Origin of the sequence: Actinoplanes sp. NBRC 101535, assembly GCF_030269225.1 — a bacterium.
Taxonomy (GTDB): Bacteria; Actinomycetota; Actinomycetes; order Mycobacteriales; family Micromonosporaceae; genus Actinoplanes; species Actinoplanes rectilineatus.
Map to the genome: position 1 here is coordinate 396,121 of NZ_BSSY01000005.1, position 111,470 is coordinate 507,590.

Here is a 111,470-nt window from a genome sequence, read left to right on the forward strand (position 1 = left end):
GCGAGCCCGGCGATTCCTGGGCGCCGATGAGCGACTTCCCGCTGGGGTGATTTTTCCATTCCCGGTACGCGTGACGCGCCCCGTGGCTCGTCGATCGGATCCCGGCCGTTCAGCTCCCTGAGGTGAGGACCTCAGTAGATCAACGGACGTCCTTGACGAACACCACGCCGTCGCACGTGTCCAGTTGCGCCGGGTCGAGAGGCGCGTACCCGAACCACGGCGACTCCCGGCGTTTCACCGGCGCCGTGATCGTCGCCGGGGCCAGCACGCCGACGTTCTCGGTCGCCTCCTGGTAGAGCACCCCTTCCAGGGTGTCCCGTGGCGGCTCGCCCACCCCGTGTTCGTGCCGTGTGCCCAGTGCCGTGGCCAGGACCGCGTAGTCCGCCCCCAGCCGGGCACCGGCGAGCGCCCCGGCACTCCACCACTCGAGCAGTTCGTCACCCATCCGCATGCTGCTCGGGCTGCGCAGCACATGCGAGTTGTGCGCGTGCACCAGCAGCGGCCCCCGCTCGGCCAGCGCCAGCAGGTTCGCGGCCATCATCGACGACCGGACCCGGATCAGCCCGGTGAACCGCCGCGGCGACGTGTCCGCCAGCGCCGCGTGATAGCGCAGCAGCCCCACCGCGGTCCGCGCCCGCATCCGCTCCTCGACCAGCGGCGCGACCTCGGCGTCCAGCCGTGCCGTCAGGTCGTCGGCGATCACCCGCAGCCGCTGGGCCGCGGGTGTGGTGCCCACCGCCAGCGCCGGATCCCACATGATCTGCGGGTCCTCCCAGCGGGCGTCGTCGCCGATCAGCTCCTCGACCTCCGGGTCGTCGGTGAGTCCCCGCAGCGCCCGGCGGGGGCTGGCCGCCGCGCTCATCTCCAGCGGACCGTCGAACCCGGCGAACCGCACCTGATCCCCGGCCGGGCGTCCCGTGTTGAACTCCCGCATCCAGGCGACCAGGTCCCGGTTGCCGGCGTCGGCCCCCAGGTCCGGGTGGCTGAACCCGCGGGCCATCACGTCGTCGAGGTCCCCGGCACCGGTCGTCACGTAGGCGTCGACGAGCAGCCCCGCCAGGCAGTCGCTCTCCACGGTGATCGTCCGGTAGCCGTGCTGCTCGACCAGGTCACGGAACAGTGTGTTGCGCAGCCCGAGCAGGGTGTCGCTCCCGTGGGTGGGTTCACCCAGTGCCAGCACTCGCGGCCGTCGCCCGAGGACGGCCATCACCTTTGCAGCATCCATACCCTTGAACAGTAACCCTGAACAGTCGAGTGAAGCTTTTCCGCTCCTACCCCGGCGAATCCGGTAGGAAGTTTAAAACGAGCAATCACTGATGCCCGCGGACAGCATCACGGCCTCCGAGGGCGGCGGCGTAACGGCGCGGCGGCGTACCCATGATGCGTTTGAATGCGGTGTTGAACGCATGCTCGGACTCGTAACCCAGCGAACCGGCGATCCGGGCGATGGTGTCGTCCCCGCTGCGGAGCCGGTCCGCGGCGAGCATCATCCGCCACCGGGCCAGATAGGCGATCGGCGTCTCCCCGGCCCGCGCCCGGAAACGCTCGGCGAACGTGGACCGCGACATCCCGGCGACCGTGGCGAGGTCCCGCACCGTCCACGCCCGGCCCGGGTCGGCGTGCATCGCCGCCAGCGCGGCATGCAGCCGCGGATCCGCCAGCGCGGCGAACCAGCCGACGTCGTCGCGGGCGGGCACGGCCAGAGCCAGCCGCAACGCCTGGACCAGCATCATGTGCGCGAGCTGCTGCACCATCAGGGCCGAACCGGGCCGGGGCTCGCGGAACTCCTCCATCATCAGCTCGATCGACCAGCGCAGCCGGGCCCGGTCGCCGGAGGTCTCGACCAGCATCAGCGGGGGCAGGTCACGCAGCAGCAGCTCGACGTGCGGGCTGCCGGCCTCGAAGCGGCTGCCGACCAGATAGACGTCACCGCCACCGTTGTACGTCACGACCTCCCCGCTGCGGTCCGGGTCGAGCACCACCGACGACCGGGCCGGTGTCACACCGGGCGCGCTGCCGATGACGGCGGTCCGCCCGGTGGGCAGCACGAAACAGGCGCCCTCCGGAACCGGCACCGGCGCGGCCCCGCCGACCGTCAGCCAGCAGGACCCCTGGACGACCGCGTAGCACTTGATCCGCCCGGCCAGGTCGTCGAGCTCCAGCGCCCACTGCCCGCCCGCGTCGAACCCGGCGGTGATGTAACTGCGCGGCCGCAACAGAGCCAGCACCTCACTCAGCGGATCCACGCCACCCCCGGACGATCGCGAACACATCAAAGACTTTCCCGCATAGAGGGTACGACCGGAGCGCCCTACATTCGGATCATGACAACGATCGGATTCATCGGCACCGGCCGGATCGGCGGCGCCCTCGCACAGCTGGCCGTCGACGCCGGACACCACATCGTGCTGAGCAACAGCCGCGGACCGCAGAGCCTGCACGACACCGTGGCCCGGCTCGGCCCCCACGCCCGCGCGGCCACCACCACCGAAGCGGCGGCCGCCGGTGACCTCGTCGTCGTGAGCATCCCGGTCCGCGCCTGGCGGCAGGTGCCGGCCGCACCACTGCGCGGCCGGACCGTCGTCGACACCCTCAACTACGACCCGGACCGTCAGGGCGCCGTCCCCGAGATCGAGGCCGGCACCGTGGCGCCGTACCTGCTGCTGCAGGACCATCTGCCGGACGCGTACGTGGTGAAAGCCTTCAGCACGGTCTTCTTCCAGCACCTGCCGCAGCTGGCCCGGCCGGCCGGCGCCCCCGACCGCAGCGCCCTGCCCATCGCCGGCGACCACCCGCCGGCCAAGACCGCGGTCGCCGCGCTGATCGACTCGCTCGGGTTCGACGCGTACGACGTGGGACCGCTCACCGAGAGCCGCCGGTTCGCGCCCGGCACCCCCGCCCAGCTCGCCCACCTCGACCCGGACGGCATGTTCGCCGCTCCGCCGCGGCCCGCGTCCGCCACCGAACTGGCCAGGCTCCTCGACCTCCCCTGAAATAGGATGCCCCGGTGCAGACGCAGCGGATCGACGTCACCGACCACGGCATCACCGTGGCGTGGCAAGAGCCGCCGCTGCTGTCGTTCCGGGGCGTCGAGATGCGGCCCGGCACCACCGGCGTCGACGAACTCCCGTGGGACGACATCAGCCGGGTCACACTGACCGTGGACGAGCTGCCACCCGACGGGGAACGCTGGACGGAACTGGTGGTCGACCTCACCTGGGGCGAGTTCCTGCCCGTGCGGGCCGACGCGGACGGTTTCGCCGAGGCGGTCCGGGCCCTGTGCGCCCGCTCCGGAACCCCGCTGCCCGACCCGGCCGCCGCGACCACCACCGTCTGGAGCCGGGCCTGACCGGTCACCGCTCCGATACGGCTCGAGGAGACGTTCATGCCGGCTAACCGCGGCCCCACGTTCCAGATCGTCACCGCAGCGATGGTCGCGGCCCTGTCGGCAGTGACCTGGTTCGCCTGGCTGGGCTGGGACAGCGAGTATCAGATCGATTCCGCCACCGGTACCGAAAGCGGCCCGTACGAGGCATGGCAGATCGCCGGCTGCGCGGTGTCCCTGCTGATCCTGCTGATCGCCGCGCTCCTGGCCGGAGTGCGAGCACTACCGGCGTCGGCGGCGCTGACCCTCGGATTCACCGCGGCATGGACCGCTCAGGCGGCCCGAACCGACCAGACCGGCCTGTACATGGTCGGCGCCACCATGATGGTCGCCGGTATCGGGGTGGCATCCGCGATCGTCAGCGCGATCGTCATCGGCCTGCGGGACCGTCGGGCATCACGCCCTACGCCGTAGTCGAAAGGCGAAACTCGAGGCCGCACGTGTCACGCGACCTTCCGGCACGTGCGGAGCTGATCGCCCGTCCGCGTGACGTCCCCGCCGCGTGAGCGACCACGTCCCCGTCGCCGGCACCGTGTTCGACACCTCGGCGATCTCTGCGTGTCACCCCTGCCGGAAGATCACCCGGTCCTGGTCGACCTCGTAGGCGAGGACCGGCGGGTGGGCGCCGGCGCCCTCGGCGAACAGCGCCACCCGCTTGCCCAGCGCTTGCCCGAGGCGGCGCAGGAACGCGCAGAACCTGTCCAGCCGGTCCTGCCCTTGCAGGTCGAACAGGCTGACGTCGCCGACCATCTCGTCAGGGCACGAGGGCCGGAACATCACCTCGATGTCCGGGTCGGGCCACACGTGCAGGTACTTCAGCCAGCGCTGCGGGTCGGTCACGAACAGCTCAGCCGCGGAATCCGGAACGTCGCCACGGTGATCACGATGCTCGAACTCGGCTCGCCAGCCGGCGGCACGGATCAGGACGGTGAGCGCCTGCCAGTCGTCGAGCGTCGTGGGCTCGACGACGAGGTCGGGCACGGTGCCGTTCTCGGCCGGGTCGAACCAGTATGCGACGTCGTCCCACCGCAGATCGCTCATCGCCCCATCGTGTCGACGGCGCCGTTGCGGATCGACTGACTTGTTCGGACGGGTCCCGGGCCGGGCCCACCAGGATCGCCACGACCGTGACCGCCGGCCAGACCCGGGGACGTATCCGCATGCCTCTTCCCACCATTCAGAGCGGCTGGACTTGATCATGATTTATCGAGACCACGACGCCGGGCACCGGGGACGATCCCCGAGGTACGCCGCGCCCGCAAATCACCTCTTACGCGAGGCGATCAGGGGTGGGCGTACACGATGAAGGGGTTGGAAAGATCTTGATTGTCGATCAGGATGTCGGCGTGGGCGGCCGGGTCGATCTCGTTCAGGTACAACTGCTCGCCGGGGATGTAGTAGGTGCGGTAGCGGGTGGCGGCGGCCTCCGCGGACGGCATCCATACCTGGTCGCGATGGGTGCCGCGGCGCAGCACCTCGTCGAGGGTGATGTGCAGGTGGATGCGCAGGTCCCACAGGCCGTCGTAGTCGGGTTTCTGCAGGAAGGCACCGTCCGCGATCAGGATCGCATCGTCGGGGGCCTGCTGCCAGGGCGAATCGACCGGGGTGCGGCCGGTGATGTCGGTGATCCCGGTCCGGTATCGCCGGGTGCCGCCCGGGCCGAGCGGGGCCAGCAGCAGGTCACGGACCGCCCCGGTGTCGAACATGTCGTGGTAGTAACTCTCCGGCGTGCCCGCGGGGTGGGCGACGCGGTCGTGCACGGGCCGTTTGAAGTGGTCGATGCCGACGCGGATGACCGGGCGCGGGGTACGCGTTCGCAGGTGCGCGGCCAGGTTGTCGGCGAGGGTGGTCTTGCCGGCGGCGGAGCAGCCGTCGATGCCGACGCGGGTCGGGTGTGGGGTGTGCGCTGCCAGGATGCGGTGGGTGAGCTCGGTCAGGAGCCCGGTCATTCCGGCCGGCGTTGGCGCAGGTAGGCGAGGACGGCCTCACGGGTGGTGCGGACGCCGAACAGGGCGCGGGCCTCGGCGATACGGCGGTTGGCGGTCCGCAGGGAGAGGAACTCGGCGGCGGCCGCGGCGGCGATCGTGTCGCCGGCGGCGAGGCGGTCGAGCAGGGCGCGTTGTTCGGGGATGAGGCTGGCGACGGCTTCGCCGCTGCTGGTCGTGGCGGCGGGGGCGGCGCCGTCCAGGTCGGCGTTGAGCGGGCCGAGGCGGGCCAGGTCGTCGATGAGGGCACGGCCGGCCGGTGAGGCCGTGTCGCAGACGGCGACGACGCCGGCGCCGCGGGCGGCGGCGAGGACCGCGAGCTGGACGGTCTCGGTGTCGTCGTCGGCGATGCGGCCGTGCAGGACCAGGCGGGCGGCGCCGACGTCCCAGGACGGGTCGGGCAGGGCGAAGCCGGAGCGGGCCGTCCATCCTTCGCGGGCCAGGCGGCGCAGGAGGGTGTCGGCCTCGGCTGAGGAGGCGACTACGTGGCGTGGTGCTTCGGTCTGTCTGTTCACCGGCCATCCTCGCTGGGTTCGTAGGGTTCGGGCCGTGCAGGGGGCGCGGCGAAGGCCACGGCGGCGGCTTCGGTACGGGTCCGGGCGCCGAGTTTGCGCATGCTGGCGCGGATGTGGGTGTCGACGGTCTCGGCGGAGATGCCCAGTTGCCCGGCGATCCGGCGGGTCGGCTCGCCCGCGGCGACCAGCGTCAGCACGTCGATCTCGCGTTGGGTGAGGCGCCCGGCGGAGCGGGGGCTGCGGGTGTCGCGCTGGATCTGGTGGCGGCGCAGTCCGCGGCGGGCACGGCCGGCCAGGACGACCAGCCCGGCCTGGTCGGCGAGGGTTTCGGCGTGCAGCAGTGCCGCGACGGCCCGGTCGCGGTCGGGGTCGGTGAGCCCGGCGGCGATCAGGCAGCGGATCTGTTCGCGCAGGACCAGGGGCTGCCAGGCGTCGGCGGCGGTGGTGAACCCGCTGCCGACGGTCCAGGCGGTCAGGGTGCGCCGGGCCGGCCCGGGCAGCGCGATCGGGACGGCGGCCGCGCCGGGGGTGCCCAGGTCGTGGGCGGCCCACCGGGCGGTGATGGCGTGCAGGCCGCCGAGCAGTCCCGCGCCGGTGGTGTCGCCGGCGGCGCGTTCGGGCTGGCCGTCGAGCCAGGCCGCCTCGCGGGTGACCCACGACGGCGCCGGGTGCGCGGGGGCGGTGGCCAGCCGGGACCGGGCGGCGGCGAGCAGGCCGGTGTCGGCCTCGATGAGGGCGGTCGCGGCGGTCGCGTAGGCGCGGGCCTCCGGCGGCAGCGCCCGGTCGGTGAGGTTGCCGGCGCGGCGCAGGACCCCGTCGGCGCCGTCCCAGTCGAGGCCGGCGGGCTGCTGGTGGCCGTGCAGGGTCAGGGCCCAGTCGGCGGCGGCCAGGAACCGGGTCTGCCAGCCGTACGCGAGGGCCTGCGCGGCGGCCGCCGCGGCCCGCAGCGCGGTGGTGGCGGACTCGACGAGACGCCCGTCGGCGGCCAGGTGTTCGACGAGCAGCCAGGCACTGTGCCGGGCGATCTGCGGGTCGGCGGTGGTTGCGGCCGCGGTGAGCGCGGTGTCCCAGCCGGGCAGGCGCTCCGCTGCGGCGACGGCGGCGAGGGCCGCGGCGACACCGGGCGGCGGGTGCGGGTGCCGGACGGCGATCTTGTCGGCGAGTTCGCGGGCCCGGTCCGGTTCGGCGGCCTGGGTGGCCAGGAGCAGGACCCGGTCGCGGGCGGCGAGGACCGGGACCGCGGCGGTGTCCGAGACGATCCGGACGGCGGTGCGGGCGCCGTGCGGGTCACCGGCCTGCAGCAGGGCCTCGCCGCGCAGGGCGGCGGCCTCCAGGTGGTCACCGGCGATGGGGTGCAGCACGTCGGCGGCGTCGGCCGGGCGCCCGGTGGTCAGGGCGGCGTCGGCGGCGGCGAGCCGGACCCGCGGGTCGACGGTGGTCGGCAGGCCGCAGGCGAACAGCAGCAGCGCGGCGCGTTCGGCGCCGGCGGCCCGGTCCGCGGCGGCCAGGGCCTGCCGGTAGGCGCCCGCGGTGTCACCGGCCGCGGCGAGGTGCCGGGCGGCTTCGGCGGGCGGGGTCAGCGCGGCCAGCCGGGTGTGCAGGTCGGCGCGGGCCGTGTCGTCGAGCAGCCCGGCGGCGGTCTCGGCCACGAAGGTGGAGACCGGCAGCAGGGAACCGCCGGGTTCGGCGGTGACCAGACCGGCGGTGAGCAGGTCCGCGGCGCCGGTGCCGAGCAGCGCCGGGCTGGCCGGGCGGCCGAGCAGCCCGAGCGCGGCCATCGCGGTGCGGGCCGGGCGGGGCAGGTCGGCCAGGGCCGCGGCGATCGCGTACGCGACCTGGTCGGTCTCCTCGCCGATCGGGCCACGGCCGGAGGCGGCCTGCCGGGCCAGGGCGATGACCGCGAGGGGGTTGCCGCCGGCCCGGGACGCGACGGCGGACGCGGCGATGTCGTCGAGACCGGCGGCGGTGCGCCGGGCCAGGGCCACCGCGGACGGCGGGTCCAGCGGCGGCACCGGCAGCCACAGGGTGGCCGCCTTGCGCAGCGCGGTGTGCAGTTCCTCGGGCAGCCGGTGCGGGGTCCGCACGGCGACCAGCACCCGGCAGTGGCGGGCCAGGTGCGCCACGGCGGCGACGGTCGCCGGGTCGGCGTGCTGCAGGTCGTCGAGGACGAGCAGGCCACCGCGGACCCGGGACCGGACGGCCTCGGCGAGCAGGTGCACGTCGTCGGCGGGCAGCCGGGCCCGGACCGCCCGCGACAGCGCGAGGGCCGGGACGCTGGACAGCATGGCCAGGCCGCCGCCGAGGTGGGCGGGGCCGGGAACGGCGGCGGCGACCCGGCGCAGCAGAGTGGTGCGGCCGCAGCCGGGTGGGCCGGTCAGCACGACGAGGGCCGGGCCGTGGCGCAGTGCAGTGCGGGCGGCCACCTCTGGCTCGTCCGTCACCTGCGCTCCCCCTCCCCTGGTCCGCAGCCCTTGCCTGGCACGAAGCCGGGATCCCCCGCCCGGTGCCGGTCCGTAGGCTGTGCTGCATTGCTGCAGCTCCGACGGAAAGGTCCCTTCGTGACGTGCTCATTGTCGCCGACAGCATGGTCGGCTGACGAGTCGTGGTGACCGGGCCGCTGACTACCGGTGTCGCGACGCTCTGTCACGAGATCGTCTCCAGGATCTCCTCCGACGCTGGTGGGCAGGTACGACAGATCGGCGAGCGCCTTCACGATCCGCTACGAGTAGCGATCGCGGGCCGCTTGAAAGCCGGAAAGTCGACACTAGTCAACGCATTGATCGGCCGTCGAGTCGCCCCCACCGCGGCGGGTGAGTGCACACGGGTGGTCACCCGTTTCCGTTACGGCCCGGCCGACCGCATCGACGTGGTCGCCCGTGACGGCGCCCGCACCAGTCTGCCATTGGACGAGGACGGCATGGTGCCCCGTCGTCTGGGCGTGCCCGCGGCGCGGATCGCGTACGTGGACGTGACCCTGACCAGTGACCGGCTGCGGGACCTGACCGTGGTGGACACGCCGGGGCTGGCGTCGACCGACACGGCCGGCAGTGCCCGCGCCGAGGAGGCCGTCGGCATCGACGAGGACTCGGCGGTGGAGGTCGCCGCGGCCGAGGCGGTCGTGTACGTGTTCACCCAGGCGGTCCGGGCCGACGACCTGGCCGCGCTGGAGGCGTTCCACGCGGCGTCGACCCGGATGGCGACCAGCCCGATCAACGCGATCGGCGTGCTGGCGAAGGTGGACACCCTGGTCGGCGGGGCCGCCGACCCGTGGCCGGTGGCCGGCCCGCTCGCACGCCAGCAGGCGCGGCTGCTGGCGCGCACGGTCGCCGACGTGGTGCCGGTCGCCGGTCTGCTGGCCGAGACCGCCGGTGCGGGACGGCTGACCGCCGCGGACCGGGCGGCGCTGGCGGCCCTGGCCGGGTTGCCGGTCGACGAGCTGGGCCTGCTGCTGCTGTCGGTGGACCTGTTCCGTTCGCGGCCCGCCCCGGTCGGCGCCGAGCAGCGCGAACGGTTGCTGACCCGCCTCGACCTGTACGGGATCGGGTTCGCGTGCGCGCAGCTGGCGGCCGACCCGCGGATCGGCACGGGTGAGCTGGTCCGGCGGGTCGAGGCGGCGTCCGGGTTCGACCGGCTGCGCCACACGGTCGACGCGACGTTCCGGTGGCGCTCGGACGCGATCAAGGCGGGGTGGGCGCTGACCCGCCTTGAACGGCTCGCCGGGCGGACCGCGGACCCGCGGGACCGGGAGGCGATCCGTGACGGTCTGGAGCGGGCGTTGCGGGATCCGGCGTACCACCGGCTGCGGCTGCTGGACGCGGCGCAGCGGGCGGCGACCGGGGCGGTGGTGTTGCCGCAGCCGTGGGAGCAGGAGTTGATCCGGCTGGCGACCTCCGACGATCCGCGCTGGATCCTGGGCGTGCCGGAGGGCGACGCGGGTGAGCTGACGGCGGCCGCGGTCGCCGCGGCCGGGCGGTGGCGGGCGTACGCGGTCGACGGTGCCGGGCCGGCCCAGGCGCGGATCGCGCAGGTCGCCCACCGCGGGTTCCACCTGCTGGCTCAGGAGGTACGGGCGTGAAGGAACTGACCGGCGCCCTGGACAAGGCGGTCCGCGATGCCCTGTCGTATCTGCGGACGGCCGACCCGGACGCGGCCGCCGACCTGGCCGAGCTGCGGCGTACCCATCTGACCCGGCCCGGTGTGGTGGTGGTCGGCGAGACCAAACGCGGCAAGAGCAGCCTGATCAACGCGCTGCTCGGCGCGCCCGGCCTGTCCCCGGTCGACGTGACCGTGGCGACCACCGCCTACCTGCACTTCCAGCCGGGTCCGGAGTTCACCGCGAAGGCGTACCTGCCCGGGGTGGGTGAGCCGATCGACGTGCAGGATCTGCGCCAGCCGCGGGCCCGCCGCATCGAGGTCACCCATCCGGCGCCGATGCTGCAATACCTGAGCCTGCTGGACACCCCCGGCGCCGGGGGCCTGGACCCGGTGCACGCGACGATCGCCCTGGACGCGGTCCGCCGCGGTACGGCGCTGCTGTTCGTCGCCGACGCGTCCGCGCCGCTGTCGAAACCGGAGCTGGACTTCCTGGCGGCGGCGACCGAACGGGTCGACGCGGTCGTCTTCGCCCTCGCCAAGATCGACGCGTATCCGCAGTGGCGCACCATCCTGGAGGACAACCAGGGGCTGCTGCAGAGCCACGCGCCACGGTTCGCCGCCGCACCGTGGTTCCCGGTCTCCAGCCGCCTCGCCGAACTGGCCCTGGGCAGCGACGGCGCCACCCGCGACGCGCTGGCGGAGGAGTCGCGGATCCCCGGCGTGCAGCACGCCCTGGTGGAGCTGGCCGGCCGCGGTCACCAGCTGCAGCTGGCCAACGTGCTGCGGGCGGCACGCAGCGACCTGCACCGGCTGCACCGGGCGGCCGAGGCGCGGGTGGAGGCGGCCGCGGCGGACCCGGCCCGGCAGGCGGAGGCCCGCGCGGAACGCTCCGCGCTGGCGGCCCGTAAACGCACCGAGTCCCGGCAGTGGACGCTGAAACTGAGCACCGAGATCCAGCGGGCCCGGGTGGAGACGGTCGGGCACCTGCGGACCCGTATCGGCGAGGTGCAGCAGGACTGTGCCCGGCACATCGACAGCGCCCGCGGCGAGGCCCTGGCCGCGCTGCCGGACCAGGTCGACACCCGGCTGCAGGCCGTGGCCGCGGACCTGGCCGGACGGTTGGAGGACACGTTCCGCGACATCGCGGAGAAGGTCCTGGCCGACGCGTACGACGCGGACCGCCTGCACCTGGAGACGAAACTGCGGCACAGCCTGGCCGCCGGGCCGCCGCGGGACGGGTCCGGCGACAACATGCTGATCGCGTTGTCGGCCGGGGGCATCGCGTTCATGGCGGGCCGCGGGGCGATGCTGGGCATCTCCGCCCTCGGCGCGGCCGGCCCGATGCTGCTGCCGTTCGCCGGGATCGGACTGGGCCTGGCCGCCGGCGGGTACGTGTTGTGGCGGCGCCGGGTGCACACCGACCGGCGGCACGCCCAGACCTGGCTGCGGGACGTTCTCGCCGAGGCGCGGGCCGCGCTCACCGACGAGATCAGCCACCGGTTCACCGACCTGCAGTACGCGCTGTCGGTCGCCCTCGACGACGCCATCGAACGGCGGCTGCGGGACCTGGACGCGCTGATCGCCGAGATCGACGCGGCCCTCGCCGAGGACACCGCCGGACGCGCCCGCCGCCGGGCGGCAGCGGTCACCGAACGCGACGCGATCGCCGCCCGGATGCGGCAGGCCGACGAGGCCCTGCTGCGCGCCCGTGCTCTCACCCCGACACCGCTGGAGGACCCCGCATGACCGACCACTGGGACGACGACGATTTCGACCTCCCCGCAGCGGAACACGATGCCTTCCACGATCACCACGAGGAGCATTTCGAGCTGCCCGGGTACGACCACGACCACGACACGCCCGACTGGGAGGAACCGGCGGAGATCGACACGGAGGCCGTGGCCGCCGTGGACGACGACACGATGTTCCCGGCCGCCGTGGACATCGGTGAGCTGCCCGAACCCGTCGACGGCTTCCCGTGGATCGACACCGCGACCCTCGGGATCGCCGACCCGGGCGGGTTCACCGCGCCGGTGGAGACGGTGACCGCGCAGGAGGTCGCCGCGTACGCGGGCGTCGACGTTCCCGACGGCGCCGACGCGTGGACGGTGCTGGCAGCCGCCGAGGACCCGGCCACGAGTGCGCTGGCGCGATGGTGGACTCCGGATGAACAGTGATCCACGTCTCCCGTGAACGGCCGCCGGATGGCATCATGACCGCGCACCGATCGACACCCAGGAGCGCACCCGATGGCCGTGACCGGCACACCACCCGTCCCTGTTCCCGCCGGTAAGCGGGAACGATCCGGCTGGTACCTGTACGACTGGGCCAACTCGGCGTTCTCCACCACGGTGATCACCGTCTTCCTCGGCCCGTTCCTGACCAGCGTCACCGAACAGGCCGCCGGCTGCGCGCTCACCGACGACGACTGCACCGGTGTGGTGCACCCGTTCGGCATCACGGTGGCCGCCGGCTCCTACTACGCCTACCTGGTGTCGCTGTCGGTGCTGCTCACCGTCTTCGTGCTGCCGGTCATGGGCGCGATCGCCGACCGTGCCCCGCGCAAGAAGCCGCTGCTGGCCACCGCCGCGTTCATCGGCGCCGCCGCCACCGTGTCGATGGCGTTCGTCACCGGCGACCGCTATCTGCTCGGCGGTCTCCTCTTCATGATCGCCAACATCGCGTTCGGCGCCGCGATCGTGGTCTACAACTCCTTCCTGCCGCAGCTGGCCGGCCCCGACGAACGCGACAGGATCTCCAGCCGCGGCTGGGCGATCGGCTACCTCGGCGGCGGCGTCCTGCTGCTGCTCAACCTGATCGCCGTGATGAGCCTCAGCGAGGACGGCAACCCGCAGCGCACCCTCGACCTGGCCCGCTGGTCGATCGTCTCGGCCGGCGTGTGGTGGGCGGTGTTCACCCTGTTCCCGCTCTTCTGGCTGCGCGAGCACCCCGGCGGCTCGTCACCGGCGGCCACCGGCACCGGCGGCAACGTGCTCACCGACGGGTTCAAGCAGCTCGGCCACACGATCCGGCAGATGCGGGCGTACCCGCTCACCCTGGCCTTCCTCGGCGCGTACCTGATCTACAACGACGGCATCCAGACCGTGATCGCCCTGGCCAGCCAGTTCGGCACCGAGGAACTCCACCTCGACCAGTCCACCCTGATCATCACCATCCTGATCGTGCAGTTCCTCGCGTTCGGCGGCGCGCTGCTGCTCGGCGCCCTGGCCAACCGGATCGGCGCCCGCAAGACCGTCCTGCTCTCCCTGGCGCTGTGGCTCGGCGTGGTCGTCGCCGCCTACTGGCTGCCGGAAGGCGAACCGGTCCCGTTCATGCTGCTCGGCGCCGGCATCGGCCTGGTCATGGGCGGCAGCCAGGCCCTGTCGCGGAGCCTGTTCTCCCAGCTCATCCCGGAAGGCAAGGAAGGCGAGTACTACGGCTTCTACGAGATCAGCGACAAGGGCACCAGCTGGCTCGGCCCGCTGTTCTTCGGCCTGATCTTCCAGATCACCGACAGCTACCGGGCAGGCATCGTCTCGCTCGTCGTGTTCTTCCTGATCGGCGGCATCCTGCTCGCCCTCGTCCCGATCCGGCGGGCCATCGTCGCGGCCGGCAACACACCGCCCAGACTGCTCTGATGGACATCACGATCGACCACGACTCGCCGGTCGCCCCCTACGAACAGGTCCGGCTGCGCATCGCCGCCCTCGCGGCCGACGGCACGCTGGCCGCGGGGGCGAAACTGCCGCCGGTGCGTACCCTCGCCACCGATTTGGGTCTGGCGGCGAACACGGTGGCGCGCGCCTACCGCGAACTCGAGCAGGCCGGTCTGGTCGCCACCCATGGCCGCGCCGGCACGGTGATCACCGCCAAGGCCACCGGCACGTCCCTGCGGGCCCAGCGCGCCGCCACCACCTATGCGGAACAGACCCGGGCGCTGGGCATCCCGGCCGACCAGGCCTTGGCGCTGGTCAAGGCCGCTCTAGAAGCCTGAGGGGTACGCACGGGCGGGCCGGCCGTGACCCGCGGCCGTCGCCCACGGTCGCTTCCGGCTCACGGACGAACCACCACCGACGGCCGGGACAGCCGAGCCGGCCGAGATGCCACCGGACCGAGGTGACGGCCCTGCTGGACACCGACGGCAAGGCCGAACAGATCCTGGTCGAACACGTCAAAGTGGCAGCGCAACGCCGAGGGCCGCTACGCCGGCGTGCTGGGCGTAGTCAGCGCCCGGTTCCGCTCCTGAACGGGTCCGGCTCCGCAGTACGCGCCGACCGGGCCGTCCACCACACGGCATAGAGCAGCACTCCGACGGCGAAGCCGGACATGCCGCCGGTCACCACCTGGCGCAGTGCCGCCAGTGAAAGTGAAGAAGTGACCTCGGTGCCCACTTTCAGCAGTGCCCCGGCGACGCCCGCGACCAGCAGCAGCGCCACGGTCACCAGACGTCCGGCCGTCCCGAGGACCGTGTTCGGCGCGACGGTGTGGCGGGGGGTGCGGCGTACCCGAACCCCCAGCCACACGGCGATGGCGAGCATCCCGCCCAGGGTGCTCGCCCACCACAGCGCCTCGGTGACCGCGGGCGTGTCCGGCAGCGGCGACCACTCCCCCGACCCGCTGTCGTGCACCAGTCCGTCCCAGACGAGGTGGGTGCCCACACCCACCAGGGCCGACACGACGATCCAGCCCAGCCGCGCACCCGGCAGCCAGCGGAACCGGCCCGCCCCGTCCGGCAGACGAGCCACCACACCCTGCGGAAGCAGAGCACGCAGCGGCCGTACCAGCAGGTGGTGAAAGAGCGCGAGCAGCAGGAGCGCGACGACGGTCCCGGCCACCAGCCCGGTGCCGACCTGATGCGTGTAGGTCAGGTTGAAATCGCTGTAAGGCCCCCATTCCGCGGAGGTGGCCTGCGGAAGCAGATAGGGCAGATCCGGCGCCACAGTCCCGGCGACCACCGCCGATACCACCAGCGGCGTCGGCCCGAACAGCAGACCCGCAGCCGCATGACTGACAGTGAACGGCATTCGACACTCCCGTGCTTCCCGTCGATCTCGGCCGGAGCTTACGGGGCGTGCGGTGCAGCCGTGACGGGCAGGCGGAAAGAGCTGCCGGCGCCGGCCAGACCGGCGGTCCGGTGACATCTCAGCATGAGTCACCCGGTCGGCGCGGAAAGCGGGGATCACGGTGACCGGAGACAGCGGCCCGCGGCGGTGGGACTCAGGAAACCAGACACGTTTCGTGGTCAGGGTGCGAAGCCCATCCGCGTGTTGATTTCGGGCGCGCTGGACGCCCGAAGTCACCACGCTGTTGTGGGTGTGGTGAATACGGGCGTGCTGAGCGCCCGAAATCACCACAGAGGCAGACCCTGACTGCTCATTAGGTGTCTAGGGTGCCCAGGCGGCTCACGAGCGAGGCCAGGTGGCCGGGGGCGTCCAGGTGCGCCAGGTGCCCCTGCCCGGTGAGTTCGTGTACGACGGCGCCGGGAACGTGCCGGGCCACGTCGTCGAAGGACGTCCCGTACGGCGCTCGGCCCCGGTTGCGCTCGCCGACGACGAGATCCACCCGTGCGGCCCGCGCGGCGAGGACCGCCGGCCGGGCGGCCTCGTTGATCGCCAGTGTCTCGCGGTAGGCCGGGGCGCCGAGGCGCCGCAGTTCGGACCAGGTCGCCGTGTCGGCGCGCAGTGCCGCGGTCGTCGCGTCGTCCATGCCGGTGACCTGTTGCAGGGCGACGGTGATGCTCGCGTCGAGGTCGCCGTCGTCCTGCGCGCGCCGCAGGTCCGGGAGGGCCGCCGCGCCGAACGGTGCCATGACCGGCTCGTATGCGATCAGGTGCGGCACCGGCCGGATGTTCGCCAGGTGCAGGGCGATCAGGCCGCCGTAGCTCCACCCGAAGAGCGTGCGTACGTCGGTGAAGCCGCGCAGGACCGCCGCGGCGTCCTCGATCTCCGTGGCGAGGCCGTACCCGTCGGGCAGTGGGCCGGACGGTTCCCGGCCCCGGCGGTTGACGACGGCGACGGTCGGCCAGCCGTCGAGGTGCCGGGCCACCGCGCTCCAGGCCGCGGCGTCGGCCATCGCGCCGGGGATCAGGACGATGGCCGGCTGGTCCGGCTCGCCGTGGACGTCCACCGTCACCCGGCCCCGGTCGACCTCGACGTATTTCTGAATCGATCGCTCCATATTCGGATTATGAAGCGATCGCTCTAGAATCGTCAACATGACCTCCCGACCCGCAGGACGCCCCCGTGCCTTCGACCGCGACCTCGCCCTGCGCGAAGCCGCACGCCTGTTCTGGCAGCACGGCTACTCGGGCACCTCGACGCGGACCCTGACCAGCGCCCTCGGCATCTCCAGCTCCAGCCTGTACGCCGCGTTCGGCACCAAGGCCGCACTGTTCGACGAGGCGGTCCGCACCTACGCGCTGCGGTACAGCGCGATCTACGAGAGGGCGGTGGCCGAACCGTCGATCGGGCGCGTGGTCGAGCGGGTGCTCCTGGACTCCATCACCGAGTTCGGCCGCTCCGCGGACGGCCACCCCGGCTGCCTGACCAGCAGTGCCGTCATGGCGGACGCCCCGGACACCCTCGACGTGCGCGCCTACGTCGCGGACCTGCAGCGCTCCGACGAGGCCCGCCTGCGCGCCCGCATCGAACTCGCCGTCGACGACGGCGAACTCGATGCGGCCACCGACCCGGCGGTGCTCGCAGAGTTCGTACAGACGCTCTGGCAGGGACTGTCCGCCCGGGCCGAACTCGGAGCCGGCCGCGAACAGCTCGCCGCAGTGGCCGGCCTCGCACTCAGAGCGATCGACCTGCCGGGGCGGCACGACTGAGGCGCCCGGGGCGGACGTGAAGCAACGGTGCAGAAGTGGTGTCGACCTTGTGCAGGTGTGGGCGAAGTGCCCGCCGAACGGCTCCGGTGTTGGTTGGATGCCGGGCATGTGGGAGTCCGTGAAAGGCGTCGCGTACGCGGTGTACGCGCGCCGGTTGCGCCGGGGGCTGGCGGGTTCGTCGCTGCCCCGGCACGTGGCGATGGTGATGGACGGCAATCGCCGGTGGGCGCGGCAGATGGGGTTCGAGGATCCGCGGGTGGGTCACCGGTACGGCGCCGAGCATCTGACCGAGGTGCTCGGCTGGTGTGCCGACCTCGGGATCCGGCACGTGACGGTGTTCATGACGTCGGTGGACAACATGCAGAAGCGCGACTCCGTCGAGGTGGGCAACCTGATGCGGATGATCGAGGACGTGGTGGCCGAGCGTCTCGCGCAGCCGGGCGGGATGTGGCAGGTGCACCTGGCCGGGCGTCTGGACGTGCTCCCGGATTCGACCCGGCACGCGTTGAAGATCGCTGAGGAGGCGACCCGGGACGGCGCGGCGAGCGCACACCTGACCATCGCGATCGGCTATGACGGCCGGGAGGAGATCGTCACGGCGATCCGGTCGCTGCTCGAGCAGGAGGCACGGGCCGGGCACGGCATGCTCGACGTGGCGCAGCGCCTCAGCGCGGATCTGATCGCCGAGCACCTGTACACCAGTGGCCAGCCGGACCCGGACCTGGTGATCAGGACCAGTGGGGAGCGGCGCATGTCGGGGTTCCTGCTGTGGCAGGCGGCCTATTCGGAGCTGCACTTCTGCGACGTGTACTGGCCGGGTTTCCGCAAGGTCGACTTCCTGCGGGCGTTGCGGTCCTATGCGGCGCGGCACCGCCGGTTCGGGGCGTGACACCGGTCGAGGACCGCGTGACGCGCCGGTCGAGGGCCGGCGGACGGCGCGCCTTGAGGACCCGCCACGGTAGGTGTCTGTCCTGACGACGGCCGTGGGGACCCGCGACGCGTACAAGAAATGGTTTCATGGCCTGGTGCGAATCGCGATGATCTCCGATGTCCATGGCAATCTTCCCGCGCTGCGCGCGGTCCTGGCGGCGATCGAGGGCGAGAACGCGGATCTGACGGTCAATCTCGGTGATCTTCTTTCGGGGTACGTGCTGCCGGCGTCGACCGCCGACGCGCTGATCGCGGCGGGCCTGGTGACGGTGCGCGGTAACCACGAGCGGCAGGTGCTGACGTTCCCGGTCGAGCGGATGGGGATGGCCGACCGGACCGCGCACGAGGCGATCGATGCGCGGCACCGGGAGTGGATGGCGTCGCTGCCGGCCACGGTGGAGCCGGCGCCGCGGGTGCTCGCGTTCCACGGCACGCCGGCCGACGACCTGCAGTACCTGATGCACACCGTCGACGCGGACGGGGCCCGCCCGGCCACGCAGGCGGAGGTGCTCGAGCGGCTCGGCGACGTGTCCGGGTACGACCTGCTGCTGTGCGGGCACACGCATCTGGCCGGGTCGATGCGGTTGCCGGGTGGGGCGCTGGTGGTGAATCCGGGGAGTGTGGGCTGGCCGGCCTATGACGACGACGGTCCGGCGCCGCATGTGATGGAGGCCGGTTCACCCCATGCCCGGTACGCGGTGGCCGACGACGTATCCGGCCGGTGGGAGGTGTCGTTCCACATGGTGGAGTACCCGTGGGAGGAGGCGGCCGTGCTGGCCGAGGGGTTCGGGCGACCGGATGTGGCGTACGCGCTGCGGACCGGCCGGGTGCCGTCGTGAGGATCCGGTGGGTGACCGGGTTCCTGGACACGCCGGACCGGTCGGTGGAGGGTTTCTGGCAGGCGGTGACCGGCACCCGGCTGTCGGCGCGCCGCGGCGGCGGCGTGTTCGCGACGCTGGTGCCGCAGGTCGGCGATCCGTGCCTGCGGGTGCAGGTCGTCGGTGACGGGCCGCCGCGGGCGCATGTGGATCTGCATGTGGAGGACGTCGCCGGTGCCGTGCTGCCCGCCGGTGCGCGTGAGATCTTCGCCGGGGACGGTCTGCGGGTGGTCCGCTCCCCCGCCGGGATCGTGTTCTGCCTGGTCGGCTGGGACGCCGAGGCGGTCCGCCCGGTGCCGGTCCGGTGGCCGGGCGGGCAGAGCAGTGTGGTGGATCAGCTGTGCCTGGACGTGCCGGACCCGGTGCACGACCGGGAGGTGGCGTTCTGGGGTGAGCTGACCGGGTGGGCGTGGCGGTCGATGGGGGTGCCGGAGTTCTCGGTGTTCGCCGAGGCGGCGATGCCGCTGCGGTTGCTGGTGCAGCGCACCGGCGGTACGGCCGCCGGGGTGCACGTGGACTTCGCGTGCGACGGGGTGGATGCCGAGGTGGCGCGGCATGTGGACCTGGGTGCGGCCGTGGTGCGGCGGGTGCCGGACGACTGGACGACGTTGCGGGACCCGGCCGGGCGCGAGTATTGCGTGACGGGACGTTCCCCGTACTTCTCATGATCACTTCGGTGTGGTGGCCCGTTGTTGTCGGTGCGGACTGGTAGAAAGGGACCCTCTCATACAGGCGTACGAAGGGGTAACGATGACGGCGGCAGGCGTGGATGCCCGAGGGCTCAGCGCGGAGGAGTTGGAGCAGTTCCGGGATCAGCTTGCGGCCGGGCGCAAGCCCCGGGTGCAGTTCACCGAATCGGCGGGGCAGATCAGCGGCCAGATCGGCCAGGTCGTCGCGTTGACCGACCCGGCCGAGTCGGACGAGTGGGTGGTGGTCAAGTTCGGTCGTGACGAGCTGCCGTTCTCCCCCGTCGACCTGCGGGTCGCCCCCAAGGGCGTGGTGGCGAAGAAGCCGGTTCCCGCACCGGAGCCGGAGCCCGACCCGGTGCTGTCCGGCCCGGAGTTCCTGATCGACAAGCCGGTCCCGCCGAAACCGGCGCCGGTGCAGCGTAAGAGCGAGGAGGACGAGGTGGCGGCGAAGACCGCGAAGGACGGCGGCGAGGCCACCACGGCCCGCAAGCCGGCGGCCCGCCCGGCGAAACCGAAGCCCGGCCCCACCCTCACGGTGACCCTGGCCTACGCCGACAGCGAGTGGACGATCGCGGCCAACCAGGGCGCGAAGGTCCTGGCCAAGCCATACGTGGTCCGGCCCGCCGAGGCGCTGAAGATCGTGTCGCTGGTCGACATGCCGGGCGTCCAGGAAGCGGTCGACCAGATCATGACCGCGGAACGCGCCGAGGCGGAGACGCAGGCGCAGCGGCTGCGCGCCGAGCTGGCCGAGGTGGAGGCCCGCCTGGCCGAGCTGGGCGAGACGGCCTGACACCGCGACGGCACGTGCCCGGGGCTGCACCCGTCCCGGGCACGTGCCGTCAGCTTCCCTCGCGGTCGATGAGGTGGGCGAAACCGTCGAGCAGCGCCTGCAGGCCGGCCTCGAACAGGGCGTCGAGGTCGAAGTCGTACCCGTCGCCGAGGCCGTCGAGCATGTGCGCGAAATGCGGATAGCGGCCGGACTCCGCGAGGGTCCGCATCTGACCGATCTGCGTGTCGCCCCACTCCTGCTCCGTCAGGCCGGTGTCCGCCTGCGCGTGGGCCTCCCGTTCCCGGTGCGCGGCCAGGCCCTGCCCGTGGCTGAACAGCAGGATCTGCAGGTCGAGGACCCGCGCGGCGGGCAGGCCCAGCCCACTGAGCGCACCGATCAGATAGTCGCCGTGCCGGATCAGGTTCGGCAGTGGCAGGGGCCGGGCCAGCGAGCCCAGCTGTGCCAGCCACGGGTGCCGGGCGTACAACCGCCACAGGGTCCGCGCGCCGAGTTCGAGCCGGGCACGCCAGCCGTCCGGCAGCACCGGCGGATAGCCGGCTTCGCCGTACGCCCGGTCGGTCATCAGCAGGACCAGGTCGTCCTTGCCGGTGACGTGCCGGTACAACGACATGGTGGGCACGCCCAGCCGTGCGGCGACCGTCCGCATCGACAGCGCCTCCAGGCCCTGGGCGTCGGCGATCAGCATCGCGGCGCGTACCACATGATCGCGGTTGAGGTCCGTGTCCGGCGGCATGGCCCGGCCGGCTCGGGACCGGGGCGGCGGCGCGACGACCGACCCCACCCGCGGCTGGGAGCGGATCACCCCGGCCTGGCGCAGCGCGGTCAGTGCCTTCGCCGCGGTGGCCATGGCGACACCCTGCTGCGCGGCGAGCGCCCGGGTCGACGGGAGCCGGTCCCCCGGCTTCAGCTCCCCGGCGGTGATGCGCCGCCGGATGTCCTCGCAGATCCGCAGGTACGGCGGTTCCACCATCACGTCCACCCCGGTTTCTGTACTAGGACACACGCGACCCTGTGCTAGGTCAGTGACCTGTTCAAACGTTGTTTCCCCGCATGGGTACGCCGTACGTTGACGTCGCGTACAGCGTACAAGGGGGACTCTCGTGAAGACCGTACTGATCTCCGGCGCCGGTATCGCCGGACCGGCCCTGGCCTACTGGCTGCACCACCACGGGTTCCGGCCGACGGTGGTGGAACGGGCGCCGTCGCTGCGGGCCGGCGGGCACGCCGTCGACGTCCGCGGCACCGCCCTCGACGTGATCGACCGGATGGGCCTGACCGGCCCGCTACGCGACGCGCGTACCGAGATGCGCGGCATGTCGATGCTCGACGCCGACGGTGTCGAGATCATGCGGTCGACGGAGATGGCGCTGAGCAGCGGCCGCCTCGACAGCGACGACGTCGAGGTGCTGCGCGAGGACCTGTCCGGCATGCTCGCCGACCTGACCCGCCCGTACACGCGGTATCTGTTCGGCGATTCGGTGACCGCCCTCGAGCAGGCAGACGACGACGTGCGGGTGACCTTCGGCCACGCCGCCCCGGAGACGTTCGACCTGGTGGTCGGTGCGGACGGCCTGCATTCCACGGTACGGAGACTGGCGTTCGGACCCGAGGAGCGCTACCTGCACCACCTCGGCGCGTACGTCGGCGTGTTCACCGCCCCGAACTTCCTCGGCCTGGACCGCTGGCAGGTGTGGCTGCGCACCGCGAACGTCGGCTACGGCATCTACTCGGCGCGCGGCAACACCGAGATCCGGGCCAATCTGGGTTTCGAGTCCGGCCCCCTCGACTACGACCGGCACGACGTGGACGCCCAGCGCACCCTGGTCGAGCAGCAGCTCACCGGCGTCGGCTGGGAGACGCCGCGGCTGCTCGCCGCGATGTGGCAGGCCGACGACTTCTACTTCGACGCGATGGCGCAGACCCGGATGGACCGCTGGTCGGCGGGCCGGGTCACGCTGCTCGGCGACGCCGGATACTGTCCCTCCCCGCTGTCGGGGCAGGGCACGAGCCTGGCGCTGGTCGGCGCGTACGTGCTCGCCGACGCGCTGGCCCGAGCCGGCGGTGATCACCGGGCCGGGTTCGCCCGCTACGAGCAGCGGATGCGCGGGTTCGTCACCGTCAACCAGGCGCTCGCCACCGAGAACCCGGGCGGCCCGCCGTCCGAGGAGTCCGCCGAGGCCGCCAAGTCAGCCATCGACCTCGACGCCCTCGACGACCTCGACGCCCTCGCCGAGTGAGGCGGCGGTGCCCGTACGGCAGCCTGGCGTTCCGGCGTCCAGCACGAAATCCTCGCGCACCGCATCCCGGCGGCGGGTACGCGGCCGGGTCTCCTCGGCTTCCACTGGAGTCCGGCGGCCGGCCAGGCCGAACTCCTCGATGGTGACGCACCCGGGTGCACGTCTCGTGGATGATCCGCGGGCTGCTCGCTTAACATCCGGGCATGGTGGATGCCGAGATCCTGGAGTATTACGGGCACGGTGGGGAGCAGGCGCGGTTGCTGGCCGGTGACCGGCAGATCGAGTTCCTGCGGGTGTGGGATCTGCTGGGTCGCCATCTGCCGCCGGCGCCCGCCCGGGTGCTCGACATCGGAGGCGGAGCCGGTGTCTATGCCCTGCCGCTGGCCGATGCCGGCTACGAGGTGCACCTCGTCGATCCCGTGCCGCTGCACGTCGAGCAGGCCTCGGCGGCCTCCCGCGCGGCCGCCCGCCCACTGGCGAGCGTGGCTGCCGGCGATGCGCGGGCACTCGATGCGGCCGGCGCCGGTATGGATGCCGTGCTGCTGCTGGGGCCGCTCTATCACCTGACGAGCCGGGACGACAGGGTCACCGCTCTGCGGGAGGCGCGCCGGGTGGTGCGGCCGGGCGGGGTTGTCGTGGCGAAGGCGCTCTCCCGGTTCTATCCGCTTTTCGAGGACATCGCCCAGGGAACGCCGATCGACATCGACCGGACTGCCGCGTTCGCCGGTGACGGGCAGTACCGGAATCCGGGCGGGGATCCGGCCCGGTTCACCACCGCGTTCTTCCATCGGCCGCAGGACCTCGCCGCCGAGGTCGAGGAGGCCGGCCTGCGCCTGCGGACCCTCGTCGCGGGCAGCGGCGTGGTTCGGCTGCTGCCCGGGTTCGCCGAGCGGCTGGAAGATCCTGATCAGCGAGAACGCATCCTGTCGGCGCTGCGCCTGCTGGAAGCCGAGCCGTCTCTCCTGGGGATCAGCCAGAATTTCATCGCCATCGCCGAACGATCGGCATCGGGGAATCAGGCGGACGCCGGTCTGGTCTGAAGACCACTTCCGACGCCTGCCCGCGGCGCAGGTGTGGTGCGATCGACGGAGGCTTGGCTACGCTGCGCCGCGACGGTGAACCTGGTGCACCTGACTCCCGGCAGGAGGCTGCGCTACCTGCCCGTGAGGACAGGCGGCACGAAAGGTGTGCCGGTGCGCAGGGATTCGACGTAGGTGCCGATGGATGCCTGGAGGTCTGCGGAGTCGAACAGGTCGACGGACAGGTCCATCTGGACTGCGTCGGCCCCGGCGACGCCACCGGCGGCCCACGCCTTCAGTAGTGCGCGGGTGGCGGCCAGTCCGCGGGTTCCGCCGTTGCCGAGCCGCTGGGCGAGTGCGTCGACGGTCGCGTCGAGCTGGTCGTCGGGAACGACCTGATACACCAGGCCGATCTCCTCTGCCTGCCGGGCGGTCAGCGTCTGGTCGAGCAGCAGCTGTGCGCCGGCCCGGGCGAAACCGACCCGGGCGGCGAGCCGCTGGACGCCGCCGGCCATGAGCGTGTTGCCGCTGCCGGCCTCGATCCACGAGAAGGTGGCGGTTTCCGAGGCGACGAGGATGTCCGCCCGCAATGCCAGCTCGTAGGAGCCGCCGAGCAGGGGCCCGCGCAGAGCTGCGATCACCGGGATGCGCAGTGCCTCGATGGCGGCGAAGGCCTGGAGCGTCTCGGCGACGAACGTCCGGAACCAGAATCGGTCCTTGCCGGGCCACTGCATGGCGTCGGCGCCGGTGCTGAAGTTCGGCCCTTCGGCGCGCAGGACGAGCGCCCGCACACCGGCTTCGCCCGCCTGCCGGGCCGCGTCGGCCAGTTCGGTGACGAACTGCCGGTCGATCGCGTTGTGCGGCGGATCTGCCAGCACGATCGATCCGACCGGGCCGGACTGCTCGAAACGTACCTTGGTCACGATGGCTCCCTGGTGGTCGGCCGCACGACAGTGAGCCGTGCGGCGGCGGGCCGGGTGGCCCGGCGGGGGGAAGTCTGCATTGTTTTTGACCAAGAAGTCAATAAACCGCCGAGGGCGGCGCCGCACCCCACGTGCTCCCCGCCACACCGCACCCCCAGTTATTGCCTCCATGGTCAAAAACCTGATTTATTGACCAAGGAGACAAAAACTGAGGGAGCCGTCCATGAATATCCTGAAGGACAAGGTCGCGGTCGTGACCGGCGGAAACGCGGGCATCGGCCGGGCCATCGCCCGGGCTTACCACGCCGAGGGCGCCCGTGTGTTCGTCACCGGCCGCCGCCAGGAACAACTCGACGAGGTCGAGGCCGAACTCGGTCCCCAGGTGACCGGGATCCGCTGCGACGTCGGCCGGCTCGACGAGCTCGACAGCCTCTACGCGACGGTCGCCGCGCAGGCCGGCCGCATCGACGTCCTGGTCGCCAACGCCGGGATCGGGATCGCCGCCCCGCTGGGACAGATCACCGAGGAACAGGTCGACGCCATGATCACCACCAACGTCAAGGGGCCGCTGTTCACTCTGCAGAAGGCGCTGCCCCTGCTGAACCCGGGGGCGTCGATCATCTTCACCGGCTCGTCGGCCGCCACACGGCCGGATGCGGCCCTGCCCGTCTACGGCGCGACCAAGGCCGCGCTGCGCAACCTGGTCCGCGGATTCGCCCACGGCGCCGGGGCCGGCGGCTACCGCATCAACCTGCTCTCGCCCGGCGGCACCCGTACACAGGGCCTGATCGATCTAATCCCGGCCGACGCACTCGCCGCCGCCGCGGCGGCGATCCCGCTGGGCCGGCTGGCCGAACCCGAGGAGATCGCCGCGGCGGCCGTCTTCCTCGCCTCGGACGCGTCCAGCTACCTCAACGGCTCCGAACTCGCCGTCGACGGCGGCAGCGCCCAGATCTAGCCCCGTTTCGTGGTCAGGGTGCGAAGCCCGTCCGCGTGGTGATTTCGGGCGCGCTAGACGCCCCAATTCACCACACCCCTGGTGGTGTGGTGATTACGGGCGCGCTGGACGCCCGAAATCACCACGCTGTTGTGGGTGTGGTGATTACGGGCGCGCTGGACGCCCGAAGTCACCACGCGGGCTCTGACGACTGAAACAGGTCAGGCGCGTCCGAACCGCTCGTCGTATCCGTCCTCCAGGGCGTAGACGTCCGGCACACCATCGCCGTCGTCGTCGCGCTGCTCCGCCTCGTGCAGCCGCCGGTAGTGGCCGTTACGCAGGCGCAGGACGACGGCGGCCAGCAGCGCGGCGATCAGCGACCCGGCCAGGATCCCGATCCGGGCGTGGTCGTCGGTGACGCTGCCGGACCCGAACGCCAGCTCGGCGATCAGCAGCGACACGGTGAACCCGATCCCGGCCAGCAACGCCATCCCGAACACGTCCCACCAGGCCAGCCCGTCACCCAGGCGGGCCCGGGTGAACCGCTGCACCAGCCACGTCGTGCCCAGCACTCCGACGGTCTTGCCCAGCACCAGGCCGGCCACGATCCCGATCGTCACCGGGTCGGCCGCCGCCGCGCCGAGACCACCGGCCCCCGCGACCGGCACCCCGGCGGCGAAGAACGCGAACACCGGCACCGCCAGGCCCGCCGACAGCGGCCGCCACCGGTGCTCGAAACGCTCCGCGAGGCTGAGACCGTCACGGGCCAGCACCGGCACCATGAACCCGAGCAGCACCCCGGCGACGGTCGCGTGGATCCCGGACGCGTGAACCAGCGCCCACGTCGCGGCCGCCGGCGGCAGCAGCAGCCACCACGACCGCACCCGGCGCTGCACCAGCACCGCGAACAACCCCAGCGGGACCAGCGCGAGCAGCAGCGGCACCCACTGCAGGGACGTGGTGTAGAAGACCGCGATGACCAGGATCGCCAGCAGGTCGTCGACGACGGCCAGGGTCAGCAGGAACGTGCGCAGCGCCGCCGGCAGATGGGTGCCGATCACCGCCAGGACCGCCAGGGCGAACGCGATGTCGGTCGCGGTCGGCACCGCCCACCCGGACGGTTCCCCACCCTCGGCGACGGCGTTGACCGTTGTGTAGATCAGCGCCGGGACGGCCATGCCGCCGACCGCGGCCGCGACCGGGATCGCCGCCCGCCGGGGGTCGCGCAGGTCACCGGCGACGAACTCGCGTTTCAGCTCCAGGCCCGCGACGAAGAAGAACACCGCCAGCAGGCCGTCGGCCGCCCACGCCGCCAGACTCAGATCCAGGTGCAGCGCCGCCGGGCCGACCGTCCAGGCGGACAGCGTCTGGTAGCCGGCGGACCAAGGGGAGTTCGCCCAGATCAGGGCGAGGACCGCGGCGCCCAGCAGCAGCGCGCCACCGACCGTCTCGGTGCGCAGGATATCGCCGATACGGCGCGCCTCCGGCCAGCTGCCGCGGCTGAACAGGGACGGACGAAAAGACCCACCGGACACAGAACCAGGCTCCTCTGGACATGACAAGGACATCGCCGACCAGACTTCCCGGCACACCAGTGCGAACCCTACCCGCCGCCCGGGAGCCGGCCGGGCGGCGGCGGGGACTGCCCGTCGAGGCGTTTCTCGAACCCCACCTGGTTGTACGGGGAATCGCTGTACGCGCCGATCACCTCGTACCCGCTGTCGTGGTAGAGCGCGAGCGCCTCCCGCAACGCCCGGTGCGTGCCCAGCCGCACCGTCGTCACCCCGTGTGTGGCGGCGTCACACTCCAGCCGGCCCAGCAGCCGCCGCCCCAGCCCGAGACCGCGGGCCGACCCGGACACCCACAGGTGGCGGATCTCGGCGATACCCGGGCCCAACCGGATCCACAGGCCGCAACCGGCCGGTTCGCCGTCCTCGAACGCGACCAGCTGCGTACCGGTCACCTCGTGCGGCGGGGTGAGCGCGGCCGCGTCGTACCCTTCCGGCAGCCGCTGCATCAGTTCCGCGGCGTACCGGGCCAGGCAGTCCCGCGCCGCCGGCGACTGCGGCGCGACCGGTTCGACGGTGATCGCGGCGGCGCGCAGCACCCGGCGGATCTGCTCCTGGGCGTGGATCAGCTGCTCGCGCTGCCGGCCGGTCAGCTCACCGAGCAGGGCGGCGATCCCGGCCTGCGACCGGTCGTCGAGGTCGGCCCGGGCCAGCCGGCCGGCGTCGGTGAGCTCGGCGACCCGGACCCGGCCGTCGCCGTCGTGTGCCCGCAGCCGGACGAGTCCCTGCACCTGCAGCGACCGCAGCAGCCGGCTCAGATATCCGGAGTCCAGGCCGAGGCGGGCACGCAGGTCCCGCACGTCGGCGCCGTCGCCGATCTCGACGAGCAGCCGGGCCTGGCTCAGCGGCAGGACCTGCCCGAGGAACCGGTCGGTGAGGGCACCGAAACGCTGGGTGTAGTAGCGGTTGAAGTCACGGACACGGGAGATCTGTTCAGCCTCCACGCAGCGATGCTAACCAGCGTCCCCGATCCGGGCCGGACACATCGACGACGCCGGGCCGCCGTGTACGGTCGGGACATGCGCATCCCGACCACCGCCGTGATCACCGCGGGTTCCCTGATCGGCGGCTGGCAGCTGGCCCGCCGCACCGGCATCCGCCCGCTCGGCGGGGCCGTCCTGGCCGCCGGCGGTGTCCTCGCCGGCCGCGAGTGGGCGCGGCGCACCAGCCCGGCCGTCACCGGCGCGCTCGTGGCGACCTACCTCGGCGCGTTCGGCCTGTCGCACCCCCTCGCCAAGCGGATCGGGCCGTGGCCGTCGGTGCTGGCCGTGTCAGCTCTGACCGCCGCCGTCTCCTACGCCGTGGCCGACCGGCGCGCCTGAACACGAGCACGCCCGGCGCCGCCGCACCCGGCTCATGTCGTGCGGTCGGCTGCGGTCCACGACCGCGGGGGTCTGCATCTCCCCGGCCCGCAACGGCGTCAGCGCCTCGTCGATCGCCTCCATGATCAGGTGGGTGGCGCGCATCGCCCGGGCCCCCGGCGCCCCGGTCACCGCACCCACCGCGACCTCGGCACCGAACCGCACCTGCACCTGCGGGCGGCGCAGCACCGCCTTCAGCAGCGCCCGCCCGGCCCGTTTCGGCGCCTCGTAGGGCAGCACCGCGTGCGCACCCCACTGCGCCACCGCCAGCACCGGCGCCCCGGACAGTGCCGCCATCCGCGCCACCCCGGTCTTGCCGCGTTCCGGCCACATCCACGGATCCAGGCCGATGCGGCCCTCCGGGTAGACCATCACCACCGCACCCTGCTGCAACGCCCGGGCCGCGGCCGGCAGCGCGTCGGCGACCCGGTGGGTGTTGCGATCCACCCGGATGTGCCCGCACGCGCGCATCAGCGACCCGATGACCGGCGCGTCGAACAGCCCGCCGGTCGCCATCACCCGCGGCGCCAGCCCCACCTGGTGGCAGGCGGCCGCCATCACCAGCGGGTCGAACGGGCTGACGTGGTTCATCGCCAGGATCAGCGGCCCGCCACGCAGATGCTCGGGCACCTCACCGGAGACCCGCAGCCGGCACAGCGGGAACGCGATCACTCGGGCCAGCGGCAGCAGCATCCGCCACAACCGCGGGACCTGCCAGGTTGTCGTCTCCATCAGGGCGATCATCCTGCCACGCGGCCTGCTGCGGCCCGCATCGGCCGTAAGTCTGCTTTCGGGGTACGCGCTGCCCTCCCCGTGTCCCCTCCAAGGTTCCACCGCGCTCACGACGACCGTCGGGGTTGCTAGGTTCGTCGATATGATGATGCTCCCGGACCTGCAGGACCGGCTCGACGACGCCGCCCGCCGTCACGGGGTGCCCGGTGCGGCGGTCGCCGTCCGGGCCGCCGGCGCGGTGACCGAGGCGGCCACCGGGGTCGCCGACCGGGGCACCGATGTCGCGGTCACGCCGGACACCCTGTTCCCGATCGGGTCGATCACCAAGACGTGGACCGCCACCCTGATCATGCAGCTCGTCGCGGACGGCCTGCTCGACCTGGACGCGCCGGTCCGCCGCTACCTGCCGCGGTTCGCGCTGCCCGACGAGACCGCGGCCGCGACGGTGACGGTCCGGCACCTGCTCACCCACACCGGCGGTTTCGAGGGCGACCTGTTCGAGGACACCGGTGACGGTGACGACGCGGTGGAGCGCCTCGTCGCGTTCCTGGGCACCGGTGCCCGGCAGATCGCCCCGCCCGGCACCGTGTTCTCCTACTGCAACGCCGGGTACGTCGTCCTCGGTGCCCTCGCGGCCCGGCTGCGCGGCGGCACCTGGGAACAGGTCCTGCGCCGACACGTGATAGCCCCGCTCGGTGTGACCCACATGGCTCTGCTCCCGCAGGAGGCCGCCCGGTTCCGGGTCACGTCCGGGCACGCCGACGGCGTCCCCCTTTCCGAGGACCTGCCCCGGTCGAACGCGCCGGCCGGGTCGACCCCGGTCGCGGCGATGCGTGAACTCGTCCGGCCCGGGCTGCCCCTCGCGGCGATGGCGCCGCCCCAGGTCGCACTGCCGGATCTGGGGGCGCGCGCGGCGTACGCGTGGGGCCTGGGGTTGATGCTCTTCCGCTGGGACGGCGTGGACGTGGTCGGCCACGACGGCGCCACGCTGGGCCACTGCGCCAGTTGGCGGGTGGTGCCGGGCCGGGACGTCGCGGTGGCGGTCGCCGTGAACGGCGGGGACGGGCCGGCCCTGATCGACGAGGTCCTGGACGCGGTCCTCGCCGCCACCGCCGGGATCAGCGTCCCGGCCCGGCCGGTCCCGCCGGCGTCACCGGTGGCCGCGGGCCCGGTGACCGGCCGGTATTCGTCGCCGCTCGCCGACTACCGGGTGACCCCGGCCGACGGCGGCCTGAGCGTCGTCTACCGGCCGCAGGGCATCGCCTCCGGTGACCCGGTGACGATGCGGTACGTACCCCTGCGCCCCGGGGTCTTCGTGGGTGTGGACAGGAGCGCCGGGGTGCATCCGGTGATCGCGTTCCTCGGCGACGGCCGGTACCTGTTCGCCGGCAGCCGGGCCCTGCCGCGGCACTGAAGGGTTTGTCAGATCCACCACCACGAGTTGCCGGCCGGCGACTGACCGGTACCGTGGAGGACGGCACCGCACCGCGGCTGTCCCGGACGAGTTGCGTGTCGTACCCGGCCTGACAAGACGACCGCCTTTCGAGGTGCATCGTCATGGCATGGATCGCGCTCGTCGTCTCCGGTCTGCTGGAGACCGTCTGGGCCATCGCCCTGGACCGCAGCAACGGTTTCTCCCGGCCCGTGCCGTCGGTGGTGTTCGGGGTGGCGTTGATCGCCAGCATGGCCGGTCTGGGTTACGCCCTGCGGACCATCCCGATCGGCACCGGCTATGCCGTGTGGGTGGGCATCGGCGCGGTCGGCACCGCGCTGGTCGGCATGGTGGCTCTGGGCGAGGCGGCCACGCTGCCCCGCATCCTGTGCCTGCTGCTGGTCGTCTGCGGCGTCATCGGCCTCAAGGTCTTCCACTGACGTCGAGCGGGCTGACGTCGAGCGGGCTGACGTCGAGCGGGCTGACGTCGGCATCGAGCGGCTTGCCGGCATCGGCCGACCACACCGCCGCCACAGCCGGCTGCGCAGCCGCTTCCCAACTCGCCAGCAGCGGCAGTACCCGGGCGGTGTGTGAGCCCGGCTCCACGGTGTAGACCACCAGCCGCTGGTCCGGGCGGTGCGGCACGGCGACGGTCTCGATGCCGAACCGCAGCCGGCCCGCCGCCGGATGGGCCAGGACCTTCGCCGCCGACGTGCGGTCGACGACGTCCTGGTCGTCCCACCACTCGCCGACCTGCGCCGACGCCGCGCGCAGGTCGGCGACCAGGGCGGCGAGACGACGGTCGTCCGGGTGCCGGCCGTTCTCGTAGCGCAGCGCCCCGACGGCGGCCCGCGCGAAGTCCGCCCAGTTGACGATGCGGTCGCGGGCCGCCGGGTCGAGCAGCAGCCAGCGGGCGAACGGCCTGCCGGTCTCCAGGCCGGCGCCGAGCACGGCGTCGAGCAGCGTGTTGCGGGCCAGTACCTCGCTGCGGCGCCCGAGCAGCAGCACCGGCACGTGGTCGAGGGCGGTCATCAGCCGTAGCAGCCCCGGATCGGCCCGCTGCGGTGCGGCACCGGCGCTGTCGGTGCTGCGGCGGCGTACCCCGGCGGCCAGGGTCTGTAAATGCTGCCGTTCGATGTCGTCGAGGCGCAGCGCCCGGGCCAGCGCCGCGCACATGTCGTCGCTGAGGGTGGCCTGGCGTCCCTGTTCGAGGCGGCTGTAGTGGTCCGGGCTGATCCCGGCCAGCACCGCCAGTTCGTCCTTGCGCAGCCCGGGGACGCGGCGCGGGCCGGGGAACGCGGTGAGCCCCGCCTGCGCCGGGGTGAGCCGGTCACGACGCGACCGCAGGAACGCGCCGAGCGCGGCATTCGGGCGCGGGGACATGCCGACCATCGTAGGAGTGTTGCCGGCCCCGTTGCCTGGTCATGTCGTGACCAGGCAGCACGCGGCCTGGCCGCAGCGCCGGCGCTCACCTTCGATGGTGGACGTGACAAGCAACGACCTGACAAGCAACGACCTGACAAGCAACGACCTGACAAGCAACGACCTGACAAGCAACGACGTGACAGGCGATGACCGCGGCCGGCTCCGGGTGGGGGTCATCGGCGCCGACACCGGTGCCAGCTGGGCCGGGGTGTCGCACATCCCGGCGATCCACGGCCTCGGCACCCTGACCCTGTCCGCGGTCGCCACCCGCCGCGAGGACAGCGCCCGGCGGGCCGCCGACGCGTTCGGCGCCACCCGGTGGTTCGCCGACCCCCTCGCGATGATCCGCAGCGACACGGTCGACATCGTCACCGTCGCCGTGCGTGTCCCGGCACACGCCGGCCTGGTCCGGGCCGCCGTCGATGCCGGGAAGGCCGTCTACTGCGAAGCCCCGCTGGGATCGTCGCTGGCCGAGACCGTCGAGCTGGCGTCGCTGGCCACGTCCCGCCCGGCGGTGGTCGGGCTGCAGGGACGCCTCAACCCGTCGGTACGCCGCGCCGCGCAACTGGTCCACGACGGGGCGATCGGCCGGCCCCTCAACGCCCGGGTCGTCTCCACCACCTCCGGGTTCGGGCCGGTCACCGCGACGAACTACACCTATTTCGAGCAGGCGGCGTCCGGGGCCGGGCTGCTGACCATCACCGCCGGTCACACCCTGGACATCGTCGAGGCGGTCCTCGGTGCGACGGTGGAGGTCGACGCGCGGACCGGGATCCTCTGGCCGCATCCTCTGGTCGCCGACACCGGGGATCGGGTCATGCGGGAGGTGCCCGACCACGCGGACGTGCTGGCGCGTACCGCCTCGGGAGCGCTGGTCAGCGTGAACGTGTCCGGCGGTGTCGCCCCCGGCGACGCGGTGTTCCGGTTCGAGGTGCGCGGCACCGACGGCTGGCTGACCCTGACCGGCGGCAGCCTGTTCGGCGTGCAGGGCGGCGACCTGACCCTGACGGCGAGCGCCGCGTTCGACGCTCCGGACCGGCCGGCCTCAGCGAACGCGTCCGGGCCGTCGATCAACATCGGTGAGGTGTACGCGGCGCTCGCCGCCGACCTGCGCACCGGCTCCCGGTCCGCCCCCGGTTTCGACCACGCCGTGCACAACGCCCGCCTGATCGCCGCCGTCGCCGAGGCCGCCGCCACCGGCCGCCGGGTCACCGTCGCGGCGCGGTAGTCCGGTGGGGCCGCCGTCTGCTCCGGTGCCCGGCCGCTGTGGGGGCTCGGCCCGGCCGGGCACCGGCGGTCAGCGGCCGGGCGCGGCGGCCGCGGTGTCGGTGCAGCAGGCTGTCGCGGTGTCGGGCATGGGCTTGTCGCCGACCGGGGAGTCGCCCTTGACGACGTAGACCTCCCAGGGCTCGTTGCCGGGGCCGCGGACCCACACCTTGTCCTGCAGCGCGTAGCAGCACTCGGTGTCGTCCTCGGTCAGGGTGATCAGGCCGGATTCGGTGAGCCGTCTGGTGGCCGCGTCGACCTGGCCGGTCGTTTCGACCTCGACGCCGAGGTGGTCCATCACGGTGGGCTGCCCGGGCTCGCCTTCCAGGAGGACGAGCTTGAGCGGCGGCTCGGCGATCGCGAAGTTCGCGTAGCCGGGCCGGCGTTTGGCCGGTTCGGTGCCGAACAGTTTCGAGTAGAACGCGATCGACGCCTCCAGGTCCGAGACGCGCAACGCGAGCTGGGCACGGGACATGAAACACCTCCACCTTGTTTAGACGCTTCTCTAAGCAGCTTGCATTGCTGCCTAGAGAGCTGTCAACCTAGAGAGGTGTCTAAACAAGAAGGGGCCCGGGACTGCTGCGAACCGACGGTCAGTGAGGCGCTGACCCCGGACGCCGCCGCCGGGCTGGCCCGCTCGTTCAAGGTCCTCGGCGACCCGGTCCGGCTGCGGATCCTGTCGCTGATTGCCGCGCGCAAGGGCGGGGAGGTCTGCGTCTGCGACATCACCGACGCGTTCGACCTGACCGGTCCCACGATCTCCTACCACCTGCGCCAACTGCGCGAGGCCGGCCTGGTCGACTGTGAACGGCGCGGCACCTGGGTCTACTACTGGATCATCCCCGCCCGGCTCGGCCTGCTCTCGCAGTTCCTGAACCCCGCCGACGCCGCCGCGGCGAGCACGTGAGCCTGCCCCGGCGGGCCGGCGCCGAACTGGCCGGCACCGCCCTGCTGGTCGCCGCGGTGATCGGTTCCGGGATCGCCGCCACCCGGCTCTCCCCGCAGGACACCGGGCTGCAGCTGCTGGAGAATGCGGTCGCGACCGCCCTGGCGCTCGGTGCGCTGATCCTGACCTTCGGCCCGGTCTCCGGAGCCCACTTCAACCCGGTCGTGTCCGCCGCCGACTGGTGGTCCGGTCGCCGCACCGGCACCGGACTGACGTGCCGGGACCTGGCGGCGTACGTCACGGCACAGATCGCCGGCGCGATCACGGGAGCGGTCCTGGCGAATCTGATGTTCGACCTGCCCGCCGTCACCCGCGCCCACACGCTCCGCAGCGGCACGCACCTCTGGCTCGCCGAGTCCGTCGCGACGTTCGGCCTGATCCTGCTCATCGCCGCGCTCACCCGGTCCGGGCGCGCCGGCACCGCCCCGGCCGCGGTCGGCGCCTACATCGGCGCCGCCTACTGGTGGACCTCCTCGACCAGCTTCGCGAACCCGGCCGTCACCATCGGCCGGATGTTCAGCGACACCTTCGCCGGGATCACGCCCGCGTCCGTTCCCGGCTTCGTCGCCGCCCAGCTCATCGGCGGCGTCCTCGCGCTCGCCGCCGTCGCCTGGTGGTTCCCGCACCCCGGCCGGCCCATCACCGTCGCCACTCCCGACCAGCGGAAGGCCCCGACATGACCACGACGACCACCGGCATCCGGATCGCCGCGATGGCCGACGAGCACGCCACGCAGGTCCTGGAGATCTACCGGCTCGGCATCGCCACCGGCAACGCGACCTTCGAGACCGAACCACCCACCTGGGACCGGTTCACCACCACCCGCCTGCCCGGCCACCGTTTCGTCGCCCTCGGCGCCGAGGGCGACGTGCTCGGCTGGGTCGCCTGCAGCGCGGTGTCCGACCGCTGCGTCTACGCCGGCGTCGTCGAGCACTCCGTCTACGTCCACCCCGCCCACAGCGGCAAAGGCATCGGCCGGGCCCTGCTCGGCGCGCTGATCACGGCCACCGAGGACGCCGGCATCTGGACCGTCCAATCCGGGATCTTCCCCGAGAACACCTCCAGCCTGGCCCTGCACGCCGCCTGCGGATTCCGCACCGTCGGCACCCGGATGCGCGTCGGCGCACACCACGGAGTCTGGCGCGACGTCATCCTCGTCGAACGCCGCAGCCCCACCATCAACTGATCACCGGAGAAGATTCGTGACCGCCACACCCAGCGTTCTGTTCGTCTGCGTCCACAACGCCGGCCGCTCCCAGATGGCCGCCGGCTGGCTGCGCCACCTCGCCGCGGGCCGCGTCGAGGTCCGGTCCGCGGGCTCCGCGCCCGCCGACCGGATCAACCCGGTCGCCGCCCAGGCCATGGCCGAGGTCGGCATCGACATCACCGCCGAACAGCCCCGCAGACTCGACCACGCCACCGCCGAGGCCAGCGACGTCATCATCACCATGGGCTGCGGCGACGCCTGCCCGATCTTCCCCGGCAAACGCTACGAGGACTGGAGACTCGACGACCCGGCCGGCCAGGGCATCGACGCGGTCCGCCCGATCCGCGACGAGATCCGCACCCGCATCGAGCATCTCCTCACCGAACTCGACCTCACCTGATCAACGGGCCGCGTACGGCCCGCAGCGTGCGGGAGACACCCGGCCAGACACGTTGACGTGGTCAGGGTGCGAAGCCCATCCACGTGGTGACTTCAGGCGCGCCGGCCGCCCGAAGTCACCACACCCGTCGTGGAGCGTGGTGATTACGGCCGGGATCTAGCGGTGGGGTGTGGCGGGGAGCACGTGGAGCGCGTCCAGAGCGACCGCGGTCAGGGCCGCCCGCCCGACCCCCGCCCGGCCGAGCAGTTCCATCCCGCGGGTGACGGCGACGAAGTACATCGCCAGCGACGGCAGGTTCGCGTCCGCCGGGAGGTCCCCGCTCTGCTGCGCGTGCCCGAGACAGGTGGCGTAGATCCCGGCGAGGTCCTCGATACCGGCCCGGGTGACCTCCGCCAGCGGGTCCTGGTCGCCGGTCGACTCGACGAGCGCCCGCGTGGTGAGCGAGACCCGGCTGTCGGCACGGCTGAACTCGATCGCCATGCGCAGCATGTGCCCGCGGATCCGTTCCAGCGGGGAGGCGTCGCCGTGCTGGAGCGCTTCGGAGACGGCCCGCGCCGCCTCCTCGCGGTCCTCGGACAGCGCCCGCAGGAACAGCTCCCGTTTGCCGCCGAACGCGTTGTAGAGGCTCTGCTTGCCCAGGCCGGTCGCCCGCACCAGGTCGTCCAGGGTCGTGGCGGCGAGACCGTTCACGACGAACACCTCGGTGGCACTGCTGACGACGTCGCGTTCGACGAACTTCCGGGGGCGTGGCATCGGCCCAGAATATGTTATTGACTGGCTGGTCAAAGACGTGTGGCCCCGGTGCTGCCTCCGGTGCCGATGCTCCCCCCACGACCGTCCCACCACGACGGCCATCGTCGCGGTGGGGCCTGTCGAGTACCGCCATGTGCAGCGCGGCCCGCGCACGGTGCTGGTGCTGCACGGCGGGCACCTGCGCGCCGGCGGCGTGCTCGGCGACCGGGCGCCCCGGCGCCCCGGCGGATCGGACAGCCGGGCGGATCGGACAGCCGGGCGGATCCGGCGGTGTCAGCCCTGCTCGGGGGCCGCGGTGGTGCGGGTGGCGGCGGTGAGGCGGCGCACGGCCTCGGTGACGGCTTTGCGGCCGGCTTCCTGGTTGCGGCTCGGGGCGGAGTCGACCGGGTGCACCAGGATGCGGCGCAACACGAACCGGACCGGGACGATCGTGCCGTCGCCGAGGCGGGTCAGTTCTTCGACGACGCCGTCGCGGACGTGGCCCGCGCACCAGCCGGCGTCCTCGGGGTCGCAGTAGTCGCCGACCCAGGCGCCGTCCTGCTCGTCGACGAACGCGAACTCCTCGGACGGCTCCACATCGGCGAGGATCTTCGCGATCCCGCCGCAGTTGGTGTGCGTTCCGGTCTTGACGGTGATGTCGCGCACGGCGCGGTCGAACACGAAGCCCACCCGCGCACGATAGCCGTCCGGGCGGCCCCGCGGCGGACAGCTCCGGTGATCGGGGGCGGACCCGCCGGTTCAGCAGGGCGGACGTCTCGTGTGTCAGGCGTCGCCGCTGGTGGCCGGGTCGACGGTCGGGTCGTCGATCGGGGCGCCCGGGCAGGCCGGCCGGAACCGGTCGCAGGCACCGGTGACGGCACCGAAGGAGACGGTGCGGACGGGGTCGTGGTGCGGCTCCGGCATGAGTGCTCCGTTCGTACCCTGGAGAAGGCCGGGGTCAGCGGTGGGCGCGGCGCGGCAGGCGCACCCCGGCCATGGTGTGCAGCGCGGCCTGGTTCCTGCGGCGGCGCGGCACGGTGGCGGCCACCGGGACCGGCGGCGCGGCTTCGTCCACGGACGTCTCCACGGGCTCCGCGGCCTCGACAGCCGTCTCAAAAGCCGTCTCGACAATCGGCTCGGCATCCGGCTCGGCATCCGGATCCGGCGTCGGCTCGAAGTCGAGGATGTCGGCCTCCTCGGACGCCTCGGCCTCCTGTGCGGCGACGGCGGGCGTGTGCCGGGCCAGGACCGGTGCGGCTGCCAGGTTCGCGGCGACGAACAGGGCGGCGAGGGCCGCGGCCAGGGGCATCGACGTGACCGAGGTGGCGACCAGTACGGCTGCGGCGGCCGCGGTGCCCACGACGGCGGTGGTGCCGAGGCGGCGCAGCGAGTACGCCTCGCGGGACGTGAACCGGACCGCGGCGAGGGTGCTGACGGCTCCGAGGATCGCGGTGGCGGCCAGTCCGGCGGCCAGGGGTGCGAGCCGGCCGGTGGTCTCGGTCTCGTCGGCGAGCAGGAAGATCAGGAACGGCAGTCCGACGAGGGTGATGCCGAGCAGGACCACCGCGTCGACGGTGAGCACGATCGCCGCCGAGCCGACCGCGTCGAAGCGCCGTCGTTCGTATGCCGCCATCTCGGCCATCCTGGTGCCGCCTTTCCCCGTTACCGACCCGTGATCAGGGGCAGCACGGTAACCCATGGCGGCGGGGCCTGTCGCGAGCGGGTGAGTCACACCAGTCGCTAGCATCGGAGGCGGTCACTATCTGCGAGGGGGAGGCACGCGTTGCGGGGCAAGCTTCAGGATCGGGCGTTGGCACAGGTCGCGCCGATGTTGTCGGCGGGTGAGACGCCGCTGGCGGCGGCCCGTGCGGTGGTGGGCCGGTTCGCGTCGAGCCGGTTGAGTGCGGCGGCTGCCGGTGCCGGGGCGCTGGGTGCGGCGCTGACGTCGACGAGCAAGCAGTTCGTCGTGCTGACCGACCAGCGGATGATCTTTTTGACGCAGACGTTCCTGGGTGGGCCCGGTGAGACGTTCCTGGGTCAGGTGCCGCGTGAGCAGGTGTCGCTGGCGGAGGCGTCGTTCGGGGTGGTGAGTCATCTGCGGATCGCGTTCGGGGCGGCCGGTGACGGGGTGGCGTTGACGTTTCCCCTGGTGGACAAGCGCAACGCCGAGCAGTTGGCGGCGGCGCTGCGATGAGCGGCGGCGCCGGGCCCGTGACGGGGCCCGGCGCCGGCGGTGTGACCGTCAGGCGACGGCCAGTTTGACCTCGATGTTGCCGCGGGTGGCGTTGGAGTACGGGCAGACCTGGTGGGCGGCCTCGAGCAGGGCGGTGGCGGTGGCCTCGTCGACGCCGGGCAGCTCGACCTCGATGGCGGCGTTGAGCTGGAAGCCGGTGCCGGCGGTGTTCGGGCCGATGCCGACGTCGACGGTGATCGCGGTGTCGGTGAGGGTGATCTTCTGCATGCCGGCGACCCGCTTGAGGGCGCTGTGGAAGCAGGCGGCGTAGCCGGCGGCGAACAGCTGCTCGGGGTTGGTGAAGGCGCCGCCGGGGCCGCCCAGTTCCTTCGGCATGACCAGGTCGAAGTCGAGAACACCGTCGCTGGAGCGGACGTGTCCGCTGCGGCCGTCGCCGGTGGCGGTGGCGGAGGCCGTGTAGAGGGCGCTCATGGTGTCAGCCTTTCGGGGGAAGGGTGGCTGTGCCGCGGGCGCGGGACAGCAGGTGGTTGAGCTGGGCGAGCTCGTCGAGGGTGAGCCCGGTGGCGCAGACCAGTTGCCGGGTGAGGTCGCCGATCTGCTCGCGCAGGGCGACCCCGGTGGCGGTGAGGTGGACCGTGACGACGCGTTCGTCGTGGGTCTGCCGTTCGCGGCGCAGGTGGCCCTGTGTTTCGAGGCGTTTGAGCAGCGGCGACAGGGTGCCGCTGTCGAGCCGCAGGGTGTGCCCGAGGTCACGGACCGTGGTGGGCCCGTCGTGCCAGAGGACGCGCAGGACCAGGTATTGCGGGTAGGTCAGGCCGTGCGGGTCGAGCAGCGGCCGGTAGATCGCGGTCATCCCGCGGCTGGCCGCGTAGAGCTGGAAGCAGATCATGTCGTCCAGCGCGGTGCTCTCCCGTACGTCCTTTCGCATGACCAGAACAGTAGCCCGCAATTCAGTTGTGCACAACCGACCAGTGCTGTGGATCACCACCCTGTGTGATCATTCCCGGCATGCCGTCCATCCGATTCGTGACGCTCTCCCCCGCCGCGCTGACCGCCCTGATCGCCGGCGACCTGCCCGCCGCCGGCGCCGCGGCCGGGCACCCGCTGAGCCGCTACCTCGTCGACGAGAACTGGCTGTGGCGGGTACGCCTCGACGACATCACCCGTGACCCGCGGGCCGCCGACTGGATCGCCCGCGCCGCGGTCGCCGAACCCGACGGGATCGTCGTCGGCCACGGCGGCTTCCACGGCCCGCCCGACGACGACGGCATCGTCGAGGTCGCCTACTCCGTCGACCCGGCCCACCGCCGCCGCGGCTACGCCCGCGCCATGCTCGCCGCCCTACTGGAACGCGCCGACGCCGACCCGCAGGTCACCGCCGTCCGCGCCAGCATCCGCCCGGACAACACCGGCTCACGCGCCACCATCGCCGGATTCGGCTTCAAGAAGATCGGCGAGCAGTGGGACCCGCAGGACGGCCTGGAAGACGTCTACCTGCGGTCGAGCCGCACCACCAGCGGACGGTGATCCGACACCGGGACGTGCGGGGCACGCACCTGCAGCACCCGGCCCAGCCCGGCAGCACCCCGCGGCTCGACGAGGACATGGTCGAGCTGGGTCCGCGGCGCCGGGCTGGGAAACGTCGCCGCCCGCCCCAAGGACCGCCAGCCGGTGAACGCCCGCACCGGCCCCGCCGGCATGTTCAGGTCACCGAGCAGCACCCGCGGGGCGGGCAACGCCCGCAACGCCCGGACCGCATGCCGCAACTGCCGCACATTCCAGCCCGGCACGAACGACAGATGCGTCGTGGCCACCGTCACCAGACCGCCCGGGGTCTCCAGCACCGCGGCCAGCAACACCCGCGGCTCGTCCCGCAGCAACAGCACCCGGCCCTGCGGCACGTACACCGGGGACCGCACCGGCGCACCCGGCAACTGCGTGATCTGCCACCGTCGCACCGGGTACCGGCTGACCAGGGCGATCCCGTACTGCGGGTGGGCCAGGTCCGCGCCGGCATGCCACGGCTCCCACACCTGCCCGGGGGTGCCGACCACCGCCGCGGCGAACCGGTGCGACCCCGCACCCAGCGCGTCCGCCGCAAGAACGGTCAGGTCCAGGCCGCCGCTGCGGGGCTGGGCCCGGTCGACCTCCTGCAATCCCAGCACGTCGGCATCCAGGTCGGCGATCGCGGCCGAGATCCGGCCGGCGTGTACGGTGCCGTCCGACAATGATCGGCCGTGCAACAGGTTGAAAGTGGCCAGGCGCACGAGCCGACCCTAGCCAACGGAGTGGTGGATGTTTGTCAAGGCGGTGTGTTGCGCCGCGACGCTGTTCGTCGCCGGAGCGATGCTCGGGATCTGGCTGCAGAAGGCCCGCAAGAAATGATCGCGACTCTGCTGGTGGCGGCCGCGATGGCCGGCTGGGTCGACGCGGTCGTCGGCGGCGGCGGCCTGCTGCTGCTGCCCGCCCTGCTGCTCGCCGCCCCCCACCTGCCCCTGGCGACAGCACTGGGCACGAACAAACTCGCGGCCATCTGCGGAACCAGCACCGCGGCGTTCACGTACGCGCGCCGCACGACGATAGACTGGGCGGTGGCCGGCCCGGCCGCGGCCCTGGCGATGCTCTGCGCCGGCTGCGGCGCGGCCCTGGCCGGGGCGATCCCCGCGTCCGCGTACCGCCCGGTGGTCCTGGCCGTGCTGATCGCCGTCGCCGTGTTCGTCACCGTGCGCCCCCAGATGGGCCTGCGCGAACACGCCGAGAAACGCACACCGTGGCGCCGCGGCCTCGCCGTCGCGGTCGCCGGCGCCGGCGTCGCCACCTACGACGGACTGATCGGCCCCGGCACCGGCACCTTCCTCGTCCTGGCGTTCACCACCATCGTCGGCGCCGACTTCGTACACGGCTCCGCCATGGCCAAAATCGTCAACACGGCCACCAACCTCGGCGCCCTGATCGTCTTCGCCGCCACCGGCAACGTCGCCTGGCTGATCGGCCTCGGCATGGCCGTCTGCAACATCGCCGGCGCGGTCCTCGGCGCCCGGATGGCCCTCCACCGCGGCGCCGGATTCGTCCGCATCGTGCTGCTGGTCGTGGTCCTCGCCCTGATCGTCCGCCTCGGCTGGGACCAGTTCACAATCAGATCATGAGCGACGACGACCTGACCGCCCTGATCACCTCCGTCGAACAGCAGGAACACCACCTCGTGTTCCCCCGCTTCGACGAGGCCGACGCCTGGGAACTCGGCTCCCTGCTGGTGCGCCTGGCCACCGAACGCCGCCTGCCGGTCGCCATCGACATCCGCCGCGGCACCCAGCAACTGTTCCACGCCGCCCTGCCCGGCGCCACCGCCGACAACGACACCTGGATCGAACGTAAGGTCCGCGTCGTCGAACGCTACGGCGCGTCGTCGTACCTGGTCGGGCGCCGCCTCGCCGCCCGCGGGACCACCTTGGGACCCGAACTGGGCGTCGACCCCGCCCTCTACGCCGCGCACGGCGGTTCTTTTCCGGTACGCGTGAGCGGCGCCGGCGTGATCGGCGCCATCACGGTCTCCGGGCTGCCCCAGGCCGACGATCACGCCCTGGTCGTCGAGGCGATCACCGCGTACCTCGGCGACCGCTGACCGTCTGACAGCCCGGCCCTGTCAGCGGGCGTCGTCCGGGCCGCCGACAGGGCCGCTGGTCGCTGCTGCCGTCGCCGGTGTCGCCGGGTCGCCGGCCGCCGCGGCCGGTCAGTTCGCGGGGAACACCGGGCGGCGTCTGGCGACGACGGCGGCGATGCCCTCCCGGCCGTCCGGGGAACCCGCGCGTGCGGCCAGCTCGGCCACCTCACTGTCGAGCTGGCCGTCCAGCGACGCCGCCGTGCTCGCGGCGAGCAGCCGCTTGACCGCCCCGAGCGAGCCGGTCGACGACCGCAGGGCCGCGTCGGCGTACTCCTGCACAGCATCGTCGAGCTGTTCGCCGTCCACGACCCGGGTCACCAGGCCCCACTGCCGGGCGGTGGCCGCGTCGAGCCGCCGGTTCGTCAACGCCAGCTCGAACGCCCGCTGCGCACCGATACGGCGGGGCAGGAACCAGGACGCACCGCCGTCCGGGGACAACCCGGCCGCCGCGTACGCGAACACGAAAGCGGCCTGCTCCGACGCCACCACGACGTCAGCGCCCGCAACCAGGGACAACCCGGCGCCGGCGGCGACACCCTGCACCCGGGCGATGACCGGCGCGTCCCCGGCGGCGAACGCACGGACCGCCACGTGCAGGGCCTGCGCGGTCGCCGCCACCCGCGCCGCCGTCTCCTCCGCAGCGGCGAGCTCGTCGGCCGCGGCTTTCCCGACGGCGGGCTCGGCAACGGCGGTTCCCTTGGCTGCGGCGGTTCCCTCGGCGGCGGCGAAGGAGGGCAGGTCGCCGCCCACGCAGAAGAAACGGCCCGCGGCGCGCAGCACGACCACCCGGGCGCCGGCCACCTTCTCCGCGGCCCGCCCCAGCTCCTGCGCCATCTCCAGGGTGATGGCGTTACCGGCCCGCGGCCGCGTCAACTCGACGATCGCGACGCCCCGGTCGTCGATCGACACCCGTACGTTCCCGGCGTTGTCCATGCGGTGACGCTCCCCTGTCGAGACGGATCTTCCGTGGTGAGGATCTTCGACGGCATGCGGTTCGGCAAGCCGGGCCCAGACCGGGGCAATGATCGGAAACACTCACCGGGGACTGATCGCGCCGACAGCTGAATCTGCCGACGGCAGAGCGCCCTGGGCCCGGCGGCCCGGGGCGGGGCAGGCTGTCCGGCATGCGGATTCTGGTGCTCGGGGGAAGTGGGTTCGTCGGCCGTGCGGTCGCGTCCGAGGCGGTGGCCCGCGGCGACACGGTGACCGTCGTCAACCGGGGCGCCCGGGAGCCGGTCCCGGGTGTGCACACGGTGGTCGCCGACCGGCGGGACCCCGGCTTCACGGTCCCCGGCGGCACCTGGGACGCGGTGGTCGACACGTGGTCGGCGCAGGCGCAACCGGTCCGGACCGCGGCCCGGCTGCTACGGGGACGGGCCGGGCATTACACCTACGTGTCGTCGCGGTCGGTTTACGCGTACCCCACGACGGGTTTGATCCTGACTGAAGAGGCGCCGCTGGTGGACGTGGGCGATCCCGGGTACGCCGGTGACAAGCTGCGCGGCGAGCAGGGGACGGCGGCGTTCGCCGGCCCGGTGCTGCTGGCCCGGGCCGGGCTGATCCTCGGCCCGCACGAGGACGTCGGCCGGCTGCCCTGGTGGCTGCGCCGCCTGCACCGCGGCGGGCCGGTCCTGGCGCCCGGCCCGCAGGATCTGCCCCTGCAGTACGTCGACGCCCGCGACCTGGCGACCTTCGTGCTGGACGCAGCGGCGGCCGGGGTGTCCGGGCCGGTCAACACGGTCAGCGCCCCCGGTCACACCACCATGGGTGAGTTGTTGACGGTGGCGGCCGCGGTGACCGGCGGCCGGGCCCGGCTGCACTGGACCGACCCGCAGGTGATCCTCGACGCCGGGATAGAACCGTGGACGCAGCTGCCGATCTGGTTGCCGCCCGGCCCCGACCACACGTTCCTGCACACCGGCGACGTCAGCCGGGCACTCGGCCTGGGGTTGCGGTGCCGTCCCGTCCAGGACACGGTCGCCGACACGTGGGAGTGGCTGTCGGCCCAGCCCGCCGACCTGCCGACCCGCGCCGACCGTCCGCCGGTCGGCCTGGACCCGGCCGTGGAGGCGACTCTGCTGCCTCAGCCGTTCGCGGCCTCGTAGGCGTCCTCGGCGAGCAGGTCGATGTAGTGGCCCAGGGAGCACGCCGAGGTGTAGCTGACCACCGCGCCCTGCACCCGCCCCAGGTAGTGGGGCGCGTGTTTGCCCTTCGCCCCGCCGAGGTCCTCGTATTCTTCGATCCGGTCGACGATCTTGTCCCGTTCGGCGACGATGGCACTGTCCGTGACACCTTCCGCCGCGGCGACGATCGTCTCGGCCTGGGCAACCGTCGGCTTCGGGACACCCCGGACATTCGTGATCCGGTACGCGACGCTGCACGACGCGGCCTCGGGGGTGTCCGCCGCGCCCGTCGCGGCGGCGGCGCTGGTGGCCGTGGTCGCGGTCGTGGTCGCGGGGGCACTCGACGGAACGTTCGCCGCCGGAGCGGTCGTGGCCGGGGCGGCCTCCGTGGTGGTGTCCGTGCCCCCGCATCCGGTGAGGGCGAACGCGGCGGTACCGATGACGATTGCTGCTGTGAAACGCATCGGCGCAGGCTAGACCTTTAATCAACTGCCTGTTCGGCCCCCGCCGCCCGGGCTGCCGGTGCCGAAGCGGAACCCGGGTGGCATATCACCCGGGTTCACGACGCGAACAGGATCCCGGCCCCGATGAAGAGCACACCGATCAGCGGCGGCACCCCGATCATCAGCACGTTGTGCCGGACCGAGTTCAGCCAGGCGGTGTCCGGCCGGTGCGGCAGATGCAGCACCGGCACCTGCGCGCCGAGCCCGTGCAGGGACCGGAACGCCTTCAACCCGACGGTGAACTCGTGATGCCGACCGGACTCATCCGGATACGAGATCACCGGGGAGTACAGCGACTTGCCGTCACGGGACCGCTCGACCCGGACCACCGCGCCCTGCACCCGCCGGCCGTCACGGCCCAGCCGCCGGACCCGGACGCCCTGGGCCACCCCGGCCCCGATGAGGAACATGCCCGCCAGAAGACAGACGATCAGCGCAATCATGCCCGAGATCATCGCCCACCACGCACCGCCGTCGATGCCCGGGTTCGCCGCTGATCCGCGGGTGTTCAGCCCTCAGAGACTGCGCGCCGCGTGCCGGCCGGCAGCCCGGCCACTGAACAGGCAACCGCCCAGGAACGTGCCTTCGAGGGCGTTGTACCCGTGCACCCCACCACCGCCGAACCCGGCCACCTCGCCCGCCGCATACAACCCGGGCAGCACCTCACCCGACGCCGTCAACGCCCGCGAGTCCAGGTCCGTCTGGATACCGCCGAGAGTCTTACGGGTCAGCGTGTGCAGCTTCACCCCGATCAACGGGCCCGCCGCCGCATCCAGCAGCCGGTGCGGCGCCACCGTCCGGCCGATCCGGTCACCCAGATAACGCCGGGAATTGTGGATGCCCTGAATCTGGGCGTCCTTGCTGACCGCGTTGGCCACCTGCCGGTCCCGGGCCTCCACCTGAGCCCGGACCAGCGCCGCGTCCAGCAACGGCTCCGCAGTCAGCTTGTTCATCCCCGCAACCAGCTCGTCCAGACCCGCCGCCACCACGAAATCCGCACCGTGCTCCTTGAACGCCTCCACCGGGGCCGGCGCACCCCTGCCGAACAGCCGCTCCCGGGTGAACGCCTTACGGTCCTTCGCCGTCACGTCCGGGTTCTGCTCCGACCCGGACAGCGCGAACTCCTTCTCGATGATCCGCTGCGTCAGCACGAACCACGAATGGTCGTACCCGGCGATCTCCGGCGTCGTCCGCAGGTACCTCAACGTGCCCAGCGTGTCGTAGCTGGGGAAGAACGGCGCGGGCAACCGCCGGCCCCGCGCGTCCAGCCACAACGGCGACGGCGCCGACAGGATCCGGATCCCGTGCCCCGGCCAGACCGGATTCCAGTTCCGCACACCCTCGGTGTAATGCCACATCCGGTCCCGGTTGACCAACCGCGCCCCCGCCGACTCGGCGATACCCAGCATCCGCCCGTCCACGTACGCCGGAACCCCGGTCACCATCGACTGCGGCGCCGTGCCGAGCCGGGAAGGCCAGAATTCACGGATCAGGTCATGGTTCGCCCCGATCCCCCCGGACGTCACGACCACCGCCTGCGCCCGGATCTCGAAGTCACCGGTGACCTCCCGGTTCGACGACACACCCCGCGCCGCGTCGTCCGGCGCCAGCACACTGCCCCGCACACCCACGACCGTGCCGCCCTCCACGATCAGCGCGTCCGCCCGGTGCCGGAACCGCAACTGCAACAGCCCCGCCTCCGACGCCCGCAACGCCGACTCCACGAACGGCGCCACCACCCCGGTCCCGGTACCCCACGTGACATGAAACCGCGGCACCGAATTGCCGTGCCCGTCAGCACGCAGGTCACCGCGCTCGGCCCAGCCCGCGAACGGCAACCAGCTCATCCCCAGCGACGCCAGCCAGGACCGCTTCTCCCCCGCCGCGAACTCGACGTACGCCCGCGCCCACCTGACCGCCCACGCATCCTCATCACCCAACCGGTCGAACCCGGCACTGGACTGCCAGTCACCCCAGGCCAGCTCGACACTGTCCCGGACACGGGCCCGCCTCTGCTCGGGACTGCCGACGAAGAACAGCCCACCGAACGACCACCACGCCTGACCACCCAGATTCGCCGCGTTCTCCTGATCGAGCAGCACCACCCGTTTCCCGGCGGCGGACAACTCGTGCGCGGCAGCCAGCCCGGCCAGGCCGGCACCCACGATGACGACGTCGGTCTCCACGAGCACGTCCCTCCCCACGAACAACGGATACGAGAACCTATCGCGTCCCCGGACGCGGCGAAACGACACGCCGACCCGCCACTGTGGCGTCGCTCGCCCCACCAGCACCCGGCCCCGCACCCACCCCGCCCCCGGCGACAATGAAACCGTGCCCGATCCCGCACGCACCCGCGCCGACCTCGCCGGACTCCGCCCGGACCTGCTCAGCCGCTACGACGACGCCCTACCCGGCGCCCGAGCGGCCATCCTCGCCCGCCTCCTCGGCGCCCTCGAACGCGAACCCCTGCCCGGCATCACCACCCGCCACCACCACCACGGGCAGACCACCATCAACAACACCATCACGTACGCGACCGCCGACGCCGAACCCTTCGCCACCGACGCCCACCCCACCGGCGACCCCGCCCACATCGCCGAACAACTCTGGCCCGGCACCCCGTTACCCGCCGAACTCGCCGAAAGCGTCGCCAACCTCGCCCTCGCCCGCGCCGCCGCCATCACCACCACACCCCGCACCCTCCCCGCATGGGAACAGAGCCTCGTCGACGGCCACCCCCTGCACCCCTGCTGCCGCACCCGCACCGGCATGACCGTCGCCGACACCCTCACCTACGCCCCCGAACACCGGACCCTCATCCGCCTGCGCCGCATCAAAGTCCCCACCGACCGCTGGCACGGCACCGCCCGCCCCCTCCTCTACGCCCACCCCTGGCAGGCCCAGCGCCTCCTGCACCACTACCCCTGGCTCACCGACCTCGGACCCACCCGCCCCGTCCGCCCCCTCATGTCCCTGCGCACCGTCGCCCTCCCCGACGGCGGACCCCACATCAAAACCTCCGTCGACATCCAGATGACCTCCGCCGTCCGCACCGTCTCCCCCGCCGCCGTCCACAACGGCCCCCGCCTCTCCGCACTCCTCACCCGGATGACCGCCGACCTGCCCCTCGACGTCCTCACCGAAACCTCCGCCGGCGCCGTCATCACCGAACACGGCCCCGACCGGCGACTCGCCCACCTCACCCGCACCGCCCCCCGCACCCGCCCCGGCGAAACCATCGTCCCCATGGGCGTCTACGCCACGACCCCGACGCTCCTGGCCGCGGGCGGCGACCCGTACCAGATCATGAAAGACCTCGGCACCGCCCTCTTCGCGCCCCTCGCACGCCTGCTCGACCGCGGCATCGCCCTCGAAGCCCACGGCCAGAACACCCTCATCGTGCTGGCCGACGGCCGCCCCATCCGCACCGTCTACCGCGACCTCGGCGGCGTCCGCATCCACCCCCACCGCCTCGCCCAAGCCGGCTACGACGACCCCGGACTCATCGGCGACCTCCCCACCGACGACGACAACGAACTCCGCACCAAACTCGCCGCCGCAGCCCTCACCACCGTCGCCGCACAAACCATCACCGCCCTCACCCGCCACTACGGCGCCGACCCCACCCGCCTCTGGGCCCACGTCACCGCAGCCCTCCAAGGCACCCGCGACACCCACGCCCTCACCACCGAACCCCTCCCCCTCAAAGCCACCACCGCCATGCGCCTCGCCACCGACCCCCTCACCGACATCTGGACCCACCAACCCAACCCGATGGCGACCTGAACCACACCCGCTCCCCGCGCGGAAGGACCCCCCACATGACGATCCGCACCGCCGGCAGCGGACGCCTCGCCGCAGCCGCCGCCCACACCGAAGCAGCCCTCGCCGTCCACGCCCCCCACCTCACCGACGCCTTCCTCACCCACCTCCCCCACGCCGCCGACACCGTCGGCCGGCGCCTCCGCGCCGCCCTCACCCGCGAAAACCTCACCCCGATCACCGGCGGCGGACAACACCACGCCTTCAACCGCATCGAATACCCCACCGCCGGCGTCGACGACCCCGTCGACCTGCTCACCGGCATCGACACCGGCACCATGGCCGCCGAAATCCGCAACGCCGTCATCAATCTGGCCATCGCCATGGCACGCCCCCCTCACCACGACAAGACCGACAACCCGGACACCGAGGCCATCCGCCTCGAACGCCTCGCCGTCGCCGGACACAACCTGCACCCCTGCGGCCGCACCCGACTCGGCTGGGACACCGTCGACGTCCTCGCCCACGACCTCGAAGCCGGCCACACCACCCTGCGATTCATCGCCGTCCGCGACGACAACCACCTCGGCGACGACCTCGGCCCCCTCATCGGCGCACCCACCCCACCCCCGGGATACCGCGCCCAGCCCGTCCACGCCTGGCAACACGACCTCGTCACCCAGCGATACCCCCACCTCTACGCCGACGGCACCCTGCAACCCCTCGACGGCCACCTCGACGCCACCCCCACCGCCGCCCTGCGCACCCTGCTCACCGACACCGGCCACTACCTCAAGGTGTCCCTCGACATCCAGGTCACCTCCACCCGCCGCAGCATCAGCATCGCCAGCACCCGCAACGGACCCGCCCTCTCCACCCTGCTACACACCCTCACCGCCGACGAACAACACCTCATCCTGCTCGCCGAAACCGCCGGCGCCGCCGTACCCGCCGGCAGCGGCCGCGACCTCTCCGCCATCCTGCGCACCGGACTCACCGGCCGGCTCCAACCCGGCGAACACGCCGTCCCCGGCGGCGCCCTCCCCGCCCACGACCCCACCACCGGCCGCACCGTGCTCGCCGGACTCCTCGACGACTACGACGGCACCCCCGCCCAATGGCTCGACGACTACACCCGGCTCCTCCTGCCACCACTGCTCCGGCTCGCCACCAAAGGCATCGCCCTCGAAGCCCACCTGCAGAACTGCCTCCCCACCTTCCTCAACGGACGACCCCACCGCCTCGCCCTGCGCGACTTCGCCGGACTCCGCCTGCACCCCGGCCGCCTCGCCGACGCCGGACACACCATCGACCTCTGGCCCGGATCCGTCATCACCACCGACGACCCCGACATCCTGCGCGCCAAACTCGGCTACACCGCCCTGCAGGCCCACCTCGGCGAACTCGTCATCAACCTCCCCCTCGGCGAGGACCACGCCTGGCGCATCGTCCGCGACGTCGTCGACCACACCTACGACACCCTCGGCGGCCACCCCGACCACGCCGCCTTCACCGCACCGACCGTCCCCCACAAAGCCCTCGTCCGCATGCGCCTCACCGGCGAAGGCGACCTCTACATCCCGGTCAGGAACCCCCTGCATGCTGCCTGACAGCCTCAAAACGCCGGTCTGCGCCTACATTTACGACAAATCAGTGTTGAGGGCCCGCGTCGCGGAACTCCGCGCCAACCTCCCCACCGGAACCACCCTCCTGTACGCCGTCAAAGCCAACGGCCACCCCGACGTCGTCCACACCCTCGCCCAGGAATGCGACGGCCTCGAAGTCGCCTCCGGCGGCGAACTCGACCTCGCCCTCACCGCCGGCGCCCGCCGCATCGCCTTCGGCGGCCCCGCCAAAACCGACCGCGAACTCGCCGCCGCCGTCGCCGCAGGCGCACTGATCAACGTCGAAAGCGCCCACGAACTCCAGCGCCTCGCCGGCCTCGGCCTGCACACCGACATCTGCCTGCGCGTCAACCGCCGCGGACCCACCCTCACCGGCAGCCACACCATGACCGGCACCGCCACCCCCTTCGGCATCGACGAAACCCAACTCGACAACGTCCTGGCGACCATCCCCGACGGCCTGAGAGTCATCGGATTCCACCTGCACGCCGTCTCCAACAACCTCGACGGCCCGGCACACGCCCGATTCATCACCGACGCCATCACCTGGTCCCAGCGATACGGCCCACACATCCGCGTGGTCAACGTCGGAGGCGGCATCGGCATCGACTACCGCACCACCACCTCCATGGACCTCACACCCCTGAAACAGATCACCGTGCCCGACGGCATCGACCTGATCCTCGAACCCGGACGCTGGCTGACCGCCGACGCCGGCCGCTACGCCGCCGAAGTCATCGACCTCAAAACCACCCACGGACGCACCTTCGCCGTCCTCCGCGGCGGCACCCACCACTTCCGGCTCCCCGCCGCCTGGGGCTACAGCCACCCCTTCACCATTCATCACGTCGACACATGGAACCGGCCCTACCCCCGGCCCGAAGTCACCGACGTGACGATCGACGCGGTCGGCGAACTCTGCACCCCCCGCGACGTCCTCACCCGCGACCAGCACGTCGACCACCTCCGCGCCGGCGACATCCTGATCTTCAACCGCACCGGCGCGTACGGCTGGGACATCAGCCACCACGACTTCCTGCGCCACGACCCACCCCAATTCGTCATCCTCTGAAAGCACACGGCCCCCGCCTGCCGACACCGACTCCACGAGGACCCGTGCCCGACAACACCCGCCTGCCCCTCCTCGTAACCGCACTGTGCCTGCTCGCCGCCGGCACCACCGCCTGCGATCCGTCCGGTGACCACCACGCCCGGCCCACCACATCCGGCACCACCCCGGCATCCGGCCGAGTGAACCTGCTCGCCGAAGACTGGAGCCACCTCCCGGGCGGAACCGTCGAACCCGGCGGCGTACGCATCCACGGCCTCGGACGACAGATCGTGCTCCAAGACGGCACCGGCGGACAACCCCACCCACCGGTGAACCTGCGCGGCCCACAACTCACCGTCCACGGCGACTTTCACATCCGCGCGACACTGCACCGCCCCGCCGGCCAGACCGCCTCCCTGTACCTGTACGGCGAAGTACCGATCGTCTACGACGAATGGCTACAGAACCGGCAAGGCCTACGCATCACGATCACGGAACACCAACTGAACCTGACCGTCTGGGACGGCCACTCCGCCACCCCGGCCACGAACCGGACCACGCCGGTCACATCACCCACCACGATCACCGTCACCCTCGAACGTCACGACGGCACCCTGACGCTGACCACCGACGACACCCACATGTCCGCCCCGGATCCCGGAGTCTTCGACACGGGCACCGTCACCTTCGGCGCCGACGCCGACCCCGACGCACCGGACTGGACCCTCACCACCCTGGAAGCGACAGCACGCAACACCGGCAGCGTCACAGTCCGCGCCACCCGGACACCAGCACAGCAGACCCCACCCCCGGACTCCCTGCGCGCCCTGGCGGAGACCACCAGCCGCCGGCTACCCATCGGGGCCGCGATGGCAGCCGAACCACTGGTCAGCGACGACGGCTACCGCACCCTGGCCACCACCCAGTTCTCGATGCTCACCACCGAGAACGCCCTCAAACCCCAGTTCGTCCACCCCGGCCCGAACACCTACAACTTCGCGGAAGGCGACCTGCTGGCCGACTTCGCAGCCGCCAACCACATGACGATGCACGCACACACCCTGGTCTTCGGCGAGGCCAACCCACGCTGGATGCAACAACTCGACCCCGCCGACCGGGAACGCGCGATGACCGAACACATCAGCACCGTCGCCGGCCACTACCGCGGCCGGGTCGCGGAATGGGACGTCGTCAACGAACCACTGTCACCCGAAGACGACGGACCCGACGGCCGCCCAGGCCTGCGCGAACACCTCTGGCAGCAAGCCATGGGCGAGTCGTACATCGACAAGGCGTTCACCGCCGCCCACACCGCCGACCCCGACGCCACGCTGTACCTCAACGAGTTCGGCGCCGAAGCCGACGGCCCCCGCTGGGACGCCCTGTACGACCTGGTCGCCCGCCTCAAGGACCGCGGCGTGCCCATCGACGGAGTGGGCTTCCAAAGCCACATCCACGAAGCCGGCGACCACATCGACCCCGCCGTACTCCGATCCCACATCGCCGACCTGGCCGAACTCGGCCTGTCCGCGCGCATCTCCGAAATCGACGTGTACGGCGAATCACCCCGCGTCCAGGCCACCCAGTTCGCCGGCGTGCTCAGTGCCTGCCTGTCCGAGCCGACCTGCACCTCGTTCACCACCTGGGGCATCACCGACCGCTACGGCTCCACCGCCGAACACGACAGCTACCCACTGGAACCCGGCGACGAACTGCCCTGGGACCAGCGACTACGCCCCAAGCCCGCCGTCACCGCCCTGCAGAACACCCTGCGAGCCGCCCGCCGCTGACACCCCCAGTAGTCAGCGTCCCCCTGCACAGCCGGCCGCTACTGCGACACCTACTCGGGCATAGCGTTCGGCGATGTCTTCTAACATCGGGGATCGCATGAGTACAAGTTCGTAGAAGATTGGCGCGCAGGAGGCGATCAGAACGGTTCGTGCGTCGATGTCTTCAACGGCCTCACCTCGGCGGACTGCTCGTTCGATGGCGACGGCAGCGCGGGCGTAGCGGTTCTCCCAGAATGACCGGAGCGCGTGGGCCGCGGCCGGTGAGCGGAACGACGCCGCGACGAGTGCCCGGGTGATCGATGGTTCTTCCGTCAAGGCCGCGGCGATCTGGCGGTTGATGGCGACCAGGTCGTCCAGTAGTGAGCCGGTGTCCGGCGGTTCCCACGGGTATTCGCGGGCGGCGTCGAGGGAGTCGGCGAGAAGGCTGCCGGTGTCGCGCCAGCGGCGGTAGACGGTGGTGCGATGGACTCCCGACAGCGCGGCGACCGCGTCCATGGTCACGGCTTCGTAGCCGCCATCCAGCAGCAACGACGCGACGGCGTCGAGTACGCGTTCGCGCGTGCGGGCGGTTCGGCCGCCGGGCCGGGTTACTCCGGGGACCGCGAAAGGGACTTGCGCATCCGACGCCATGTGCCTAATGCTACATCCGTAGCATTTAAGGAGGGAAGCTGATGCCACCGCCTGAGACAGCGCTGTGCCGCGAGATGGTCCTGCCGTCGGGTTGGGCACCGTACGCCGTGGCGGGGGACGCCACCGGGAACTTGTGGATGACGATTCTGACTCCGCAGGGACTCACACGATTCATGCCTGCCGAAACCTCGGTCGACGGTGAGGCAGATTTCACGTTCCGGCACGAGCGCCTTCCTCGCAGTGACGGTCATCCGATGCTGCTGGCCGTCGCCACCGACGGCGCGCTCTGGTGCACCCGCACCGACGATCGGCTGAGCCGCCGAGACGCCTCCGGCGACCACACGGTGATCGACCTGGCAACCGGATCGGCGCCTTACGGCATCGCCGCTGCGCCTGACGGAGGAGTCTGGTTCACCGCACCGGGGCTCAACCAGATTGGCAGGGTGGTCACCGCCTCGGGCGACTTGACCATGCTCGACCTGCCGGTCCCCGACGCGCGGGCGGCGATGCTCACCGTCGATGTTGCAGGCCGGCCGTGGGTTGCGCTCAACGCCGCCAGTGCCCTCGCTTACGTGAACGACGGTGCGGTGCAGATTGTCGAACTACCCAGTGGCAGGGCGCCTGCCGCGCCGGTCGGCATCGCCGCCTCCGAGGCGGGGATCTGGTACGCGGACATCGCTGGAGGGTGCGTTGGTCGTGTCGATCCGTCCGGCTCGGTAGAGAAAATCAGCTTCGCCGACGCCGCATGCCGGCCACACGCCGTCGCGGCCGACACCGACGGCGGATGCTGGGTCACGCTGTGGGGCTCTGGCCAACTGGCCCGGATCACGGCCGACGGTGACGTGACCCTTCACCAATTACCCGGACGAGAGCCTCATGGGTTGTGGGTCGAGGACTGTCTGGTGTGGGTGGCGATGGAGAGCGGCTCCTTGGTCGCGGTCGAGAAGGGCGAGAGCGCGTGAGCGAAGAGATCTCTTTCGAGGTTGACGGCGGCACAGTGGCCGCCCTGGATCACGGCGGCGCCGGGCATCCCGTATTGCTCGTGCACGGCAGCGGGCACAACGCCGCCGCATGGGAAGCGGTAGTGGCAGGCCTTCTGCCACGACATCGGGTGATCGCCGTCGACCTACGCGGCCACGGCCACAGCACCGCCGAGTCGAAAAACGCAGAACAGTACTGGCGTGATCTGGCCGTTGTCGTTGCCGCATCGGGTTGGGAAAGTCCGTTGTTGGTCGGTCACTCCACCGGCGGCTACGCCGTCACCGCGGTCACTGCCGCAGGCCTCGTCGAGCCCAGCGGGATCTGCATCGTCGACGGGCTGGTCCTCGACGACCGGCAGACCGCCTCCCGCACTCTCGGGCAATTTCGCACCCCGCAGGCCGCCGAGGAACTGCGGCGTACGTTCGGGTACGGCCGCCGTTTCGATGCCGCACAACGTGACGCCTGGGTTGAGGAACAGGCGGCCGGCGCCGCAACCGACTGGCTCAACGCCGGCGCTGATCCCGAACTCGTACGCGCGGTCGGTGCACGAAGCTTCCTCAGCGATGGCGGCGGCGTGTTCACCCGAAGGCCCACGACAGAAGAGATCGCGGCCACGACCACCGCGCCACCGGACGCGCCGGTGTATCCCAGCATCGACGTCTACGAACGGATCACCTGCCCGATGACCATCGTGCTGGCCCGCCATGGCTTCTACGCGGACCGGCGCGACAAGATCACCGCCATCGTGCAGACCGCACCTCAGCGACGCCTCGTAGAGATCACATCCGGACACAACATCGTCATGACACACCCCCAGGAACTGACAGCTGCCATTACGGCCATGACGACCTGAAGGCACGACAATCGGCCCTCCGGCTGAACGGCTCGCAGCGCCGTCGCCGCGGCAGAGAGATCTACGCGATCGACGATGCGCCCGGCAAATCGGGTCGGCATACGGACGGCGTCTCGTCGGGGTTGGGGGCTCCTTAACGGATGCGCGACCAGGGATCAAGAAGTCGATCTAGGAAGTGGTCGCGGCGTCGACTACAGGTTCTCGATGTAGCCGGCGGCGATGTCCTCGGGCGGGTTGGTGTAGCGGTGGATGTAGCGCTGCGACTGATGACCGAGTCGGCGCTCGAGTTCGTAGGCGTCCCTGCCGGTGGCCTCGGCGAGCGCGAAGGCAAAACTGTGCCGAAGGTCATGGGGCCTGAGCGGGCTGATGTGCCGGACTGGGTCGCCGTGTTCGGCGTCGTGCCAGCGGCCGATCTGCTCGCAGATCGGATTGATCGAGCGCGGGGAGAGCCGGCCGTCGGGGCGCCGTGAGCCGATCGAGGCGGCGGACAGGAACAGCGCGGCCGGTCCGGCGTCGGCGGGGCGCTCGTGTGCGAGGTAGTCGGCCAGGGCGGTGCGGCCGTCGGCGCCGAGGAACACGGTACGGCTGGTGCCGCCTTTGCCTCATACGCCGCTGATCTTCGCCTTCTTGGCCGCGCGCAGCTCCTGCGGGATGTTCGGGGTGATCTGGTCCAGGTCGAGGTTGACCAGTTCCTCGCGTCGTAACCCGGTGCCGAGCAGGATGTGCACGATCGCGCGGTCGCGCAGCGGCCGGGCGTGGCCGTGCAGCTCGCCGACCGCGCTGCGGCGGCGGCTCTTGTGCTGGTGGAAGCGCGGCAGCCGGTCGAGCACGTTCTTCAGGGTGCGGACCTGCCCCGGCGTCAGCGCGCGGGGTTCGAGTGGCGGCAGCGGCAGGTCGCCGACCTTGGCGCACGTCACGGCCAGGCAGCCGTCCGGCACCAGCGGTGAGTCAGTCATACGTACACCGTGCCTGACATAGCGGCCAGGGGGTGGCCGCCATGTCAAGTCCGCACGTGTACCGAATCCCGGCATCTGGACCGATCTGGTCGGTCGGCGAAGCCGTCCTTTGGTTTGAGGTGCGGCTTGCCGCACTACCCCCAATCCTTCCTAGGATCATAGTTTGAAAGGGGAGGGCGTCCTGGGGACGCCGGTGATGTCAGTAGTCCTCGGTCTGACTCCGGATCACCCAGAGGGTGCCGCCGTTCGACGACTGGGCGCGCGTCTTGGCGTTGTAGCCCAACGTCCAGAACCAGCCGTCAGCCGGCTCGACCGTGCTCGGGTTCGCCTGATCGTAGAGGCCGGAGTCGTACAGCGGCACCGGCGTCCCACTCCAGGTGCCCGCCGGGTTGTCGATCATCATGCCGACGGTGGGGCGGACGCCGTCGCTGGCACGGTTGCCGTAGGTGAACAGCACCTTCCCCGACGAGGTCTTCAACAGGTGATGCGAGCTGGCCAGCACACCGGTGAAGGACTGGAACGTGTAGGACGGCGTCGCCGCGTACGCGTTCCAGCGCGCGATGATGACCGGGCTGGCGTGCCGGTACGACGGGTTCGCGGTGTCCAGATTCTCCGACCGGACCGCGGTGACCACCGTGTCGCCGATCTGCACGAAACTCGGCTCGGAATACCGCCGGCCGACCGGATTGTCATTCGCGATGATCTTGTGGAAGCCGGCGACCAGCAGGCGGGGCGCGACGGTCGCCCGCCAGGTGGCCCGCATGAAGAAAGCCCCACCGGCCGCGCCGTCCTGGTAGAACGGGATCAGCACCTGATCGGTCTGACCGCCGCCGTCGGCCAGGGCCAGCACCGCGCCGTGGCTGGCGATACCGGTCGGCGCCCCCGGATAGGTCAACTGCTCCGGCGCGGTGAACCGGGTCCAGCCCGGCTTCCACACCGAGTAGTACACCTTGCCCGCCGTGAAGAACGTGAGCACCACACTGCCGTCGTTCATCCGGCCCAGTTTCGGGTCCCGGGTGTCCCAGCCGTCCACCACACTCGGGTCGGCGAACGCGTTGGCCGGAGCCGACCAGCCATTGCCATCACTCCAGAACGACAGCTGGATCGTGCTCTCCACACCGGCGTGCTCGGTGGACCGGTGCCACACCGCCATCAGCCGCCCGTCGGCCAGCTTCACCACGTCCGGGAACCGCGCCTCGAACGGATCCTCCTCCTGCGTGATCTTGTGAATGATGTCCACCGCGGCCTGCGCCGGCCGCGGTGCCACCGCCACCACCAGAACCGCCGCCGACACTGCCGCCACAACCCGGAAAAGCTTCCGCATGTCTCCCCGCTCGATCGACCGACATCGTGATCGACACGATGCCGGAAAAGAGAGAACCGACGATGGCCAGTGGCGGAACCCCGACTGAATCACCGGTCCCGCCGAACGCGGCGATGCGCACGGTATCCCCGAGGACGTCACCTGGTTCCCCGCGCTCTGCACCGCCCACACCATCACGCTGTGAACCCGAAACCTTCTGCCGGCCCCTGGGCGGTGACACCCACCCTCGACGACACGCCGCCGAACGAGTGACGATCCGGTGCGTGTCGGCAGCGGCCAGCGATCGTGCACCACATGATCAAAACTAGGTTCGCCGCCGTCTTCGCCCTGGTCACCGCCCTCGCCGGCACGCCGACACCGGCCACCGCCGCAATCGGCACCGCCCCCACCTGCCCGATCGTGGAGGACAGACTCACCGCCTCCGCCGTCGCCCCCAAGGAGATCGCGCTCGACCGGATCACCCCCAAACCGGTCTGGCGGGTCAGCTGCGGCACCCTCTACCGCAGCGACAGCCGCGGACCCGACGTCATCTTCGCCGCCGGATTCACCCCCAAGGACTGGACCGCCGGACAGTACGACGTCGCCAAGTACGTCCTGGTCAACCAGCCTTCCCCGTACGTCTCCACCTCCTACGACCACGACCTCTACAAGACCTGGTACAAATCCGGCTGGAACTACTACATCGACGCCCCCGGCGGTATCGACGTCAACAAGACCATCGGCGACACCCACAAATGGGCCGACCAGGTCGAAGTGGCCTTCCCCGGCGGCATCAAACGCGAATACGTCATCGGCGTCTGCCCGGTCGACAAGACCACCAAGACCGAGAAGATGACCGACTGCCAGAGCAACCCGCACTACAAGCCCTGGCACTGACCCGGGCCCACAGGGATGCAGCACATCCGACGTCCCATCACATCTCCACTGATGGACAGCGACCGGAAGGCATCCCGTGATCTTCGAGGAATACGTCAGGCGCCGGGGCCAATCCCTGATGCGCCTGGCGTACCTGCTCACCGGCGACCCCCACCTCGCCGAAGACCTGACCCAGACCGCACTGACCGACGCCTACCGCCACTGGAAGAAGGTCACCGACGCCCGCAACCCACACGCCTACGTCCAGCGCATCCTGACCAACACCTACCTCGGCTGGCGACGCCGCCGCTCCTTCACCGAACGCCCGGTCGACCCGCACCACACGATCCACCAGCCCACCCCGGCCCCCGACGCCAGCGACCCCACCGCCGCCCGTGACCACACCGACCGGCTCCTCGCCCACCTGGCACCCCGGGCTCGCACCATCCTCGTACTGCGCTACTACCTCGACCTCGCCGACGCGGACATCGCCGACACCCTCGGCATCACCCCGAGCGCCGTCCGCGCCACCGCCTCCCGCGCCCTGGCCACCCTGCGCGCCACCTCCGAGGAGACGACATGACCGACCCCGTCGAAGAATCCCTGCGCGCCACCCTGCACCGGCAGGCCGACGACGCACCACACCTCACCGACGACGTGTTCCGCATCCCGCAGCGGGTCCACCGGCAGCGCCTGCGGACCGCGGCCGCCGGACTCGCCCTGGCGGTCCTGGCCGGGACCGGCGCCACCGTGTACGCCCTCCAGCCCCCGCCCCCGGCCGGCCACCAGCAGGGCCCGCTCCCGGGCGGCGGGCAGGACTGCGACGTGGCCGAACCGGAGGACGTCGCCGGCCGCGGCTTCGCCTTCGACGGCACGGTCACCGGCATCGACGGCGACACCACGGGGAGCATCGTCTCGGTGAGTTTCACCGTCCACGAATGGTTCCGCGGCGACACCGGCACCGCCACGACCGTGCAGATGGCGGCCCCGGTCGTGTTCCCCGAGCTCGCCAGTGAGGCCGGGCCCTCGTACACCGTCGGCACCCGCCTGCTCGTCAGCGGCGACCTGCCGATGGCCCGGGGATGCGGCAACACCCGCTACTACGATCCCGCCACCGCCGCCATCTGGCGCACCGCCACCCGGTAGGCCTCCCCCACGATGTGGAGGGGCCGGTCGGCGAAGCCGTCCTCTCCTTGTCGGTGGTGCGGAGCACCACGCGTACTCCGTCCTAGGATTCTAGGAGAGAGGCCGGAACGGACAGTGACGCCAGCAGCGACAGCGCCGCGGCCGTCGGCGAGCCCGGCTCCGCGTGGTACAGCGCCAGGATCAAGCCGTCGGACTGCAGCTTCTCGCGGCGCAACGTCAGCGGGCCCACCACCGGATGGTTCATCCGCACCTCACCCCCGGTCGGCGCCTTCACGTCGTGTCGCGCCCACAGGTGCCGGAACTCCTCGCTGGCCAGCGACAACTCCCCCACCAGCTCGGTCACCCGCGGATCGGCGGACTCGGTGCCGATCGACGCACGGAAGGAGGCGACCATCCCACCGAGTAGGGCGTCCCAGTCGACGTGCAGATCGCGTTCGGCCGGGTCGAGGAAGACCGACCGCATCCGGTTCTCCCCCACCCTGATCGCCGGGGACAGCGCCGCGGCCAGGGTGTTCACCGCCAGGACGTCGAAATGCCGGTTCTCCACGAACGCCGGGAGCCCCACCACGTCGAGCAGCTGCCGCAGACCGGCCGGGACCTGTTCGCGCCGGGAGCGGCGGGCCACCGGGCGGGGACCGCCACCGGTCAGCGACAGCAGGTGCGCGGTGGCCGTGGCGTCCAGCTGAAAGACCCGGGCCAGCGCGGCGAGCACCTGCGGCGACGGATTACGGTCCCGGCCCTGCTCCAGGCGCAGGTAGTAGTCGGCGCTGATGCCGGCCAGGGTCGCGACCTCCTCGCGGCGCAGGCCCGGCGTGCGGCGCACGCCGATCACCCGCAGACCGGCGTCCGCCGGCCGGATCAGGGCCCGCCGGGCACGCAGATACTCCCCCAGGGCATTCACCATTCCACTGTACGAACGGAGCACGCCGACGATCCTGGCCCTGCCACTCCCAGGATCGCCGGGGCACTGCCCACCCCCGGCGGCGGCGCCCATCGTGGAGGCATGACCGTTTCCACCACACTTCCCGGCGGCGTCCACCGACTCGGGGACCGGGATCTGCACCGTTTCGGGTACGGCGCGATGCAGCTGGCCGGCCCCGGCGTGTTCGGGCCGCCGCAGGACCGCCCCGGGGCGGTGGCCGTGCTGCGCGCCGCCGTCGAGCACGGCATCGACCACATCGACACGGCCGACTTCTACGGTCCGCATGTCACCAACGAGATCATCAGGGAGGCGCTCACCCCGTACCCCCGAGGTCTGTGTCTGGTCACCAAGGTCGGCGCGCGCCGCGATGCGCAAGGAGGCTGGCCGCATGCGCGCACCCCGGCCGAGTTGCGGCAGCAGGTCCACGACAACCTGCGCACGCTGGGCCTGGAGACGATCGACGTGGTGAACCTGCGGGTGGGCGGGTACAGCGATCCGGAGCCGGGGTCGATCGCCGAGCAGTTCGCCGCGCTGGCCGAGCTGCGTGACCAGGGCCTGATCCGGCATCTGGGGCTGAGCACGGTGAACGCCGAGCAGGTGGCCGAGGCGCAGACGATCGCGCCGGTGGTGTGCGTGCAGAACTTCTACAACATCGCGAACCGTGCCGACGACGCCCTGATCGACGCGCTCGCCGCGCAGGGCATCGCCTACGTGCCGTACTTCCCGCTGGGCGGGTTCTCGCCGCTGCAGTCGGCGGAGCTGACCACGGTGGCGTCGCGGCTCGGGGCGACGCCGATGGCGGTGGCGCTGGCCTGGCTGCTGCAGCGGTCGCCGAACATCCTGCTGATCCCGGGTACGTCGTCGGTGGCGCACCTGGAGGAGAACATCGCCGGCGCGGGCCTGACCCTCGGCACCGAGGACGTGGCCGAGCTGGACGCGATCGGCGCACCGGATAACACTGTTCACCTATAGGTATTAGGAAATATGGTCACGGGGTGCCCCGCCGCTCCGCCGTAGTCCTCGCCGTCTGTCTCGCCGCCGCCTTCACCACCCTGCTCGACCAGGCCAGCATGACCACCGCGGTCCCGTCCCTGCGCTCGTCGCTGGGGGCGGGACCGGTCACCACCCAGTGGATCCTGGCCGGCTACTCGCTCACCTTCGGGTTGGCGCTGGTGCCGGCCGGGCGGCTGGGTGACCGGTACGGGCGCCGCGGCCTGTTCGCCGGCGGCATCGCCCTGTTCACTCTGTCGGCCGTGCTGGCCGGCACGGCAACCGAACCGTGGGTGGTGGCGGCGGCCCGGCTGCTGCAGGGCGCCGGCGCGGGCATCGTCAACCCGCAGGTCTACGGCATCATCCAGGACCTGTTCACCGGGCGCGACCGGGCCCGGGCGCTGGGCGCGTACGCCACCGTCGGCGGTGTCGCCGGGGTGATCGGCCCGGTCGTCGGCGGCGTGGTCATCTCGCTGGCCGGGCCGGCGCACGGCTGGCGGTTCGTGCTGCTGCTGACCGTGCCGTTCGGGCTGCTCACGATCCCGCTGGCGCTGCGGCTGCTGCCCCGCCCCACGACGGTCCGCCGCACCCCGCTGGACCTGCCCGGACTGGCCCTGCTGGCGGTCGTCACGCTGGGGCTGCTGCTGCCGTTCGTGCTGCACCCGGCGACGCTCGCCGGTGCGGTCCTGGGACTGGCGGCCCTGCTCTGGTGGGAACGCCGCTGCCCGGCGCCGCTGCTGCTGCCGGAGCTGCTGGGCAGCCGCGGGTACACCCTGGGCGTGCTGACCGCGATGTTCCAGTTCGGGGCGTCGCTGTCGACGACGCTGGTGCTGGTGCTGTATCTGCAGGACACCCTGGGCTGGTCGCCGCTGCGGGCGGCGGTGACGGCGCTGCCGAGCGCGCTGGGTTTCGCGTGCGCCTCGTGGCAGAGCTGGCGGGTGGTGGGCCGGTTCGGGCGCCGCGGAGTGGCGTGCGCACTGGCGGCCGCGGTGACCGCCGACCTGGCCACGGTAGTGATCGTTAACAACGGCATCGGCGGCCAGGCCGCGCTGATGGCGACACAGCTCGCGATGGGCCTGTCCGGCGGCCTGATCGTCTCGCCGAACCAGGCGCTGACGCTCGCCCACGCACCGGCCGCCCACGCCGGTCTGGCCGGGGCGTTCCTGCAGGTCACCCAGCGCATCTCGGCGACGGTGGCGACCGCGGCGGTGACCGGCATCGTGCTGACCAGGTCCTCCACGGCGGCACTGGTGGTGTGCGCGGCGTTGATGACCGCCGCCCTGATCTGTTCGCTGCTGGACCTGCGCGGTGGTTACTCTCGGTCAGCTGAGCGGCGTCGCTTTGAAACTACGGAAAGTAGCTTCCGTTCCTAGAAGCCGCGCTCACGATGTTCGGCGCCGGCCTGCTCCTGCTGGCGGTCGCGGGCGTCACCACCGGCCTGGCGGGCGGACGTGCTCTTCGCCGTCGGGTACGCCCTGTTCCTCCCGCAGGTCTTCCTGCCACCGGCCGGGCGCATCCTCCACGGCGTGCTGCCGGCAGCCCGTCTGTAGCGGTTACCTGCCTCGTCTACCGCCTAGGTAGGCTTCGCCCATGATCAAAAGAATCGAGCTTCCGGGTACGCGGTGAGCGCCCTCGCCATCCGGGTGGACCGGGTGCTGGGCGGTGGCCCCTTCGCCGAGATCGGCCGGCCGCGTGTCGCCGTGGCCTCGCCCGACGAGTCGCTCATCGCGGTGGGCGGGGCGCTCCCCCGGCCGCAGTGGCACGGCCGCGACGTCTCCCGCCGATCACTACCGCATCCGGGCCGGCATCCGACGGCCGTCTATCGCTCCGACGACCTCACCTGCCTGTTCGCGTCGACCACGCATTGGCCGGTCAACGCACTCGCCTTCCATCCCACCCTGCCGTTGCTGGTGATCGGCACCGGCGCGTACGACGGCGGTTGGTCCTATCACGGCGAACTGCTCCTGCTGGACCTGTCCACCGGCGCTACCGTGTCGCTGCTGGAACATCCCCGGGAGGTTCGGCAGATCACCTGGCAGGATCCGGAGACTCTCGCGCTGGTGCTCGCCATCCCCTGCGACGAGGACAAGAAGACGTTCGGCACCACGTCGCTGGCCTGCACCATCCGCCGCGACGACTGGGCCCGGGCCACCCCCGGCATGGTGGAGATGCCTTGAATCCGCGTAGCCGTCGCTGCTCGTCGGTGGCTGCCACGTCGGACAACCCGCCGGGCCGCAGCCACCGACGACGCCTCGCGGTGGCCGGCCGTCGTCGGTGGCCGGTTTCGACGCACAGACAGACCGTGGACGACGGCCCAGGACGACCGGCCGTCGCTCACGGTCGATTCCGGCCCGCAAACGAACCCTCGGCGACGGCTCGATCGGCCCGGCCGTCGCCCACGGTCGATTCCGACTCGCTGACGAACCACAGCCGACGGCCGAGCCGGTCGAGCCGTCGACCACAGCTGCCTGGAGGACGGTAATCAGCCGCCGAGGACGGCTCCGACTCACCCAGCCGTCACCCACGGCCGCTTTCGGCGCTCGGGCAGACCATGGGCGACGGCCGGGGCGGCCGAAACGCCACCGAACCTGTTCCGATCTCGACGACGGCCCCGGGAGTCCGCGAGTGACCCGACGGCGCCGACGCACGAAGCAACCGGAGACGGCGCTCGGCAGACGTGATGGCAGCCGCGGCGGCGGCAGGCGACCGGAGTCAGCGGGGAATGACGCGGCGCATCTCGCGCAGCGCCTGCCGGCGGACGTCGCCGGTCAGGGTGTCGACGTAGAGGCGGCCGTCCAGGTGGTCGGTCTCGTGTTGCAGGGCGCGGGCCAGGAACCCCTCGCCGCGGATCACCAGCGGCTCGCCGTGCTGGTCGAAACCGGTCGCCGTGACCGATTGTGCCCGGGTCGTCTGGTAGCCGAGGCCGGGCAGCGACAGGCAGCCCTCCTCGTCGGTCTGCGTGCCGTCGAAGTCGCTGAGGACCGGGTTGACCATGTGGCCGACGACGCCGCCCACGTTGTAGGAGAAGATCCGCAGGCCCACCCCGATCTGCGGGCCGGCCACCCCGGCGCGGCCCGGTTCGCGGACGGTGTCCTCCAGGTCGCTGATCAGCGAGCGCAGCTCGGCGTCGAAGGTGGTGACCGGGTCGGCGGGGGTGCGCAGGACCGGGTCGCCGTAGATCCGGATGGGACGAACTGTCATGCCTCAAAGGCTAATGGGTCGTTACGCGAACAGGGCGGGGCGGTCGGTGACCAGCATCTGACGCAATTTGAGCAGCGAGCGGCGGGTCTGACTCTTGACCACGTTGACGGGCACGTCCAGTTCCTCGGCGACCTGTTCCACGCTGTGGTCGGCGAAGTAGCGCAGCAGCACGATGGCCCGGTCGCGGGCGGGTAGCCGGCCGACCGCCTCCATCATCGTCAGCCGTAGTTCGGGGCTGACCGAGTAGGCGGGTTCGCGCAGGGCACCCGGCACGGCCTCGGTGGAGCTGCGGCGGCGGCGGTGGTCGAGGTAGACCCGCAGGAGGACCTTCTGCGCGTACGCCGGAAGGTTGTCGCTGTCGGCGGCACGTCCCCAGCTCTGGAACAGTTTGGTGAGGGTGGTCTGGGTGAGGTCCTGGGCCAGGTGCCAGTCGCGGCACAGCTGGTAGGCGCTGCTGTGCAGCCGGGCGACACTGGCCCCGGCGAAACGTGCGAACTCCTCACGTTCGTCTCCTGCCGGTGTGACCGGCCTTTCCAGCAGTTCAAGCATGTTCGCGTCGTCGCCTTCTCTACACCTTGTGTTGCGTCCCGGTGCCGCGCGGACGTCAAAGTACGCGCTCGGCCGCCGTTCGTGGGGGCGGACGCCGACAGTGGCACGCAATAGGTAGAGACGGCTCGGAGAGCGCTATGAGACGGCTGTGCCCGGCTCCCGTGCGGCGAGTGCGGTGCGCAGTGGTGCGGCCTTCGCGGCGGCCTCGGCGACCTCCTCGCCGGGGTCGCTGTCGATGGTGATGCCACCGCCGGCCCAGGCGTGCAGGCGGTGGCCGTCGGCGGCCACCGTGCGGATGGTCAGGCCCAGGTCGAGGTGGTCGTGGCCGATCCAGCCGACCGCGCCCATGCTGACGCCGCGGCCGACCGGTTCCAGGGCGGCGATCTCGGCGAGGGCGGCGAGTTTCGGGGCTCCGGTGACGCTGCCGCCGGGGCAGGCCGCGCGCAGCAGGTCGGCCAGGCCGACGTCGCCGTCGAGCGGGGCGGACACCACCGATTCGGCCTGCCACAGGCCGGACCATTCGCGGACGGCGAAGAGTTCGTCGACGCGGACCGGGCCGGTGCCGGGCAGCCGGGCCAGGTCGTTGCGTTCCAGGTCGACGATCATGATGTGTTCGGCGCGTTCCTTGGCCGAGCCGAGCAGGGCGGCGCGTCCGGCGGCGGTGGCCGGCCGGGTGCCTTTGATCGGGCGGGTGACGACCCGGCCGTCGCGGACCTCGACGAGGGTCTCCGGGGAGGCGGTGCCCAGTGCCCAGCCGTCGCCGGTGAGGACGCCGCCGTAGCGGGCGCCGGGCAGGGCGGCGACCCGGTGCAGCGCCGGCAGCGGGTCGCCGTGGTAGGTGGCTGACGCGTGCCCGACCAGGTTGACGACGTAGACGTCGCCGCGGCCGATCGCGGCGCGGACCGTGTCGACCGCGGCGGCGTGGTCGGCGGGGGTCCAGGAGGTCTGCCAGTCTCCGAGGCGCCACGACCGCCCAGTTTCGGACAAACGATTTGAAAAGCTGCTATGACCGTAGATGACCGCATAAACATCGGGAATCGAGGGGACCGGCGTGGGTGCTCCGAGGGCTGCACCGGCCATTACGCATCCGGCATCAGCCGACACGTAGAGTGCCGCTCCGCAAATAGTGCTATCGCCGATCGTCCGATTCTTGTCAGCCGTTCGGCCAAGGTTTCGCACCGGCAGTCCGTTGTCGGCCAGAAACCCGGACACAAGCTCGGCAGGGTCACCGGGATCACCCCGATGCCACCGGAACACACGTAACGCATGGTGACGGGCCTGGCAGCCACCCGGCGCACCCGGCGGTGACCCCGGCAGGGGTTCCTCTGGGTGGTCGAAGGGTGGCCTGCCGTGGACCATCGAAGGCGTGGACACACGCGTCGGGGACGTCACTCGCTCGAACCGCTCTCGTTCGATGTGAGGTAACGTCCGTCACCGACTTTGTGAACCTTCACACAGCCCCCGATCCGGAGAACATCCTGATGTGCCAGCACATGATTCCCTGCCCCAGCGCCGACGCCACCGACCGTGAGGCCGCCCGCATCCTGGCCACCTTCCAGGAGCAGGGCTGGAGCCTTCTCTGCAACGGCGTCATCGTCTTCTCCGACACCGGCGAGCTCCTCCCGGACGGCACCACCATCGCGCCGCACCGGGGCCCCGCCGTACACGCCCTGGCAGCCTGACACCGCTGCCGCCACAGACGGCGCAGGCCGCGATCGATGACGACCGCGACCTGCGCACACCGCGCGGAGAGGAAGCAGAGGACTAGTCCTCGAACGCCTCCGGCGACGGGCACGAGCAGACCAGGTTCCGGTCGCCGAACGCCCCGTCGATGCGCCGCACCGGCGGCCAGTACTTCGCCGTCCGGTCCACGCCCGCCGGGAACCCGGCCACCGACCGCGGGTACGCGTGCTCCCACTCGTCGGCCGACACCGCCGACGCCGTGTGCGGGGCGTTGACCAGCGGGTTGTCGCCCGCCGGCCAGACGCCCTCGGCCACCTTGTCGATCTCGCCCTTGATCGCGATCATCGCGGCGACGAACCGGTCCAGCTCGGTCAGGTCCTCGCTCTCGGTCGGCTCCACCATCAGCGTCCCGGACACCGGGAACGACATCGTCGGCGCGTGGAAGCCGTAGTCGATCAGCCGCTTCGCCACGTCGTCGACCGTCACGCCGGTCGCCTTGGTGATCGGCCGCAGGTCGAGGATGCACTCGTGCGCGACGAGGCCGTTGTTGCCCGCGTACAGCACCGGGAAGTGCTCGCGCAGCCGCGCCGCCACGTAGTTGGCCGCCAGCACCGCCGCCGCGGTCGCCTGCGCCAGACCGTCCGGGCCCATCATCCGCACGTACGCCCACGAGATCGGCAGGATGCCCGCCGACCCGTGCGCGGCGGCCGACACCGCGTGGTGGTCGCCGGCCTCCCGCGGGTCGCCCGGCAGGAAGCCGGCCAGGTGCGCGCGGACCGCCACCGGGCCCACCCCGGGACCGCCGCCGCCGTGCGGGATGCAGAACGTCTTGTGCAGGTTCAGGTGGGACACGTCGGCGCCGAACCTGCCGGGCCGGGCGTAGCCGACGAGCGCGTTGAGGTTGGCGCCGTCGACGTACACCTGACCGCCGGCCTCGTGCACCTTGGCGCACAGGTCGGCGATCGACGTCTCGTACACGCCGTGCGTCGACGGGTAGGTCACCATGATCGCGGAGAGCGCGTCCCGGTGCTTGTCGATCTTCGCGTCCAGGTCGGCCAGGTCGACGTTGCCGTCGGCGTCACACGCCACCACGACCACCCGCATGCCGGCCATCACGGCGCTGGCCGCGTTCGTGCCGTGCGCGCTGGACGGGATCAGGCAGACGTCGCGGTGCGTCTCGCCCCGCGACCGGTGGTAGCCGCGGATGGCGAGGAGACCGGCCAGTTCACCCTGCGAACCGGCGTTCGGCTGCACGCTCACCGCGTCGTACCCGGTGATCTCGGCCAGCCACGCCTCCAGCTGGGCGACGAGCGCTTCGTACCCCTGCGTCTGGTCCGCAGGGGCGAAGGGGTGGATGTCGGCGAACTCCGGCCAGGTGACCGCCTCCATCTCGGTGGTGGCGTTCAGCTTCATCGTGCACGAGCCCAGCGGGATCATGCCGCGGTCCAGGGCGTAGTCCCGGTCCGACAGTTTGCGCAGGTAGCGCAGCATGCTCGTCTCGGAGTGGTGCGTGTTGAACACCGGGTGGGTCAGGAACGCGGTGGTGCGCTCCAGCGCGGCCGGGATGACCGCCGCACCGGCCTTCGCCGGGGACGCCCCGAACGCGGCGAGCACGATCGCGATCTGCGCGTCGGTGGTGGTCTCGTCACACGACACCGACACCCGGTCGGCGTCGACGAGCAGCAGGTCGACCTCCTCGGCGGCGGCCGCGGCCACCACCGCGGCGGCCCTGCCCGGCACCCGTGCGGTCACCGTGTCGAAGAACGCGGCCTGCGTGATCTCCACGCCCGCGGCGGCGAGACCGGCCGCGAGCGCCCGGGCCTTCTCGTGGGTACGCGACGCGATCGCGCGGACGCCGGCCGGACCGTGGTAGACCGCGTACATGCTCGCCATCACCGCGAGCAGCACCTGCGCCGTGCAGATGTTGCTCGTCGCCTTCTCCCGGCGGATGTGCTGTTCCCGGGTCTGCAGGGCGAGCCGGTACGCCGGAGCCCCGTCCGCGTCCTTGGAGACCCCGACCAGCCGGCCCGGCAGCGACCGCTCCAGTCCGGCACGCACCGCCAGGTAACCGGCGTGCGGGCCACCGAAGCCGAGCGGCACCCCGAACCGCTGGGTGGTGCCGGCCGCGATGTCCGCACCGATCTCGCCCGGCGCGCGCAGCAGCGTCAGGGCGAGCAGGTCGGCGGCGACCGCCACCAGGGCGCCCTTCGCGTGGGCCGCCTCGACCAGCGCGGCGTGGTCGCGGATCGCCCCGGACGCCCCCGGGTACTGCAGGTGCAGGCCGAAGAACTCCTCCGGCAGCTCCTCGGTGTCCAGGTCGACGACCCGCACCTCGATGCCGAGCGGTTCCGCCCGGGTGCGCAGCACCGACAGCGTCTGCGGGAACGTGTCGGCGTCCACCGCGTACACCATCGTCTTGTTCTTGGAAGTCCGGCGCGCGAGGGTCATCGCCTCCGCGACGGCCGTCGCCTCGTCGAGCATCGACGCGTTCGCCGTGGTCAGACCGGTGAGGTCGGTCACCATGGTCTGGAAGTTCAGCAGCGCCTCCAGGCGCCCCTGGCTGATCTCCGGCTGGTACGGCGTGTACGCCGTGTACCAGGCCGGGTTCTCCAGCACGTTCCGCTTGATCACCGCCGGGGTGACCGTGTTGTAGTAGCCCAGCCCGATCATCGGGGTTGCCAACACGTTGCGGGCCGCGATGGCCCGCAGCTCGGCGATCGTCTCCTGCTCGGAGGCGCCGGCCGGCAGGTCCAGGGTGCCGTGGAAGCGGATCGACTCCGGGATCGCGGCGTCCATCAGGTCGTCCAGGGAGGCGTAACCGACGGCCTTGAGCATGTGGGACTGCTCGTCCGCACCGGAACCGATGTGACGGGGTACGAAGGGGGACGTCATGCGCGACTCCAGGCGTCGAGAAGGTCGAGGAACAACCTCCCCCTCTGTCATACCCACGCCGGGTACTTCAGAGTCGCCTGCCCGCGCGGTCCTTTTGCCTGAGAGGTTCCGGGGAGGATTTGCCCCTTCGGCGCCGATATGGTCTCTCCCGCGCGGGAGTAACCGGCCCCACCAACCTACCAGCGCGCATGCGGGTGGATCACAACCCTAGGGTGGGGGGTGTGACGTACAACCCTGACTCCACCCGTTACGACAGCATGGAATACCGCCGTGCCGGCCGCAGCGGGCTCAAGCTCCCCGCCATCTCCCTCGGGCTGTGGCACAACTTCGGCGACACCCGCCCGCTCGACCGGCAGCGCGAGATCGTGCGCCGCGCCTTCGACCTCGGCGTGACCCACTTCGACCTGGCCAACAACTACGGCCCGCCGCCCGGCAGCGCGGAGAGCAACTTCGGCCGGCTCCTCGCCACCGACCTCAAGGCGTACCGCGACGAGATCATCGTCTCCACCAAGGCCGGCTACGTCATGTGGGACGGCCCGTACGGCGATTTCGGCAGCCGCAAATACCTGGTCAGCTCGCTCGACCAGTCCCTCGGGCGGCTCGGCCTCGACTACGTCGACATCTTCTACCACCACCGGCCGGACCCGGAGACCCCGCTCGAGGAGACCGCCGCCGCCCTCGACCACATCGTCCGCTCCGGCAAGGCGCTGTACGTCGGCATCTCCAACTACAAGTCGGCCCAGGCCGCCGAGATCGCCCGCCTGCTACGCGACCTCGGCACCCCGCTGCTGATCCACCAGCCGTCGTACTCGATCCTGAACCGCTGGATCGAACACGACAACCTGCTCGACACCCTCGAGGAGGCCGGCGCCGGCGCCATCGCGTTCAGCCCGCTGCAGCAGGGCCTGCTCACCGACCGTTACCTCACGGGCATCCCGGACGACTCGCGGATCCGCACCAGCCACTTCCTCAACGAGGAGGCCCTGGACGCCAAGACCATGGGCCGGCTGCACGCGCTCAACGACATCGCCCAGCGGCGCGGGCAGTCCCTCGCCCAGCTGGCCCTGTCCTGGGCGCTGCGCGACCCGCGGATGACCAGCCTGATCATCGGCGCGAGCAGCGTCGGCCAGCTGGAGAACAACATCGCCGCGCTCTCCGGGCCGAAGCTCGACAAGGCCGAGATCGACGAAATCGACGCGACGGTCCTCGACCTGTAGCCGTAAGTTAGCTGCTCATGATCGAGCACACGATCCTGTCGGTCGTGGTCGGCTCCCGCGCCTACGGTTTACACGGCCCGGACTCCGACCACGACCGGCGGGGCGTCTACGCCGCGCCGACCCGCTCCTTCTGGAGCCTCGACAAGCCGCCCACCCACATCGACGGCCCCCTCGAGGAACAGTTCTCCTGGGAGGTCGAACGGTTCTGCACCCTGGCGCTGCAGGCCAACCCGACCGTCCTCGAGGTGCTGTGGTCGCCGATCGTCGAGACGGTCACCCCGGACGGTGAGGCGCTGCTGGCCCGCCGCGGCGCGTTCCTGTCCGCCCGGGTCGCCGACACCTACGGCAACTACGCCCAGGACCAGCTCAAACGTGTCACCGCCCGGCGGGCGCGCACCGGCGAGACCAACCACAAACAGGCCATGCACATGCTCCGGCTGCTGATGGCCGGCGCCCACGTGCTGCGCACCGGCGAGGTCCTGCTCGACATGACCCCCCACCGGGACCGGCTCCTGGCGATCAAACGGGGCGAGGTGCCGTGGACCGAGGTGACGTCGTGGGCCGACCGCCTGATCGGTGAGCTGACCGTGGCAGCGGCGACGACCAGACTGCCGGCGACCCCTGATCGGGTACGCGTGAACGACCTGCTCGTGGGCATCCGCGATCGGGGCCTGCACTTCTAGGGCCTTGTCCCCCGCTACTTTCCGGTGCTGGTGTGGGCCCGCAACTGGCCGGCCAGTCGTTCGTATTCCGCGGCAGCCGACGGTGAGGTGTCGCTGAGGCCGCTGTGCACGGCCACCGAACTGCGCAGGAAGGCCCGCAACGCCGGCACCAGCAGCCACTCCGGCAGGATCCGCAGCGCACCGAACGCCCGCGGCTGCGGCGGGCCGGGCAACGCGGCCAGGCTCTGCCGGATGCCGCGGATCATGGCCCGCACCGCGACCGGATCGGCGGCCAGCGCCCGCGGGCCACCGGCGGCGTGCACCGCCTGCCCCAGCGGCACCTCGAAGGCGGCGTGCGTGGTCAGCCAGGCCGCCATCCGCGGTTCCGGCTTCGCCTTGATCCCGGCCGCCCGCAGGGTGTGGACGACCCGTTCCAGCCGCGGGGTGGACCGGCCGTCCGGCTCCCCGACCGGCATCGGCACCCGGCGGGTCAGGGCACCGGCCGGGCGGGCGCGGACCACGTCCCCGTCCATCGTCCCGCCGGTGATCCCGAACCCGAGCAGCACCCGCTCGTCGCCGATCACCGCGCCCAGCGCCTCCGGCCCGCCCGCCCAGTTCAGCGCGAACAGCACGTCCCCGGTGGTCGCGGCGAGCGTCGCCAGCACCGCGTCGACCTGGTGGGCCCGGACGAACACGATCGTCAGGTCGTAGTCCCCGCCGGCCCGCAGCTCTGCCTCGTCGGTCAGCGGGATCGGCAGGCTCCGGACCTCCGGCCGGTCGCCCTCGGCGATGCGGACACCGTGTTCCCGCAGGGCGGCCAGCCGCGCGCCCCGGGCCAGCAGTGTCACGTCCTGCCCCGCCTCGTGCAGTCGCGCGGCGAACAGGCTGCCGAGCACCCCGGCGCCGTACACGAGCACTCTCATCCCGTACCCCGTTTCAAACGAACGTATGAATCAAACGTTCGTATAGTATGCACACGTGGCCCGCTCCGACACTCGCACCCAACTCCTCGACGCCGCCGAACGCCTCTTCGCCGAGCACGGTTTCCGCGGCACCTCGATCCGCGCGATCACCGACCTGGCCGGGGCCAACCTGGCCGCCGTCGGCTACCACTTCGGCTCCAAGGCCGACCTGCTCGCCGCCGTGGCCCGCCGCGCCGTCGCCCCGATCACCGCGGCCCAGACCGCAGGCCTGGACCGCCTGCTCGCCGCCTCACCGGACCCGACGGTCGCCGACCTGGTCGAGGCCTTCGCCGGCCCCCTGTTCGACGGCATGCCGGCCGACGCGACCCGCGCCCACCGGTCCCGCCTGATCGTCGCCGTCATCACCGACCCGGCCCCGGAGATGCGCGCCTGGACGACACCCGCCGAGGACACCCTCCGGGCCCGTTACCTGGCGGCCTTCCAGCGGGCCCTGCCCGGCCTGCCCACCGAGGAGCTGGGGTTCCGCCTCCGGGGCACCCTGGCCGTCACCGCCGTCGACCGCGTCGACGCCTCCCACACCCCCACCGCGTCGTGCCGGCCCGGCACCCCGCCCGGGGCCGGCTCCCCCACCGCCCCGTCGCCGGAGGCGAACGCGTCCGCACGGCGCTGGGCGATCACCTTCCTGACCGCGGCGATGAGCGCGCCACCGACCGGCTCCTGACGCCCGGCCCGTCTCCACCGACTCGCACCCGGCTAGACACGTATTCGCGGGGTCAGGGTGCGATTCCCGTCCGCGTGGTGACTAAGGGCGCGCTGAGCGCCCCAAATCACCACACCCGCCGCGGCGTGGTGACTACGGGCGCGCTGGGCGCCCCAAATCACCACGCGGGCTGCCGGCGGCCCACGCGTTACGTGGCGGGGCCGCCCGGCGCCCTCACCGACGACCCGGCGCTGGCCCGGGGCCTCAACACCCACCGTGGCCTGCTCACCCATCAGGGCGTCGCCGAGGCCACCGGCCTGCCCGGCACCGACGTCGTCACCGCACTCGGCTCGTAGGCCCGCAACACCACCCGGCCGCGGCGCCGGCGACCCCCGGTCACGGCTCGGGGTCGCCGGCGCCGTCCGCGGCCGCAGAACCACGGCATGCGGCCGGACACCCCCCGGCGGCCCACCGGCGACGCGCGGCCGGCAGGGCACGGACTCGCGCCGTCGCGCACCCGGCCCGGATGCGCGACGGGTAGGGCCACCGGGAAGACTGGCGCCCTTCACCGCGTACGCCGAAGGGTGGTTGATCGTGACTCTCGAGGTCCCCGCATGGGCCGGCCGGATCGTCGGCGAACTCGATCATCCGGTGGTGTTCGCCACCGTCAGTGGCGCGCACCTCTACGGGTTCGCGTCGGTGGACTCGGATCTGGATCTGCGGGCGGCGCACCTGCTGCCGGCGGCGGAGGTCGTCGGGCTGCGGACCGGGCCGGAGACGCTGCAGCGGGCCGGGGTCCGGGACGGGGTGGAACTCGACGTCGTCAGCCACGACCTGCTCAAGTTCGCCCGCCTGTTGAACAGCCGCAACGGGTACGTGCTGGAGCAGCTGCTGTCCCCACTGGTGGTGGCGACCGGCCCGGTGCACGAGGAGCTGTGCGCGCTGGCCCCGGGGCTGATCACCAGTAACCACGCGCACCACTACCTCGGGTTCGCGGCCACGCAGGAGCGACTGTTCGCGAGGACCGGGGAGCTCAAGCCCGCGCTGTACCTGCTGCGGGTCCTGCTGACCGGCATCCACCTGATGCGGACCGGGACCGTGGTGGCGGATCTCGGCGTGCTCGGACCGGATCGCCTGCGGTACGTGCCGGAGCTGATCGCCGCCAAGCGGGAGGCGGAACACGGCCCGTTCCCGGCCGGGGTGGCGCAGCGGCTGGCCGCCGACGTCACCGCGTTGCGGGCGGAGCTGGAGGAGGCCCGGGACACCTCGGCACTCCCCCGGCAGCCGGACATCCGTGCGGTGGACGCGTTGCACTCGCTCGTGGTCCGTACCCGGCTCTCCCCGTGACCGGCCGCACCACCCCTGGGCCATCCTAGGATTCTAGGAGCTTGCCTGCGGAACGGGATGTCGGTTTAGGCTGATCGCATGTCCGCAACCGCAGCACCCGTCAGACACCTGGCCCGGCCGCACCGGCCGGTCGTCGTGGCGGGCACCCTGGGTGAGTTGCGCGGGCCGACCGATGGTCTGGTCGAGTTGCCGCTGCGCCTGTGGTGGCAGCCGCAACGGGCCTTCGACCTGAGCGTGCCGACGATGCTCCTGTGGATGTATGAGAACGTCCTCCGCGAGGCGATCCGCGCCGACGAGCTGCGGGCCTACCTCGACGGGGCGACGCTGGTCCGGCTCTGGCCCGAGCTCAACCTCCCTCGAGGGGTCCGCGCCGCATGGGAGGCCCGGCATCCCCGGCTGCGCCTCTCCCCTGCGTTGAGGCCGTGACCTCCGACGACCTACGTTTGAGGCCGTGACCTTCGAGGAGTTCTACCGGGACGTGGCCCGGATCGCCCTGGCCGTGGCCGACAAGCACGGGTTCGTTCTCGGGGGCGGCGTCGCCTGGCTGGTCAACGGTCTGGTCTCCCGGCCGACCGAGGACATCGACCTGTTCACCGACACCGCCGGTGGTGTGGTGGCGGCCGCCGGTGAGGTGACCAGTGCGCTGAGCGCGGCCGGTTACCGGGTGGTCCGTGAGGAGGCCGACGAGCTGTTCGCCGGGATGGACGCCGACATCCAGGAGTTCGTGGTCGCCGACACGTCCCGGGCGCTGCGCCTCACGCTGTGCCGTCTCGACCGGCACCGGGCGCCGGTGGTGATGGACGTCGGGCCGGTCATGCACCTCGACGACCTGGTCGCGACGAAGGTGGCGGCGCTGGTCAACCGGCGGGAGGTCCGCGACTACATCGACGTCGCGGCCGCGCTGGAACGGTACGGGCTCGATCAGGTCCTCGCCCTGGCGCATGCGGCCGACCCGGCGCTCGACCCGGAGGACATCGCCGACGCCGGGCGCTACCTGGACCGGCTCGACGACGCGCGGTTCGCGCTCTACGGCCTCGACACGGCGGCGATCGCCACGCTACGCGGGCGCCTGGCCGACTGGCCGCGTGGTTGACTGGTCCGATGGTTCAGGGTGACCCGCACATCCACGTGGAGGCCCACGGCGCCGGCGCGGGCGCGGCCGTCCGGAGCACGCTCGCTTCCACGTTCGGCCTGGTCGGGGACCTGCCCGCGGAGGTCACGGCCGGCTGCGGGCAGCGCGTGCCGTATGCGATGACCGCGGCCCGCCCGGAGGCGGTGACCTGCCTGGCCTGCCGGGACCACGCCCGCGCACAGCATCTGCGGCTGGCCGACCAGTTGTCCGGGATGGCGGAGATGCCGGGCATCGGGTTCAGTGAGGGCGACGCGGTGAAGGCCGCCGGGCTGCACCGGGACCTGGCCAAGCGTTTCTCCAGCTGAGGTCCGTCACCGCGGTTCCCGGTCGAGGATGATGTCGCCGGCCCGCCGCAGGACCTGGTCCCGGGTGCGGTCGCCGTGCCCGGCGGCCAGGAAGTGTTCGCCGATGAGCAGGCAGAAGGCCAGGACGCTGCGGGCCTCCACCTCGTCGGGGTCGTCGCAGAAGGTGCCGATCATCTGGCGCAGCAGGTCCATCCGCCGGTCGTCGACGCGGCGCAGACGTTCGGCGACCGCCGGGTCGCGGCGCGCCCAGTCCCGGACGGCGAGGTCGATCGGCAGGAGCCGGTCGGTGGAGAAGGTGAGCAGGCCGGCCCGGGTGATCAGGCTCTTCGGGTCGTGGCCCTCGCGGTTGACACGCTCCCAGACGTCGTCGGTGCTCTCCCGTTCCCAGGTGTCGAGCATGGCGGTCAGCAGGGCGGCGCGGTCGGCGAAGAAGCCGTAGAAGCCGCCTTTCGTGACGCCCAGTCGTTTGGCGAGGGCTTCGACGCGCACCGCGTCGGGGCCGCCTTTGGCGAGTGCCGCCAGGCCGGCTTCGATCCACCGGTCTCGTGGTGTCCGCGTCTCGAACCTGATGTGACCCACCACACTTTCGTATACGCCACCGTACATGGCCGCTACCGTCGCCTTATACGGCAGCGTATCCGAAGGAGACCGGCATGAATCCGCTCTGGATGCCCGTCATCGCCGCCCAGGCACTGTGGCTGCGGTCCACCCTCCAGCCCGCGACCGATCCCGGCGGCGGCACCAGCGGCACCGCACCCGGGCCCGCGGGCACCCCGCTGCGCCTGGCAGTGGTGGGCGACTCCACCGCGGCGGGCTGCGGCGCCGCCGGTGACGAGGAGGCGTTCGCCGCCGGATTCGCCCGGGAGCTGGCCACCCGCACCGGGCAGCCGGTCGACTGGCGGGTGGTGGGACAGTACGGCGCCACCGCCCGGCGCATCCGCCACCGGCTCGTCCCCCAGCTCGGCGACCGGCTCGACATGGTCGTCCTGCTCGCCGGGGTCAACGACGTGATGGCCGGACGCGGGCCGGACCAGTGGCACGACGACCTGACCGGGATCCTCGACGACCTGGTCACGCGTACGGCCAGGGTGGTGGTCGCCGGTCTTCCGCCGATCGACCGGATCCCGGTGGTTCCGGCCCGGCTCGCGCACTACCTCGGCGACCGGGCCGCCGCCCTGGACGCGGTCAGCCGGCAGGTGTGCGCCCGCAACCCGGAGCGGACCACCTTCGCGGGCGCCTCCACCGGCGCACCGCCGCCCGGATTCTTCGGCGCCGACCGTTTCCACCCGTCCAGCCTCGGATACCGGTGGTGGGCGCAGGAGGTGGCCGCCCTGACGATAATCGACTGATGACGATGCCGGTGCTCTGGCTGCACGGGTCGCCGGGGGCCGGGAAGTCGACGGTCGCCTGGCGGCTGTTCACCGGGCTGGGCGTCCCGGCCGGTTTCGTGGACATCGACCAGCTCGGCATGTGTTACGGCCCGCCGGGCGGGGACGCGTGGGCGCCCGAGCCGGCCGGCGACCACGGCCGCTACCGGCTGAAGGACCGCAACCTGCGCGCTGTCGTCCCGCACTACGCGGCATCGGGTGCGCGGTGCCTGGTGGTCTCCGGCATCCTCGACCCCGATCGCGGTGCGCCGGAGATCCCGGGGCTCAGCCTCGTCCGGCTCGACTGCGACCGGGACGAGTTGCATCGCCGCCTGACGAAGCGCCGTCGTCCCGCGGACAGTCTCGACGAGATCGAGCGTTACACCGTCGCCCTGGATCGCCTGGACCTGCCGGGGCAGCGGATCGACACCACCGGCCGGTCGGTCGCCGAGGTGGTCGCGGCGATCACGGTCCCCAGCATTCCAATCATTTCCGACATTTACGAAATGTCGGTTAAGGCTTTGCCGGGCGAGATCATCTGGCTCTGCGGCCCACCCTCAGTGGGTAAGTCGACAGTCGGCTGGTCCACGTATCGGCTCTCGAACCAGCGGGGCGTCCACACCGCCTTCGCCGACCTCGACCAACTGGGATTCCGCACCCCGAGAGCCCTCCCCCACCACCGCCTGAGAGCCGCCAACCTGGCCACCCTCTGGCACAACTTCCACACCGCCGGCGCCCGCCGCCTGATCGTGGCAGGACCGTCCGGCGACCTGGCGGCCTACCGCACCGCCCTCCCCCAGGCGTCCTTCCGGATCGTCCGCCTGGAAGCCGCTCCGGAGGTGCTGGCCGCCCGCGCCCCCGGCGAGGGCCCACCGTTGACCGGCAACAGCTGGACCCCGGCCCCCGGGAATCAGCCCGCCGACGAGGCGCTCACCACCGACGACCGCACCCCGGAGGACCTGGCCGCCGCGATCCTCAGCCCGGCCGCCCGCGCCGGAACCTGCGGTGCTTGCGCCGCGACATCCCGATCAGCAGGAACGGCACCACCAGCATCGACCCGGCCACCCCCGCCACCACCGGCATGCTGACCCCGAACGGCGCCTCCTCGGCGGGCGGAGACGTCGCCGCCACCGCCGGAGGTGTCGTCTTCGACGGCGAGGGTGACGGCGGTGCCGGTGTCGGGCCGTCCTTGCCGATCACGCCGAGGATCCACGGCACGATCGTGTCGATGCGCCCGCTGGCGTCCGGGCCGGTGTGCGGGCACGTCGGCCCGTTGCTCACCACCGCGTAGACCACCGCGCTGGTCTTGTCCGGCACGAAGTACGGCCCGCCCGAGTCGTGCGGGCAGGCGCTGGTGCTCCTCTTCGGGGCGGTGCCGGCCATGCCCAGCTCGTATTTGCTGACCGAGGTGACCTCGAACCTGCCGACCTGCAGCTGTTCGGTGACCTCGGCGTCGTCGCCGTGCAGCAGACCGAAACCGGTCAGCCGCACGCTCAGCCCGACCTTGGGCTTCTTGCGGTTGAGGCGCATCGGCGCGATCCCGGTGATCTCCCGGTCGAGTTTCGCCAGGGCGACGTCGGCGACCTGGGACTGGCGCACCTCGACGACCTCGGCCTCCTGGCCGGCATCACCGGTCAGGTCGGCGCGGCCGACCGTCGCGGTGGTCTTCTTCGCCACCAGCTTGGAGACGTGCACGCCCTTGGCGTTCTTGAAGCAGTGGCCGGCGGTGAGGATCCAGCGGGGCGCGATCAGCCCGCCGGAGCAGGACGAGTCGCGCCGGCCGCCGTCGCCGTCCGGAATGCCGATCATGGTGAGTTTGGTGGCGAACGGGAACTCCCCGTCCTCGACGTCGGTGCCGTTGGCGATGCCGAACGCCGGCCCACCGACCAACGTCGCCAGAACCGACATCACCACCATCGAGCACATCCATCGCACCCGGGAGATCCTGCCACCGCCGCGCAACCCCGTCCGTCCGCCGCATCGAGAGAAGTTCACACCCGACCAGACGGTTGCCGCGCTCCGGAGGTTGCCTCAGACGCCCGCCATCGGGTTCTTGCGGGCGGCGGCGAGCGGGCTCCCCTGGCGGCGGCGGTGACTCTCGTGCAGCGTACGCAGAATGGGATAGGCCGCCAGAATGCACCGGTTGGTGATGCGCGCGCGTCGCAGAGAGGCGGCCGACGAGTGGTCGGCGTATCCGCGTTCGGTCATCTTCAGATAATGGCGGAAACTGGCGTAGTCGGCGCGGATCCGGCGGGCCGAGGTGGCCGCCACCATACGCGGGTCGTAACAGACGGAGAATCCGCCGTGATGCAGATGAATGCCGAGATCGACGTCCTCGTGGGTCTGCTCGCCGGAGCAGAGCAGCCCGGCGACCGCGTGCCAGGCCGGCCGGCGGATCGCCATGTTCGCACCGAACACCCAGTCCAGCCGCCGGGAGCGGCGCAGCGCCCAGATGCCGCGGATCAGCGCGTCCATCCGGGCGACCAGGCCGGGCATGATGACGTCGTAGTAGCGGACCGGGCCGGTGGCTGCGGCGATCGCCGGGTCGGCGAAGGTCGCCTCGACCTGCTGCAGGTAGGTGCCGGGCAGGCGGCTGTCGGCGTCGATCCGGATGATGATGTCGCCGGTGGCGGCGCCGAAGCCCCGGTTGCGGGCGTGCTGGACGCCCTGCCGGGCCTCGTGCAGCACGGTGACCGCGGCGCCGTACCCGGCCAGCACGGACAGGGTCGCGTCGGTCGAGTTGTTGTCCACCACGATGATCTCGTCGGGAATCCGGGACTGGGCGAGAATCGCGTCCAGGCACGGCCCGATCGCCGTTTCCTCGTTGTAAGCGGGTATGACGACGGTCATTGTCTGGGACATCATGTCGACCTCGCCGGAGAGGGGCATTCAGGCGGACCCGCCGAATGACGTCGATGATTTCCCGGCCACCCGGGAGCGTCAAGGGTCACCTTGCTACGCGCACATGAACTTCGCGCCACGTCTCACGTCCGGCCGGTGTCGGCCGAAGCAATACCTGTGAGTGTCGGTTTCCTCGCTCCCGTGAACGGCGGCCCGCCGGCACTGCTGGCGGAGGCGTTCGCGAGGAGCCCCGTGGCGAAGGTCGTCATCAGCCTCGCCCCGGGTGAGATCGGCTGCCTGGTGGAGGTCAACGAGGCGTTCTGCGCGCTGACCGGACGGGACCGCACGGCACTGATCGGGTACGCGTACCCGCTGCTGCTCCCCGAGGAAGACCGCACCGCCGCCACGCTCGGATTCGAGACGATGGCCCGCGGCGAACCGCCACCACCGGCCGCCGAACGTCTGATGGTGCGCCCGGACGGCACCCGCACCTGGGTGTCCGGCGGCACGGTGATCGCCCACGACGGCGTCGGGCGCCCGTACGCGATCACCGAACTCACCGACGTGACCGCCGCCCGGCGCTCGCAGCAGTTGTTCGAGGCGCTTCTCGACGCCAGCCCCGACATGCTGATCCTCACCACCCTCGACGGCACGGTGGTCCACGCGAACTCGACCTGCGAACGGATCCTCGGCTGGACCGCCGACGACCTGGCCGGGGTGCAGCTGTCCACGCTGCGGCACCCGGACGACACCCCGGCCGGTGACGGGGCCCCGGTCACCAGCGCGCGGTTCCGGTACCGGTGCAAGGACGGCGACTACCGGTGGATCCAGTGGGCCGGTTCGGTCGTGCCGGACCAGGAGCTGATCGCGGCGACCGGGCGGGACGTGACCGACGCGGTCAACGCGGAGCTGGCGTCCGCCCGGGAGACGGACCGGTTGCGTACCACGATCCGGGTCCACCGGGAGATCAACGCGGTGGCCGCGGACCGGGCCGCCGCGATGCGCGTGGTGGCCCGCCGGATGGTCGGCCTGTTCGGCTCCGCGGACGGCGCCGCGGTCCTGATCGTCGACGGCAGCCAACTGGTCCTGGCCGCGGCCGCCGGTGAACTCGGCGCACTGACGGGCACCAAGTTCCCGATCGCCGGGTCGCTCGCCGGGCTGGCGCTCACCGAGGACACCATCAAGCACTGCCGGGACAGCGCCGTCGACAGCCGGGTGCACCGCGATGCCAGCGTGATGCTCGGCGTCCGGTCGGTGATCGTCTCTCCGTTGCACGGCGAGCAGGGCGGCAACGGGGTGCTGCTGGTGTCGGCGCAACAGCCGAACGCCTTCGAGGAGGGCGACGAGCACCAGTTCTCGCTGCTCGCCGACAGTCTGAGCGCGGCGCTACGGCACGCCGACGACACCGCGCAGGCGGCCGCGCTGCTCGCCGAGCGGACCCGTGCCCTGGCCGCGCTGGAGATCAGCGAGAACCGGTTCCGGCTCACCTTCGAGAACTCGCCGCTGGGCCTGACCCTGGCCAGTCTGGCGCCCGGCAGCCTCGGCCACTACCTGCAGGCCAACCCGGCGATGTCCGCGATCACCGGGTACAGCGCGGACGAGCTGTGCCGGATGTCGTTCGCGGACCTGCAGCACAGCGACGACGTACCGCGTACCCGGGCGATGATCGAACGCCTGGCCGCCGGTGACCTGGACACGGTCCGGATCGAACGCCGCTACGTGCACAAACGCGGCCACGTGATCTGGGTGTCGATCCGCGTCGCCGTGGTCCGGGAGAAGGGCCGCGCCCGGTTCGTGGTCAACCAGGTCGAGGACGTCACCGCCCGCCGCGCCGCCGACGCGGAACTGCGCCGCCAGGCCCGGCTGCTGGAACTCATCCCGGCCGCGGTGATCGTCCGCGACATGGACGGCACGATCCGCTGGTGGAACCAGGGCGCCACCGACCTCTACGGCTGGCCGATCTCCAGCGCCCACGGGCGGAGCATCCACGACCTGCTGCACACCGTCTTCCCCGCCGACTCGACCATCGGTGACCTGCGCGAACACCTCATGCGGGAGGGCCGGTGGGAGGGTGAACTCGACCACGTCACCGCCGACGGCCACACCCTGACCGTGCTCAGCCGCCAGGTGCTGCACCATCCGCCGGGCGCCGAGCCCCAGATCCTGGAGATCAACACGGACGTCAGCCCGCTGCGCGCCGCGGAAAGGGCCCTGGCCGGCCGCAACACCGAACTCGAAGCCGCGAACACCCTGAAACTCGACATCATAGGCATGCTGGGCCACGAGATCGGCAACCCGCTCACCGCTATCCGCGGCCACGCCGAGATCCTCGCCGACGACTGGGAGGACCTGGACGAGGCGTACCGGGAGAAGGCCGTCGCGGCGATCATCCGCCAGACCGGCCGCCTCGACGACATCGTCCGCGAGGTGCTGGCCATGGTCACCATCGAGACCGGCTCGATCACCGCGGACCGGCGCCGGCTGCGCGCCCGCGACGAGATCTCCCAGGCGCTGGCCGCCGTCGACAGCGAGTCCCTGCCCGTCGACAGCCGCGACGACGACGTGACGGTGCTGGCCAACCCCGGCCACCTGCAGCAGATCCTGGTGAACCTGCTGTCGAACGCGAAGAAGTACGGGGGCGGCGCCACCGCGGTGCACATCGACGCCGACGGCGGCCGCGTGCACATCACCGTCGAGGACAACGGGCGTGGCGTACCGGAAGAATTCCGGCACCGCCTCTTCCACCGCATGGCGCGGGCGGACCGCGACGCCCGCCGCGTCCAGGGCACCGGCCTGGGTCTCTACATCGTCCGCGGCCTGGCCCGCGCCAACCAGGGCGAGGTCCGCCACGAGCCCAACCCCCGAGGTGGCTCACTCTTCGTGCTGAGCCTCGAGCAGGGATAGACCACCGTGGCGTACGAGTAAGAAGCGCTCGCCCGGCTCGCCGGGAGTCCGGCGGGGCGCGGCGCGCCGGTGAACGCGCGCCGCGCCCCGGTCCGGTGGCGTCAGCGGCGCTCGAGGACGACGACGGGGATCTCCCGGTCGGTCTTCGTCTGGTACTCGTCGTAGTCCGGCCACACCTCGGTCATCGCCGCCCACATGGCCGGCTTCTCCGCGGCGGTGGCGACCCGGGCCGTGGCCGGGAACCGCTCGGCCTTGATCTGCACCTCGACCTCCGGGTTGTCCCGAAGGTTGACGAACCAGGCGGGCGGCTGCGGGGCGCCGCCCTTCGACGCGACCACCAGGTAGGCACCGTTGAACTCCCGGAAGATCAGCGCATGCGACCGTTCCTCCCCCGACTGCCGCCCGGTGGTGAACAGGATGAGGATCTCCGTCCCGTTCCGCCAGTGGTACCCGTCTTCCCCACCGGTCTCCAGATAGCGTTGTACGTGCGCGGGCCCGTGCAGATCGATCGCAGAAGTCATGCCTCGAACCTACCCATCTCCGCTGTAATACCACTCCTCTTCCCCACCTATGGCGTCCTGACTGTCAGTCGCTGCGCAGCGCGGTAGCGGCTATCAGGAGTTCCGCGGCGCTGCGGTCGCCGGTGACCACGATGCCGGGCAGCCGCGGCAGGGGGATGCCACCGATGATGCAGGCCTTCCAGTCCCGGGTGGACGCGGCGACGGCCGCATCGGCACGGCCGGGTTCGGCGATCCGCTCGATCACGGTGGCATCGGCGGTCATCACCGCCCGGTAGTGCACGGGTTCGAGATTCGCCTGGCGGGAGTCGGTCAGCGCCAGCGACACCGTCCGCGGGCCGGGGATGTCAGCGGGCGGGCGGGCGTGGGTGCGCATCGCCAGGACCAGCGTGTCCGGGCTCATGTCGGCCTCGAGGGGCATGGACGGTGATTGCACCGCCCACGCCGACAGGGTCGAGTTGACCACCTCGAGCCGATGGCCCCAGGCGGTGAGCTCGTAGACCTCCACCCGCCCCGGCCCGGGCAGGCGACGCCGCTGTGCGACCCCGTGGGCGGTCAGCTCCTGGAGCCGCCGGGTGAGGACACCCGGCCCGATGCCGAGGACGTCACGCTGCAGGTCGACGAAGCGTTTGGGTCCGAGCAACAGCTCCCGCACCACGATCATCGTCCACCGATCACCGATGAGGTCCAGTGCGTGAGCGGCGGCGCAGCCGTCGTTGTAGGAGCTGTAACTCCGCCGGGAAACCATCGACACAGCCTACTACTCTTGCAATAGTGTCCACTACTACTCTCATAGTGCTCAATCGGCCCGTGTTCAATCGGCCCGTGCTCAATCGGCGAAAGGTGCCCGTCATGACCAACACCACCGACGCGGGGCTGTGGAACCTCGTCCACAGCGCACGCCGCTCCCTGGCCGCCGACCTGTCCGGCCTGGACCCGGCACGCTGGCACCAGCCGACCCTGTGCCCCGGCTGGGATGTGGAACACGTCGTCGCCCACCTGACCGCCGCCGCCACGACCGGCCGGTGGCAATGGATCCGCAGCATCCTGCTCGCCGGCTTCCGCCCCGCCGTCCACAACGACCGCCGCCTGCGCGACCACCTGGGCTCGACCCCGGCGGAGACACTCGCCCGGTTCCAGGCCGTCATCGACGCGACGGTCGCCCCGACCCCGGACACGGCCGCCTACCTGGGCGAGGTGCTGGTCCACAGCCAGGACATCCGTCTCCCACTGGCCATCACCACGGAACCGGACATCGAGGCACTCACAGCAGTCGCCGACTTCTACGCACGGCGCAACTTCACCGTACCCAGCAAGACACTCGTGTCAGGACTGCGGGTGACCGCCACCGACGGTCCGTTCCAGTCGGGCGAAGGACCAGCCCTCTCCGGTACGACCCTGGCACTGGTGATGACGATGGCCGGCCGCCGCGCCTACCTCGACCAACTCGACGGTCCAGGCCGTGCCGTCATCGCCGACCGCCTGGCCTGACGGCGCCCGGGAACGCCTCTCCGCCTACACGTCCAGATCGATCAACCGCCGGAACACCGGGACGACGGGCGTCAGAAAGTACGTGGCGGCAAAAGCACGGGCCGGCTCGACCGAGGTGACCAGCCGGCCCAGCTCCGCGATCTCGAACCGCAGGCCGGGCACCGGCTCACCATCGACGGTCACGGTGACCGCCGCACCGCCGGAGGACACGAGATCGAGCAGAGACTCGGTCGCGGCCCGCAACGACATACCGTGCCGGTCGGCGAACCTCACACCGAACGGCAGCACCGCGGTACGACTCGGCCCCGAATACGGCCCGGACAGCGGTTCGGGCGCAAACGACCACACGGCCACTCCCGGCAGCGATCCGGCCGGGCCGTCCTCATCGTGTGGGGCGCCGCCACGAACCCGGGACACTCCGTCCACCACACCGGAGCTCTCCCGCCAGCCGCCCCACGCCGCACGACCGAGATCATCCGCCACCGCGTCGAACACCGGAAAATGAATGTCACGACTCGGGTGCAGGACCGGCTCCGTCACGTCCACGATCCTAGACACCCGCCGGAACGTCCGGGCGCTTCCGACGCCGGCGGGCTGCTCCCCGGATTCACCGGCGACGGCCGGCATCGAGCCACCGGCGGACAGTCGCGAAATCCTCGTCCGTCAAGCCGACATCCGGATCGACCCGGTGCAGCAGCGCCCGGCCGGGATGCCGGTCCCGAACCCAGCGCCGATCCGCATCGGTCATCTCGTCGTCGATCCAGACGAACGGCCGGCCCGCAGCCCATCGCGCCACCACCGGCGTCTTCCAGTGTGTGGCAAGCGGTGGCTCGTCGATGTCCAGGCGCTCCCTGACAGACAGGGGCTCGTCGTCCGGGCCATCCGACGACCGGCAGCTCAGGCAGGCCCAGCAGCGGCGAGACGACCTCGTTGGCCTCGTCCATCCAGGTCGTCGCCCACACCAGCCGGCACCCCAGCGACTGAAGACGCCGCCCGTCCTCCGGGTCGAGCCGGTCCAGCAGCGGATTGCCGAACCGGGCCACCAGGTCGGCGTGCCTCCCCGCCGGCCGGGCAACCGTACGAGCCTTGAACGGTATGAGCGGCCCGTCCACATCCAGAAAGAGCAGAGGTTCGTCACCGGAGTCAGTGATCACGATCGGCCGCCAGCGCCTCGACGCCGACCGCGACATCGACGTTGACCACCGTCCTGATCCCGACAGCGTCCGGCTCCACGACCAGGCGGTCAACCATCGCTTGATCGCTCCACTCGCCACTGAGGTCGGTCTGCGAGCCCTCGTCGAAGACCTGGATCTGGTGGTAGTCCGCAAACAAGGTCGACTCAGCCACGCCGCCATGATCCACGGCGCCCCTGCAACCGATGCACGGACCTCCGCAAGCTCAGCCGCACTTGACTTCTGCAGAGTGCCTCGACCCTCGACTCGGTCCCCCGCGCCGGGCCCTTCCCACGCCGACGATCGGCCGTCGAGTCGCTGAACGGACCGGCTGTCAGGTGTAGCCCGCCATGCGGATGTGAGCACCGGCCGCGCGCACCACCGTCAGTGGTCTCGCCATGTCGGAATAGTGCCATGGAGGACATCCGGTCGGCCCCCAGCCGTCACCCGCAGTCGTGTCGCTCGACGGACAGAGCCGTGGACGACGGCTGAACGAACTCAGCCGTCGCCCACGGTCGTTTGTCCTCGCTGAATGAGCCGTGGACGACGGCCCGACATGGCTCAGCCGTCACCTACGGTCGTCTTTCCCCGCCGAACGAGCCGCGGACGACGGCCCGACACGGCTCAGCCGTCACCCACGGTCGTCTTTCCCCGCCGAACGAGCCGCGGACGACGGCCCGACACGGCTCAGCCGTCACCCACGGTCGTCTTTCCCCGCCGAACGAGCCGCGGACGACGGCCCGACACGGCTCAGCCGTCACCCACGGTTTGTTCGGCTTTGAGACGAACCGTACGCGACAGGGCGGCCTATGGAGACACAGAACAGGGCTGCCGGGCCCGGTTGGTGACAGCGGCCGCCGACTCGAGCTGATGGCCGAGAGGCGACGGCCAAGAGACGGCGGCCAAGAGACGGCGGCCAAGAGACGGCGGCCAAGAGACGGCGGCCAAGAGACGGCGGCCAAGAGACGGCGGCCAAGAGGCGACGGCCGTCCGGGAAACAGCGGCATCCGGAATCAGAGTTTGGGATCAGCGGCATCCGGGACGAGAAGTTGAGATCCGCGGCGTCCGGGATCAGCGCCGGAGTGGGTGGTCGAGATCGAGGGCCAAGGCGGGCGGGGCCGGGTTGACCAGGTCACGTCGATCGGGGCGTGCGATGTCGCGGAACCCGGCTGGGGTGAGAGCAGCCGCCAAGGGGGTCGCCGACGTCGGTAGCGGTTCGGACGCGGGGCATGTTTTCTGCGGTCGGCGGGGCGGTGCCGGTTGCCGGGAGAGCGGCAACGTAGCCCTGGCCTCGGTGGGCGGGGACCGCCCCGATGCCGGCGATGATCGGGGTGTAGCCGTCATGGGCCGGGATCACGACGCCGGCCGGCAGGACGCCGATCCGCCGCCAGTCGTGCGGGGTGGCGCAGCATTCCGGATCCGAGTGGTACTGAGTATCGATCGGTCAGCGACTCGTGGGCGGGCATCCGGCGCCCCGGGGAGAATGTCAGGTGGGGCCGGCCGGGCGGACCAGGCCCAGGTCGTAGGCGATGATCGTGGCCTGGACCCGGTCGCGGGCGCCGATCTTGCCGAGCAGGGCGTTGACGTGTGTCTTCACCGTGCCGGTGCCGATGCCGAGGGTTTCGGCGATCTCCGCGTTGGAGAGGCCGCGGGCGATCTGGCCGAGTACGTCGCGTTCGCGCGGGGTGAGGGCGTTCAGGCGGGGGTCCTCGGGGGCGGCCGCGCTGACCGCGCCGGTGGCGAACGCGTCGATGAGGCGGCGGGTCACGGCGGGGCTGAGCATCGCCTCGCCGCCGGCGACGGTGCGGATGGCGGCGACCAGGTCGGTGGGCTCCGAGTCCTTGAGCAGGAAACCGGAGGCGCCCGCCCGCAACGCCTGGAACACGTAGGCGTCCTGGTGGAACGTGGTCAGCACGATGACCCGCGGCGGGTTCGGGCCGGCGGTCAGGCGGGCGGTCGCGGTCAGGCCGTCGACGCCGGGCATCCGAACGTCCATCAGGACCAGGTCGGGCTGGACCTCGGCGGCCAGAGTCAGGGCTGCGGCGCCGTCGCCGGCCTCGCCGACCACGTCCAAGTCTGGCTGGGAGCCGACGATGGCGGCCAGGCCGGCCCGCACCATCAGCTGATCGTCGACGATCATCACGCGGACGGCGATGACGGCACCTCCGGTTCGAACGGCGGAACACCGGCGGCCGGCTCGGCAGCAGGCGATGGGGAAAGGCCGGCCGGGGAGACAGGCGACGACAGGGCAAGCCCTGCCGACGGGGCGAGCCCGGCCGACGGGGTGACGTCGGCGGCGGGACGGGTGCTCAGGCCGTCGAGGAGGGAGCGCATCGCGGTGAGGGACTGCTTCGCCGCGGTCAGGACACCGGGCAGGTCGCCCCGGTCGGCGGCGGCGGGCAGGTCGGTGGCGTGGCGCAGGACCTCGTCGCGCAGGCCGGCGGCGACGCGTTCGCGTTCGGCGCGGGCGCGGATTTCGGCGTGGAACATCTCGGTGGCGACGCCGCCCTCCTCGTGGGCGTGCAGGCGGTCGCGGCGCCGGCGGGCCGCGAACCCGGCGCCCCAGCTGATCAGCATGGGCACCATGAGCAGGATCGTGGCGAGGATGCCGATGGCGACGACCGCAAAGAGCAGGGCGGCGGCGCTGGTCGGCTCCGGACCGGCGTCCGAGGGCGTGACCGTTTCCGGGGCCACGCCGATGTGCGCGGCGAGGGAGCAGCCCGCCGAGACCGCGGCGACGGGTGCGGCCAGCCAGGTCAGGACCGGCCGGGCGCCGCGGGCGGCGACCGCGTACACCGCGGTGATCTCGGCGCCGAAGCCACCGATGAACAGGTAACCGGCGTCGAGCGGGAACCCACCCGTCAGCAGCAGGGGCAGCGGGAGCCAGCCGGCGACGGCCACGGCGGTGAACACCCACCACGGGCTCTGGCGGCGCCACAGCAGCGGCAGGGCGTGCACCGTCAGCAGGGCCAGAGCCAGGGCGGCCGGGCCCGCCGGGAGACCGTCGTCCTCGACCGCGGCGAACAGGGAGCTCAGCGGCAGGACCATGGCGATCAGCACGAGCATGACGTCGAAGACGGTCTGGCTGCGCAGCCAGCGGCCGACGACCCGGCCGACCCGCTGCGGGACGCCGTCGGCGAACGGGATCACCGCCCGTACCCGCCAGCCACCGCCGTCGCGGGGACCGGCCGTCAGGGTGCCGCCGAGCGCCTGGGCCCGGTCGCGCATGCCGGTCACGCCGCGTCCGCCGCCGAGACCGGTGGCGGCCCGCGTGCCGGCGGCACCGCCGGTGTCCTCGACGACCAGTTCGGCGCTGCCGTCCGAGTATCCGAACGAGAGCCGGACCGCGCCTCCTGGCGCATAGCGCAGGGTGTTGGTCAGCGCCTCGCGGGCGATCCCGTGCATGGCCTCGGCGAGGCGCGCCGGCGGCTCACCATCCGGCGTCTCGAGGGTGACCTGCTGGCCGAGCGTCCGGAAGTCCGCAGCCAGGTCGGCGAGTGGCGGCACCGCCGCGGCATCCTGCTCGACCGGCATGATCGCGACCAGCCGGCGCAGCGACGCCAGGGTGTCGCGGCCGGTGCGCCCGGCGAACGCCAGCGCCTCGGTCAGCAGTTCGGGACGCTGCTCGCCGAGCATCTGCGCGGCCTGCGCGTTGACGACCACCGAGGTCAGGTGGTGGGCGGTCATGTCGTGCAGCTCGCGGGCCAGTCGGCGGCGTTCCTCCTCGGCGGCCTCCCGGTGTGCCTGGCGAGCCGCTTCCAGCCGGACGGCGGCGGCCTCCCGCTCCCGGGTCCAGCGGCCGCGCAACCGGCCGCCGGCGACCACCACGCCGTAGAGGACGAGTCCGAGAAGGATCTCACCGGCCCAGCTCGCGGAGAGGCCCTCGTCGACGGCGGTGACGAAGCTCTGCCAGAGGACCGTGCCGATCAGCGCGACGACCGCGGTGCGGGCCGGGCAGCGGGCGCCCACGCTGAACAGCGCGATCAGGTCGGCGGCCGCGATGATCGTCCCGGCGTCGCCCTCGACCAGGAGTTGCCGCCCGTCGGGCGTGGCCCAGAGAACGACGGCGATGCCGAGACAGGCCCCGATCAGGGCGGGGACCGGTCGGTCCCGGCGCAGCACGAGTGCGCCGGCGGCCAGCGCCGCGCCGAGCAGGAACGCGACAACCGTCCACGGGCCGGCCACGGCACCGCGGAGCAGCGCGGCGCCGGGCCAGAACGCGACCTGGGCGGTCAGCAGGACCGCGGGCAGCAACCAGCGTTTCATGCGGTCGGCGTCGCAAGGGCGGCTCTCATCGCCGACATGGTGCCATGACCCGCCGCGGGAGGTGCTCGACGGGCGGGATGTCGTCACTCGTGATGTCAGGGAAACGGTCATGGGCGCCTCCGGCGGATCCGCGGGACCTGCGAGCGATCCTGGACCCGGCCCCAGGGGCGGAGTCAAGGCAGGAGCGCGCCGAGGATCCGCTCGCAGCGCACCGGGTCGATCGTCAGCCCGTGTTCCAGGCCCCACAGCCAATAGTCGACACAGCGCGTCACCACCCACCGCTCGGCGATCTGCCGGTCCAGTCCGCCCGCGCCGGTCACCACGTCGATCAGGCCCTTGATGTCGGCGTCGTCGCGCAGTTCGTCGGCCCGGCTCCAGATCAGTTCGGGAACCGAGTACTCCGGTGTCCCGCGCAGGGCACGCGCGTCGATGGCCAGCCACGGCTCCCGGACGCCGGCGAGGACGTTGCCGTAGTGCAGGTCGGCGTGGATCAGCACCGGGGTGCCCACGGTGGCGAGCTCACGCGCGTACCCCCTGGCGGTCTCCAGCCAGACGGCCGGGACCGGATCACCCAGCGCGCGCTGACGCCCGGGCGTCCTGTCACTGATGTCCAGGGCGACGTCACGGAGCGTGCGCACCCCCGGGGGCGCCGGGACGGCGAGGGTCCGGATCAGCCGGCCGGCCACCTCGGCGGCCTCCCGCAGCGGGACGGAGTGCAGGTCACGGGTGTGATCGAGGCGTTCCAGCAGCAACGCGCCACTGTCCGGATCGACGTCGACGAGGCGCACGGCGCCATGGCCGCCCCAGGTGCGCAGGGCGAGCGATTCGGTCTCGGTGGTGCCGTCCGGCCAGCTCATCTTGAGTACGAGCGGAAGGGGTCCCCGATGCACCAGAACGACGAGGCTCAATGCTCCGTGCATCGGCGCGATCGGGTCGACGGTGAGGTTCCAGCCGGCCGAGAGCTCGTCGACGATCGCGGGGAGGGACAGCGCCCAGCGGCGCCCGGCCTCACCGTCGGATCGTTGCCGCCAGGAGACGAAGGATGCCGGCACGGTCACGGCTGATCGGCTGTCCACGGGCCTCTCTCTACCGGTTCCGCCGGCGCTCCGACAGTGAGTTTCCACGACCGGTGGGGAGCGTTCGGCTGGTCAGGGCACCGGCATGCGCGCCTTCTGCGGAAGGATGGGCGCAGGCAGGGGCGGGGCCACCGAGGAGGACACATGCGTGCACTGCGGATCACCACCAATGTCGGGGTGACGGACATCGAGGAGGCGAAAGGGTTCTACACCGGTTTCCTCGGGCTGGGCACCGAGGAGTTCCACCTGGGCTGGGTGGCCCGCTTCACCTCGCCGGAGAGCGGGGCGAGCCTGCAACTGGTGTCCGGGGACGCGACCGCCGCCGCGGATTCGGCGATCTCCGTGCACACCGACGACGTGGACGCCGCCTTCGCGGAGGCGCAGTCACTCGGGTACGAGATCGTGCATCCCCTCACCACCGAGGAGTGGGGTGTCCGGCGATTCTTCGTCCGCGCGCCCGACGGCACGGTCGTCAACGTCGTGCAGCACCGGGATTAGGCGTTCGAGGACCAGGCCGCCGAAGCGGTCCGCGCCGGATTCGGAGAAGTGGGTGTTGTCCCGCAACTCGTCGTAGAGGTAGAGCGGCTTCGAGTCCTCGGGGCCGAGGCTCTCGACGAGGGCGGCGCTGTCCGCGGTCAGGTCGATGTAGGGCACGTCCAGGTCGGCGGCCACCGCGGACATCTCGGCGGGCAGGTCCACGCCGAGGCCGTTGACGTGCCGGGCGGTCGGGGTGAGGACGCCGGTGCTGTCGAACAGGCGGCGCACCGGCGGGCTCACCAGGACCGGTCGCGCTTGACGCTCCCGCACGCCGGTCACGAGGCGGGTCAGGTTGGCGCGGTAGTCCTCGGCGGTGGTGGTCTTGTCGTTGTGGCCGAACTGCAGCACCACCACGTCGCCGGGGGCGACCAGCGGCAGCATCGTGGCGAACAGCCGCGGGTCGGCGAGGAAGGAGCCGCTGCTCTCGCCGGAGTCGGCGTAGTTCGCCACGGTCAGCCAGGACGGCAGGTGCTGCGGGATCGCCTGACCCCATCCGGTGTACGGGAAGGTGTCCTGGTCGCAGACCGTGGAGTCACCGGCGAGGTAGAGCACGGGCCGGGCGTGGCGCTGCGGGCGCACGGTCACCCGCTGGACCCGGGGGGATGCTCCGGTGAAGGTGAGGGTCAGGCCGGGGGTGCCCGAGGTGGTCTTGGTCGGTTCGCCTTCGGGTTCGCGGACGTTCACGCTGAACGAGCGCCGGACGAACCGGCCGGGTGCGGTGCTGACCTCGCCGAGCATCATGCGCCGGGCTTCGGCGCGGACGGCGGTGAGGCCGGGTTCGCCGGCGTCGCCGAGGACGACCGTGACGTCGTAGTTGCCGGGCGGCACGTCGGCGTGGCAGACGATCGGCGTCTCGCCGGTGCATTCCGGGACGATCACCGAGCCGTCGCCGTCACCGTCGTGGTCGGCGGCCTGCGCGGCGAGCGGCGACATGACGGCGGCGAGGGCCAGCACACCGGCGAGAGCAAGGAAGCGACGCATCGACAACCCCCGGGAAACAGGACTGTTATATCGATGCCAGTCGATCAGAGTGTCGGCGTGGCGTCAACGTCCTCCCGGGGCAGACGCCACCGAGGGACCGGAGTCCGGTCCGGTGGCGGGCAGTGCCGATGGCGCAGCACCACCGAACCGGCCACCGCGAGGAGGGCGAACGCCAGCAGGTTGAGCCCGGTGCCGTGCGGCATCGCGCCGTGCACGTGACCGGGCAACCGGTTCAGCGACCAGTGCAGAGCGAGCATGGCGGCCGCCATCACCGCGGCCATCCGCCACGTGTCCCGGACCGGGTTGCGCCAGAGCCCGGCGACGCACGGCAGGCACAGCACCGCCATGCCCAGGCCCGCCATCGCCGGGGTCGCGCTGCCGGCCCGGGCCGCGGTGACCGCCATGACCACGTGCAGGACACCGCAGGCCACGTTCAGCAGTGCGCCCAGCCGGGCCCATCGTCGCCCGGACGGGCTCGAATACCACATCGGGGCCTCCTCACCGGGCGAGGTAGGCCCGCCACCCGCCGAAACCGGTGATGTCCGGAGCACCGTCGACCGCGTAGGGCTCGACGAGGAAACCGGGCACCTCGGCGCCGTCGGCCAGCTGGACACGCCCGATGGTCATCGGCGCCGGCAGGGCGGCCACGAACGTGCCGAACCCGGCCGGCGGCAGGGACCACACCTCCAGATCGATGGCCGCGCCGCCGTCGGCGACCCGGAGCATACCGGGCTTCGGCGGGCTGGTGGGTAGGGCGAACAGCCGGTAGACCGGTGCGGTGCGCCCGGCGAAGGCCAGCTCACCGCCCCGATCGATGAGCTGTCCGTTGAGGGGCATGCCGCTCAGGTGCGCCCCGACGACCGCGATGCTCAGCCGCTCGGTCATCCGATCACCTCGGCCAGGCCGGCCAGCCGGAGGTCACTGTGGGCCGGCCCGATCAGCTGGACGCCGAACGGGAGACCGCTCACCTGGCCGGCGGGGACCGCCAGGGCGGCCAGGTCCAGCAGGTTGGCGAAGTTGGTGAACCGTCCCATGCGGGTGTTCACGCCCACCGGGTCGGCGGCCACCTCGGCGAGCGTCGGATGTCCGGTGGTGGTGGGCAGCAGGAGGGCGTCCACCCCGGTGAAGATCTCCCGGGCCACCTGACGGTAGCCGTCCAGCGCCTCGAAGTCCTGGAAGAGCCGCCATGCGGGGAGAGCCGACGACGACGAGATGATCTTCTGAACGGTCGGGTCCACCTCGTCGGGGTGGGCGTCGATGAAGGGGCCGACAGCGGCGTACCGTTCGGCTACCAGGGCGCCCTCGTAGAGCAGGCGGGCCGCGGCCAGCAACGGCCGGATGTCCACGGTGACGGCGTCCGGGATCGCGGCCACCACCTCCGCGAACCGCTCGGCCCATCCGGGATCGAGGTCGCCGAGGTGGTCCGGATCGGGCACGCCGATCCGGCCGGCCGGTCCGGTGTCGAGAGCCAGGAACGGGCGGGACAGTGGATCGGCGGCGTCGACCGCGGTCATCACGGACGCCACGTGACGGGCCAGCGACAGCGAGCCGGCCATCACGGTCACCACGTCCTGGGAGCGGCAGGCCGGCACCACGCCGGCGGCGCTCACCGTCCCCTTGGTGGGCTTCACCCCATAGAGGCCGTGCAGGGCAGCGGGTACGCGACCGGAGCCCGCCGTGTCGGTGCCCAGGGCGAAGTCGACGATGCCGAGGGCCACCGCCACTGCCGAACCGCTGCTCGAACCGCCGGAGATGCGCGTCTCGTCCACCGCGTGGCGGACCGCACCGTAGGGGCTGCGGGTTCCGACCAGGCCGGTGGCGAACTGGTCCAGGTTGGTGACGCCGAGAACCACCGCACCCGCTGCACGCAGCAGTGCGACCGTAGTGGCGTCCCGCGCCGGATCGTAGGCGTAGGCGGGACACGCGGCCGTCGTCGGGATGCCCGCCACGTCGATGTTGTTCTTCACCGCGAAGAGGAGACCCGCGAGGGGACCGGTCGCCGCCGCCACCTCGGCCTCCACCTCCTGCTGCGGGCGGACCGAGATCCACGCCTCCGGGCGTGCGGCGATCCGGGCGTAGCGCGCGTCGAGGTTCGTCACGCGATCACCGCCAGGACCGCTCCCGGGGCCACCTGCGTGCCCACGGCCACCGGCAGGGCACTGATCCGGCCGGCCCGGGGTGCGACCACCGCGGATTCCATCTTCATCGCCTCCACCGCGAGCAGGGTCTGCCCCTCTGTCACCAGGTCACCCTCCGCCACGTCGATCCGGAAAACACTGGACACGAACTGCGCCTCCACGGCCGCACTGCCCTCGGGGACCTCGACCGCCGGTCCGGACGATTCAGGAGCAGGCGCTTCGTGCGTACGATCGAATTCGCCCGCCGCCGCCCAGGCCGAGCGTTCGTCGCCGAAGGCCGCGCCCTGCCGCCGACGGAAATCGGCGATCTCCCCCGCGTTCTCCGCGAGGAACGCCCGGTGTTCGGCCAGGCTGAACGTGCCCTCCTCGATCCGCAGCGGTAGCCGCCCGGCGGCCATGTCGGCGCGCATCGTCAGGAGTTCCCCGGGTTCCACCGGGTACCAGCGGATCCGGTCGAAGAACCGCAGCAGCCACGGCACGCCCTCCTCGAACGGCCCACGCTGGGCGTGCGTCGCCCACACCTGCACCGTGCGGCCGACGAACTGGTAGCCGCCCGGCCCTTCCATGCCGTAGATGCACAGGTACGAGCCGCCGATACCGACCGCGTTCTGCGGCGTCCACGTGCGCGCCGGGTTGTACTTCGTGGTGACCAGCCGGTGTCGCGGGTCGATCGGGGTGGCCACCGGCGCGCCCAGGTAGACGTCGCCGAGCCCGAGGACCAGGTAGGACGCGTCGAACACGGTGCGGTACACGTCGTCGACGCTGTCCAGCCCGTTGATCCGGCGGATGAACTCGATGTTCCACGGGCACCAGGGTGCGTCGTCGCGGACCCCGGCCATGTACCGGCGGATCGCCTCGCGGGTGCTCGGGTCGTCCCAGGCCAGCGGCAGGTGCACGGTCCGGCTCGGCACGGTCAGTTCGTCGTCGTCGCCGAGTTCCGCGTCGGCGGCGAGCACCGCCGCGATCACCGTCTCGGCGGCGCCCGGGGTGAAGTGCACCTGCAGCGACCGGATCCCGGGCGTCAGCTCGATCACCTCGGCCAGCGCGGTGTCCTGCAGGCGCAGCATCAGGGCGTGCACCCGCATCCGGGTGACCAGGTCGAGGACCATCGCGCCGTACTCGACGAGGATGTTGCGGTCCCCGGAGCGCCGGATCGTCAGGTCGCCGTCCCGGTGCAGGATGCCCCGGTCGTGGACGGCCGGACGGTCCGCGGCCACCGGACCGGCGGGGGTCAGGGCCGACGCGGTCTCCGGGCTCACCGGGACGAACCGCACGGTGTCGCCGGGGCGCAGCTGGCCGAGTTTCCACAGGTGACCGGAGGCCACGGTCGCCGGGCAGGTGAAGCCGCCGAGGCTGGGCCCGTCCGGTCCGAGCAGGATCGGCAGGTCGCCGGTGTAGTCGACGGCGCCGACCGCGTACGGCGTGTCGTGGATGTTCGACGGGTGCAGGCCGGCTTCCCCGCCGTCCTCGCGCGCCCACGACGGTGCGGGACCGATCAGGCGGACGCCGGTACGGGACGAGTTGTAGTGGACCTCGAATCCGGTCGCATAGAACGTCTCCATGTCTTCCGGCGTGAAGAACTCCGGGGCGGCGTGCGGCCCTTCCAGCGCGGCGATGTCCCACGTTTCCGAGATATCGGGGATATCCGATACGGGAACCGCCTGCTGATCAACCGGACCGGCAAGAGCAAGGACATCCCCGACCCGCAGCGCACGTCCGGAATATCCCCCTATCTCCCCCAGATCGAACGTGCTCGCCGACCCCAACGTCGACGGCACATCCAACGATCCCTGAATGAGCAGGTACGACCGCATCCCCCGGCTGGCGGTACCGATCGTGACCAGCGACCCGGCCGGCACCGCCACCGGCTCCCACTGCGGCACCGCGACATCGTCCACGCTGAACGGTGTAGGCGCCCCGGTCAGCATCACCGTCGCCGCGGTGTGGAACCGCAGCACCGGCCCGGTCATCGTGATCTCGATGCCCGGCGCGCCCTCCGGATTGCCCAGCGCCACATTGCCCAGCCGGAACGACAGGTCGTCCATCGGCCCGGACGGCGGAATGCCCACCGGCCAGTACCCGATCCGCCCCGGCCAGTCCTGCACCGTCGCGAGCAGTCCGGCCCGGACCACCTCGATCCGCGGCGCCGTGTTGACCACCGTGGCGAGCGTCCCGGTGTGGTGCTCCCCCGCCAGTACCACCGGATGCCCGGCCGTCGCCGCGAGCAGCCCCAGGTTGGTGGCGACCCCGTCGATCCGGGTCGCGGCGAGCGCCTCGCGCAGGGCGGCCCACGCGGCGTCCCGATCAGTTCCGGTCACGATCAGTTTGCCGAGCATCGGGTCGTAGTGCGCGCTGACCTCCGCCCCCGGTTCGATCCAGGCGTCGAACCGGACGTCGTCCGGCACCTGCACCCGGGTGATCACTCCGGCACTCGGCACGTTGCCCAGGTCGGTGTTCTCGGCGTAGACGCGCGCCTCCACCGCCGCCCCCCGCGGAACCAGCGGGACGGCCATCATGTCCGTCTCCCCCGCGGACAGCCGGAGCATCCACGCGACCAGGTCGATGCCGTACACCGCCTCGGTCACCGGGTGTTCGACCTGCAGACGCGTGTTCACCTCGAGGAAGGCGAACTCCTCACGATCGGCGTCGTAGATGTACTCGACGGTGCCCGCCGACCGGTAGCCGACCGCCGCGCAGAGCCGGACCGACGCCTCGGCCATCGCGGTCCGTACCGTCTCGGGGAGTCCCGGGGCGGGACATTCCTCGAGGACCTTCTGGTTGCGGCGCTGCAGGGTGCAGTCCCGGTCGCCGATCGCGCGAACCCGTCCCGTACCGTCGCCGAAGACCTGCACCTCGACGTGCCGGGCCGCGGTGACCAGGCGCTCGAGGAAGACCTCGGCGGATCCGAAGCTGGCCTCGGCGAGCCGGCGGACCTCGGTCCAGGCGGCGCGCAGGGCGTCGTCGTCGGCACAGGCCCGCATGCCGATGCCGCCGCCACCAGCGGTCGCCTTCAGCATCACCGGGTAGCCGATCCGGCCGGCCGCGGCGAGGGCCTCGTCCAGGTCGCCGAGCACGCCGGTGCCCGCGAGCAGCGGCACCCCGGCGGCCTCGGCGGCGTCCCGCGCGGTGTGCTTGGCGCCGAAGATCGCCAGGTTGGCCGGGGTCGGGCCGACGAAGCTGATGCCCGCGTCCTCGCAGCGGGTGGCGAAGCCGACGTTCTCGGAGAGGAACCCGTAGCCGGGGTGGACCGCGGTCGCACCGGACCGAATCGCTGCGTCGATCACCGCGTCCACGTCCAGGTAGCCGGGCACCGGGATCGCCTCGTCGGCCAGGCGGACGTGCGCGGTCCCCCGGTCGGCGTCCGAGAAGATCGCCACGGTGCGCAGGCCCATCGCCCGGGCGGTCCGGATGATCCGGACCGCGATCTCGCCGCGGTTGGCGATCAGCAGGACACCCGGGTCAGTCATGGATCGTCATCCGGGCGCGCGACGGGTCGAACCCGTTGCACGGGTTGTTGATCTGCGGGCAGTTCGAGACGACGACCAGGACGCGGGTCTCGGCGCGCAGGCTGACCGACAGGCCGGGCGCGGAGATACCGTCGACGATGCCGAGGGCGCCGTCCGGGTCGACCGGCACGTTCATGAACCAGTTGATGTTGGAGACCTGGTCGCGCTTGCCCATCCCGTACCGGGAGAACTCGGCCAGGAAGTTGTCCGCACAGGCGTGCTGAGAGAACGTGTGAAACCCGTACCGCAGGGTGTTCGACTCCTTGGAACACGCGCCGCCGAGCGTGTCGTGCCGCTCCACGTCGGTCGCCACGATGGTCAGCAACGGCACCGACTCCGCCGTACGCAGCACCGAACCGGTCACCAGATAGACCGAATCCTGCTCCTGGAGGGTGGCCTGCGCGCTGTAGGCGTTCGCGGTGTCGTCCGCGTCGTAGGCCAGGAAATCCACCGCCTGATTGCCGTCTACATCGACGATCGTCAGCGTCTGACCCTTCTCCAGAATCGCCGACCAGGGCGCCCGCGGCGCCACGACCTCGTCCCGCACGATCATGAAAGCCCCCGGGCTCGCAGGTAGTCACTGGTGTTCCGATAGGCACGGCGGGCCTCCGGCCCCTGCTCGGCGGTGGGGACGTCGCTGCCGGGCCGCCAGGCCACCACACCGAGACGACCGCAGGTGTACGCCTCCCGTGAGTCCCGCGGATGCGCGGTGTTGGCGATCAGCACCACGATCGGCATGTCCGCCCGCAGTCGCAGGGTCGCGCCCGCCCCCGCCGAACCGAGGAACTCCGGGGTGCCGTCCGCCGCGATCCGCACTCCCTGGAAGAAAGTGAGCGCCGGCGGGATGTCGCGAGGCCCGAGCCCGTGTTTGGCCGCCGCCAGTTTGAACAGCTCACGGCCGGCCGGCGACGGCCCCTGCGGGCTGCCGTCGCCGTACCGCCGCTCGTTGCGGTCCCGGGAACTGACCCCGAAGAACGAGTCGTGTCGCCCGGAGGTGTCCCCCACCACGGTCGCGAGGGCCCGCCCCTGATCGGAGAGCAGAATCTGCCCGGCGGCCGTGTAGACCTGCCACTGCACCTTGACGGTGTCGGCGACGTTGAGCCGCTCGTGGGTCTCCAGCGCGTTGTAGAGCAGCAGCCCCGCACAGGCGTCGCCGTCCAGGTCGGTCAGTTCCAGCAGAGTGCCCGGCGCCAGGACCGCGTGCGCGTAACCGCCCCCGGCCACGATCTCACTCCAGGTCACACTCGCCGGGTCGACGCCCTCGGGCGGATCGGGCCGGGTCACCGGAGTGGCGCTCTCCTGGGCACGGGCATGGGCCTTCGCACCCGCGGTGGTCGCGGTACTCATCTCGCCACCCACTTTCTGTCGCTTGACAGGTATTCAAGACGCGCTCCGTGACGTCACAAGATCCGCGAGATTTCCGATGCGTTTCAGGGTTCAATCGATCGACAAGTCTCCATGCAGTGAAAACGCACGGACCCCGAACGGGACGCCACCCATCGCCACTGGTGGAGTCTGCTTACCGAGACCCGGCCGCTATGCCTGCGCTACGACGAGAACGACCACGGCTGCGACCACCTGCCCCGGCCGGCCTGGGAGGATCAGCGGCATGGACTCTCCTCCCGCCCGTCGCCGTAGTCGCTGGTGGCCCTGGCTGGCGGTGGCGGCAGTCCTGGCGCTGTGTTCACCCTGCTTATACGGGTTCGCGGCCGCGGCGGTATCGCGTTCCCAGGCCGGTGACCTACTCGACGACCTGAGCCTGCCCGCGTCCTGGCGGGTGCGGGGCAGCGACAAACACGAACAACCCGACTTCGGCCAGGAACGGTATGCGTCCCGCACCCGCATCTTCGAGGCCCGAGGAGCCACCGACGAGGTGACGGCGACGGTACGCGAGGCGGCAGCCGACGCCGGCTGGCAGCCCGATCAGCAATCCGGCGGTTCCTCACTGGCGTCCTGCTCCGACTACACGGCCTGCTGGCGCAAGGACGACGAGACCGGCCTCTTCTTCGACGGCCGAGCCGACGTCGTGACCCTCACCGTCACCTACGTTCCCTGGTACGCGAGGCAGCTCGGTTACTGAAGGACACCCCCTTCGGCGCCGCCTGTCGGGCGAGCACGCCGCCGCCCTCAAACGGGTCATGGCCGCTCACGCCGCCGCTATCGAGAAGTAAATCGACGGCATCGTCCACCCTGTCCTCATAGGAGCTCCGGTCATGATCACCGCCAGCGAGCTGCAAGCCGAGCCGGCGGCAGCCTCAGCGGCACGCTGGTTCAACGCGTGGTTGTCATAACGAACAGGCGCGCCTCGAGATCCGCGAGGCCACGGGCGAAGTTCGGTCAACCTCACCGCACTATCAGATTCGAGTCATGTGGCTTTATTCCCCCTTTGTCATGCCTCGGAAGATAATAGGCTGTTCCCGTGACGGACGATGTCATAGGCGACGACGGCACGATTTCCCCTGATCCCAACGTCGAAGAACCAGACCGGCCGTTCGAACCATGGTTCGAGGAGTACGTGGCCGAAAAGGCGACACCGGAGGTCATGGAGCATGCCGGGCTCCTCGGGTCCGAATGCGCGGCCGCCGCGGAGGAAATCGTCGAGGACCTGTTCGACGAAGGCAGCGAAGACCTCTGGCGACGATTCACCCGGAAACTCGGGATCATGGTCCTGGACGCCTATTGGCATGAGCAGGATGGTGAGATCTGGACCGAAGAGGAGCCGGACAGACCGTTCACCGACTGGCTGACCGAACGATTCGACTCACGGTTCGACACCGTACCCCTGGGCAGCATCGGAGCGATGTGTCGTGACGCCGCCTACGATCTGGTCGATCGCCTGCGCAACGGGTCCGACTCCGGCGGCCGAGCCCAGTTCGTCCACGTCTTCACAGCCCTGCTCTACCGCTCGTACATAGACGACCATTGGGTCGAGACACCTGCCCCGTATCGTTAGCGGTCCGGTGGGATCGATGAAGAATCGCTGATCGACCCACGCTTGCCCCCGGCAGCCGCAAGATGCCCGCCGAGCAAGGCTAAGGCACTCGTTGCCGACGAGGGTGTGCGCGCCTCAGCCGCCGGTGCCGGACGTCATCGACCGATGGACGGCGGTGGCCGCAGGTCGATCAGTTCGGTGTCGTGGTCGCGGATGGTCAGAAGTTGGAGCATGTCCTCTTGGCGGGGTTGGCCGAACGTCAGCCGGTACATCGCCAGGTCGCGCTGCAGTCGCCGGTACCTGCCCTCGTCGCGGCTCAGCGGGAGCGGCAGCAGATGTCGTTCCGTGGTGACGGGACCTGGGCAGATCCAGTACGGCGTGAAGTCACCGTCCTCAGAAGCTTTTCGGGCGGCGTCGTAAGCAGCCTTCCAAATGTCCGGATGGTCGGATCGGAGCGCGGCGGCACGGTGGCCGGCGGCGACGTTGCGCCGTACGGCGTGCCCGCCGAACCGTTGCACCCGGCCTTCGCGTTGTTCGAAATCAACCGGATTAGCAGGGGTGTTCCAGTGCACCACCGCAGAACAGTAGCTATGAAAGTCAATGCCTTCCTGCCCGGCGCTGGTGGTGGACACGACGAATGGCCAGAAGGGGCTGTTGAAGGCAGCCCGGATGGCTTTCGCACGATCGGCTCCCGCCTCATCGTCGCCGCGCCCGCCGTACCGCAGTGCAAACCTCCCGGTGATCCGGATCGGGTTCTGGTGGTCGAGCGGGTTGAACGCCACGTATGGGGCCGGGCGCAGCGTCAGCGCCTCCCACGCCTCGACCGCCAGCTTCCACAACGAGTCGTCGTCGAGAGGGTTCCCCGTCGCCGAGGAATTCAGTACGTGTAGGTATTCGTCGAGCACTGCTTGCAGGCCACCGACGGCGCAGTACCGGAGCACCGCCTGCCAGTAATGGCTGCCCAAGTCGAGCTTGTCCAGCAGGAGCATCGAGTCGACCTTGTTGAAGAGGCTGTGCAGCCCGTCGGCTACGGCAGCGGCGCAGTGCCACAAGCGTTGCGGGGTGACCCGGTCGGTGACCAGTCGGCGCAGAGCACGCCAGGCGACGTTCGCTGGTGCGTGCATACCGATCGACACGAGGTCGTCAAGCACGTCCTCTGGCCGCGCGCAGACCGGCTCATGGCCGGCCATGACAGCGTACGCGTGTTCGACGTGGCGCCGGAGTCCTTGATATGCCTCATCGGTGCCCTCAGGGTTGTGCATCACGTCCGCGGCGGCCTCGAGGGCCAGGTCAGCGGGCCTGGCACCGGGCCAGCGCAGCACGGCGCGCCACGGTTGCAACTCCCCAACGTGTCCGGTGTCGTGCAGCCCGTCCGGGAACAGGTCTCGTAGCCGATCCCGGCAGGCCGCCTCGATCTCAGCGAGCGACATCAGCCGATCCGGTTCGCCCCGGGCGAAATTCTGCGGATCACAGACCTCAGCCAGCCCTGGATGCGGCCAGAATAAGGCGAAGGTACTCATCGCCGCGGGGCGGCCGCTGCCGATCCGGCTGATCCGGTAGTCGAGCCGGGCGCGCGCCGGGTCCGGGCGCCCGTCCCGCACCCGGCTTTCGGCGTCATAGCTGAGCAGCGCCGACACAGCGGTCGGTGTTGCGTTCCAGGACGAGAACACCAGCCGTTTCGTCATGCTGCCCCGCTGGAACGGACCTTCGAGGCGGTAGTAGGGCATCGACGGAGGCATCCATAGCAGCTGCCACCAGTCATCTCCCACGGTCTGTTCGGCAAGTTTGCGCAACCGGCTGTTACCGAGTTCGATAGGCGCTTTCGCAGCGATCTTCTCAGGGTTGAGCAATCTTGCGATGTCCAGCAGTTCCCGCACCCGTTTCTCGGGCCGTTTCCGCAACGCATCCTGAAGATGCTTCCCGAACAGGTAGCCCTCGACGAAGTTGAGGAAGTACGGCACCGACTTCCAGTAGTCGAGCGTGACCGGCGCCTTCAACGCTGCTCCGAGCTGCTTCATCGCGACGTATGACCGGATCTCCGCCGCATCCAGATCGGTGGCCGGTGTGACGTGCTCGGACAGCATCGCGTTTCGACTGCGCGCTGGGAGTTCGGTGCGGCACATGAACGGCAGCAGGAGCCGTCGTATCTCGGACCGGATAGGGCCGGTAGCGGCGCCGGTGATCATTGCGTCCCGGTAGGCGCCGAGTTGCCGGCGGACAGCCTGGTTCCACTGCTCGTCCGGGCAGAGGAAACGCAGCACCACATGCAGGTCAGCGTGATGGTCGTCGGTTTCCTCAGCGTAAGAGAACGGTTTGTACGGTGTCGCGGATAGCAGCAGCAACCGGGACTCGGGATAGTCGAACAGATGACGAGCCAGTTCTGCGGCCTCGTTGTCCTCACGCTGGTCGAGCAGGTTCCGGAACCGCTGAAACTCGTCGAGGACGATCAGGTCCGGTTCAAGCGCTGCGACTCCGGCCTGAGCCAGGGCGCTTCGCAGTTCGCCGGTCAGCTTCCGCGCTCGTTCCGGTTCGTCGGCGCGCATTTCCCGGCGGCGGCCGAGGTCGTCAACCAACGCGTCAAATCGGCCATAAAGGTCGTGGTGCATCGCGATCCGGTCGAAGCTGTCGCGGACTACGGGGTCGAAGCCAGTGTTCGCCAACTTGATCGCCATCGCCGAGCAATGCCCGTCGAAGGAGCTGCTCGCACCCTGCAGAACCAGCATCGCAGCCCTGCGCTTCCAGCCGCCCCAATGGCCGCGCTGGTCGAGCAGGCAGTGGAGCAAGGCACGCTCGTCGACCCGGCCGGTGGGTCGCCCCCGCGAATCGAGTGAGGTCCCGGGGGTGAAGGCGACGAAGTTGACCGGTTTGCCACCGGTGGCGTCCTCCGACGAATGCAGCGGTTTGAGGCCGAGAAGAGTGAGACGGCTCGGCCCCGTCCAGATCGGATGCGAACCAGCCAGACGTTCCAGGTTCTGACCGGCGATGTCCTGGTTGGAGCAGATGTAGACGATGTCGATCCGGTTGATCTTGTCGTCGTCTCGCAACCGGTCGATGAGGTCGGCGATGATGCCACCGGCTACGACGCTCTTACCCAGACCCGTCTCGTCGGCGATCAGGAATCGGCGGGTCGGATCGGGCCCGAAGTAGCGGTCCATGACATACGCGACGGTGTCACGCTGGAAGTCCTTCAGCATGCCGCGTTTCCCTGCAGGTCACGGCGGGCCTCGTCGATCAGGTGCCACAATTCCAGGAACCCCTGGGGCAGCACGCCGTGCTCCGGGTCGGCGGCCTTCTGCTCGATCAGTTTACCCAGGCCGGCGAGTTGAGCGGGCCGGGTCACCAGGGCACCGAGCAGCATCTCCAGGAGACCCACGTCGAACAGCGGCGATACACCGCCAACGGCGGGCCGGGTTCCGGCACCAGGGTCCGGGTGCCGAAGCCGAATCGGCCCAGGCCCGAGCAACAACAACATGAACTCCAGGAACTTCTCGGGGGTGTCGATCTGATCGGCGAAGACACGGTCGAACCGACCGGGTGGATCACCGATCAGGTCGGCCACCACGATCTTTTCGCGAGACGTGCCGTCGGGCGCGGTGGCGGTGATGACCAGGAATGCGGTCACGGCGGTGATGGACAGATGCTGGAAACGCACATCGACGGCCCGGCCCGGATCGATCGGCATGGCTTCGGAGGACAGGGTGTAGAGGTTGAGCATCAGGGTGAGATCGCCGACCGGTTGCGGAAGGTCACCGGCAGTTATGCTCATCTCGAAGAGGTCTCCTTTCGCACCGACCTCCGCGACGAACACCACCGCGGCAAGATCACACAGGTAGTACTCCAGGTTCCGGCCGATCTCCTCTTCTGGATCGGGCTCTACCTGGGGGCCACGCTGATACTCCTCAAGGATGGCGCGCAGACCGGCCTTGTCGTTGATCATCGAGTCGATGCCGTGCTGGTCCTTCGATGCGACCAGTTCGACAAGGAATTCGACGTTGCCGCCGTAAGCGGCACGGGTGGCGTTCGCCGAACCGACCAGGACGCGGGCACGACGCTGCTTCTCGATCACGTATGTCTTGGCGTGCAGCCCGGTCAACCGAGGAGCGCCCAGTTCCTCGTCGCGGTCCAGCATGAATTGCTCGCTGAGAACGAAGACGTCGCATCCTTCGAGGGCATCGTCAGACAACCGGTCGAGTTCCTCCTGCCGGGCGATGATGGCCAGGGAACCCTGCCCTGGGGCACAGATCTCCAGGCCGCCCTCCTCGACGAAGGGTGCCATGACCAGGTGCCGGGTTCCGTCGAAGTCAGGGCGTCCGCAACCGGGAACGCCGAGCGCGTAGAACGTATGTTCGCGGAACCCGTCCGGCAGTTCCCACTCGGCCCGGCGCGCGTCCTCAACCAGGCCGTCGATCGCCGCCCGCCGTTCCTCCGGCAGTCCTGGAACGGTGCGGCCCATGACGTGCCGAAGCAGTTTCGCGATAGGGCTGTTGGCTGCGGACGGACGGCCACCGATCGCGCCGTCCAGGATGAGGCAGACGTCCCAACTCCGGTCGCCGGTCAGGTTACGGCTCAGCACGATCAGGCGCAGAAGGCGTTCGCCGCCGCGGATGTACCGAACCAGCCATATCTTGGGATGAAACAGGTGTCCCGTGGTCGGCCTGGGCACCTGGTGGACCATCTTCTCCAGCACCAGCAGTAGCTTGGATTTGAGTGGCGGACATCGGATGTACCCGGCCTGGCAGAAAACGTCGATCCGGTTGGCGCAGTCCTGAATCGCCACCAGGATCGACATTTCGTCATCCACATCGCCCGCCCCGTGCGCGGCGAAGGCGATTGGCGCGACCAGCAGACTGCCCAGATCGAGGGTGAAGGTGGTTGCGACCGCCCGGTCCAGGCGGTATCCGGGAGGCGGGCGTAACACGTCGGTGAGCAGGGATCGCCCGTCAGGTGGTAACAGCATCGGCGGCTTCCACCCCATCATGGATGTCGATGACCATGCGGCGTACCTGCGGCCAGCGAAACAGCAACGGGCGGGTGCCGGAATCGCCGCTCCATTCGCCGAGCAGGTTGCGGTTCACCAGCCGGGACTGGGCTTTCTTGACCGTCTTCTCACGGCCAGCCACCAAATCGCGCAGTCGCGGATCGTCCGCCACGTCCCGGACCCGCCCGTCCAGAACCAAGCCGAGCCAGGTATCGGCAAAACGGCGGGCGGCGCCGGCTGCAATGCGCGGATTGACCCGGATGAGCCTGGCCCACATATCCGGCCGGTCCCAGGCACCGACCGTGGCCATCTCGTCGTTCCAGATTTTCAGAGCCTCGCGGAAATCACGCGGCGTGATGTCAGTGAAATCGGCCCGCTCGTAGGCTTCGGCGAGCAGCAGGTTATAAAGCAGGGCGGCGCCGTGCATGGCGATCGAGAACTTGCGGGCGTGCTCGAGGGCGGCGGCCGGGTCAGGCGGCGCGCTCGTCGCAGCAGAGTCATCCCATGGAGACTGGGATCGTTCGTCTGGCCGGTTGCCGGGTCTGAGAAGGTGTTCCAACAGCGTGCCACGGACGCGGATCATGATGTTCTCACGGAGCCAGGCCGCCTCGGCGGCCGTCAACTCGAGCGCGGCGAGGCTATCCGGAAATCCGTCCGGCGGTGGGGGCAGCGTGGGCGGCCAGCGACCCGGAACGCGCTCGGTCAGCTCGGTCGTCTCGGCTGGAGTCTCCGCCCCGGCATGACCGTTGTCGATCCCGTACCGGCGCAGTGCCGAACGGTAGATGGTGGACGGCAGCGTCTTGACCGCTGCGGCAGAGAGCCGGCCGATGAGCCCGCGGGTAGCATCCGCATCGATCATGGTGGTGATCAGCCGACGCTCGATCCGGTCCAGCTCAACCGCCTGGTCGCGGCCAGGGTGGCGGCCGGCGTACTGGATACACCACGGCACGATCAGCAGATAACGAGCCCGGGTGTGCAGAGTCGACGTCCCCGGAAAGAGCAACTCCCCGAAAGCGTCACGAAGTTGCCCGATGCCGAGCTCGTCACGAGCCTCCGACTCGGTGAACAACCTGAGCAGCTCCCGAATCCAGTGCTGCTCGGCCTCTGAACCGTCCAGCCATGACAGCCGCGACGACATGACGACCCCCGTCCCGCCTCTGTCGGGCGGCTACGCCCTCTCCTCCAGTCTGACGGAACCAGCCGACGACCGGAGGAATACGACCCACCCCGTCCGTCCCGGCGACCGGCGAAACGTCGTGCCGAGCACCGCTATACGCCAGGCCGATTCCTGCTGATCAGTTCTGGTTGAAGAGTCTGGTGTTGGGAGTGGTGAACTGACGGACAGGGATGGGCGGTGATCGAACCGCTGCCGCTTGTACCGGGCCACCCAGGCCGGCCCGATACCGGCGCATCACCCTCGACCCGCTTGTGGTCGACCAGCGCGCCACGCTCGCGGAGCCCGGCGGTGATCGGCGGAATCCCGTAGTCCCGTGTCAGCCGCGTGACCGCCTGGATCCGCCCGGCCAGGACGGCGTCAGCAGCCTGGCCGGGTCACCCGCGCCGGGGCGGATGACCCGTCAGCCTTTGTCGGTAGACGTGGCTACCAATCCGTTTTCTGTCGATTGACAACTATTTGGGACGCGCTGTATGACGCCAGCCAGCCCCGGAGGACTACCGGGCCATCCTGACCTGCACGATGCGCACCCTGTCGGCCCCACCGGCACCCGACGGGACGATCTTCGGCCGCACGCCGCTCGACTACCTCGCCTACCTGGCCGCGGCCCGCGCCGACCCGGCGGAGCGGATCGGCGCCCGCCATGGCGGGGACGGGCGCTCACCGGTGTGTGGCGGCCCCGGCCGGGCGACTCACGGTGGAGACCGCCGTCGCCGTGTCGAAATTCCAGCCTTCGGTGTACGCGGTGACGAACGCACCGTCACCGAGCGCTGTCCGGCAGCTCCGGCTGAGGTCACGGACCTGCGGATCGGTGCGGTCGTGGGCGCCCCGGAGCCGGGCTGCGGCCCCGAGCAGCACGGCCGCCCGGTGGTGCCGTCCGTGGTGCGCGGCGAGGGCCGCACCGTCGACGGCCACCGGCGCCAGGACGGGCAGTTCCCGGGTGGCCAGCGCCGCCGCGTAGGCGTCCCGCAGCGCGTTCTCCGCCCCGAGGGGGTCGCCCAGCGCCAGCCGGAGCAGCACGCGTGCGCTGCCGACTGCCGTGCGTGCCCGGTCCCCGGGTGCCATGGCGGCGCCCTCGCGGCCCGGTCCGGCGTCACCACCGGGCTCCAGGCAATCGCGGTCGGCTTCGGTCAGTAGCTGTCGGGCCCGGTCCAGTTCGCCGAGCCGGATGAGTAGCACGGCCTCGCGCGCGGCGATCAGCGTCCGCATCTCCGGCGAGGACACCAGGTCCCGGGCCGCGTCGATCATCGTGGCCGCCCGGCCGGTGTCGCCGCGCCGCAGGTGCAGGTCGATGCCGAGCAGGTCGGTGTCGAACTGGTCGCTGCGGCTCACCACCCCGAACTCGCCGGTCATCGTCCGGGACCGGTCCAGGTCGTTGAGCGCACCGTCGAGGTCGTCGTAGCGCCGGTTCCGGGCCCGCGTCGCCAGCAGCGCGGCCTGCGCCCACCGGTCGCCGGAGCGCCGGAACCGGTCCAGGGACTCCTCGACGTGACCGCGCGCCTGGTCGAGCCGGCCGCTGCTCTCGGCGATCTCGGCCAGGAACATGTGCGCCATCCCGGCCGTCCAGACGTCGTCGCCCGCGGCCAGCCGTTCGAAGGCCGTGAGTGCGCTCTGCTCGTCGTGCAGGAAGAGCAGGATCGGGCCGAGCAGCCGGTAGAGGCCGGGCCGTCCCGGGCGGCCGGTCAGCCGGACGGCCAGCTCCCGCATCTGGTCGCGGTCCCGCGCGGCGTCGGCGGCCGTGGTGCCCGCGGTGTGGTCCGCCCTGTTGAGCAGGTGGGCGGCGCGGGCGTCGTCACGGTCGGACGTCGGCACGTCACCGGGTACGGCCAGGGCCGCGCCCAGCCAGTGGGCGGCGTCGGCGTGCCGGCCGGTCATCTGCCAGTACCAGGTGAGGTTCAGGGTGAGGGCGATCGCGCCGGCCGCGTCCCCGGTCGCACACTGGTGACGCAGGGCGGCGAGTGCGTTGTCGTGCTCGGCGTCGAAGGTACGCAGCGCCTCCCGCTGGCCGGGGCCGCGCAGGTGCGGGTCGAGACGGGCCGTCAGCGCGGTGAGGTACCCGGCGGCGAGGTCACGGGTCGTGCCGGTCGCGTGCGCGGCCCCGTACTCGCGAATGGTCTCCAGCATGCGGAACCGTCCGGCCTCCGGGGCGAGCTGCAACAGTGACCGGTCGACGAGGGCGCTGAGCAGTGCGGGGATGTCGGCGGCGGGCACACCGGTCCCGGCGCAGACCGCGGCGGCGGACGCCGGGGTGACGCCGCCGGGCAGCACGGCGATCCGTTCGGCGACGACGCGTTCGTGCTCGTCGAGCAGGTCCCAGCTCCAGGCGATCACCGCGTGCAGGGTGCGGTGCCGGGCCGGCGCGGTCCGGTTGCCGATGTTGAGCAGCCGAAACCGGTCGGAGTGCCCGCCGTCGGATGCCGGCGGGAGCAGCGTGGTGGAGAGCCCGTCGGCGAGGGCGGGCAGGGACAGGGTGCGGAGGCGGGCCGCGGCGAGTTCCAGGGCGAGCGGCAGACCGTCCAGGCTGCGGACCACCCGGACCACCTCGGACAGTGCGGTCCCGTCCAGGGTGAATCCGGGGCTCACCGCCGCGGCCCGTGCGGTGAACAAGCGGACCGCCTCCGACGTGCGGGCCTGGTCGGCGGTGTCACCGGGGCCGGGCACCGCCAGCGGGTGCAGTGGCACGAGCGCCTCCCCGTCGACGGCCAGGGGTTCCCGGCTGGTGGCGAGGATCCGCAGGCCGGGACACCGTGTCAGCAGCGCCGAGGCCAGGTGGGCGACGGCGTCGATCAGGTGCTCGCAGTTGTCGATCAGCAGCAGGATCTCCCGGCCGGCGAGCTCGCCGAGCAGGGCCTCCCGGTCGTCGCCGGGTCCGTGGCGGCGAGCGTCGAACATCCGGCCGGCCGGGCGTCCGATCCCGGCGAGCACCGCCGCCGCGACCTTCGCCGGCTCGGTGACGGCCGACAGGTCGACGAGCCGGGCGCCGCCGGCGTACCCGTGCCGGCGGCGGTGTGCCGCGGTCAGCGCAAGCCGGGTCTTGCCCACCCCGCCGGGGCCGACCACCGTGACCAGACGCCCGGCGGCGAGCAGGGCGTCGATCCGGGCCAGGTCCCCGTCCCGGCCGATGAAGCCGGTCACCGGCGCGGGCAACCCCGCAACCGGCCGGGGAACCGGATTCTCCGAAGCTGTTCCGCGCAGCAGACGGCCGTGGCGTTCCCGCAGGGCAGCATCCGGGTCGGCGCCGAGGGTGTCCGCCAGCACGGCCCGGATCCGCTGGTAGACGGCCAGGGCCTCGGCCTGCCGGCCCTGCGCGGCGAGCGCGTCCATCAGC

The 111,470-nt window shown here is 71.4% G+C and carries 113 protein-coding genes, 3 pseudogenes and 2 riboswitches (2 of these 118 only partly in view); of the genes and pseudogenes, 58 read left to right on the top strand and 58 right to left on the bottom strand.

What is annotated here, in order from left to right; translation table 11 throughout:
• On the top strand, positions 1-50 hold the end of the coding sequence (locus QSK32_RS16755) for a hypothetical protein (RefSeq protein WP_285472450.1). It extends 172 nt beyond the left edge of the window; only the last 50 of its 222 coding nucleotides appear in the window; the start codon falls outside the window, past its left edge; its stop codon occupies positions 48-50.
• An 89-nt stretch (positions 51-139) separates the two neighbouring features.
• Here the strand turns inward: QSK32_RS16755 and QSK32_RS16760 are convergent, their stop codons facing one another.
• Together QSK32_RS16760 and QSK32_RS16765 are read right to left on the bottom strand one after the other, a co-directional pair.
• Positions 140-1,225, bottom strand: coding sequence for an erythromycin esterase family protein (locus tag QSK32_RS16760; RefSeq protein ID WP_045745457.1), 1,086 nt, complete (start codon positions 1,223-1,225; stop codon positions 140-142).
• Positions 1,226-1,310: 85 nt separating this feature from the next.
• Complete coding sequence (locus QSK32_RS16765; protein WP_285472451.1) at positions 1,311-2,246, bottom strand: AraC family transcriptional regulator; 936 nt, start codon at positions 2,244-2,246, stop codon at positions 1,311-1,313.
• 78 nt (positions 2,247-2,324) lie between these two features.
• Between QSK32_RS16765 and QSK32_RS16770 the strand changes: the two genes are divergently transcribed.
• From QSK32_RS16770 to QSK32_RS16780, 3 genes are read left to right on the top strand one after another with little or no spacing between them, the layout of a single operon-like run.
• Complete coding sequence (locus tag QSK32_RS16770; protein ID WP_045745455.1) at positions 2,325-2,993, top strand: NADPH-dependent F420 reductase; 669 nt, start codon at positions 2,325-2,327, stop codon at positions 2,991-2,993.
• Positions 2,994-3,007: 14 nt separating this feature from the next.
• Complete coding sequence (locus QSK32_RS16775) at positions 3,008-3,349, top strand: PH domain-containing protein (protein WP_285472452.1); 342 nt, start codon at positions 3,008-3,010, stop codon at positions 3,347-3,349.
• Positions 3,350-3,385: 36 nt separating this feature from the next.
• Positions 3,386-3,799, top strand: a complete 414-nt coding sequence (locus QSK32_RS16780; RefSeq protein ID WP_285472453.1) for a hypothetical protein — start codon at positions 3,386-3,388, stop codon at positions 3,797-3,799.
• Positions 3,800-3,946: 147 nt separating this feature from the next.
• On the opposite strand, the gene QSK32_RS16785 is transcribed toward QSK32_RS16780, so the two are convergent.
• The 4 genes from QSK32_RS16785 to QSK32_RS16800 all read right to left on the bottom strand — a co-directional run bounded on the left by QSK32_RS16785 (position 3,947) and on the right by QSK32_RS16800 (position 8,326).
• Complete coding sequence (locus QSK32_RS16785; RefSeq protein ID WP_285472454.1) at positions 3,947-4,426, bottom strand: hypothetical protein; 480 nt, start codon at positions 4,424-4,426, stop codon at positions 3,947-3,949.
• 242 nt (positions 4,427-4,668) lie between these two features.
• Positions 4,669-5,334, bottom strand: coding sequence for a nucleoside/nucleotide kinase family protein (locus tag QSK32_RS16790; protein WP_285472455.1), 666 nt, complete (start codon positions 5,332-5,334; stop codon positions 4,669-4,671).
• Positions 5,331-5,885 carry a hypothetical protein gene (locus QSK32_RS16795; RefSeq protein ID WP_045745452.1) on the bottom strand — a complete coding sequence of 185 codons (555 nt, stop codon included), beginning with the start codon at positions 5,883-5,885 and terminating at the stop codon, positions 5,331-5,333. The genes QSK32_RS16790 and QSK32_RS16795 overlap by 4 nt, the downstream gene beginning before the upstream one ends.
• Positions 5,882-8,326, bottom strand: a complete 2,445-nt coding sequence (locus QSK32_RS16800; RefSeq protein ID WP_285472456.1) for a LuxR C-terminal-related transcriptional regulator — start codon at positions 8,324-8,326, stop codon at positions 5,882-5,884. Before QSK32_RS16800 ends, QSK32_RS16795 begins: the two co-directional genes overlap by 4 nt.
• Before the next feature lie 164 nt (positions 8,327-8,490).
• Here QSK32_RS16800 and QSK32_RS16805 point away from each other — a divergent pair, with 164 nt between their 5' ends.
• The 5 genes from QSK32_RS16805 to QSK32_RS16825 all read left to right on the top strand — a co-directional run bounded on the left by QSK32_RS16805 (position 8,491) and on the right by QSK32_RS16825 (position 13,974).
• Positions 8,491-9,960 (top strand): dynamin family protein, encoded by a 1,470-nt coding sequence (locus QSK32_RS16805; protein WP_285472457.1) that lies wholly within the window; start codon positions 8,491-8,493, stop codon positions 9,958-9,960.
• Positions 9,957-11,726 carry a dynamin family protein gene (locus tag QSK32_RS16810; RefSeq protein WP_285472458.1) on the top strand — a complete coding sequence of 590 codons (1,770 nt, stop codon included), beginning with the start codon at positions 9,957-9,959 and terminating at the stop codon, positions 11,724-11,726. Before QSK32_RS16805 ends, QSK32_RS16810 begins: the two co-directional genes overlap by 4 nt.
• Entirely contained in the window at positions 11,723-12,157 is a 435-nt protein-coding gene (locus tag QSK32_RS16815; protein ID WP_285472459.1) for a hypothetical protein, read from the top strand. The genes QSK32_RS16810 and QSK32_RS16815 overlap by 4 nt, the downstream gene beginning before the upstream one ends.
• Positions 12,158-12,229: 72 nt before the next feature.
• Positions 12,230-13,618, top strand: a complete 1,389-nt coding sequence (locus QSK32_RS16820; protein ID WP_045745447.1) for an MFS transporter — start codon at positions 12,230-12,232, stop codon at positions 13,616-13,618.
• Positions 13,618-13,974: a GntR family transcriptional regulator gene (locus QSK32_RS16825; RefSeq protein ID WP_045745446.1), complete on the top strand. Its 357-nt coding sequence runs from the start codon at positions 13,618-13,620 to the stop codon at positions 13,972-13,974. The genes QSK32_RS16820 and QSK32_RS16825 overlap by 1 nt, the downstream gene beginning before the upstream one ends.
• Before the next feature lie 229 nt (positions 13,975-14,203).
• Here the strand turns inward: QSK32_RS16825 and QSK32_RS16830 are convergent, their stop codons facing one another.
• Positions 14,204-15,004: a DUF4184 family protein gene (locus tag QSK32_RS16830; RefSeq protein WP_285472460.1), complete on the bottom strand. Its 801-nt coding sequence runs from the start codon at positions 15,002-15,004 to the stop codon at positions 14,204-14,206.
• A gap of 352 nt (positions 15,005-15,356) precedes the next feature.
• Positions 15,357-16,157, bottom strand: coding sequence for an alpha/beta fold hydrolase (locus QSK32_RS16835; RefSeq protein WP_285472461.1), 801 nt, complete (start codon positions 16,155-16,157; stop codon positions 15,357-15,359).
• Positions 16,158-16,194: 37 nt separating this feature from the next.
• Between QSK32_RS16835 and QSK32_RS16840 the strand changes: the two genes are divergently transcribed.
• From QSK32_RS16840 to QSK32_RS16860, 5 genes are all read left to right on the top strand, one after another.
• Positions 16,195-16,809, top strand: coding sequence for a TetR/AcrR family transcriptional regulator (locus QSK32_RS16840; RefSeq protein ID WP_045747409.1), 615 nt, complete (start codon positions 16,195-16,197; stop codon positions 16,807-16,809).
• A 106-nt stretch (positions 16,810-16,915) separates the two neighbouring features.
• On the top strand, positions 16,916-17,698 hold the full coding sequence (uppS, locus tag QSK32_RS16845) for a polyprenyl diphosphate synthase (protein ID WP_045747410.1): 783 nt from the start codon (positions 16,916-16,918) through the stop codon (positions 17,696-17,698).
• Positions 17,699-17,834: 136 nt separating this feature from the next.
• Positions 17,835-18,578: a metallophosphoesterase family protein gene (locus QSK32_RS16850; protein WP_285472462.1), complete on the top strand. Its 744-nt coding sequence runs from the start codon at positions 17,835-17,837 to the stop codon at positions 18,576-18,578.
• On the top strand, positions 18,575-19,285 hold the full coding sequence (locus QSK32_RS16855; protein ID WP_045747411.1) for a VOC family protein: 711 nt from the start codon (positions 18,575-18,577) through the stop codon (positions 19,283-19,285). The genes QSK32_RS16850 and QSK32_RS16855 overlap by 4 nt, the downstream gene beginning before the upstream one ends.
• A gap of 97 nt (positions 19,286-19,382) precedes the next feature.
• Positions 19,383-20,096, top strand: coding sequence for a hypothetical protein (locus QSK32_RS16860; RefSeq protein WP_285472573.1), 714 nt, complete (start codon positions 19,383-19,385; stop codon positions 20,094-20,096).
• A 49-nt stretch (positions 20,097-20,145) separates the two neighbouring features.
• Here the strand turns inward: QSK32_RS16860 and QSK32_RS16865 are convergent, their stop codons facing one another.
• A complete protein-coding gene (locus tag QSK32_RS16865; protein WP_285472463.1) occupies positions 20,146-21,066 on the bottom strand; it encodes a TetR/AcrR family transcriptional regulator in 921 nt (306 codons plus the stop codon).
• Between the two features lie 130 nt (positions 21,067-21,196).
• Here QSK32_RS16865 and QSK32_RS16870 point away from each other — a divergent pair, with 130 nt between their 5' ends.
• Complete coding sequence (locus QSK32_RS16870) at positions 21,197-22,333, top strand: FAD-dependent monooxygenase (RefSeq protein ID WP_285472464.1); 1,137 nt, start codon at positions 21,197-21,199, stop codon at positions 22,331-22,333.
• A gap of 203 nt (positions 22,334-22,536) precedes the next feature.
• Complete coding sequence (locus QSK32_RS16875) at positions 22,537-23,373, top strand: class I SAM-dependent methyltransferase (protein WP_285472465.1); 837 nt, start codon at positions 22,537-22,539, stop codon at positions 23,371-23,373.
• Positions 23,374-23,486: 113 nt separating this feature from the next.
• On the opposite strand, the gene QSK32_RS16880 is transcribed toward QSK32_RS16875, so the two are convergent.
• Entirely contained in the window at positions 23,487-24,275 is a 789-nt protein-coding gene (locus QSK32_RS16880; protein WP_045747415.1) for an enoyl-CoA hydratase/isomerase family protein, read from the bottom strand.
• Positions 24,276-24,498: 223 nt separating this feature from the next.
• Between QSK32_RS16880 and QSK32_RS16885 the strand changes: the two genes are divergently transcribed.
• Positions 24,499-25,233: an SDR family NAD(P)-dependent oxidoreductase gene (locus QSK32_RS16885; protein ID WP_285472466.1), complete on the top strand. Its 735-nt coding sequence runs from the start codon at positions 24,499-24,501 to the stop codon at positions 25,231-25,233.
• A 200-nt stretch (positions 25,234-25,433) separates the two neighbouring features.
• Here QSK32_RS16885 and nhaA read toward each other — a convergent pair whose 3' ends face one another.
• Both nhaA and QSK32_RS16895 read right to left on the bottom strand, forming a co-directional pair.
• Positions 25,434-26,747, bottom strand: coding sequence for a Na+/H+ antiporter NhaA (gene nhaA / locus QSK32_RS16890; protein WP_285472467.1), 1,314 nt, complete (start codon positions 26,745-26,747; stop codon positions 25,434-25,436).
• A gap of 68 nt (positions 26,748-26,815) precedes the next feature.
• Positions 26,816-27,724 (bottom strand): MarR family winged helix-turn-helix transcriptional regulator, encoded by a 909-nt coding sequence (locus QSK32_RS16895; RefSeq protein ID WP_285472468.1) that lies wholly within the window; start codon positions 27,722-27,724, stop codon positions 26,816-26,818.
• Between the two features lie 75 nt (positions 27,725-27,799).
• Between QSK32_RS16895 and QSK32_RS16900 the strand changes: the two genes are divergently transcribed.
• On the top strand, positions 27,800-28,102 hold the full coding sequence (locus QSK32_RS16900; RefSeq protein ID WP_045747441.1) for a hypothetical protein: 303 nt from the start codon (positions 27,800-27,802) through the stop codon (positions 28,100-28,102).
• Here QSK32_RS16900 and QSK32_RS16905 read toward each other — a convergent pair.
• Positions 28,052-28,873 carry a lysophospholipid acyltransferase family protein gene (locus QSK32_RS16905; protein ID WP_045747442.1) on the bottom strand — a complete coding sequence of 274 codons (822 nt, stop codon included), beginning with the start codon at positions 28,871-28,873 and terminating at the stop codon, positions 28,052-28,054. The genes QSK32_RS16900 and QSK32_RS16905 overlap by 51 nt on opposite strands.
• Positions 28,874-29,015: 142 nt before the next feature.
• On the opposite strand from QSK32_RS16905, the gene QSK32_RS16910 reads away from it, so the two are divergent.
• Together QSK32_RS16910 and QSK32_RS16915 are read left to right on the top strand one after the other, a co-directional pair.
• Entirely contained in the window at positions 29,016-30,287 is a 1,272-nt protein-coding gene (locus tag QSK32_RS16910) for a serine hydrolase domain-containing protein (RefSeq protein WP_045747419.1), read from the top strand.
• Positions 30,288-30,347: 60 nt separating this feature from the next.
• Positions 30,348-30,415, top strand: a riboswitch (guanidine-III (ykkC-III) riboswitch).
• A 15-nt stretch (positions 30,416-30,430) separates the two neighbouring features.
• Positions 30,431-30,745: a DMT family transporter gene (locus tag QSK32_RS16915; protein WP_045747420.1), complete on the top strand. Its 315-nt coding sequence runs from the start codon at positions 30,431-30,433 to the stop codon at positions 30,743-30,745.
• Here QSK32_RS16915 and QSK32_RS16920 read toward each other — a convergent pair.
• Positions 30,729-31,688 (bottom strand): helix-turn-helix transcriptional regulator, encoded by a 960-nt coding sequence (locus QSK32_RS16920; RefSeq protein ID WP_285472469.1) that lies wholly within the window; start codon positions 31,686-31,688, stop codon positions 30,729-30,731. The genes QSK32_RS16915 and QSK32_RS16920 overlap by 17 nt on opposite strands.
• A 103-nt stretch (positions 31,689-31,791) precedes the next feature.
• Between QSK32_RS16920 and QSK32_RS16925 the strand changes: the two genes are divergently transcribed.
• Positions 31,792-32,958 (top strand): Gfo/Idh/MocA family protein, encoded by a 1,167-nt coding sequence (locus QSK32_RS16925; RefSeq protein WP_285472470.1) that lies wholly within the window; start codon positions 31,792-31,794, stop codon positions 32,956-32,958.
• Positions 32,959-33,027: 69 nt separating this feature from the next.
• Here the strand turns inward: QSK32_RS16925 and QSK32_RS16930 are convergent, their stop codons facing one another.
• The gene (locus QSK32_RS16930; RefSeq protein WP_285472471.1) at positions 33,028-33,471 is read right to left on the bottom strand and encodes an ArsI/CadI family heavy metal resistance metalloenzyme; all 444 of its coding nucleotides are present in this window, start codon (positions 33,469-33,471) and stop codon (positions 33,028-33,030) included.
• A gap of 75 nt (positions 33,472-33,546) precedes the next feature.
• On the opposite strand from QSK32_RS16930, the gene QSK32_RS16935 reads away from it, so the two are divergent.
• From QSK32_RS16935 to QSK32_RS16950, 4 genes and pseudogenes are all read left to right on the top strand, one after another.
• Positions 33,547-33,903 carry an ArsR/SmtB family transcription factor gene (locus QSK32_RS16935; protein ID WP_045747422.1) on the top strand — a complete coding sequence of 119 codons (357 nt, stop codon included), beginning with the start codon at positions 33,547-33,549 and terminating at the stop codon, positions 33,901-33,903.
• Positions 33,900-34,574 (top strand): annotated as a pseudogene (locus QSK32_RS16940) (aquaporin); the annotation flags it as partial. The gene QSK32_RS16935 and the pseudogene QSK32_RS16940, both read left to right, overlap by 4 nt.
• A gap of 44 nt (positions 34,575-34,618) precedes the next feature.
• On the top strand, positions 34,619-35,128 hold the full coding sequence (locus QSK32_RS16945; protein WP_285472473.1) for a GNAT family N-acetyltransferase: 510 nt from the start codon (positions 34,619-34,621) through the stop codon (positions 35,126-35,128).
• Positions 35,129-35,144: 16 nt separating this feature from the next.
• Positions 35,145-35,549, top strand: a complete 405-nt coding sequence (locus tag QSK32_RS16950) for an arsenate reductase ArsC (protein ID WP_045747425.1) — start codon at positions 35,145-35,147, stop codon at positions 35,547-35,549.
• A 156-nt stretch (positions 35,550-35,705) separates the two neighbouring features.
• Here QSK32_RS16950 and QSK32_RS16955 read toward each other — a convergent pair whose 3' ends face one another.
• From QSK32_RS16955 to QSK32_RS16970, 4 genes are all read right to left on the bottom strand, one after another.
• Entirely contained in the window at positions 35,706-36,302 is a 597-nt protein-coding gene (locus tag QSK32_RS16955) for a TetR/AcrR family transcriptional regulator (protein ID WP_285472474.1), read from the bottom strand.
• Positions 36,303-36,575: 273 nt separating this feature from the next.
• Positions 36,576-36,971: a hypothetical protein gene (locus tag QSK32_RS16960; RefSeq protein ID WP_045747427.1), complete on the bottom strand. Its 396-nt coding sequence runs from the start codon at positions 36,969-36,971 to the stop codon at positions 36,576-36,578.
• 93 nt (positions 36,972-37,064) lie between these two features.
• Positions 37,065-37,205 (bottom strand): hypothetical protein, encoded by a 141-nt coding sequence (locus tag QSK32_RS16965; protein WP_285472475.1) that lies wholly within the window; start codon positions 37,203-37,205, stop codon positions 37,065-37,067.
• Positions 37,206-37,239: 34 nt separating this feature from the next.
• Complete coding sequence (locus tag QSK32_RS16970) at positions 37,240-37,914, bottom strand: hypothetical protein (RefSeq protein WP_285472476.1); 675 nt, start codon at positions 37,912-37,914, stop codon at positions 37,240-37,242.
• Between the two features lie 177 nt (positions 37,915-38,091).
• Between QSK32_RS16970 and QSK32_RS16975 the strand changes: the two genes are divergently transcribed.
• The gene (locus tag QSK32_RS16975) at positions 38,092-38,475 is read left to right on the top strand and encodes a hypothetical protein (protein ID WP_157411527.1); all 384 of its coding nucleotides are present in this window, start codon (positions 38,092-38,094) and stop codon (positions 38,473-38,475) included.
• 48 nt (positions 38,476-38,523) lie between these two features.
• Here QSK32_RS16975 and QSK32_RS16980 read toward each other — a convergent pair whose 3' ends face one another.
• Both QSK32_RS16980 and QSK32_RS16985 read right to left on the bottom strand, forming a co-directional pair.
• Positions 38,524-38,946 (bottom strand): organic hydroperoxide resistance protein, encoded by a 423-nt coding sequence (locus QSK32_RS16980; protein ID WP_045747430.1) that lies wholly within the window; start codon positions 38,944-38,946, stop codon positions 38,524-38,526.
• Positions 38,947-38,950: 4 nt separating this feature from the next.
• Positions 38,951-39,403: a MarR family winged helix-turn-helix transcriptional regulator gene (locus QSK32_RS16985; protein WP_063775597.1), complete on the bottom strand. Its 453-nt coding sequence runs from the start codon at positions 39,401-39,403 to the stop codon at positions 38,951-38,953.
• An 80-nt stretch (positions 39,404-39,483) separates the two neighbouring features.
• On the opposite strand from QSK32_RS16985, the gene QSK32_RS16990 reads away from it, so the two are divergent.
• Positions 39,484-40,002: a GNAT family N-acetyltransferase gene (locus QSK32_RS16990; RefSeq protein ID WP_045747431.1), complete on the top strand. Its 519-nt coding sequence runs from the start codon at positions 39,484-39,486 to the stop codon at positions 40,000-40,002.
• On the opposite strand, the gene QSK32_RS16995 is transcribed toward QSK32_RS16990, so the two are convergent.
• Positions 39,966-40,742, bottom strand: coding sequence for an endonuclease/exonuclease/phosphatase family protein (locus QSK32_RS16995; protein WP_045747432.1), 777 nt, complete (start codon positions 40,740-40,742; stop codon positions 39,966-39,968). The two genes, QSK32_RS16990 and QSK32_RS16995, sit on opposite strands and share 37 nt — an antisense overlap.
• Before the next feature lie 114 nt (positions 40,743-40,856).
• On the opposite strand from QSK32_RS16995, the gene QSK32_RS17000 reads away from it, so the two are divergent.
• Positions 40,857-41,621, top strand: coding sequence for a sulfite exporter TauE/SafE family protein (locus QSK32_RS17000; RefSeq protein ID WP_285472477.1), 765 nt, complete (start codon positions 40,857-40,859; stop codon positions 41,619-41,621).
• Positions 41,618-42,097 (top strand): heme-degrading domain-containing protein, encoded by a 480-nt coding sequence (locus QSK32_RS17005; protein ID WP_285472478.1) that lies wholly within the window; start codon positions 41,618-41,620, stop codon positions 42,095-42,097. The genes QSK32_RS17000 and QSK32_RS17005 overlap by 4 nt, the downstream gene beginning before the upstream one ends.
• 108 nt (positions 42,098-42,205) lie before the next feature.
• Here QSK32_RS17005 and QSK32_RS17010 read toward each other — a convergent pair whose 3' ends face one another.
• Positions 42,206-43,069 carry an enoyl-CoA hydratase/isomerase family protein gene (locus QSK32_RS17010; RefSeq protein WP_285472479.1) on the bottom strand — a complete coding sequence of 288 codons (864 nt, stop codon included), beginning with the start codon at positions 43,067-43,069 and terminating at the stop codon, positions 42,206-42,208.
• Positions 43,070-43,260: 191 nt separating this feature from the next.
• Between QSK32_RS17010 and QSK32_RS17015 the strand changes: the two genes are divergently transcribed.
• Positions 43,261-44,241 carry an NAD-dependent epimerase/dehydratase family protein gene (locus QSK32_RS17015; RefSeq protein ID WP_045747436.1) on the top strand — a complete coding sequence of 327 codons (981 nt, stop codon included), beginning with the start codon at positions 43,261-43,263 and terminating at the stop codon, positions 44,239-44,241.
• Here QSK32_RS17015 and QSK32_RS17020 read toward each other — a convergent pair.
• The 3 genes from QSK32_RS17020 to QSK32_RS17030 form a co-directional block, all read right to left on the bottom strand.
• A complete protein-coding gene (locus QSK32_RS17020) occupies positions 44,220-44,723 on the bottom strand; it encodes a hypothetical protein (protein WP_285472480.1) in 504 nt (167 codons plus the stop codon). The genes QSK32_RS17015 and QSK32_RS17020 overlap by 22 nt on opposite strands.
• Before the next feature lie 95 nt (positions 44,724-44,818).
• Positions 44,819-45,205 carry a DUF3592 domain-containing protein gene (locus tag QSK32_RS17025; RefSeq protein WP_045747438.1) on the bottom strand — a complete coding sequence of 129 codons (387 nt, stop codon included), beginning with the start codon at positions 45,203-45,205 and terminating at the stop codon, positions 44,819-44,821.
• Positions 45,206-45,277: 72 nt separating this feature from the next.
• Entirely contained in the window at positions 45,278-46,948 is a 1,671-nt protein-coding gene (locus QSK32_RS17030) for an FAD-binding dehydrogenase (RefSeq protein WP_285472481.1), read from the bottom strand.
• 148 nt (positions 46,949-47,096) lie between these two features.
• On the opposite strand from QSK32_RS17030, the gene QSK32_RS17035 reads away from it, so the two are divergent.
• From QSK32_RS17035 to QSK32_RS17050, 4 genes are read left to right on the top strand one after another with little or no spacing between them, the layout of a single operon-like run.
• The gene (locus QSK32_RS17035; RefSeq protein ID WP_285472482.1) at positions 47,097-48,551 is read left to right on the top strand and encodes an IucA/IucC family protein; all 1,455 of its coding nucleotides are present in this window, start codon (positions 47,097-47,099) and stop codon (positions 48,549-48,551) included.
• Between the two features lie 35 nt (positions 48,552-48,586).
• Positions 48,587-50,137: an IucA/IucC family protein gene (locus QSK32_RS17040; RefSeq protein ID WP_285472483.1), complete on the top strand. Its 1,551-nt coding sequence runs from the start codon at positions 48,587-48,589 to the stop codon at positions 50,135-50,137.
• Positions 50,127-51,224, top strand: coding sequence for a type III PLP-dependent enzyme domain-containing protein (locus QSK32_RS17045; RefSeq protein WP_285472484.1), 1,098 nt, complete (start codon positions 50,127-50,129; stop codon positions 51,222-51,224). Before QSK32_RS17040 ends, QSK32_RS17045 begins: the two co-directional genes overlap by 11 nt.
• Before the next feature lie 44 nt (positions 51,225-51,268).
• A complete protein-coding gene (locus QSK32_RS17050) occupies positions 51,269-52,993 on the top strand; it encodes an endo-1,4-beta-xylanase (protein WP_285472485.1) in 1,725 nt (574 codons plus the stop codon).
• 12 nt (positions 52,994-53,005) lie between these two features.
• Here QSK32_RS17050 and QSK32_RS17055 read toward each other — a convergent pair whose 3' ends face one another.
• Positions 53,006-53,623, bottom strand: coding sequence for a TetR/AcrR family transcriptional regulator (locus QSK32_RS17055; RefSeq protein ID WP_285472486.1), 618 nt, complete (start codon positions 53,621-53,623; stop codon positions 53,006-53,008).
• Between the two features lie 74 nt (positions 53,624-53,697).
• Between QSK32_RS17055 and QSK32_RS17060 the strand changes: the two genes are divergently transcribed.
• Positions 53,698-54,585 (top strand): Vgb family protein, encoded by an 888-nt coding sequence (locus QSK32_RS17060; RefSeq protein WP_502872539.1) that lies wholly within the window; start codon positions 53,698-53,700, stop codon positions 54,583-54,585.
• Positions 54,582-55,457, top strand: a complete 876-nt coding sequence (locus tag QSK32_RS17065; RefSeq protein ID WP_285472488.1) for an alpha/beta fold hydrolase — start codon at positions 54,582-54,584, stop codon at positions 55,455-55,457. Before QSK32_RS17060 ends, QSK32_RS17065 begins: the two co-directional genes overlap by 4 nt.
• A 191-nt stretch (positions 55,458-55,648) precedes the next feature.
• Here the strand turns inward: QSK32_RS17065 and QSK32_RS17070 are convergent.
• The 3 genes and pseudogenes from QSK32_RS17070 to QSK32_RS17080 all read right to left on the bottom strand — a co-directional run.
• Positions 55,649-56,047: pseudogene (locus tag QSK32_RS17070) on the bottom strand (tyrosine-type recombinase/integrase); the annotation flags it as partial.
• A gap of 12 nt (positions 56,048-56,059) precedes the next feature.
• Positions 56,060-56,413, bottom strand: a complete 354-nt coding sequence (locus QSK32_RS17075) for a hypothetical protein (RefSeq protein ID WP_285472489.1) — start codon at positions 56,411-56,413, stop codon at positions 56,060-56,062.
• Between the two features lie 199 nt (positions 56,414-56,612).
• The gene (locus QSK32_RS17080; protein ID WP_285472490.1) at positions 56,613-57,737 is read right to left on the bottom strand and encodes an exo-alpha-sialidase; all 1,125 of its coding nucleotides are present in this window, start codon (positions 57,735-57,737) and stop codon (positions 56,613-56,615) included.
• 282 nt (positions 57,738-58,019) lie between these two features.
• On the opposite strand from QSK32_RS17080, the gene QSK32_RS17085 reads away from it, so the two are divergent.
• From QSK32_RS17085 to QSK32_RS17095, 3 genes are all read left to right on the top strand, one after another.
• On the top strand, positions 58,020-58,613 hold the full coding sequence (locus QSK32_RS17085; RefSeq protein ID WP_285472574.1) for an ADP-ribosyltransferase: 594 nt from the start codon (positions 58,020-58,022) through the stop codon (positions 58,611-58,613).
• Between the two features lie 76 nt (positions 58,614-58,689).
• Positions 58,690-59,175: a SigE family RNA polymerase sigma factor gene (locus QSK32_RS17090; protein WP_285472491.1), complete on the top strand. Its 486-nt coding sequence runs from the start codon at positions 58,690-58,692 to the stop codon at positions 59,173-59,175.
• The gene (locus tag QSK32_RS17095; protein WP_285472492.1) at positions 59,172-59,738 is read left to right on the top strand and encodes a hypothetical protein; all 567 of its coding nucleotides are present in this window, start codon (positions 59,172-59,174) and stop codon (positions 59,736-59,738) included. The genes QSK32_RS17090 and QSK32_RS17095 overlap by 4 nt, the downstream gene beginning before the upstream one ends.
• Before the next feature lie 82 nt (positions 59,739-59,820).
• On the opposite strand, the gene QSK32_RS17100 is transcribed toward QSK32_RS17095, so the two are convergent.
• Positions 59,821-60,642 carry a helix-turn-helix domain-containing protein gene (locus QSK32_RS17100; RefSeq protein WP_045747549.1) on the bottom strand — a complete coding sequence of 274 codons (822 nt, stop codon included), beginning with the start codon at positions 60,640-60,642 and terminating at the stop codon, positions 59,821-59,823.
• A gap of 99 nt (positions 60,643-60,741) precedes the next feature.
• Here QSK32_RS17100 and QSK32_RS17105 point away from each other — a divergent pair, with 99 nt between their 5' ends.
• From QSK32_RS17105 to QSK32_RS17115, 3 genes are all read left to right on the top strand, one after another.
• Positions 60,742-61,632 (top strand): aldo/keto reductase family oxidoreductase, encoded by an 891-nt coding sequence (locus QSK32_RS17105; protein WP_285472493.1) that lies wholly within the window; start codon positions 60,742-60,744, stop codon positions 61,630-61,632.
• 23 nt (positions 61,633-61,655) lie between these two features.
• A complete protein-coding gene (locus tag QSK32_RS17110; protein ID WP_285472494.1) occupies positions 61,656-63,023 on the top strand; it encodes an MFS transporter in 1,368 nt (455 codons plus the stop codon).
• 249 nt (positions 63,024-63,272) lie between these two features.
• Positions 63,273-63,827, top strand: a complete 555-nt coding sequence (locus QSK32_RS17115; protein ID WP_285472495.1) for a hypothetical protein — start codon at positions 63,273-63,275, stop codon at positions 63,825-63,827.
• Positions 63,828-64,362: 535 nt separating this feature from the next.
• Here the strand turns inward: QSK32_RS17115 and QSK32_RS17120 are convergent.
• From QSK32_RS17120 to QSK32_RS17130, 3 genes are all read right to left on the bottom strand, one after another.
• Positions 64,363-64,851: a peptide deformylase gene (locus QSK32_RS17120; protein WP_045747545.1), complete on the bottom strand. Its 489-nt coding sequence runs from the start codon at positions 64,849-64,851 to the stop codon at positions 64,363-64,365.
• Positions 64,852-64,872: 21 nt separating this feature from the next.
• Positions 64,873-65,400: a SigE family RNA polymerase sigma factor gene (locus QSK32_RS17125; protein WP_045747544.1), complete on the bottom strand. Its 528-nt coding sequence runs from the start codon at positions 65,398-65,400 to the stop codon at positions 64,873-64,875.
• A gap of 135 nt (positions 65,401-65,535) precedes the next feature.
• The gene (locus QSK32_RS17130) at positions 65,536-66,759 is read right to left on the bottom strand and encodes a chorismate-binding protein (protein ID WP_502872540.1); all 1,224 of its coding nucleotides are present in this window, start codon (positions 66,757-66,759) and stop codon (positions 65,536-65,538) included.
• Positions 66,760-66,881: 122 nt separating this feature from the next.
• Between QSK32_RS17130 and QSK32_RS17135 the strand changes: the two genes are divergently transcribed.
• Positions 66,882-67,082, top strand: a complete 201-nt coding sequence (locus QSK32_RS17135; RefSeq protein WP_045747556.1) for a DUF5999 family protein — start codon at positions 66,882-66,884, stop codon at positions 67,080-67,082.
• An 82-nt stretch (positions 67,083-67,164) separates the two neighbouring features.
• Here QSK32_RS17135 and gcvP read toward each other — a convergent pair whose 3' ends face one another.
• Positions 67,165-69,975, bottom strand: coding sequence for an aminomethyl-transferring glycine dehydrogenase (gene gcvP / locus QSK32_RS17140; protein ID WP_285472496.1), 2,811 nt, complete (start codon positions 69,973-69,975; stop codon positions 67,165-67,167).
• A gap of 76 nt (positions 69,976-70,051) precedes the next feature.
• Positions 70,052-70,136, bottom strand: a riboswitch (glycine riboswitch).
• Between the two features lie 27 nt (positions 70,137-70,163).
• On the opposite strand from gcvP, the gene mgrA reads away from it, so the two are divergent.
• Both mgrA and QSK32_RS17150 read left to right on the top strand, forming a co-directional pair.
• A complete protein-coding gene (gene mgrA, locus QSK32_RS17145; RefSeq protein WP_045747541.1) occupies positions 70,164-71,192 on the top strand; it encodes an L-glyceraldehyde 3-phosphate reductase in 1,029 nt (342 codons plus the stop codon).
• A 17-nt stretch (positions 71,193-71,209) separates the two neighbouring features.
• The gene (locus QSK32_RS17150; RefSeq protein ID WP_285472497.1) at positions 71,210-71,875 is read left to right on the top strand and encodes a nucleotidyltransferase domain-containing protein; all 666 of its coding nucleotides are present in this window, start codon (positions 71,210-71,212) and stop codon (positions 71,873-71,875) included.
• 14 nt (positions 71,876-71,889) lie between these two features.
• Here QSK32_RS17150 and QSK32_RS17155 read toward each other — a convergent pair whose 3' ends face one another.
• Complete coding sequence (locus tag QSK32_RS17155; protein ID WP_285472498.1) at positions 71,890-72,777, bottom strand: ketopantoate reductase family protein; 888 nt, start codon at positions 72,775-72,777, stop codon at positions 71,890-71,892.
• A 55-nt stretch (positions 72,778-72,832) separates the two neighbouring features.
• Between QSK32_RS17155 and QSK32_RS17160 the strand changes: the two genes are divergently transcribed.
• The 6 genes from QSK32_RS17160 to QSK32_RS17185 all read left to right on the top strand — a co-directional run bounded on the left by QSK32_RS17160 (position 72,833) and on the right by QSK32_RS17185 (position 76,261).
• The gene (locus QSK32_RS17160; RefSeq protein WP_285472499.1) at positions 72,833-73,498 is read left to right on the top strand and encodes a TetR/AcrR family transcriptional regulator; all 666 of its coding nucleotides are present in this window, start codon (positions 72,833-72,835) and stop codon (positions 73,496-73,498) included.
• A 74-nt stretch (positions 73,499-73,572) separates the two neighbouring features.
• Positions 73,573-73,833 (top strand): hypothetical protein, encoded by a 261-nt coding sequence (locus tag QSK32_RS17165; protein ID WP_285472500.1) that lies wholly within the window; start codon positions 73,573-73,575, stop codon positions 73,831-73,833.
• A 238-nt stretch (positions 73,834-74,071) separates the two neighbouring features.
• Entirely contained in the window at positions 74,072-74,824 is a 753-nt protein-coding gene (locus QSK32_RS17170) for a nucleotidyltransferase domain-containing protein (protein WP_285472501.1), read from the top strand.
• 78 nt (positions 74,825-74,902) lie between these two features.
• Positions 74,903-75,250 carry a hypothetical protein gene (locus tag QSK32_RS17175; protein ID WP_045747536.1) on the top strand — a complete coding sequence of 116 codons (348 nt, stop codon included), beginning with the start codon at positions 74,903-74,905 and terminating at the stop codon, positions 75,248-75,250.
• A gap of 25 nt (positions 75,251-75,275) precedes the next feature.
• The gene (locus QSK32_RS17180) at positions 75,276-75,917 is read left to right on the top strand and encodes a nucleotidyl transferase AbiEii/AbiGii toxin family protein (RefSeq protein WP_045747535.1); all 642 of its coding nucleotides are present in this window, start codon (positions 75,276-75,278) and stop codon (positions 75,915-75,917) included.
• Between the two features lie 8 nt (positions 75,918-75,925).
• Complete coding sequence (locus QSK32_RS17185; RefSeq protein ID WP_045747534.1) at positions 75,926-76,261, top strand: hypothetical protein; 336 nt, start codon at positions 75,926-75,928, stop codon at positions 76,259-76,261.
• 6 nt (positions 76,262-76,267) lie between these two features.
• Here the strand turns inward: QSK32_RS17185 and QSK32_RS17190 are convergent, their stop codons facing one another.
• Positions 76,268-76,840, bottom strand: coding sequence for a TetR/AcrR family transcriptional regulator (locus QSK32_RS17190; protein WP_285472502.1), 573 nt, complete (start codon positions 76,838-76,840; stop codon positions 76,268-76,270).
• A 74-nt stretch (positions 76,841-76,914) separates the two neighbouring features.
• Between QSK32_RS17190 and QSK32_RS17195 the strand changes: the two genes are divergently transcribed.
• Positions 76,915-77,610 carry an SGNH/GDSL hydrolase family protein gene (locus QSK32_RS17195; RefSeq protein ID WP_285472503.1) on the top strand — a complete coding sequence of 232 codons (696 nt, stop codon included), beginning with the start codon at positions 76,915-76,917 and terminating at the stop codon, positions 77,608-77,610.
• Positions 77,610-78,716, top strand: coding sequence for a hypothetical protein (locus QSK32_RS17200; RefSeq protein ID WP_285472504.1), 1,107 nt, complete (start codon positions 77,610-77,612; stop codon positions 78,714-78,716). The genes QSK32_RS17195 and QSK32_RS17200 overlap by 1 nt, the downstream gene beginning before the upstream one ends.
• Here the strand turns inward: QSK32_RS17200 and QSK32_RS17205 are convergent.
• Both QSK32_RS17205 and QSK32_RS17210 read right to left on the bottom strand, forming a co-directional pair.
• A complete protein-coding gene (locus tag QSK32_RS17205) occupies positions 78,604-79,545 on the bottom strand; it encodes a S1 family peptidase (RefSeq protein WP_285472505.1) in 942 nt (313 codons plus the stop codon). The two genes, QSK32_RS17200 and QSK32_RS17205, sit on opposite strands and share 113 nt — an antisense overlap.
• 114 nt (positions 79,546-79,659) lie before the next feature.
• Positions 79,660-80,493: a glycosyltransferase family 2 protein gene (locus tag QSK32_RS17210; RefSeq protein WP_285472506.1), complete on the bottom strand. Its 834-nt coding sequence runs from the start codon at positions 80,491-80,493 to the stop codon at positions 79,660-79,662.
• 177 nt (positions 80,494-80,670) lie between these two features.
• On the opposite strand from QSK32_RS17210, the gene QSK32_RS17215 reads away from it, so the two are divergent.
• On the top strand, positions 80,671-83,373 hold the full coding sequence (locus QSK32_RS17215; RefSeq protein WP_285472576.1) for a PAS domain S-box protein: 2,703 nt from the start codon (positions 80,671-80,673) through the stop codon (positions 83,371-83,373).
• Positions 83,374-83,474: 101 nt separating this feature from the next.
• On the opposite strand, the gene QSK32_RS17220 is transcribed toward QSK32_RS17215, so the two are convergent.
• Together QSK32_RS17220 and QSK32_RS17225 are read right to left on the bottom strand one after the other, a co-directional pair.
• Positions 83,475-83,894: a nitroreductase family deazaflavin-dependent oxidoreductase gene (locus tag QSK32_RS17220; protein ID WP_045747529.1), complete on the bottom strand. Its 420-nt coding sequence runs from the start codon at positions 83,892-83,894 to the stop codon at positions 83,475-83,477.
• Positions 83,895-83,958: 64 nt separating this feature from the next.
• Positions 83,959-84,639: a winged helix-turn-helix transcriptional regulator gene (locus tag QSK32_RS17225; protein ID WP_285472507.1), complete on the bottom strand. Its 681-nt coding sequence runs from the start codon at positions 84,637-84,639 to the stop codon at positions 83,959-83,961.
• Positions 84,640-84,743: 104 nt separating this feature from the next.
• Here QSK32_RS17225 and QSK32_RS17230 point away from each other — a divergent pair, with 104 nt between their 5' ends.
• Positions 84,744-85,382, top strand: a complete 639-nt coding sequence (locus QSK32_RS17230; RefSeq protein WP_045747552.1) for a maleylpyruvate isomerase family mycothiol-dependent enzyme — start codon at positions 84,744-84,746, stop codon at positions 85,380-85,382.
• 24 nt (positions 85,383-85,406) lie between these two features.
• Here QSK32_RS17230 and QSK32_RS17235 read toward each other — a convergent pair whose 3' ends face one another.
• The 6 genes and pseudogenes from QSK32_RS17235 to QSK32_RS17260 form a co-directional block, all read right to left on the bottom strand.
• Complete coding sequence (locus QSK32_RS17235) at positions 85,407-85,922, bottom strand: hypothetical protein (RefSeq protein WP_157411536.1); 516 nt, start codon at positions 85,920-85,922, stop codon at positions 85,407-85,409.
• 67 nt (positions 85,923-85,989) lie between these two features.
• Positions 85,990-86,572: pseudogene (locus QSK32_RS45510) on the bottom strand (HAD domain-containing protein).
• Positions 86,526-86,729: a hypothetical protein gene (locus tag QSK32_RS17245; protein WP_045747551.1), complete on the bottom strand. Its 204-nt coding sequence runs from the start codon at positions 86,727-86,729 to the stop codon at positions 86,526-86,528. The pseudogene QSK32_RS45510 and the gene QSK32_RS17245 overlap by 47 nt, the downstream one beginning before the upstream one ends.
• 1,311 nt (positions 86,730-88,040) lie before the next feature.
• A complete protein-coding gene (locus QSK32_RS17250; RefSeq protein WP_285472509.1) occupies positions 88,041-88,694 on the bottom strand; it encodes a response regulator in 654 nt (217 codons plus the stop codon).
• A complete protein-coding gene (locus tag QSK32_RS17255) occupies positions 88,694-90,820 on the bottom strand; it encodes a sensor histidine kinase (RefSeq protein WP_285472510.1) in 2,127 nt (708 codons plus the stop codon). Before QSK32_RS17255 ends, QSK32_RS17250 begins: the two co-directional genes overlap by 1 nt.
• A 173-nt stretch (positions 90,821-90,993) precedes the next feature.
• Positions 90,994-91,896 (bottom strand): aminoglycoside phosphotransferase family protein, encoded by a 903-nt coding sequence (locus QSK32_RS17260; RefSeq protein ID WP_157411424.1) that lies wholly within the window; start codon positions 91,894-91,896, stop codon positions 90,994-90,996.
• Positions 91,897-92,040: 144 nt separating this feature from the next.
• On the opposite strand from QSK32_RS17260, the gene QSK32_RS17265 reads away from it, so the two are divergent.
• Positions 92,041-92,394: a VOC family protein gene (locus tag QSK32_RS17265; RefSeq protein ID WP_285472511.1), complete on the top strand. Its 354-nt coding sequence runs from the start codon at positions 92,041-92,043 to the stop codon at positions 92,392-92,394.
• Here the strand turns inward: QSK32_RS17265 and QSK32_RS17270 are convergent.
• The 7 genes from QSK32_RS17270 to QSK32_RS17300 are packed head-to-tail and all read right to left on the bottom strand — an operon-like array spanning position 92,281 to position 100,405.
• Positions 92,281-93,414: a rhamnogalacturonan acetylesterase gene (locus QSK32_RS17270; RefSeq protein WP_285472512.1), complete on the bottom strand. Its 1,134-nt coding sequence runs from the start codon at positions 93,412-93,414 to the stop codon at positions 92,281-92,283. The two genes, QSK32_RS17265 and QSK32_RS17270, sit on opposite strands and share 114 nt — an antisense overlap.
• A gap of 44 nt (positions 93,415-93,458) precedes the next feature.
• Complete coding sequence (locus tag QSK32_RS17275; RefSeq protein ID WP_157411425.1) at positions 93,459-93,902, bottom strand: hypothetical protein; 444 nt, start codon at positions 93,900-93,902, stop codon at positions 93,459-93,461.
• Between the two features lie 10 nt (positions 93,903-93,912).
• On the bottom strand, positions 93,913-94,299 hold the full coding sequence (locus tag QSK32_RS17280) for an allophanate hydrolase-related protein (protein WP_285472513.1): 387 nt from the start codon (positions 94,297-94,299) through the stop codon (positions 93,913-93,915).
• Positions 94,296-95,513: an allophanate hydrolase gene (locus QSK32_RS17285; protein WP_285472514.1), complete on the bottom strand. Its 1,218-nt coding sequence runs from the start codon at positions 95,511-95,513 to the stop codon at positions 94,296-94,298. Before QSK32_RS17285 ends, QSK32_RS17280 begins: the two co-directional genes overlap by 4 nt.
• Positions 95,510-99,019, bottom strand: a complete 3,510-nt coding sequence (gene uca / locus QSK32_RS17290; protein ID WP_285472515.1) for an urea carboxylase — start codon at positions 99,017-99,019, stop codon at positions 95,510-95,512. Before uca ends, QSK32_RS17285 begins: the two co-directional genes overlap by 4 nt.
• Entirely contained in the window at positions 99,012-99,611 is a 600-nt protein-coding gene (locus QSK32_RS17295) for an urea amidolyase associated protein UAAP2 (protein WP_285472516.1), read from the bottom strand. The genes uca and QSK32_RS17295 overlap by 8 nt, the downstream gene beginning before the upstream one ends.
• Positions 99,608-100,405 carry an urea amidolyase associated protein UAAP1 gene (locus QSK32_RS17300; RefSeq protein WP_285472517.1) on the bottom strand — a complete coding sequence of 266 codons (798 nt, stop codon included), beginning with the start codon at positions 100,403-100,405 and terminating at the stop codon, positions 99,608-99,610. Before QSK32_RS17300 ends, QSK32_RS17295 begins: the two co-directional genes overlap by 4 nt.
• Positions 100,406-100,667: 262 nt before the next feature.
• On the opposite strand from QSK32_RS17300, the gene QSK32_RS17305 reads away from it, so the two are divergent.
• Complete coding sequence (locus QSK32_RS17305; RefSeq protein ID WP_285472518.1) at positions 100,668-101,138, top strand: hypothetical protein; 471 nt, start codon at positions 100,668-100,670, stop codon at positions 101,136-101,138.
• Positions 101,139-101,477: 339 nt separating this feature from the next.
• Positions 101,478-102,011 carry a hypothetical protein gene (locus tag QSK32_RS17310; protein WP_045746495.1) on the top strand — a complete coding sequence of 178 codons (534 nt, stop codon included), beginning with the start codon at positions 101,478-101,480 and terminating at the stop codon, positions 102,009-102,011.
• Between the two features lie 134 nt (positions 102,012-102,145).
• Here QSK32_RS17310 and QSK32_RS17315 read toward each other — a convergent pair whose 3' ends face one another.
• From QSK32_RS17315 to QSK32_RS17330, 4 genes are all read right to left on the bottom strand, one after another.
• Positions 102,146-105,184, bottom strand: coding sequence for a DEAD/DEAH box helicase (locus tag QSK32_RS17315; RefSeq protein WP_285472519.1), 3,039 nt, complete (start codon positions 105,182-105,184; stop codon positions 102,146-102,148).
• The gene (locus tag QSK32_RS17320; RefSeq protein WP_157411427.1) at positions 105,178-106,968 is read right to left on the bottom strand and encodes a phospholipase D-like domain-containing protein; all 1,791 of its coding nucleotides are present in this window, start codon (positions 106,966-106,968) and stop codon (positions 105,178-105,180) included. Before QSK32_RS17320 ends, QSK32_RS17315 begins: the two co-directional genes overlap by 7 nt.
• Positions 106,931-108,106, bottom strand: a complete 1,176-nt coding sequence (locus QSK32_RS17325; protein ID WP_285472520.1) for a DUF6361 family protein — start codon at positions 108,104-108,106, stop codon at positions 106,931-106,933. Before QSK32_RS17325 ends, QSK32_RS17320 begins: the two co-directional genes overlap by 38 nt.
• 696 nt (positions 108,107-108,802) lie before the next feature.
• Positions 108,803-111,470, bottom strand: partial view of an ATP-binding protein gene (locus QSK32_RS17330; protein ID WP_285472521.1) — the 3' portion only. The gene runs 581 nt beyond the window's last position; the window shows 2,668 of its 3,249 coding nt (coding positions 582-3,249); its start codon lies beyond the right edge, outside the window; it ends in the stop codon at positions 108,803-108,805.

What these genes read in the sequence shown, in the direction of transcription:
- QSK32_RS16760 (WP_045745457.1), bottom strand. Translation starts at nt 1,225, where the DNA reads ATGGATGCTGCAAAGGTGATGGCCGTCCTCGGGCGACGGCCGCGAGTG.
- QSK32_RS16770 (WP_045745455.1), top strand. Translation starts at nt 2,325, where the DNA reads ATGACAACGATCGGATTCATCGGCACCGGCCGGATCGGCGGCGCCCTC.
- QSK32_RS16780 (WP_285472453.1), top strand. Translation starts at nt 3,386, where the DNA reads ATGCCGGCTAACCGCGGCCCCACGTTCCAGATCGTCACCGCAGCGATG.
- QSK32_RS16785 (WP_285472454.1), bottom strand. Translation starts at nt 4,426, where the DNA reads ATGAGCGATCTGCGGTGGGACGACGTCGCATACTGGTTCGACCCGGCC.
- QSK32_RS16790 (WP_285472455.1), bottom strand. Translation starts at nt 5,334, where the DNA reads ATGACCGGGCTCCTGACCGAGCTCACCCACCGCATCCTGGCAGCGCAC.
- QSK32_RS16815 (WP_285472459.1), top strand. Translation starts at nt 11,723, where the DNA reads ATGACCGACCACTGGGACGACGACGATTTCGACCTCCCCGCAGCGGAA.
- QSK32_RS16820 (WP_045745447.1), top strand. Translation starts at nt 12,230, where the DNA reads ATGGCCGTGACCGGCACACCACCCGTCCCTGTTCCCGCCGGTAAGCGG.
- QSK32_RS16825 (WP_045745446.1), top strand. Translation starts at nt 13,618, where the DNA reads ATGGACATCACGATCGACCACGACTCGCCGGTCGCCCCCTACGAACAG.
- QSK32_RS16830 (WP_285472460.1), bottom strand. Translation starts at nt 15,004, where the DNA reads ATGCCGTTCACTGTCAGTCATGCGGCTGCGGGTCTGCTGTTCGGGCCG.
- QSK32_RS16835 (WP_285472461.1), bottom strand. Translation starts at nt 16,157, where the DNA reads ATGGAGCGATCGATTCAGAAATACGTCGAGGTCGACCGGGGCCGGGTG.
- QSK32_RS16840 (WP_045747409.1), top strand. Translation starts at nt 16,195, where the DNA reads ATGACCTCCCGACCCGCAGGACGCCCCCGTGCCTTCGACCGCGACCTC.
- uppS (WP_045747410.1), top strand. Translation starts at nt 16,916, where the DNA reads ATGTGGGAGTCCGTGAAAGGCGTCGCGTACGCGGTGTACGCGCGCCGG.
- QSK32_RS16865 (WP_285472463.1), bottom strand. Translation starts at nt 21,066, where the DNA reads ATGGTGGAACCGCCGTACCTGCGGATCTGCGAGGACATCCGGCGGCGC.
- QSK32_RS16875 (WP_285472465.1), top strand. Translation starts at nt 22,537, where the DNA reads ATGGTGGATGCCGAGATCCTGGAGTATTACGGGCACGGTGGGGAGCAG.
- QSK32_RS16885 (WP_285472466.1), top strand. Translation starts at nt 24,499, where the DNA reads ATGAATATCCTGAAGGACAAGGTCGCGGTCGTGACCGGCGGAAACGCG.
- QSK32_RS16900 (WP_045747441.1), top strand. Translation starts at nt 27,800, where the DNA reads ATGCGCATCCCGACCACCGCCGTGATCACCGCGGGTTCCCTGATCGGC.
- QSK32_RS16905 (WP_045747442.1), bottom strand. Translation starts at nt 28,873, where the DNA reads ATGGAGACGACAACCTGGCAGGTCCCGCGGTTGTGGCGGATGCTGCTG.
- QSK32_RS16910 (WP_045747419.1), top strand. Translation starts at nt 29,016, where the DNA reads ATGATGATGCTCCCGGACCTGCAGGACCGGCTCGACGACGCCGCCCGC.
- QSK32_RS16915 (WP_045747420.1), top strand. Translation starts at nt 30,431, where the DNA reads ATGGCATGGATCGCGCTCGTCGTCTCCGGTCTGCTGGAGACCGTCTGG.
- QSK32_RS16920 (WP_285472469.1), bottom strand. Translation starts at nt 31,688, where the DNA reads ATGTCCCCGCGCCCGAATGCCGCGCTCGGCGCGTTCCTGCGGTCGCGT.
- QSK32_RS16930 (WP_285472471.1), bottom strand. Translation starts at nt 33,471, where the DNA reads ATGTCCCGTGCCCAGCTCGCGTTGCGCGTCTCGGACCTGGAGGCGTCG.
- QSK32_RS16945 (WP_285472473.1), top strand. Translation starts at nt 34,619, where the DNA reads ATGACCACGACGACCACCGGCATCCGGATCGCCGCGATGGCCGACGAG.
- QSK32_RS16955 (WP_285472474.1), bottom strand. Translation starts at nt 36,302, where the DNA reads ATGCCACGCCCCCGGAAGTTCGTCGAACGCGACGTCGTCAGCAGTGCC.
- QSK32_RS16965 (WP_285472475.1), bottom strand. Translation starts at nt 37,205, where the DNA reads ATGCCGGAGCCGCACCACGACCCCGTCCGCACCGTCTCCTTCGGTGCC.
- QSK32_RS16970 (WP_285472476.1), bottom strand. Translation starts at nt 37,914, where the DNA reads ATGGCGGCATACGAACGACGGCGCTTCGACGCGGTCGGCTCGGCGGCG.
- QSK32_RS16980 (WP_045747430.1), bottom strand. Translation starts at nt 38,946, where the DNA reads ATGAGCGCCCTCTACACGGCCTCCGCCACCGCCACCGGCGACGGCCGC.
- QSK32_RS16985 (WP_063775597.1), bottom strand. Translation starts at nt 39,403, where the DNA reads ATGCGAAAGGACGTACGGGAGAGCACCGCGCTGGACGACATGATCTGC.
- QSK32_RS16990 (WP_045747431.1), top strand. Translation starts at nt 39,484, where the DNA reads ATGCCGTCCATCCGATTCGTGACGCTCTCCCCCGCCGCGCTGACCGCC.
- QSK32_RS17000 (WP_285472477.1), top strand. Translation starts at nt 40,857, where the DNA reads ATGATCGCGACTCTGCTGGTGGCGGCCGCGATGGCCGGCTGGGTCGAC.
- QSK32_RS17005 (WP_285472478.1), top strand. Translation starts at nt 41,618, where the DNA reads ATGAGCGACGACGACCTGACCGCCCTGATCACCTCCGTCGAACAGCAG.
- QSK32_RS17010 (WP_285472479.1), bottom strand. Translation starts at nt 43,069, where the DNA reads ATGGACAACGCCGGGAACGTACGGGTGTCGATCGACGACCGGGGCGTC.
- QSK32_RS17015 (WP_045747436.1), top strand. Translation starts at nt 43,261, where the DNA reads ATGCGGATTCTGGTGCTCGGGGGAAGTGGGTTCGTCGGCCGTGCGGTC.
- QSK32_RS17020 (WP_285472480.1), bottom strand. Translation starts at nt 44,723, where the DNA reads ATGCGTTTCACAGCAGCAATCGTCATCGGTACCGCCGCGTTCGCCCTC.
- QSK32_RS17025 (WP_045747438.1), bottom strand. Translation starts at nt 45,205, where the DNA reads ATGATTGCGCTGATCGTCTGTCTTCTGGCGGGCATGTTCCTCATCGGG.
- QSK32_RS17040 (WP_285472483.1), top strand. Translation starts at nt 48,587, where the DNA reads ATGACGATCCGCACCGCCGGCAGCGGACGCCTCGCCGCAGCCGCCGCC.
- QSK32_RS17045 (WP_285472484.1), top strand. Translation starts at nt 50,127, where the DNA reads ATGCTGCCTGACAGCCTCAAAACGCCGGTCTGCGCCTACATTTACGAC.
- QSK32_RS17055 (WP_285472486.1), bottom strand. Translation starts at nt 53,623, where the DNA reads ATGGCGTCGGATGCGCAAGTCCCTTTCGCGGTCCCCGGAGTAACCCGG.
- QSK32_RS17060 (WP_502872539.1), top strand. Translation starts at nt 53,698, where the DNA reads ATGGTCCTGCCGTCGGGTTGGGCACCGTACGCCGTGGCGGGGGACGCC.
- QSK32_RS17075 (WP_285472489.1), bottom strand. Translation starts at nt 56,413, where the DNA reads ATGACTGACTCACCGCTGGTGCCGGACGGCTGCCTGGCCGTGACGTGC.
- QSK32_RS17080 (WP_285472490.1), bottom strand. Translation starts at nt 57,737, where the DNA reads ATGCGGAAGCTTTTCCGGGTTGTGGCGGCAGTGTCGGCGGCGGTTCTG.
- QSK32_RS17095 (WP_285472492.1), top strand. Translation starts at nt 59,172, where the DNA reads ATGACCGACCCCGTCGAAGAATCCCTGCGCGCCACCCTGCACCGGCAG.
- QSK32_RS17100 (WP_045747549.1), bottom strand. Translation starts at nt 60,642, where the DNA reads ATGGTGAATGCCCTGGGGGAGTATCTGCGTGCCCGGCGGGCCCTGATC.
- QSK32_RS17105 (WP_285472493.1), top strand. Translation starts at nt 60,742, where the DNA reads ATGACCGTTTCCACCACACTTCCCGGCGGCGTCCACCGACTCGGGGAC.
- QSK32_RS17120 (WP_045747545.1), bottom strand. Translation starts at nt 64,851, where the DNA reads ATGACAGTTCGTCCCATCCGGATCTACGGCGACCCGGTCCTGCGCACC.
- QSK32_RS17125 (WP_045747544.1), bottom strand. Translation starts at nt 65,400, where the DNA reads ATGCTTGAACTGCTGGAAAGGCCGGTCACACCGGCAGGAGACGAACGT.
- QSK32_RS17130 (WP_502872540.1), bottom strand. Translation starts at nt 66,759, where the DNA reads ATGGTCCACGGCAGGCCACCCTTCGACCACCCAGAGGAACCCCTGCCG.
- QSK32_RS17135 (WP_045747556.1), top strand. Translation starts at nt 66,882, where the DNA reads ATGTGCCAGCACATGATTCCCTGCCCCAGCGCCGACGCCACCGACCGT.
- gcvP (WP_285472496.1), bottom strand. Translation starts at nt 69,975, where the DNA reads ATGACGTCCCCCTTCGTACCCCGTCACATCGGTTCCGGTGCGGACGAG.
- mgrA (WP_045747541.1), top strand. Translation starts at nt 70,164, where the DNA reads ATGCGGGTGGATCACAACCCTAGGGTGGGGGGTGTGACGTACAACCCT.
- QSK32_RS17150 (WP_285472497.1), top strand. Translation starts at nt 71,210, where the DNA reads ATGATCGAGCACACGATCCTGTCGGTCGTGGTCGGCTCCCGCGCCTAC.
- QSK32_RS17155 (WP_285472498.1), bottom strand. Translation starts at nt 72,777, where the DNA reads ATGAGAGTGCTCGTGTACGGCGCCGGGGTGCTCGGCAGCCTGTTCGCC.
- QSK32_RS17175 (WP_045747536.1), top strand. Translation starts at nt 74,903, where the DNA reads ATGTCCGCAACCGCAGCACCCGTCAGACACCTGGCCCGGCCGCACCGG.
- QSK32_RS17185 (WP_045747534.1), top strand. Translation starts at nt 75,926, where the DNA reads ATGGTTCAGGGTGACCCGCACATCCACGTGGAGGCCCACGGCGCCGGC.
- QSK32_RS17195 (WP_285472503.1), top strand. Translation starts at nt 76,915, where the DNA reads ATGAATCCGCTCTGGATGCCCGTCATCGCCGCCCAGGCACTGTGGCTG.
- QSK32_RS17200 (WP_285472504.1), top strand. Translation starts at nt 77,610, where the DNA reads ATGACGATGCCGGTGCTCTGGCTGCACGGGTCGCCGGGGGCCGGGAAG.
- QSK32_RS17205 (WP_285472505.1), bottom strand. Translation starts at nt 79,545, where the DNA reads ATGGTGGTGATGTCGGTTCTGGCGACGTTGGTCGGTGGGCCGGCGTTC.
- QSK32_RS17210 (WP_285472506.1), bottom strand. Translation starts at nt 80,493, where the DNA reads ATGATGTCCCAGACAATGACCGTCGTCATACCCGCTTACAACGAGGAA.
- QSK32_RS17220 (WP_045747529.1), bottom strand. Translation starts at nt 83,894, where the DNA reads ATGACTTCTGCGATCGATCTGCACGGGCCCGCGCACGTACAACGCTAT.
- QSK32_RS17225 (WP_285472507.1), bottom strand. Translation starts at nt 84,639, where the DNA reads ATGGTTTCCCGGCGGAGTTACAGCTCCTACAACGACGGCTGCGCCGCC.
- QSK32_RS17230 (WP_045747552.1), top strand. Translation starts at nt 84,744, where the DNA reads ATGACCAACACCACCGACGCGGGGCTGTGGAACCTCGTCCACAGCGCA.
- QSK32_RS17250 (WP_285472509.1), bottom strand. Translation starts at nt 88,694, where the DNA reads ATGATCGTCGACGATCAGCTGATGGTGCGGGCCGGCCTGGCCGCCATC.
- QSK32_RS17255 (WP_285472510.1), bottom strand. Translation starts at nt 90,820, where the DNA reads ATGAAACGCTGGTTGCTGCCCGCGGTCCTGCTGACCGCCCAGGTCGCG.
- QSK32_RS17265 (WP_285472511.1), top strand. Translation starts at nt 92,041, where the DNA reads ATGCGTGCACTGCGGATCACCACCAATGTCGGGGTGACGGACATCGAG.
- QSK32_RS17270 (WP_285472512.1), bottom strand. Translation starts at nt 93,414, where the DNA reads ATGCGTCGCTTCCTTGCTCTCGCCGGTGTGCTGGCCCTCGCCGCCGTC.
- QSK32_RS17275 (WP_157411425.1), bottom strand. Translation starts at nt 93,902, where the DNA reads ATGTGGTATTCGAGCCCGTCCGGGCGACGATGGGCCCGGCTGGGCGCA.
- QSK32_RS17280 (WP_285472513.1), bottom strand. Translation starts at nt 94,299, where the DNA reads ATGACCGAGCGGCTGAGCATCGCGGTCGTCGGGGCGCACCTGAGCGGC.
- uca (WP_285472515.1), bottom strand. Translation starts at nt 99,019, where the DNA reads ATGACTGACCCGGGTGTCCTGCTGATCGCCAACCGCGGCGAGATCGCG.
- QSK32_RS17295 (WP_285472516.1), bottom strand. Translation starts at nt 99,611, where the DNA reads ATGATCGTGCGGGACGAGGTCGTGGCGCCGCGGGCGCCCTGGTCGGCG.
- QSK32_RS17300 (WP_285472517.1), bottom strand. Translation starts at nt 100,405, where the DNA reads ATGAGTACCGCGACCACCGCGGGTGCGAAGGCCCATGCCCGTGCCCAG.
- QSK32_RS17305 (WP_285472518.1), top strand. Translation starts at nt 100,668, where the DNA reads ATGGACTCTCCTCCCGCCCGTCGCCGTAGTCGCTGGTGGCCCTGGCTG.
- QSK32_RS17315 (WP_285472519.1), bottom strand. Translation starts at nt 105,184, where the DNA reads ATGCTGAAGGACTTCCAGCGTGACACCGTCGCGTATGTCATGGACCGC.
- QSK32_RS17320 (WP_157411427.1), bottom strand. Translation starts at nt 106,968, where the DNA reads ATGATGGGGTGGAAGCCGCCGATGCTGTTACCACCTGACGGGCGATCC.
- QSK32_RS17325 (WP_285472520.1), bottom strand. Translation starts at nt 108,106, where the DNA reads ATGTCGTCGCGGCTGTCATGGCTGGACGGTTCAGAGGCCGAGCAGCAC.